Annotated in this window: 110 protein-coding genes, 1 tRNA gene and 1 pseudogene (1 of these 112 cut by a window edge); 47 read left to right on the top strand and 65 right to left on the bottom strand. The window is 41.2% G+C overall.

Annotated elements, in window-relative coordinates; all coding sequences use genetic code 11:
• Nucleotides 1-290: 290 nt before the first annotated feature.
• The 4 genes from PR800_RS04865 to PR800_RS04850 form a co-directional block, all read right to left on the bottom strand.
• Nucleotides 291-515 carry a DUF2188 domain-containing protein gene (locus tag PR800_RS04865; RefSeq protein ID WP_102138009.1) on the bottom strand — a complete coding sequence of 75 codons (225 nt, stop codon included), beginning with the start codon at nucleotides 513-515 and terminating at the stop codon, nucleotides 291-293.
• A gap of 208 nt (nucleotides 516-723) precedes the next feature.
• Entirely contained in the window at nucleotides 724-2367 is a 1644-nt protein-coding gene (groL, locus tag PR800_RS04860) for a chaperonin GroEL (protein WP_206276728.1), read from the bottom strand.
• A gap of 51 nt (nucleotides 2368-2418) precedes the next feature.
• Nucleotides 2419-2712 carry a co-chaperone GroES gene (locus PR800_RS04855; RefSeq protein WP_004908085.1) on the bottom strand — a complete coding sequence of 98 codons (294 nt, stop codon included), beginning with the start codon at nucleotides 2710-2712 and terminating at the stop codon, nucleotides 2419-2421.
• A gap of 162 nt (nucleotides 2713-2874) precedes the next feature.
• Nucleotides 2875-3390, bottom strand: a complete 516-nt coding sequence (locus tag PR800_RS04850) for an FxsA family protein (RefSeq protein ID WP_102138011.1) — start codon at nucleotides 3388-3390, stop codon at nucleotides 2875-2877.
• 437 nt (nucleotides 3391-3827) lie between these two features.
• Between PR800_RS04850 and aspA the strand changes: the two genes are divergently transcribed.
• The 6 genes from aspA (at nucleotide 3828) to PR800_RS04820 (ending at nucleotide 9155) form a co-directional block, all read left to right on the top strand.
• Entirely contained in the window at nucleotides 3828-5252 is a 1425-nt protein-coding gene (gene aspA / locus PR800_RS04845) for an aspartate ammonia-lyase (RefSeq protein WP_102138012.1), read from the top strand.
• 144 nt (nucleotides 5253-5396) lie between these two features.
• The gene (locus tag PR800_RS04840) at nucleotides 5397-6719 is read left to right on the top strand and encodes an anaerobic C4-dicarboxylate transporter (RefSeq protein WP_272530316.1); all 1323 of its coding nucleotides are present in this window, start codon (nucleotides 5397-5399) and stop codon (nucleotides 6717-6719) included.
• 642 nt (nucleotides 6720-7361) lie between these two features.
• On the top strand, nucleotides 7362-7655 hold the full coding sequence (locus PR800_RS04835; RefSeq protein ID WP_102138014.1) for a helix-turn-helix domain-containing protein: 294 nt from the start codon (nucleotides 7362-7364) through the stop codon (nucleotides 7653-7655).
• Between the two features lie 218 nt (nucleotides 7656-7873).
• Nucleotides 7874-8446 carry a division control transcriptional repressor DicD gene (gene dicD, locus PR800_RS04830; RefSeq protein ID WP_413399158.1) on the top strand — a complete coding sequence of 191 codons (573 nt, stop codon included), beginning with the start codon at nucleotides 7874-7876 and terminating at the stop codon, nucleotides 8444-8446.
• A gap of 126 nt (nucleotides 8447-8572) precedes the next feature.
• A tRNA-Phe gene (locus PR800_RS04825) sits at nucleotides 8573-8648 on the top strand.
• Nucleotides 8649-8837: 189 nt separating this feature from the next.
• Entirely contained in the window at nucleotides 8838-9155 is a 318-nt protein-coding gene (locus tag PR800_RS04820) for an MGMT family protein (RefSeq protein ID WP_239978916.1), read from the top strand.
• Nucleotides 9156-9259: 104 nt separating this feature from the next.
• Here the strand turns inward: PR800_RS04820 and PR800_RS04815 are convergent, their stop codons facing one another.
• Nucleotides 9260-10831 carry an AbgT family transporter gene (locus PR800_RS04815; protein ID WP_102138017.1) on the bottom strand — a complete coding sequence of 524 codons (1572 nt, stop codon included), beginning with the start codon at nucleotides 10829-10831 and terminating at the stop codon, nucleotides 9260-9262.
• A 457-nt stretch (nucleotides 10832-11288) separates the two neighbouring features.
• Here PR800_RS04815 and PR800_RS04810 point away from each other — a divergent pair, with 457 nt between their 5' ends.
• Entirely contained in the window at nucleotides 11289-11669 is a 381-nt protein-coding gene (locus PR800_RS04810) for a DUF1992 domain-containing protein (RefSeq protein WP_102138018.1), read from the top strand.
• A gap of 200 nt (nucleotides 11670-11869) precedes the next feature.
• Entirely contained in the window at nucleotides 11870-12277 is a 408-nt protein-coding gene (locus tag PR800_RS04805; RefSeq protein WP_102138019.1) for a DUF2628 domain-containing protein, read from the top strand.
• A gap of 38 nt (nucleotides 12278-12315) precedes the next feature.
• Here the strand turns inward: PR800_RS04805 and PR800_RS04800 are convergent, their stop codons facing one another.
• From PR800_RS04800 to PR800_RS04730, 15 genes are all read right to left on the bottom strand, one after another.
• On the bottom strand, nucleotides 12316-13029 hold the full coding sequence (locus tag PR800_RS04800) for a helix-turn-helix domain-containing protein (protein WP_206276459.1): 714 nt from the start codon (nucleotides 13027-13029) through the stop codon (nucleotides 12316-12318).
• Nucleotides 13030-13282: 253 nt separating this feature from the next.
• Nucleotides 13283-13618: a tRNA-binding protein gene (locus PR800_RS04795; protein ID WP_102138021.1), complete on the bottom strand. Its 336-nt coding sequence runs from the start codon at nucleotides 13616-13618 to the stop codon at nucleotides 13283-13285.
• Between the two features lie 191 nt (nucleotides 13619-13809).
• Nucleotides 13810-14136, bottom strand: a complete 327-nt coding sequence (locus PR800_RS04790; protein ID WP_042845455.1) for a DMT family transporter — start codon at nucleotides 14134-14136, stop codon at nucleotides 13810-13812.
• Between the two features lie 21 nt (nucleotides 14137-14157).
• Nucleotides 14158-14586 (bottom strand): DMT family transporter, encoded by a 429-nt coding sequence (locus PR800_RS04785; RefSeq protein WP_166264232.1) that lies wholly within the window; start codon nucleotides 14584-14586, stop codon nucleotides 14158-14160.
• Nucleotides 14587-14642: 56 nt separating this feature from the next.
• Nucleotides 14643-15335: a hypothetical protein gene (locus PR800_RS04780; protein ID WP_195697781.1), complete on the bottom strand. Its 693-nt coding sequence runs from the start codon at nucleotides 15333-15335 to the stop codon at nucleotides 14643-14645.
• A 14-nt stretch (nucleotides 15336-15349) separates the two neighbouring features.
• Entirely contained in the window at nucleotides 15350-15994 is a 645-nt protein-coding gene (locus PR800_RS04775; protein ID WP_102138024.1) for a phosphate propanoyltransferase, read from the bottom strand.
• Nucleotides 15991-16428, bottom strand: coding sequence for a BMC domain-containing protein (locus PR800_RS04770; RefSeq protein ID WP_210848229.1), 438 nt, complete (start codon nucleotides 16426-16428; stop codon nucleotides 15991-15993). The genes PR800_RS04775 and PR800_RS04770 overlap by 4 nt, the downstream gene beginning before the upstream one ends.
• A 13-nt stretch (nucleotides 16429-16441) precedes the next feature.
• Entirely contained in the window at nucleotides 16442-17392 is a 951-nt protein-coding gene (cutD, locus tag PR800_RS04765; protein ID WP_206276461.1) for a choline TMA-lyase-activating enzyme, read from the bottom strand.
• An 87-nt stretch (nucleotides 17393-17479) separates the two neighbouring features.
• The gene (gene cutC, locus PR800_RS04760) at nucleotides 17480-20911 is read right to left on the bottom strand and encodes a choline trimethylamine-lyase (RefSeq protein ID WP_272530313.1); all 3432 of its coding nucleotides are present in this window, start codon (nucleotides 20909-20911) and stop codon (nucleotides 17480-17482) included.
• Between the two features lie 58 nt (nucleotides 20912-20969).
• Nucleotides 20970-22100, bottom strand: coding sequence for a 1-propanol dehydrogenase PduQ (locus PR800_RS04755; protein WP_195697784.1), 1131 nt, complete (start codon nucleotides 22098-22100; stop codon nucleotides 20970-20972).
• A 7-nt stretch (nucleotides 22101-22107) separates the two neighbouring features.
• Nucleotides 22108-22365 (bottom strand): EutN/CcmL family microcompartment protein, encoded by a 258-nt coding sequence (locus tag PR800_RS04750; RefSeq protein WP_004259057.1) that lies wholly within the window; start codon nucleotides 22363-22365, stop codon nucleotides 22108-22110.
• Nucleotides 22366-22391: 26 nt separating this feature from the next.
• Complete coding sequence (locus PR800_RS04745; protein WP_272530310.1) at nucleotides 22392-24020, bottom strand: acetaldehyde dehydrogenase (acetylating); 1629 nt, start codon at nucleotides 24018-24020, stop codon at nucleotides 22392-22394.
• A 69-nt stretch (nucleotides 24021-24089) separates the two neighbouring features.
• The gene (locus PR800_RS04740) at nucleotides 24090-24368 is read right to left on the bottom strand and encodes a BMC domain-containing protein (protein WP_004259063.1); all 279 of its coding nucleotides are present in this window, start codon (nucleotides 24366-24368) and stop codon (nucleotides 24090-24092) included.
• Between the two features lie 15 nt (nucleotides 24369-24383).
• Nucleotides 24384-24668 (bottom strand): BMC domain-containing protein, encoded by a 285-nt coding sequence (locus PR800_RS04735; protein ID WP_004259066.1) that lies wholly within the window; start codon nucleotides 24666-24668, stop codon nucleotides 24384-24386.
• A gap of 20 nt (nucleotides 24669-24688) precedes the next feature.
• Nucleotides 24689-24967 (bottom strand): BMC domain-containing protein, encoded by a 279-nt coding sequence (locus PR800_RS04730; protein WP_004249182.1) that lies wholly within the window; start codon nucleotides 24965-24967, stop codon nucleotides 24689-24691.
• A gap of 616 nt (nucleotides 24968-25583) precedes the next feature.
• Here PR800_RS04730 and PR800_RS04725 point away from each other — a divergent pair.
• Nucleotides 25584-26723, top strand: coding sequence for an NAD(P)/FAD-dependent oxidoreductase (locus PR800_RS04725; RefSeq protein WP_272530308.1), 1140 nt, complete (start codon nucleotides 25584-25586; stop codon nucleotides 26721-26723).
• Between the two features lie 68 nt (nucleotides 26724-26791).
• Here the strand turns inward: PR800_RS04725 and PR800_RS04720 are convergent, their stop codons facing one another.
• The 3 genes from PR800_RS04720 to PR800_RS04710 form a co-directional block, all read right to left on the bottom strand.
• Nucleotides 26792-27310, bottom strand: a complete 519-nt coding sequence (locus PR800_RS04720) for a FidL-like protein (RefSeq protein ID WP_210848232.1) — start codon at nucleotides 27308-27310, stop codon at nucleotides 26792-26794.
• Nucleotides 27307-28149, bottom strand: coding sequence for a transcriptional regulator (locus tag PR800_RS04715; protein ID WP_272530307.1), 843 nt, complete (start codon nucleotides 28147-28149; stop codon nucleotides 27307-27309). The genes PR800_RS04720 and PR800_RS04715 overlap by 4 nt, the downstream gene beginning before the upstream one ends.
• A gap of 79 nt (nucleotides 28150-28228) precedes the next feature.
• Complete coding sequence (locus PR800_RS04710; RefSeq protein ID WP_102138256.1) at nucleotides 28229-28801, bottom strand: TetR/AcrR family transcriptional regulator; 573 nt, start codon at nucleotides 28799-28801, stop codon at nucleotides 28229-28231.
• 303 nt (nucleotides 28802-29104) lie between these two features.
• On the opposite strand from PR800_RS04710, the gene PR800_RS04705 reads away from it, so the two are divergent.
• Nucleotides 29105-29665, top strand: a complete 561-nt coding sequence (locus PR800_RS04705; RefSeq protein ID WP_102138033.1) for an NADPH-dependent FMN reductase — start codon at nucleotides 29105-29107, stop codon at nucleotides 29663-29665.
• Nucleotides 29666-29755: 90 nt separating this feature from the next.
• On the opposite strand, the gene potD is transcribed toward PR800_RS04705, so the two are convergent.
• The 4 genes from potD to potA form a co-directional block, all read right to left on the bottom strand.
• Nucleotides 29756-30805 (bottom strand): spermidine/putrescine ABC transporter substrate-binding protein PotD, encoded by a 1050-nt coding sequence (gene potD / locus PR800_RS04700; RefSeq protein ID WP_166264220.1) that lies wholly within the window; start codon nucleotides 30803-30805, stop codon nucleotides 29756-29758.
• 169 nt (nucleotides 30806-30974) lie between these two features.
• A complete protein-coding gene (gene potC, locus PR800_RS04695; RefSeq protein ID WP_102138035.1) occupies nucleotides 30975-31760 on the bottom strand; it encodes a spermidine/putrescine ABC transporter permease PotC in 786 nt (261 codons plus the stop codon).
• Nucleotides 31757-32620, bottom strand: coding sequence for a spermidine/putrescine ABC transporter permease PotB (gene potB / locus PR800_RS04690; RefSeq protein ID WP_102138036.1), 864 nt, complete (start codon nucleotides 32618-32620; stop codon nucleotides 31757-31759). Before potB ends, potC begins: the two co-directional genes overlap by 4 nt.
• A complete protein-coding gene (gene potA, locus PR800_RS04685; protein ID WP_102138037.1) occupies nucleotides 32607-33716 on the bottom strand; it encodes a spermidine/putrescine ABC transporter ATP-binding protein PotA in 1110 nt (369 codons plus the stop codon). Before potA ends, potB begins: the two co-directional genes overlap by 14 nt.
• 905 nt (nucleotides 33717-34621) lie before the next feature.
• Between potA and PR800_RS04680 the strand changes: the two genes are divergently transcribed.
• The gene (locus PR800_RS04680) at nucleotides 34622-36268 is read left to right on the top strand and encodes a fumarate hydratase (protein WP_102138038.1); all 1647 of its coding nucleotides are present in this window, start codon (nucleotides 34622-34624) and stop codon (nucleotides 36266-36268) included.
• 185 nt (nucleotides 36269-36453) lie between these two features.
• Here the strand turns inward: PR800_RS04680 and PR800_RS04675 are convergent, their stop codons facing one another.
• From PR800_RS04675 to PR800_RS04650, 6 genes are all read right to left on the bottom strand, one after another.
• The gene (locus tag PR800_RS04675) at nucleotides 36454-37419 is read right to left on the bottom strand and encodes a fimbrial protein (protein WP_102138039.1); all 966 of its coding nucleotides are present in this window, start codon (nucleotides 37417-37419) and stop codon (nucleotides 36454-36456) included.
• Nucleotides 37420-37431: 12 nt separating this feature from the next.
• Entirely contained in the window at nucleotides 37432-37908 is a 477-nt protein-coding gene (locus PR800_RS04670; RefSeq protein ID WP_229597484.1) for a fimbrial protein, read from the bottom strand.
• Nucleotides 37909-37993: 85 nt separating this feature from the next.
• On the bottom strand, nucleotides 37994-38722 hold the full coding sequence (locus PR800_RS04665) for a fimbrial biogenesis chaperone (protein WP_102138041.1): 729 nt from the start codon (nucleotides 38720-38722) through the stop codon (nucleotides 37994-37996).
• 11 nt (nucleotides 38723-38733) lie between these two features.
• Nucleotides 38734-41229, bottom strand: coding sequence for a fimbria/pilus outer membrane usher protein (locus PR800_RS04660; protein ID WP_166264218.1), 2496 nt, complete (start codon nucleotides 41227-41229; stop codon nucleotides 38734-38736).
• 71 nt (nucleotides 41230-41300) lie between these two features.
• Nucleotides 41301-41858 carry a fimbrial protein gene (locus PR800_RS04655; protein WP_195697789.1) on the bottom strand — a complete coding sequence of 186 codons (558 nt, stop codon included), beginning with the start codon at nucleotides 41856-41858 and terminating at the stop codon, nucleotides 41301-41303.
• 232 nt (nucleotides 41859-42090) lie between these two features.
• Nucleotides 42091-42327 (bottom strand): helix-turn-helix domain-containing protein, encoded by a 237-nt coding sequence (locus PR800_RS04650; protein WP_004907928.1) that lies wholly within the window; start codon nucleotides 42325-42327, stop codon nucleotides 42091-42093.
• A 1310-nt stretch (nucleotides 42328-43637) separates the two neighbouring features.
• Here PR800_RS04650 and PR800_RS19625 point away from each other — a divergent pair.
• The 9 genes and pseudogenes from PR800_RS19625 to PR800_RS04605 form a co-directional block, all read left to right on the top strand.
• Nucleotides 43638-43802: pseudogene (locus tag PR800_RS19625) on the top strand (nitrilase-related carbon-nitrogen hydrolase); the annotation flags it as partial.
• 44 nt (nucleotides 43803-43846) lie between these two features.
• Nucleotides 43847-43987, top strand: coding sequence for a hypothetical protein (locus PR800_RS04640; RefSeq protein WP_272530306.1), 141 nt, complete (start codon nucleotides 43847-43849; stop codon nucleotides 43985-43987).
• Nucleotides 43988-44084: 97 nt separating this feature from the next.
• Nucleotides 44085-45083 carry a 3-oxoacyl-[acyl-carrier-protein] synthase III C-terminal domain-containing protein gene (locus PR800_RS04635; protein ID WP_102138045.1) on the top strand — a complete coding sequence of 333 codons (999 nt, stop codon included), beginning with the start codon at nucleotides 44085-44087 and terminating at the stop codon, nucleotides 45081-45083.
• Nucleotides 45080-46087 (top strand): NAD-dependent epimerase/dehydratase family protein, encoded by a 1008-nt coding sequence (locus PR800_RS04630; RefSeq protein ID WP_272530305.1) that lies wholly within the window; start codon nucleotides 45080-45082, stop codon nucleotides 46085-46087. The genes PR800_RS04635 and PR800_RS04630 overlap by 4 nt, the downstream gene beginning before the upstream one ends.
• Complete coding sequence (locus PR800_RS04625) at nucleotides 46081-46884, top strand: MBL fold metallo-hydrolase (RefSeq protein WP_210848238.1); 804 nt, start codon at nucleotides 46081-46083, stop codon at nucleotides 46882-46884. The genes PR800_RS04630 and PR800_RS04625 overlap by 7 nt, the downstream gene beginning before the upstream one ends.
• On the top strand, nucleotides 46878-48158 hold the full coding sequence (locus tag PR800_RS04620) for a F390 synthetase-related protein (protein ID WP_272530332.1): 1281 nt from the start codon (nucleotides 46878-46880) through the stop codon (nucleotides 48156-48158). The genes PR800_RS04625 and PR800_RS04620 overlap by 7 nt, the downstream gene beginning before the upstream one ends.
• Nucleotides 48155-48769 carry a phosphatase PAP2 family protein gene (locus PR800_RS04615; protein ID WP_272530304.1) on the top strand — a complete coding sequence of 205 codons (615 nt, stop codon included), beginning with the start codon at nucleotides 48155-48157 and terminating at the stop codon, nucleotides 48767-48769. Before PR800_RS04620 ends, PR800_RS04615 begins: the two co-directional genes overlap by 4 nt.
• Nucleotides 48762-49886, top strand: coding sequence for a sterol desaturase family protein (locus PR800_RS04610; RefSeq protein ID WP_272530303.1), 1125 nt, complete (start codon nucleotides 48762-48764; stop codon nucleotides 49884-49886). Before PR800_RS04615 ends, PR800_RS04610 begins: the two co-directional genes overlap by 8 nt.
• Nucleotides 49876-50979 carry a fatty acid desaturase family protein gene (locus tag PR800_RS04605; protein ID WP_272530302.1) on the top strand — a complete coding sequence of 368 codons (1104 nt, stop codon included), beginning with the start codon at nucleotides 49876-49878 and terminating at the stop codon, nucleotides 50977-50979. The genes PR800_RS04610 and PR800_RS04605 overlap by 11 nt, the downstream gene beginning before the upstream one ends.
• Nucleotides 50980-51013: 34 nt before the next feature.
• Here PR800_RS04605 and PR800_RS04600 read toward each other — a convergent pair whose 3' ends face one another.
• Complete coding sequence (locus tag PR800_RS04600) at nucleotides 51014-52333, bottom strand: polysaccharide deacetylase family protein (RefSeq protein WP_166264210.1); 1320 nt, start codon at nucleotides 52331-52333, stop codon at nucleotides 51014-51016.
• A 293-nt stretch (nucleotides 52334-52626) separates the two neighbouring features.
• Here PR800_RS04600 and PR800_RS04595 point away from each other — a divergent pair, with 293 nt between their 5' ends.
• From PR800_RS04595 to PR800_RS04585, 3 genes are all read left to right on the top strand, one after another.
• The gene (locus PR800_RS04595) at nucleotides 52627-53739 is read left to right on the top strand and encodes a mandelate racemase/muconate lactonizing enzyme family protein (RefSeq protein ID WP_102138053.1); all 1113 of its coding nucleotides are present in this window, start codon (nucleotides 52627-52629) and stop codon (nucleotides 53737-53739) included.
• 249 nt (nucleotides 53740-53988) lie between these two features.
• Nucleotides 53989-55299 (top strand): MFS transporter, encoded by a 1311-nt coding sequence (locus PR800_RS04590; protein WP_102138054.1) that lies wholly within the window; start codon nucleotides 53989-53991, stop codon nucleotides 55297-55299.
• 164 nt (nucleotides 55300-55463) lie between these two features.
• Entirely contained in the window at nucleotides 55464-56198 is a 735-nt protein-coding gene (locus PR800_RS04585) for a Crp/Fnr family transcriptional regulator (RefSeq protein WP_229597485.1), read from the top strand.
• Here the strand turns inward: PR800_RS04585 and exuR are convergent, their stop codons facing one another.
• Nucleotides 56199-56960, bottom strand: a complete 762-nt coding sequence (exuR, locus tag PR800_RS04580; protein ID WP_102138056.1) for a transcriptional regulator ExuR — start codon at nucleotides 56958-56960, stop codon at nucleotides 56199-56201.
• A gap of 241 nt (nucleotides 56961-57201) precedes the next feature.
• Between exuR and PR800_RS04575 the strand changes: the two genes are divergently transcribed.
• The 7 genes from PR800_RS04575 to PR800_RS04545 all read left to right on the top strand — a co-directional run bounded on the left by PR800_RS04575 (nucleotide 57202) and on the right by PR800_RS04545 (nucleotide 63586).
• Nucleotides 57202-58695, top strand: a complete 1494-nt coding sequence (locus PR800_RS04575) for a UxaA family hydrolase (protein ID WP_272530301.1) — start codon at nucleotides 57202-57204, stop codon at nucleotides 58693-58695.
• 224 nt (nucleotides 58696-58919) lie between these two features.
• Nucleotides 58920-59771 carry a MurR/RpiR family transcriptional regulator gene (locus PR800_RS04570; protein WP_102138058.1) on the top strand — a complete coding sequence of 284 codons (852 nt, stop codon included), beginning with the start codon at nucleotides 58920-58922 and terminating at the stop codon, nucleotides 59769-59771.
• Nucleotides 59772-59949: 178 nt separating this feature from the next.
• Nucleotides 59950-60381 carry a PTS sugar transporter subunit IIA gene (locus PR800_RS04565; protein ID WP_272530299.1) on the top strand — a complete coding sequence of 144 codons (432 nt, stop codon included), beginning with the start codon at nucleotides 59950-59952 and terminating at the stop codon, nucleotides 60379-60381.
• A 9-nt stretch (nucleotides 60382-60390) separates the two neighbouring features.
• A complete protein-coding gene (locus PR800_RS04560; RefSeq protein ID WP_102138060.1) occupies nucleotides 60391-60864 on the top strand; it encodes a PTS system mannose/fructose/N-acetylgalactosamine-transporter subunit IIB in 474 nt (157 codons plus the stop codon).
• A 46-nt stretch (nucleotides 60865-60910) separates the two neighbouring features.
• Nucleotides 60911-61702, top strand: coding sequence for a PTS mannose/fructose/sorbose/N-acetylgalactosamine transporter subunit IIC (locus PR800_RS04555; RefSeq protein ID WP_102138061.1), 792 nt, complete (start codon nucleotides 60911-60913; stop codon nucleotides 61700-61702).
• The gene (locus PR800_RS04550; RefSeq protein WP_102138062.1) at nucleotides 61699-62529 is read left to right on the top strand and encodes a PTS system mannose/fructose/sorbose family transporter subunit IID; all 831 of its coding nucleotides are present in this window, start codon (nucleotides 61699-61701) and stop codon (nucleotides 62527-62529) included. The genes PR800_RS04555 and PR800_RS04550 overlap by 4 nt, the downstream gene beginning before the upstream one ends.
• A gap of 13 nt (nucleotides 62530-62542) precedes the next feature.
• Nucleotides 62543-63586, top strand: coding sequence for a tyrosine-protein phosphatase (locus tag PR800_RS04545; RefSeq protein WP_102138063.1), 1044 nt, complete (start codon nucleotides 62543-62545; stop codon nucleotides 63584-63586).
• Nucleotides 63587-63781: 195 nt separating this feature from the next.
• Here the strand turns inward: PR800_RS04545 and araD are convergent, their stop codons facing one another.
• Entirely contained in the window at nucleotides 63782-64480 is a 699-nt protein-coding gene (gene araD / locus PR800_RS04540) for an L-ribulose-5-phosphate 4-epimerase (protein WP_102138064.1), read from the bottom strand.
• 455 nt (nucleotides 64481-64935) lie between these two features.
• Between araD and PR800_RS04535 the strand changes: the two genes are divergently transcribed.
• The 11 genes from PR800_RS04535 (at nucleotide 64936) to PR800_RS04485 (ending at nucleotide 77433) form a co-directional block, all read left to right on the top strand.
• Nucleotides 64936-65748, top strand: coding sequence for a DeoR/GlpR family DNA-binding transcription regulator (locus PR800_RS04535; protein WP_102138065.1), 813 nt, complete (start codon nucleotides 64936-64938; stop codon nucleotides 65746-65748).
• 210 nt (nucleotides 65749-65958) lie between these two features.
• Nucleotides 65959-66951, top strand: a complete 993-nt coding sequence (locus tag PR800_RS04530; protein ID WP_036958239.1) for a substrate-binding domain-containing protein — start codon at nucleotides 65959-65961, stop codon at nucleotides 66949-66951.
• Nucleotides 66952-67108: 157 nt separating this feature from the next.
• A complete protein-coding gene (locus PR800_RS04525; protein WP_272530298.1) occupies nucleotides 67109-68626 on the top strand; it encodes a sugar ABC transporter ATP-binding protein in 1518 nt (505 codons plus the stop codon).
• Complete coding sequence (locus PR800_RS04520) at nucleotides 68619-69608, top strand: ABC transporter permease (RefSeq protein ID WP_004259203.1); 990 nt, start codon at nucleotides 68619-68621, stop codon at nucleotides 69606-69608. Before PR800_RS04525 ends, PR800_RS04520 begins: the two co-directional genes overlap by 8 nt.
• 13 nt (nucleotides 69609-69621) lie before the next feature.
• Nucleotides 69622-70656, top strand: a complete 1035-nt coding sequence (locus PR800_RS04515) for an ABC transporter permease (RefSeq protein WP_102138067.1) — start codon at nucleotides 69622-69624, stop codon at nucleotides 70654-70656.
• Nucleotides 70657-70674: 18 nt separating this feature from the next.
• Nucleotides 70675-71538 carry an L-ribulose-5-phosphate 3-epimerase gene (locus PR800_RS04510; protein ID WP_166264200.1) on the top strand — a complete coding sequence of 288 codons (864 nt, stop codon included), beginning with the start codon at nucleotides 70675-70677 and terminating at the stop codon, nucleotides 71536-71538.
• 11 nt (nucleotides 71539-71549) lie between these two features.
• Nucleotides 71550-73022: an FGGY-family carbohydrate kinase gene (locus tag PR800_RS04505; protein ID WP_102138069.1), complete on the top strand. Its 1473-nt coding sequence runs from the start codon at nucleotides 71550-71552 to the stop codon at nucleotides 73020-73022.
• Between the two features lie 397 nt (nucleotides 73023-73419).
• The gene (locus PR800_RS04500) at nucleotides 73420-74169 is read left to right on the top strand and encodes a sugar phosphate isomerase/epimerase family protein (protein ID WP_102138070.1); all 750 of its coding nucleotides are present in this window, start codon (nucleotides 73420-73422) and stop codon (nucleotides 74167-74169) included.
• 4 nt (nucleotides 74170-74173) lie between these two features.
• Complete coding sequence (locus PR800_RS04495) at nucleotides 74174-75154, top strand: sugar kinase (RefSeq protein WP_272530295.1); 981 nt, start codon at nucleotides 74174-74176, stop codon at nucleotides 75152-75154.
• 13 nt (nucleotides 75155-75167) lie between these two features.
• A complete protein-coding gene (locus PR800_RS04490; RefSeq protein WP_102138072.1) occupies nucleotides 75168-76448 on the top strand; it encodes an MFS transporter in 1281 nt (426 codons plus the stop codon).
• 10 nt (nucleotides 76449-76458) lie between these two features.
• A complete protein-coding gene (locus PR800_RS04485; RefSeq protein ID WP_272530294.1) occupies nucleotides 76459-77433 on the top strand; it encodes an NAD(P)-dependent oxidoreductase in 975 nt (324 codons plus the stop codon).
• Between the two features lie 51 nt (nucleotides 77434-77484).
• On the opposite strand, the gene PR800_RS04480 is transcribed toward PR800_RS04485, so the two are convergent.
• From PR800_RS04480 to dsdC, 3 genes are all read right to left on the bottom strand, one after another.
• Nucleotides 77485-77952: a hypothetical protein gene (locus PR800_RS04480; RefSeq protein ID WP_102138074.1), complete on the bottom strand. Its 468-nt coding sequence runs from the start codon at nucleotides 77950-77952 to the stop codon at nucleotides 77485-77487.
• A 112-nt stretch (nucleotides 77953-78064) separates the two neighbouring features.
• Nucleotides 78065-79105 carry a LacI family DNA-binding transcriptional regulator gene (locus tag PR800_RS04475; protein ID WP_206276651.1) on the bottom strand — a complete coding sequence of 347 codons (1041 nt, stop codon included), beginning with the start codon at nucleotides 79103-79105 and terminating at the stop codon, nucleotides 78065-78067.
• A 43-nt stretch (nucleotides 79106-79148) separates the two neighbouring features.
• The gene (dsdC, locus tag PR800_RS04470; RefSeq protein ID WP_102138076.1) at nucleotides 79149-80120 is read right to left on the bottom strand and encodes a DNA-binding transcriptional regulator DsdC; all 972 of its coding nucleotides are present in this window, start codon (nucleotides 80118-80120) and stop codon (nucleotides 79149-79151) included.
• Nucleotides 80121-80336: 216 nt separating this feature from the next.
• Here dsdC and dsdX point away from each other — a divergent pair, with 216 nt between their 5' ends.
• Together dsdX and PR800_RS04460 are read left to right on the top strand one after the other, a co-directional pair.
• The gene (gene dsdX, locus PR800_RS04465) at nucleotides 80337-81674 is read left to right on the top strand and encodes a D-serine transporter DsdX (RefSeq protein ID WP_102138077.1); all 1338 of its coding nucleotides are present in this window, start codon (nucleotides 80337-80339) and stop codon (nucleotides 81672-81674) included.
• 12 nt (nucleotides 81675-81686) lie between these two features.
• The gene (locus tag PR800_RS04460; RefSeq protein ID WP_102138078.1) at nucleotides 81687-83021 is read left to right on the top strand and encodes a D-serine ammonia-lyase; all 1335 of its coding nucleotides are present in this window, start codon (nucleotides 81687-81689) and stop codon (nucleotides 83019-83021) included.
• 75 nt (nucleotides 83022-83096) lie between these two features.
• On the opposite strand, the gene PR800_RS04455 is transcribed toward PR800_RS04460, so the two are convergent.
• From PR800_RS04455 to PR800_RS04420, 8 genes are all read right to left on the bottom strand, one after another.
• The gene (locus PR800_RS04455) at nucleotides 83097-83609 is read right to left on the bottom strand and encodes a GNAT family N-acetyltransferase (RefSeq protein WP_272689865.1); all 513 of its coding nucleotides are present in this window, start codon (nucleotides 83607-83609) and stop codon (nucleotides 83097-83099) included.
• Nucleotides 83606-83893, bottom strand: coding sequence for a type II toxin-antitoxin system TacA family antitoxin (locus PR800_RS04450; RefSeq protein WP_102138080.1), 288 nt, complete (start codon nucleotides 83891-83893; stop codon nucleotides 83606-83608). Before PR800_RS04450 ends, PR800_RS04455 begins: the two co-directional genes overlap by 4 nt.
• Nucleotides 83894-84141: 248 nt before the next feature.
• Nucleotides 84142-85197, bottom strand: a complete 1056-nt coding sequence (locus PR800_RS04445) for an osmoprotectant NAGGN system M42 family peptidase (RefSeq protein WP_272530291.1) — start codon at nucleotides 85195-85197, stop codon at nucleotides 84142-84144.
• A gap of 4 nt (nucleotides 85198-85201) precedes the next feature.
• On the bottom strand, nucleotides 85202-85972 hold the full coding sequence (locus PR800_RS04440; protein ID WP_206276649.1) for a FadR/GntR family transcriptional regulator: 771 nt from the start codon (nucleotides 85970-85972) through the stop codon (nucleotides 85202-85204).
• 30 nt (nucleotides 85973-86002) lie between these two features.
• Entirely contained in the window at nucleotides 86003-86806 is an 804-nt protein-coding gene (locus PR800_RS04435) for an ABC transporter ATP-binding protein (RefSeq protein WP_272530290.1), read from the bottom strand.
• Nucleotides 86806-88620, bottom strand: a complete 1815-nt coding sequence (locus PR800_RS04430) for a dipeptide/oligopeptide/nickel ABC transporter permease/ATP-binding protein (protein ID WP_102138084.1) — start codon at nucleotides 88618-88620, stop codon at nucleotides 86806-86808. Before PR800_RS04430 ends, PR800_RS04435 begins: the two co-directional genes overlap by 1 nt.
• Nucleotides 88617-89564, bottom strand: a complete 948-nt coding sequence (locus PR800_RS04425) for an ABC transporter permease (RefSeq protein ID WP_102138085.1) — start codon at nucleotides 89562-89564, stop codon at nucleotides 88617-88619. Before PR800_RS04425 ends, PR800_RS04430 begins: the two co-directional genes overlap by 4 nt.
• Nucleotides 89565-89615: 51 nt before the next feature.
• A complete protein-coding gene (locus PR800_RS04420; protein ID WP_239979009.1) occupies nucleotides 89616-91175 on the bottom strand; it encodes an ABC transporter substrate-binding protein in 1560 nt (519 codons plus the stop codon).
• A 163-nt stretch (nucleotides 91176-91338) separates the two neighbouring features.
• Between PR800_RS04420 and PR800_RS04415 the strand changes: the two genes are divergently transcribed.
• The 4 genes from PR800_RS04415 to PR800_RS04400 all read left to right on the top strand — a co-directional run bounded on the left by PR800_RS04415 (nucleotide 91339) and on the right by PR800_RS04400 (nucleotide 96648).
• A complete protein-coding gene (locus PR800_RS04415) occupies nucleotides 91339-92001 on the top strand; it encodes a DUF1028 domain-containing protein (protein ID WP_102138087.1) in 663 nt (220 codons plus the stop codon).
• 918 nt (nucleotides 92002-92919) lie between these two features.
• On the top strand, nucleotides 92920-94338 hold the full coding sequence (locus tag PR800_RS04410) for an NAD(P)/FAD-dependent oxidoreductase (RefSeq protein ID WP_102138088.1): 1419 nt from the start codon (nucleotides 92920-92922) through the stop codon (nucleotides 94336-94338).
• 123 nt (nucleotides 94339-94461) lie between these two features.
• Nucleotides 94462-94965, top strand: a complete 504-nt coding sequence (locus tag PR800_RS04405) for a RidA family protein (RefSeq protein ID WP_102138089.1) — start codon at nucleotides 94462-94464, stop codon at nucleotides 94963-94965.
• A 216-nt stretch (nucleotides 94966-95181) separates the two neighbouring features.
• Nucleotides 95182-96648, top strand: a complete 1467-nt coding sequence (locus PR800_RS04400) for a hypothetical protein (RefSeq protein ID WP_102138090.1) — start codon at nucleotides 95182-95184, stop codon at nucleotides 96646-96648.
• 163 nt (nucleotides 96649-96811) lie between these two features.
• Here the strand turns inward: PR800_RS04400 and PR800_RS04395 are convergent, their stop codons facing one another.
• The 18 genes from PR800_RS04395 to PR800_RS04310 all read right to left on the bottom strand — a co-directional run.
• Nucleotides 96812-97570, bottom strand: a complete 759-nt coding sequence (locus tag PR800_RS04395; RefSeq protein WP_102138091.1) for an iron ABC transporter ATP-binding protein — start codon at nucleotides 97568-97570, stop codon at nucleotides 96812-96814.
• 1 nt (nucleotide 97571) lies between these two features.
• On the bottom strand, nucleotides 97572-98555 hold the full coding sequence (locus PR800_RS04390; RefSeq protein ID WP_195697808.1) for an iron chelate uptake ABC transporter family permease subunit: 984 nt from the start codon (nucleotides 98553-98555) through the stop codon (nucleotides 97572-97574).
• A complete protein-coding gene (locus PR800_RS04385; protein ID WP_102138093.1) occupies nucleotides 98542-99504 on the bottom strand; it encodes an ABC transporter permease in 963 nt (320 codons plus the stop codon). The genes PR800_RS04390 and PR800_RS04385 overlap by 14 nt, the downstream gene beginning before the upstream one ends.
• Nucleotides 99505-99507: 3 nt before the next feature.
• On the bottom strand, nucleotides 99508-100476 hold the full coding sequence (locus tag PR800_RS04380; RefSeq protein ID WP_102138094.1) for a siderophore ABC transporter substrate-binding protein: 969 nt from the start codon (nucleotides 100474-100476) through the stop codon (nucleotides 99508-99510).
• A 378-nt stretch (nucleotides 100477-100854) separates the two neighbouring features.
• Nucleotides 100855-101127 carry a helix-turn-helix domain-containing protein gene (locus tag PR800_RS04375; RefSeq protein WP_102138095.1) on the bottom strand — a complete coding sequence of 91 codons (273 nt, stop codon included), beginning with the start codon at nucleotides 101125-101127 and terminating at the stop codon, nucleotides 100855-100857.
• Nucleotides 101128-101141: 14 nt separating this feature from the next.
• A complete protein-coding gene (locus tag PR800_RS04370; RefSeq protein WP_195697809.1) occupies nucleotides 101142-101984 on the bottom strand; it encodes an MrpH family fimbial adhesin in 843 nt (280 codons plus the stop codon).
• 17 nt (nucleotides 101985-102001) lie between these two features.
• The gene (locus PR800_RS04365) at nucleotides 102002-102532 is read right to left on the bottom strand and encodes a fimbrial protein (RefSeq protein WP_102138097.1); all 531 of its coding nucleotides are present in this window, start codon (nucleotides 102530-102532) and stop codon (nucleotides 102002-102004) included.
• A complete protein-coding gene (locus tag PR800_RS04360; RefSeq protein WP_229597487.1) occupies nucleotides 102532-102984 on the bottom strand; it encodes a fimbrial protein in 453 nt (150 codons plus the stop codon). Before PR800_RS04360 ends, PR800_RS04365 begins: the two co-directional genes overlap by 1 nt.
• Before the next feature lie 43 nt (nucleotides 102985-103027).
• A complete protein-coding gene (locus PR800_RS04355; RefSeq protein WP_102138098.1) occupies nucleotides 103028-103582 on the bottom strand; it encodes a fimbrial protein in 555 nt (184 codons plus the stop codon).
• On the bottom strand, nucleotides 103575-104156 hold the full coding sequence (locus PR800_RS04350) for a fimbrial protein (RefSeq protein ID WP_102138099.1): 582 nt from the start codon (nucleotides 104154-104156) through the stop codon (nucleotides 103575-103577). The genes PR800_RS04355 and PR800_RS04350 overlap by 8 nt, the downstream gene beginning before the upstream one ends.
• Nucleotides 104157-104169: 13 nt before the next feature.
• A complete protein-coding gene (locus PR800_RS04345) occupies nucleotides 104170-104922 on the bottom strand; it encodes a fimbria/pilus periplasmic chaperone (protein ID WP_102138100.1) in 753 nt (250 codons plus the stop codon).
• A 35-nt stretch (nucleotides 104923-104957) separates the two neighbouring features.
• Complete coding sequence (locus PR800_RS04340) at nucleotides 104958-107648, bottom strand: outer membrane usher protein (RefSeq protein WP_272530287.1); 2691 nt, start codon at nucleotides 107646-107648, stop codon at nucleotides 104958-104960.
• A gap of 20 nt (nucleotides 107649-107668) precedes the next feature.
• Nucleotides 107669-108220 (bottom strand): fimbrial protein, encoded by a 552-nt coding sequence (locus PR800_RS04335; RefSeq protein ID WP_102138102.1) that lies wholly within the window; start codon nucleotides 108218-108220, stop codon nucleotides 107669-107671.
• A gap of 79 nt (nucleotides 108221-108299) precedes the next feature.
• The gene (locus tag PR800_RS04330; protein ID WP_148241605.1) at nucleotides 108300-108830 is read right to left on the bottom strand and encodes a fimbrial protein; all 531 of its coding nucleotides are present in this window, start codon (nucleotides 108828-108830) and stop codon (nucleotides 108300-108302) included.
• A gap of 1243 nt (nucleotides 108831-110073) precedes the next feature.
• Entirely contained in the window at nucleotides 110074-110751 is a 678-nt protein-coding gene (gene narI / locus PR800_RS04325) for a respiratory nitrate reductase subunit gamma (protein WP_004907792.1), read from the bottom strand.
• Nucleotides 110748-111470, bottom strand: a complete 723-nt coding sequence (gene narJ / locus PR800_RS04320) for a nitrate reductase molybdenum cofactor assembly chaperone (protein WP_272530285.1) — start codon at nucleotides 111468-111470, stop codon at nucleotides 110748-110750. The genes narI and narJ overlap by 4 nt, the downstream gene beginning before the upstream one ends.
• Nucleotides 111467-113008 carry a nitrate reductase subunit beta gene (narH, locus tag PR800_RS04315; protein ID WP_102138105.1) on the bottom strand — a complete coding sequence of 514 codons (1542 nt, stop codon included), beginning with the start codon at nucleotides 113006-113008 and terminating at the stop codon, nucleotides 111467-111469. Before narH ends, narJ begins: the two co-directional genes overlap by 4 nt.
• Nucleotides 113008-115343, bottom strand: partial view of a nitrate reductase subunit alpha gene (locus PR800_RS04310; protein WP_272530283.1) — the 3' portion only. Its footprint extends 1426 nt past the window's final position; only the last 2336 of its 3762 coding nucleotides appear in the window; its start codon lies off the right edge, out of view; the stop codon is at nucleotides 113008-113010. The genes narH and PR800_RS04310 overlap by 1 nt, the downstream gene beginning before the upstream one ends.

The raw sequence follows: 115343 nt of genomic DNA, 5'->3' as shown, positions 1-115343 counted from the left end.
AGCACCATCATTGCCGCAAACCACCAGCCGAATAGAGTCTATCACAAATTAACCAAAAACCTGCTCTATTCTTTGCGAATTCAAACCATTTACCTTACGTTAAATATAACCCGCGAAGCAACGTTGACGCAAAAATAAATCGTATAACGCATTAATTGTACATCGTTTCGAGGAAATACATTCATCAATAATTAATAGTTATATATTTATTAAAAACCAATAAAAAACCGGCACCGCTAGGAACACTAACGATACCGGTCTTATATTACTCATTCAAGAAGTTATATGACCTAACCTTTAGGCGGGAATGGATCATTACCATAAGAATCTTTGTCTCTTATTCGTCCATCCCTACCATGTATAACTACTTCACTTTTTTGATTCTTTGCTATTTCACGAGCTGCAAGCCTTGCATCTTCTTGTGTTCGATGAACAGATGTGTCTCTAGAATTATTTTCTCCGCGGACAGCCCAACCCTCAGGACGCTTTACTACATGTTGATTTTTTCCAGCCATGAGTTAATTCCTATCAGTGAACGTGAAATACATATTATCACACCAAAAATAAACCACAACATATAGATGAACTGATAAAAAAAACACAACATATAGTCACCCATAAATAATAAAAAACCGGCACCGCTAGGAACACTAACGATACCGGTCTTATGGTGGGTAGTCCTAACTGGGTTAGTAACTACTTGAGCTTGATGTCGCCAAAGGCTTACATCATACCGCCCATTCCCCCCATGCCGCCCATACCAGCGCCACCTAAGTCAGGTGCATCTGATTTTGGCAGCTCAGTGATCATCGCTTCAGTGGTGATCATCAGACCCGCGATAGACGCTGCAAATTGCAGAGCAGAACGCGTTACTTTAGTTGGGTCTAAGATACCCATGTCGATCATGTCGCCATAAGCATCAGTTGCTGCGTTGTAACCTTCGTTACCTTTAGCTGCTTTCACGTTGTTAACAACAACTGAAGCTTCTTCACCTGCGTTGGTAACGATTTGGCGCATAGGCGCTTCCATCGCACGTAGAGCAACACGAATACCAACTGTTTGCTCTTCGTTATCACCTTTCATGCCTTCCAGTTTCGCTGCAACGCGAACCAGTGCAGTACCACCTCCAGCAACAACGCCTTCTTCAACAGCTGCGCGAGTTGCATGCAGAGCATCGTCAACACGAGCACGTTTTTCTTTCATTTCAACTTCAGTTGCTGCGCCCACTTTAATTACCGCAACACCGCCAGCTAATTTAGCAACGCGCTCTTGCAGTTTTTCACGGTCGTAGTCTGAAGAAGATTCTTCGATTTGTTGACGAATTTGTGCAACACGGCCTGCGATCGCAGATTCTTCACCCACACCATCAATGATAGTGGTAGTGTCTTTGTTGATAACGATACGTTTTGCTTGACCTAAATCTTCTAATGTCGCTTTTTCTAACTCCATACCGATCTCTTCAGAGATAACAGTACCGTTAGTCAGAATTGCGATATCTTGCAGCATTGCTTTACGGCGGTCACCGAAGCCCGGTGCTTTAACCGCGGCAACTTTAACAATACCACGCATGGTGTTAACAACCAGAGTTGCCAGTGCTTCACCTTCAACATCTTCAGCGATGATTAACAGTGGTTTGCTTGCTTTAGCAACGCCTTCTAATACTGGCAGTAATTCACGGATGTTAGATACTTTTTTATCAACTAACAGGATGAATGGGTTTTCTAACTCAACAGCACCTGTTTCTGGTTTGTTGATGAAGTAAGGAGACAGGTAACCGCGGTCAAATTGCATACCTTCAACCACATCCAGCTCATCTTCCAGACCAGTACCTTCTTCAACCGTGATAACGCCTTCTTTACCGACTTTATCCATAGCTTCTGCAATTAATTTACCCACGGTTTCGTCGGAGTTTGCAGAAATAGTACCAACCTGTGCGATTGATTTAGTGTCTGAACAAGGAACAGACAGGGCTTTCAGCTCTTCAACTGCAGCAACGACGGCTTTGTCGATACCACGTTTCAGGTCCATTGGGTTCATACCCGCAGCAACCGCTTTTAAGCCTTCAGTAATGATAGCTTGAGCCAATACAGTTGCAGTTGTTGTACCGTCACCCGCAGCGTCGTTAGCTTTAGAAGCAACTTCTTTCACCATTTGAGCGCCCATGTTTTCGAATTTGTCTTCTAATTCGATTTCACGTGCAACTGAAACACCATCTTTGGTGATAACTGGTGAACCAAAAGATTTATCTAAAACTACGTTACGGCCTTTAGGACCTAAAGTCACTTTTACTGCGTCTGCCAGAACATTCACACCACGAAGCATTTTCGTACGTGCATCACTACCAAATTTAACGTCTTTAGCTGCCATTATCTCTTTCCTTCAAATTCTTTTCGTTCGTTGAGAAGTTTTAAGTGAAAATTACGCTTCAACAATTGCCAGGATGTCACTTTCGGACATAATCAGGACTTCTTCATTGTCGATTTTTTCAGCTTTCACGCCATAACCATCGTTAAAGATTACGATATCACCAACTTTCACATCCAGTGCTTTGATTTCACCATTTTCGAGGATGCGGCCGTTGCCGACAGCAAGAACTTCACCACGAGTTGATTTGCTTGCAGCAGTCCCCGTTAGAACGATCCCGCCTGCAGATTTTGATTCAACTTCTTTACGTTTAACGATAACACGGTCATGCAATGGACGAATTTTCATTAATAGTTCTCCTATAAATAAAGTCCATACTAGGTAAAAGGACGATACCAGCATGTCTTAAATAAACTAGTACCATGTTTGAGCAGATTGGGGCGAAGAAGAGGGACTTCAAGGGGGAAGATAAAAAATTTTTCATTTTTATCTCCCCACAAACAGGATGGTTTATGACTTAGGGCGATCGTCTTTATCTGATAAATCTGTTTTATCTGAGTTATCAATTGTAAAAGAAGGATCATCTTGCTTACGTTGGAATTCCCCCTCAAAAATATCGCCACGTTGATGGCCGCTATTTCCCGTTTGATTGAAACCAGAACCCGGCTGGTAGAAACGAATATGAGGAATTAAGCGCATTACAATAAGCTTTTGAATGGGTGGCAACAATAACAGTAAGCCAATGAAATCCGTAAAAAAGCCAGGCACAATCAACAAGAAACCCGCTAAAACCAATGCAACGCTCTTGATCATTTCAGCTGCTGGGCTTTCACCCGACGCTAACTTTTGTTGGATTTGCAGTACATTTTTCATGCCTTGATTTTTAACGAGTGACACACCTAAGCACGATGTTAAAACAACTAAAATCAAAGTCATTAAAACACCCACTTCGGATGCAACCCGCACAAAAATGACGGATTCAATGTAAACGAGAATACATATCAGAATGAGTGGTAACCAGCGCACAAGTTCTCCTTTATTTCAATAAGCTATCGACTATTTTACGCCCCTAGGGAAACCTTTGTGAACTGCATCTAAGAGACAACTATCAATATTCGCTTTTTTCTTTAGTATAGCCATAATAATTGGGGCAGATATAACGCTTTTCAACTCACAGATTTTTTTCATTAATGATACTTATCTGTGATGAACATCACACAACGTGAAATCTGTTGCATAAATCAAACTATATAGTGATCTAGGTTCAAGGCAACACATGATTAAAAGCATATCATCTACCCATAAATCAGTAGATCATAATGCTGATAACGTAGTAGATGGTGTTAATTGCTTGTAAAGTTTTACTTTGCAATATTAATCACCTGTAAATTTTGTTTTACGAAGTATCGATTTTTAAAAGCGCATAAACGGACAGTAACTGTAATCTAATTAAGAAGGTTCTCATGTCAAACAATACTCGTATCGAAGAAGACCTGTTAGGTAAAAAAGAAGTTCCAGCTGATGCCTATTATGGTGTTCATACTCTGCGTGCGATTGAAAACTTTTATATCAGCGACCGCACTATTAACGATGTCCCAGAATTTATTCGCGGCATGGTTATGGTTAAAAAAGCGGCGGCTTTAGCCAATAAAGAACAACACACTATTCCACGTAATATCGCGGACACCATCATCAAAGCGTGTGACGTTGTTCTAAATGAAGGCAAATGCATGGACCAGTTTCCTGTTGATGTATTCCAAGGTGGTGCGGGCACATCACTGAATATGAATACCAACGAGGTTCTTGCAAACATCGGTCTTGAACTGATGGGTCATAAGAAAGGTGAATATGAATTCTTAAACCCTAATGACCACCTAAACAAAAGCCAATCCACTAACGATGCATACCCTACAGGGTTCCGTATCGCAGTGTATAATTCTATATTGAAGTTAATTGAATCTGTTGAATACCTGAAAAAAGGCTTTGAAGCTAAAGCTGAAGAATACAAAGACATTCTGAAAATGGGTCGTACCCAGTTACAGGATGCCGTTCCAATGACCGTCGGCCAAGAATTCCATGCTTTCGCGACTCTCTTAAAAGAAGAAGAGAAAAACTTAAAACGCAGCATCGAATTACTGCTCGAAGTTAACTTAGGCGCAACTGCTATCGGTACTGGCCTGAATACTGCGCCTGGCTACTCAGAGCTTGCAGTTAAAAAATTAGCCGAAGTGACTGGTTTACCATGCATTCCTGCTGAAGACTTAATCGAAGCAACCTCTGACTGTGGTGCTTACATCACTGTTCATGCTGGCTTAAAACGTCTGGCAATGAAACTGTCTAAAATTTGTAACGACTTACGTCTGTTATCTTCCGGTCCTCGTGCAGGTCTGAAAGAAATTAATTTACCTGAGTTACAAGCTGGTTCTTCTATCATGCCAGCAAAAGTTAACCCTGTAATTCCTGAAGTTGTTAACCAAGCTTGTTTCAAAGTTATTGGTAACGATATCTGCGTAACAATGGCAGCTGAAGCGGGCCAATTACAATTAAACGTAATGGAACCAGCGATTGGCCAAGCGATGTTCGAGTCTATCTCTTTAATGAGCAACGCATGTCGTAATCTGCAAGAAAAATGCATTAGCGGCATTACAGTAAACAAAGAAATCTGTGAAGCGTTTGTATTTAACTCCATCGGTATCGTCACTTATCTGAACCCATTCATTGGTCACCACAATGGTGATATCGTGGGTAAAATCTGTGCTGAAACCGGTAAGAGTGTACGCGAAGTTGTTCTTGAACGCGGTTTACTGACTGAAGCTGAACTGGATGATATTTTCTCTGTTGAGAACTTAAAACACCCAGCTTATAAAGCAAAACGCTTTGATGACTAAAGTTTTATGTTTATCATAAATAACACTTAAAAATAAAGGCACGCCTCTCAATAGAAAGCGTGCCTTTTTTGATTGATACACACACAAATAATTAACATAACAGTTTCATAATTTTAATTTTCATTTTGTCGAGGAGTAAACACTATGTTAGCCGTAGAATTTATTATTGTTCTGCTGGCCATCTTTTTGGGGGCCCGTTTAGGTGGGATAGGTATCGGCTTTGCCGGTGGCCTTGGGGTACTGGTACTCGCTGCTATTGGCGTAAAACCAGGATCCATTCCATTTGACGTTATCTCAATCATCATGGCTGTTATTGCCGCAATCTCTGCAATGCAAATTGCAGGGGGTCTGGACTATTTAGTTGCCCAAACTGAGAAATTACTGCGTCGTAATCCTAAGTACATTACCATTCTTGCACCTATTGTTACCTACTTCCTGACACTTTTCGCAGGGACAGGTAATATTTCTTTAGCAACGCTGCCTGTTATTGCAGAAGTTGCAAAAGAGCAAGGTGTAAAACCGTGCCGTCCATTATCCACTGCGGTTGTTGCAGCACAAATAGGTATCACAGCATCACCAATTTCAGCGGCAGTGGTTTATATGGCGTCAGTCATGGAAAACCCAGCAATGGTGGGTGCAGGTAATACCGTCAGCTATATCACACTTCTTAGTGTTCTATTGCCTGCGACATTCCTTGCAATTATTTTGATGTCATTCATTATCTCTTGGACATTCAACTCTAAGCTATCTGATGACCCTATTTACCAAAAACGTTTAGCTGAAGGCTTGGTTGAACTGCGTGGTAGCCAAGTAAAAGAAATCAAAGCGGGTGCTAAATCCTCTGTATTGTTATTCTTACTCGGCGTTATCGGCGTTGTTTGCTATGCCATCATTAATAGCCCAAGCTTAGGGATTGTTGAAACACCATTAATGAACACCACAAATGCAATTTTGATTATCATGCTAACTGTGGCGACATTAATTACTATTCTTTGCCGTGTTAATACTGATGCTATCTTAAACTCAAGTACCTTTAAAGCAGGTATGAGCGCATGTATTTGTATTTTAGGTGTTGCTTGGTTAGGCGATACTTTCGTACAGCACAACATTGACTGGATCAAAGAAACTGCCGGTGATTTAATCCATGAACACTCTTGGATGCTAGCGGTTATTTTCTTCTTCTGCTCTGCGTTATTATACTCACAAGCCGCTACAGCAAAAGCATTGATGCCAATGGCATTAGCGCTGAATGTTAGCCCATTAACAGCTATCGCATCATTCTCTGCGGTTTCTGGCCTATTTATTCTGCCAACTTACCCAACGCTGGTTGCAGCAGTACAAATGGATGACACCGGTACTACACGCATTGGTAAATTTGTCTTTAACCACCCATTCTTTATTCCGGGTACCATTGCCGTGGCATTAGCTGTTTCATTCGGCTTCTTATTTGGCGGTATGATCATATAGCTTATATGAGTACCACGTAATCTTATACCGACCCGTGCAAATCGCACGGGTTTTCTATATCTGCATCTACGTAAAATATATTACTTTGGTCGCCCCACATAAAGTCACTCACGTAATTATAAAATAATAATAACCATTTAAAAAAATTTTAAGCCATGCCTTAGTAATATATATTTCACTCGATTATGAATAATTAAGATAAAATCAAAAATAAACATTTTTCCAATAATATATGTATATTAATACTCTACATATAAGTGTAACAAACAATGACTATAAGCAGGTGATGATAGGTAATCCCATTCATTTTTCAGAAATTACAAGCTCAAATATAATTCCAAAAAACAAGTTAATATAAACTATTTTCAGAATAAAAAACCATAAAAAAAACACTAAAAGGTGATAGTTTTAAATTCACTTTCCTGAAACACGAATTCAGGGTAATAGGGATAGAAATTATCTATCAAAAATTTAAAATCAATCTGCCATAAATATTGGTAATAATTAACTCAGCCTTGTTTAATAATAACTGGAAAGTCTGATTATAATCATTTAATCACTCAGATTGACACCAATTAAACAATAAGGATTTTTGGTAGCAATATACTTTATTCTAACAAGATTTATATACTTGGAGGAGGCATGCTAAATACTCAACGAAATGAAAATACAAATGTAACCGTTTATATTGGAACCTTTTTAAAACACCGCAGAAAAGTGGTTGGCTTGACTGGCGCACAATTAGCTTCTCGGCTAAAAATCAGCCAACAACAAGTTTCTCGTTATGAAAGAGGTAAAAACGCCATTACGATCCAAGGTCTTTTGGATATTTTACAAGCTCTCGAATTACGAAAACATGACATCGATGACTTTATGGAGAAAGTCTTTCAGTTTTATTATATCGATGCTGCGTTGGAAGCTAAATTGATCAATTAAAGTCTGATATAAACCCACAAGTTCGTTCCAGGGGGGTCCTTCCCCCTCCTGTTCGCTTTAAACTCCCCACTTTTAAATACCCACTCAATTTCCTATTTGATTTTGTTCCCCTTCGAAAACGACGACTCATAATAGCACTGCAAATCGCTATAATTCACAATTGAACATTGTTATGATGGAGAAAAATCAGACATATTGTGATGGAGTTAACAATGCCTATCCAACGCGAAACTATTTTGAGCCACGCCTTAAATCAATTGGAAATCCAAGGCTTATCCGCATCTACAGAAAATTTACTCAGTGAAATTGAATCTGATTTCTCAACTATTCGGCAATTCTGGCCAGACGATGAAGCACTTGTTTATGATTGCTTGCGTTATCATAGCCAGCAAATTGAAGTATGGCAGCGCCAAACCTTGCTAGATGAGTCTCTAAGCCCGCAGCAAAAATTAATGGCTCGCTACCAACAATTATCTGAAAAAGTCAGTCAAGGGCGTTTTCCTGGATGTTTATTCATTTCTGCCTGTAATTATTACCCAGATGCCGAGCACCCTATCCACCAATTAAGCCGCTTACAAAAAGACAATTCATTTCACTTCACTAAGAACCTATTAGATGAACTAGATATTGAAGACTCTGCATTGGTTGCTAACCAAATGGAATTAGTGCTTGAGGGTTGTTTAAACCGCTTATTAGTACAAAGGGATATTCAAGATGTGGAGATTGCACAACACCTTTCAGAGGATATTCTCACAATCGCACTGTGCCGTAAAAAAGGGGCGTTAAGCTAAAAAACTAATTAACGCATACTAAACACACACCTTTTGCTGAAAAAGAAAACACTCAGTAAAAAAAAGTGTTTTTTTATTAAAAATGCATTGACGCAAACGGCTGAATACGGTTTAATGCGCCCCGTTGCCCGGATAGCTCAGTCGGTAGAGCAGGGGATTGAAAATCCCCGTGTCCTTGGTTCGATTCCGAGTCCGGGCACCACTTATTTAAAGAACCCGCCCAAAAGGCGGGTTTTTGCTTTGCATCTCCCGATAAAATCATATCTCATTGATATTCATTAAGTTCTATAATCACTTGCGCTCTAAATAAGCTTAGAACAAAATAATGTTTTATATCACCTACGCCTTATAATAAGGCCGACACACACTCATCGTAATTAGGGCTGTGACCATGAACAGTGCGCCATCTTTTCGAGATATCATTTATAGCCTCATAGGGAGCATCCCTAGCGGAAGAGTCACTACTTATGGAACACTCGCCAAAATGGCCGGTTACCCTGCTCATATACGCCAAGTTTGCCAAGCGATACGGACTATCCCAGCAGGCAGTTCCCTACCCTGCCACCGCGTTATTAATGGTCAGGGGAAGTTATCCGTCTCGGGGGAATGCTATCTACGCCATAAACAAGCACTTGTAGATGAAGGGATTATCTTTAGCGTGAATGATAAGGTAAAACTAAAAGACTATTTGTGGGAAGGGCTTGATTAAAGCAAAAAATCATACTTATCAATGAGTTAGTGTTAGCCTCATTAATACTGAGATAAACTCAAAGATATAGCCCTCTTTGAGACGGGCTATACCACGTACAATGATTAGCTTCCTGGCGTGAAATATATCGGAGAGCCTGGGCCCACAGGGATACCCAATACAAATACCCACACTATAAAGAACAACGACCAGCCAATGAAGAAAATGATGGAATATGGCAGCATCATTGAAACCAATGTCCCTATTCCTGCATCTTTTTTATATTTAACCACTATCGCCATAATCAACCCAAAATAGCTCATCATCGGAGTGATAATATTGGTTACCGAATCCCCAATACGATAAGCTGCTTGAATAGTTTCAGGCGCATAACCGGCCAACATCAACATTGGAACGAAAATAGGCGCGGTGACAGCCCACTGAGCTGATGCAGAGCCAATCATTAAATTAATAAATGCACAAATAAGAATAAAGCCAATAAATAGCACGCCACCGTGGAGATCAATACTATTTAAAAAGTTGGCGCCTTTAACCGCAATAACTTGCCCGATATTTGTCCAACCAAAGAAAGCAACAAATTGTGCGGCAAAGAAAATGATAACCAGATATAAGCCAAGAGTACTCATTGCCCCTGCCATTGCGTCAACAATGTCTTTATCAGAGCGCATAGTTTTAGCAATATAGCCATACACAATACCCGGGACGGCAAAGAACACAAAAATGAACACCACGATGCCTTTTAGGAAAGGCGAGTTGCTGACTAACCCAGTATCTTGGTTACGTAATATTCCATTTTCGGGTACCACCATTAATGCCAAAATCGCGGCTAATCCCCAAAATGTTACCGATGCCCAAAATAACGCTTTTTTCTCTAGCGGGGTGACATTTGCTGAGGCGTAGAGGCTATTTTCATCTTCGTCGACTGCCCCTCCTGTGTATGGGCCCAGCTGTGGCTCAACAATTTTTTCTGTGATCAAGTAACCTAAAATAGTGATCAAAAACGTACTCGCAAACATAAAATACCAGTTCGCTTCCGCTCCCACGATATAAGTCGGGTCAATGATTTGCGCAGCCTGCTGGGTGATACCAGACAGTAATGGGTCAACCGTACCTAATAATAAGTTTGCTGAATAACCGCCTGAAACCCCTGCAAATGCAGCGGCAAGGCCAGCTAAAGGATGACGTCCTAATGAATGGAAAATGATAGCGGCTAACGGAATAAGTACCACATAACCCAATTCTGCCGCGGTGTTTGACATGATGCCTGCAAACACGATCGCCATTGTCGTTAATTTACGTGGGGCTTTGGTTACAACCAAACGCATGGCAGCAGAAAGCAAACCTGCTCGTTCTGCAATTCCAACCCCTAATAATGCAACTAATACCGTCCCTAATGGTGCGAAACCGGTGAAGTTAGTGACGACGTTAGCAATAATTTTTCGGATCCCTTCGGCATCCAATAAGCTAACGATATGAATAATACCGTCTTCTGCACGCCCTTTTGCCCCTTCTGGGCGAGGGTCTGGCACGCTGACACCGAAATACTGACCTATTGCTGAAGAAACTAATAAAATTGCAATTAAAATAATAAATAAGATGACGGGATGTGGTAGTGCATTACCTAGCCACTCAACCGTTCGCAAAAAACGGCTTCCCTCTTGCTTCTTTTGTTCCATATTTTCTCCTTATAAACAAGAAAAACGGACATTACACAATGTTTTTGCTTTTTGCTATTTACAAATAGATAATTTTAAATAAACAAAATTCATACAAATCAGATATAAAGTTCAACATAATTAAGAATGATTTATTTCAATTAGTCGTTAATATTTATAATTTATATAAAGTTGATAGTTAAAACTAAAATAAACAAGATAAATTAATTTCTATAAGTGTGGTCAACATAACAATTTTCATATTATCCTTAGCTTTTTTCCGCCATTTATCACTAATTAAATACCATTTTTTAGCAGTTTTATTTTATAAAAATAGCCAACCCCTTATTTATCAATACTCGATAAAACCTTACCAATAACTCGGAATAACAAGCGCAATAAAGAATAATCTACCAGGTTCCTTTATATTGATATGGGGGGCTATAATAGTAAAAAATCAACTCATGGAGTCGCTATCATGTCAGTTATTGATCTTTGGGCAGAACGCCATATTCAAGAGGCGCTGAATAAAGGGGAGCTTTCAAATTTAAATGGTGAAGGGAAAGCTTTACAGCTTGAAGACGACAGTTTAGTTCCACCAGCGCTAAGGGCTGGATATCGCATATTAAAAAACTCAGGTTATTTACCTGTAGAATTACAACAAAGGAAAGATGCTCTAACGCTAAGCCATATGCTACAAGGTCTCTCTGTGGACGACCCCAATTATACGTCGATGAGTAAGCAATTAGCTTTACTCGAACTAAAACTCAAGCAAGCCAATGTAAATACTGATTTTTTACATGGCAACTATGCAAATTCAATTTCTGAACAAATAACCAATAAGTCAAATACTAAATAATGTAGGCAAGCCTTCCAATAAATTAACCCATCATCTATTTGCTATTTATCTTAATCATTTTCCCTTTATTTATCTTTGATTGGCTCATTATTAAAAACATCCCTCAATAGTCACATTAAGACTATTTACCTCTTTTTTATGCGGTTATCCAAGTATTATCAATCCCGATTTTATACTTATTAATAAGCAAGGGATGGAAAATGGAACAGAAGCAATATTCTAATAAATGGCAAAAACGTTTCGATTTCTTTGATAAGCATGGTGCTCCTGATACGCCTGAATTCAAAGCAGCGTTAAAAGCCGCCTCTTTCGGTGAGCGTATTCTCATTAATATGAACATTTTTGCCTTTTTCTTCGGTATTATTTATTTCCTCATTTTAGGGCTTTGGAAGAAAGGGTTAGTGATGCTTGGTATCACTCTTGGGGTTGCTCTCGTTTTGAATATTATTGATTTTATGATTGGCGGAACAATTCCTAACGCCGTCTTTACTGGGGTATCTGTCGGTATGTCAGCGCTGTGGGCCATGGTTGCCAACTATGCTTACTATATTAAAGAAACCAAAGGATTGGATAACTGGAACCCATTTGAAGGGATCCGCATGCTGTAGATAGCAAATATTGTAAAGATTGGTGGCTAGCAAAGCTGCTAATTTTTACAAGGTACTAAGTTAATGCCCTGAATTCGATATTCATTTGGTGTTCTGCCATAAAATCGACGAAAAGCTTGGCTAAATGCCGAATGAGATTCATAACCGACAGATAATGCAATTTGTTCTATTGAGGTATTGGTTAGTAATAAGCTTCCTGCAATTTCCATTCGTTTTTGTAATAGAAATTGCATCGCTGTTAATTGTGTTTCTGCTTTTATTCGTCGTTGCAATGTACTCACTGACATACAAAAAGCAGTTGCCATGTCTTCACAACTAATAGGATGGTGTAGGCGCGGTTCTACCCATTGAGAAAGCTCATCAATCCATTTATTTTCAGATTTTAACTGGGCCAATAATAGACGGGCAACCGTAAAATTATGTTCGGGAGCTTGTGGGAAGTTTTGCAACCAATTCAAAAGGCCAATTGCGGCAGGCGTCAGAGTAAACTCCGTCATTTTTTCACTCAATGCCCATTGTGCTGTGGCGGGCATTTCTAATACATAATTTTGATTTCCTAACTGCCCGCTAAATGCATGGCTCACACAAGGCGGGATCACAACCCCCTTTCCTGCATTTAATAGATAATGTTGCCGGTACATATTGATTTCCATCTGCCCAGATAACGACAACACAACTTGCCACTGCCCATCATGTTGATGAGAAATGACTTCGTCTGAATATTGGCGAAAATGAAGTTCAGGCAATCGCAAAGGGTCACACTCCTACTGATACAGATAATAGCAGTATAACCTTTTTACTAATAAATGGCAGTGATGCCAATGCGCCACCTATTGAGGAAGGTGAGTGCAACAAAAACGTTAAATGCTCTAAATAATTCGTGTTATCGCTAGGCGGCAAGCAAAGTAAGCCCTAGGGGCATACAAAAGTATGTGACTGAGCGAGTGAGTGAAGCCAACAACGCAATAACACGAAGTATGACGAGTATTAGAAGTATAACGAGCATTATGCTAATAAAGCACCATTTGGCAAAGGCAGGTTAAATTCAGCAAGGACAATCGCCCCCGTTTCGTCAGGCGCCCCCGTGATCAACACTTCAGATTTAATGCCTGCTATACGCTTTACTTCAAAATTACACACGCACAGTACTCGCTTACCAATCAAGTCTTCAGGCGTATAATTGACGGTGATCTGTGCACTTGAGCGCTTAATGCCCAATTCACCGAGGTCAACCTCCATTATATAAGCGGGCTTTTTAGCTTTAATATTAACTTCTGCACTAACAATAGTCCCAACACGCATTTCAACACGGGTAAAATCATCCCATTCAATTATGTTCATTCATTTTTCCTAATTAGATTATTTATAGAACGTAAATTAACATAGGATAGATCCTTTCTTTTATCGCCAAACCATCACTTTGTATCGTGAAACAGTCATACTATCGTATGATAAAAAAATAGCCCTCACGAAAATACATTGAGGGCCAAATAATGAACGAAAGAAAGATGCAACAATGGTCTAAAAATTAATTACATAGTCGAGAATGTATTCATAATAATCCCACCACTAATGATGAGCCCCATCGCGAATACCGCTGGAAAATCGGGTTTTTGTTTATATAAAACCATAGAAACGAGTGTCACACCGACAATACCAAACCCACACCACAGTGAATAAGCGACACCAACTGGGATATAGCCCATTGCACGAGTTAAAGCGAAATAACACAGGCAATAAGCAATAATAACTAATACGGATGGGCCCAATTTGCTAAAACTATTGGTCTTTTTAATCATAGAGGTGCCCGTTATTTCAGAGCCAATAGAAAGTGCTAACCATAGAAATCCAGTAAACATAATATTCCCCTTAGCTTTAAATTAATGAGCTGTGTTATTTTTTGCGGATAATAATGAAGACTCTGTTTCATCTTTAGGTGGCTCAGTTTCTTCTGGATCATCTGAGCCCATTTTGGAGAATAGATTCATGATCACAATACCACTTGCGATCACCGCCATGCCAATCATGGCTGCGGTATCAGGATGTTGCCCATAAAATAGCATACCAAGGGTTGAAACCATTAGGATCCCAGTACCTGACCATGTTGCATAAGCTAAGCCAACAGGAATATATTTTACCGCGCGGGAAAGTGAGTAATAACAAATAACATATAACACAACGATTAATGCCAATAATAATGATTTGGTCATACCTTCGCTATTATCAAACATTTTTAAGGTCGATGTTGCTGAGGTTTCAGAAATAATAACCGCCAGCATCCAAAGCCATGACTTTGCTTTAGGGGACATAGATAATACTCCTACGATAAATAGAATGATTAAAATTAATTTTTAATTTAATAACTTTATTTTTTAAGTGACTTTAAATAATCGATTGCTGAATCCGTTAATTTATTTTCATTCGCACAATACCCCCTAGGGTTATTCATTACTTCCTTTAAAGTAATATAGCGATTTGGATGTTCATTATTTATTTCAGGTTTTAATTCCTCAGTAATTTCATTGACTATAAATTTTTTTTCTACTTCGTTTAACGAGCCAAAATGAATTCCTAAATTAATAGCCTTACTGATATTTTCTTTAATCAGACGATTATAATTTTCGTTTTTATTTAAACCTAAAACCTGACTTAACTCACTTTCAGGGCAACAATGATATTTCAGTGCCAATATCGACATGTTTTGTGATAAGGCATGTAGGGCTAGCTCACTTTCCTCACTCACAAACAAACCATTGGCTATCTCACCAACCACTTTTGCATCAATAAACGGTAAAAACAGGCTGCCATAATGATTTAACCTACTTATTGATAAGGTGCTTTTATTTACAACACTTCCCAATTCAGCCCATTTTTCAACATCAGAGGACTGAAGCATGGATGCGGTGGCATAAAAGGAAAAAGAAACAGAATCTAGCTGTGCCAGTCTTTGGTAAATCGCTTGCTGATACCCCTCAACAGGCGATAGCACAACCAGAACTTGTCGCTTCAACTGACGTAAAACTTGTTGCACAATTCGCTCGATCCGTTTTTCGTTCATTTTGCCACCACTCCTTAGCCTGCAATGAATACGCTATCGTTATTCCGTAATCCCGCTGCGTTCGCCTCATCGGTATCAATATGAAATTCAAGAGAAAACCGCTCATCGACTCTCACTACAACTTCATCAAACACTAAGCTGCGTTCACCTTCAGTACGGATATTCACCTTTTGCCCATTCACTACATTTAGTGCTCTTGAGTCCATCACACTCATATGAATATGACGCTGAGCACAAATGACCTGTGACTCAAGATTGACATGTCCTGCTGGGCCAATCAGTAAAGCATTACCCGAATTCGTCATATCCCCAGACTCTCTCACAGGAGCTTTAATGCCAAGGGCAAAACAATCGGCTTTAGACACTTCGAGCTGCGTTTTTGGGCGAACAGGCCCTAGCACTCTGACTTTGCTAATAGAGCCTTTTGGCCCCACGACCATCACGCACTCTTTCGCAGCAAATTGCCCCGGCTGTTTTAAATCTTTGAATGGCGTTAGCTGATAACCTTGGCCAAACAACGCTTCAACGTCCTGCTGTGAAAGATGAACATGACGGTTAGAGATGCCAACAGGGATAGCGATGTTAGCAACGCCATTTTGTGCCGGTGTATAGGCTGAAAGCCGAGCCAGTATTTTCCCCATCAATTGCTCATTCATCATGATTTTTTCCCTTTACGCGGGTCATTTTTGATGTCTTTCACATTGATATCGGTTTTAACTTCAGCCACTGGCGCTTCAGTTTTAGCTTCAATAACTGCTTTTTCCACTAGCTTTTCTGTTTTTGCTTCTGGTTGAATACTTTTCTCTAATTCGCCCTTTTTACTTTTCACTGTCAGTAATTTGGTGATCACACTTTCTTCAGGCCGTGCAATCACTAATGAACCGACTAATAGTTGGCTACTGGCGATCACTTCAATGCCATGGTCAACTGCGGTGCGAACGGCACTGATTTCGCCTTGAAAACAAACGGATACCAGTCCAGAGCCGATTTTTCGATAACCTACAATTTCTACACTGGCGGCTTTACAGGCTGCGTCTGCAGCCTGTATGGCGGATGTCAGCCCCCGAGTTTCAATTACGCCTAAACTTTTCATCTGTCTCTCCTACTTAATGACGAACCAGTCGAATATCGAAATCAAATTGTTTGAAGAATGCTTCAAGTTGATCTAACTCTTCTGCGCTATAGGTTGGGTCTTGTTTAACGGGATAAATCATATCCAGTTTGTCGTATTTGCCGCGTCCCAACTGGTGATAAGGCAGAATATCAATACGTTTTACATTGCCACGTTTGGATAATTCCATCGCATAGTGAATCGCCCCCGTGATGGCATCAAAAGAGTCGTTATAGCCGCGAACCAATGGCATTCTCACTACAACGTTGGCACCGAGTTCAACCAACCTTTCAAGGTTGCGGCGAACATTTTCATTGCCAATACCGAACAGGTTTTTATGCTGTGCAGTATCAATATGTTTAATGTCATAGAGGAATAGGTCGACAACTTCAGATAACTTTTCATAGTTTTCTAACGATGTAGTGCCTTGGGTTTCTATTGCGGTGTTGATCATCATTTTTTTACACTCACGCAGTAGCGCAACGGCAAAATCGGTTTGTAGGCTCATTTCACCGCCACCGATTGTCACGCCACCACCGGAAGAAATATAAAAATCATAATCTTGCATGATGATTTCCATCATTTCGGCTACTGTGACATCCTTCCCCATAATGTCTAACGCACCACCAATACACACTTCTTCGCATTTACGGCAACCAATGCAGTCAATACTACGATTCACGCGGTGAATTTGTTCACCTTGCTCATTAATGGTTTTGTAGTGGATCCCTGTTGGGCAGACATCAACACATTTTCCGCAGTTGACGCATTTGTCATGGGAAAACATCACTTGGAACTGGCTGCTTAGCCCTTCTGGGTTGGCGCACCATGGACAACGAATATTGCACCCTTTTAAGAAAATCAATGTGCGGATGCCATCGCCATCATAAATCGAGTATTTTTGGATATTAAATATCCGACCTTTAATCTCTGCCGCGCTCATCATTGCACCTCTAAAACTATGTTTATAAATCAAAATTTATTATTGTTGTTATAAAGTGGCAGGTATAAATTCATACCTGCCTACATGGGTTTAGAACTTCTCAATTACAGTACGGCTAATAATTTCATCTTGAACCTCTTTACAGAGCTCCACGAAGTAAGCACTGTATCCTGCGACACGAACGATTAAATCACGATATTTTTCAGGCTCTTGCTGGGCTTTTTTCAGCATTTCGTTATCTACATAGCTGAACTGCATTTGCCCGTTTCCTAAGATAGACGCGGTTCTCAGCAAGGTGATTAAGCCATGACGGCCTTCTGGCGTGTCCAATAAGCCTTTTAAGAACTTAAAGTTATGCACCATACCAATGTTCATCGTTTCAACATTCATTTTGCTGATTGATTTAATAATGGCTGTTGGGCCTTGTTTATCCGCACCTTGTGTTGGGCTGATACCATCGGATAGCGGCATCCACGCTAAGCGACCATTGGCACTCGCGGCGGTTAACTCACCAATCGGTGTGTTGTTGGAGATAGATAAGGTTCCGTGGCTCAGTGTTGAATACAGCATGTCGTACTTACGGCACTCACGCTCTGTCCACTCCGTAATATCCAGTGCATATTGGTCAACATAGTCATCATCGTTACCAAACTTAGGCGCATTTAAGCAGTCACGACGCAGTTCGTCATAGCCTTCAAAGTTGGCTAGCAGGCCATCACGAATTTGCTCAAGGGTGTAGCGACCATCTTCGTAAACTAATTTGCGAATAGCGACAATGGAGTCAACATAGGTTGCAAGACCAGAGAAAATCAGCCCTGGGCCGTGGTTGATCATCGCCCCACCCGCTGCAACGTCTTTCCCTTTTTCCATACAGCCTTCCACCAGCAAGGACATTAATGGTTTTGGTGCCACATCGCGGTGAACGCGTTGGCTGATGACGGTACCGATAGCGGATAAGCGAACAATATGAGCAATCTGCGCTTTCACTGCATTATCAAAGTCTTCGAATGTTTTCAGGTCACGTAAGTCACCAGTATCTAAACCTTGATAGCTATCGAATAACACCATGCGACCACGATTTAATACGAATTCAATCGCAATTGGCCATTGGGTGTAACCCGTTGAAGTCCACTGATAAATACGACCTGATTTTTGTGGCTCAACACAGCCCATCAAGCAGTAATCACGCGCATCTTCAAAGTCGAAGCCTTTACGCAGCATCATTTTGATGTGGGAATCGTCGAAGTGACATGCAGGGAAGCCCATACCGGCTTTCACGACATCAACGATTTTTTCCATGTATTTCTGTGGTGATTGGTTATGAATACGGCATGCCAGAGAGGGCTGATACACTTTAACGAAACGAACCGCATCCATAATTAAGTAGGTCAGGTCGTTACAAGCGTCACCGCCTGAACGTTTTTGTCCACCCACTGTTAAGTTGATAAATGGCTGATAACCGGCGAAATATTTTGCACCTAATTCGCTCGACATCCACATTAACTCAGCACATTTGATGATAAACGCCTGCATCATTTCTAGCGCTTGGTCTTGGGTCAAACGGCCTGATTTGATGTCGTTTTCATACATTGGCAAACAATATTGGTCGAGGCGTCCTAGAGAAAGACCGGTTTGGTTCTCTTCGATTTCAAACAGTGACTCAACCGTCCAAATGCTCTGTAATGCTTCTTGTAACGTCGCCGGTGGGTTCGCTGGCACATTTTCGTTGACTTGTGCAATAGTTAGCAATTCTTCACGACGTTTTTGGTCTGACTCCAACACTGCTAATTCACGAGCGTGGGCAGCAATACGGTGTGAATACGCCACAACCCCTTCACAGGTTTCAATTGATGCTTTATAGAAATAAATGCGGTCAATATCATCAGGGTTTTCCATGCTTAATTCAGCCAGTTTCGCCTGAGCATCTGCTTTGATACCATTCATTCCTTTGGTGAATAACAGCACGTCATAACCTGGGCAGGTATCGCCACCACCGTTAATTTGGTGATAAGACAAGTCACTGACAAAGGTTTCACCGCTGAATTCCCACACCCCCGCTTCGCGGTATTGAGCCTCACAAATCTCATCCAGTGAACGACCTTCCCAGAACGGAGCGATTTCTTCACGGATCACTTTTTTGTCTTCTTCAGAGATAACAAACGGGTCTTGTGGACGCGTGCTCATGGTATCAAGTTCTTCGACTACCCAGCGCCATGCGATATCCGGCGAGAAGGCACCCGCACGGGCTTTACCACATGGATGCCCCACAATCAGTTCTTCAGGTTGAATTAAGATTGGCGCGGTTTCACAAGCGCGGCGGAATGCTTTCGCACGCAATAGAATTGGCGGTAAACCTGGGTTATTTTTAACAACTTCAGTGAAGGCGAGTGCGCGATAAATAGACACACTTGGACGTGCTTCTAAGTAACGGTTACGTAAGCGTTGTAAGCGAGGCGTTAAGCCTTCCATCACTTTGAATTCGGTTTCCACTTGTGCCGTTGGAGCAACATAATTCGCATTTGGTGCAGAATATTGCGGCTGAGCGCTGCTTTTTCCACAATATAAGCGAACTTTCAATCCATTATTGATAGCACTGATATTTTCATGAGCGGATAACATCATGGCAGATAATTCGTTAATGCATACACGCGGGTCATTCAGATAAATGCCATCTTTCAATGCATCGAACATTGGGTAGCCATCGACTTGCTTGGTTGAGCGAACTTCAGAGAGTTCAGCCAGTTTCAACCATAAACTTTCTACAATTTCATAAGCTTGTGCTTGGGTTAAGCGGCCTTGTTCGATATCACGTTGATAGAATGGATAAACGGCTTTATCGAACCCCATTGGGTTCACCGCATAACTGCCATTTTCTAGATGTAAAATTAGCTGAAGCAAGTAGAAAGCTTGGCAAGCCTCTTTGAAGGTTTGCGCTGGTTTTGCCGGCACATTGCGTAAAATGGCGGCGCTTTCTTGCAATTCTGCACGACGATATTGATTAGATTCTGCTGCCGCCATGCTCTCTGCTTTAGACGCTAAAGCTTGTGCAAAATGAATGGCCGCATCACATGCGTAAATTGCTGAGCGGCAGTTATTCGCTTCATCAATGCTATTACGGCTAACTGCACTGCCAATGTTTCTAACTTTGTTTTCTAACTGCGCTTTGATAGCCAAGAAACCAATATTTAAAACCGCTAAGTAATCAGGCGCATCCACTGTGCTATCGCCAGCTAAAAAGGTATAAATACTGTGGCTGTTGATTTCATTTTCAGTATGGAAAATGGCACCACGAGGGGTTGATGATTGGCTACCGATGATCAGCTCATCTTGGCCAATAAATGCAGGAAAATGGCGGATAAATTCATAAAAACGTTGTGCAGGTTTAATCGCCTGTGGTGCGCCAGACAGTTGGTTGCCAAGCGCTTCTAAAATATTCGCACGTTCAGTAATAATTGAGCTGTTGCGGGCACTTAAGCGTTCAGCCAGCATTTTTACGCGTGGGGTCAAAGCATATTTATTCATGTTAGCCTATCCTGATGTTCTTTCTAGTTTGTTGTTCATCACATAAAAGCGTTAACTGTTAAAAAGACTGTCTATACAGCATTTCCAGTTGCACCTTGCTCACATCCCGTGGATTGGTCGGAGTGCAACTATCGCGCAGTGCTTGCCCAACCATTTCCCCTAAACGGGCGTTAAAATCGAATTCATTGGTACCGGTTGCTTGAATGCCTTTTGGCATATTCATTTCATCTTTCAATACGTTGATTGCCATAATTAAGCTTTCAACGCCTTCTCGTATTGTTGAGGCGGGTAAATTTAAGTTTTTCGCGAGATGAGCGTAACGTTTTGCAGCTTCGTTATCGCATCGCCCTTCTAAATCCGCATTGAATGCCACAACTTGTGCCATCAATAAGGCATTTGCACGACCATGTGGAATGTGGAATACGCCGCCTAATGCATGGGCTAAACTGTGTGTTATCCCTAGTGATGCGTTAGTAAAGGCCATTCCCGCAATGCATGAAGCGTTGTGCATTTTTTCGCGAGCCACTAAGTTGCTACCGTCGCGATAACAATCAATTAAGTGGCCGAACACTAACTGCACTGCTTTTTCTGCTAAGGCATCAGAAAAGTCAGATGCAGTACGAGAAACATAGGCTTCTAGCGCGTGGCACAGCACGTCCATACCTGTGTCAGCCGTAATAGAAGCGGGTACTGACTTCACCAGTGCAGGGTCTAAAATGGCGACATCTGGCAACATAAATTCGTCAACTAAAACCAGTTTTTCAGACTGGGACTTGATCACTGAAAATGAAGTGACCTCCGAGCCCGTCCCACTGGTAGTTGGGATCGCGATAAACTGCGGTTTAACTCGATTGACGTCTTTTTTCGTGTGCCAGAGGGAGTAAATAACAGCTTTCGCAGCATCAATAACCGACCCACCACCGAGTGCAATCACCACATCTGGATATTGCTTATCCATGATTTTCATACCTTTAACGATGGCTGAAATGTCAGGATCTGGCTCAACATCGTCGTAAATCGAAAATGCGATGCCACTTTGGGTTAGCCTGCGAGTGACTTCATCAGCTAAGCCAAACTTCACCATCGCTTTGTCAGTGACGATAAAGGCATGGTGAGCACTCATTTGTGAGATAAAATCCAATGCGTTAGCACCGAATTGGACTTTAGGTTTAATCAAAAACTGGTTCATGCTGTTTTTACTCCTTGGTATAAACCTTCTCAACAATGGCAACCACTGACATGGCTTTGTAATTGTCTTTATTCAAAGCGAAGTAAGCTTCAGCTAACACAATGTCGTTAATACCTGCGCCAACACTGTCGACTGCCACATACGTTTTGTTTTTCAACGGTTCAAGGTCATCCCCTAGCTTGGTAACCATTAATAAGTTACTGCCACTAAGTTCTTGGCATTTCTGCGTTGCAACAACATGTCCGACTACCTTTGCGAGGATCATGGTTTATACCGCCTTATTCCAATGAGTTACTTATTTAGGCGTCCGAGAACAGCCTTGATGATTTGCTCAACATTTTCTTCAGTGATGTCACCTTGAGAAACCACCGCTTCAGCAATCGTAGCCGTTGTTACCGCACTGCCGAATCGGTCATCGCCCGTTGGATTAACCACTGCTGTTGACGCTGCCGCTGGATTACGGAAGCGGTTATCATCAAAAATGCTGACTTGCGGTTGATTTATCGTAGCCGGTGCCGTTGGCTGAGCCACTGCACAAGGCTGGGCGGGTTGCCTTAAATCATCAATGGAACGTACGCCATAACCCACTTTACGAATATTCAGTAAATTCATTGGGCCAACGTTATCAGAGCTAGAACCGCCGCCAACTGCACCACAGCCCAGTGTTAACGCTGGCGTGATATTCGTCGTCGCACCAATTCCGCCCAATGCTGCTGGCGTATTGATCAAAATACGATTAACGGGTTTTTCTAAAGAGAACTGGCGAATGACATCTTCGTTTTGCGTGTGGATCACCAAGGTATGGCCGAGACCTTCGTTGGTCAGCAAATCAACCACGCGATGGCAAGCGGATTGCCAATCTTCCTCAATATACATCCCTAAAATTGGGCATAATTTCTCGCGGGAGTATGGGTTTTTCGGTGATACGGTGTCTTGCAACGCAATCAACACACGTGTGTTAGCCGGAACAGTGAAACCTGCACGTTGGCTGAGTGTAATGGCATCTTTACCCACCACTTCTGGGTTGATGGTGCCGTTCGCTCTAAGCAACATCGATGCCATGCGTTTCGCTTCGTCTTCATTCATGAAGTAAGCGCCTTGAGCGAGTAATTCACGATGAACTTCGTTGTAAATACAGCGTTCTACAATGATGGATTGCTCAGAAGCACAGATCACACCGTTATCAAACGTTTTACTGGTGATGATGTCACTTACCGCCTGTTTGATATTGGCGCTACGTTCAATAAATGCAGGGCCATTACCTGGACCGCCACTAATGGTTGGTGTACCGGATGCGTAAGCTGCACGTACCATGCCTTCACCACCCGTTGCCAAGATTAAAGAGACGTCTTTGCTGTGCATCAGTTCTTTCGTTGCTTCTAAAGTCAGCATTGTGACAGCATCGACAATTCCAGCTGGAGCACCCGCTTCTAATGCGGCTTTTTTGACAATTTCTAATGTGCGGAAACTGCAGGCTTTGGCATTTGGATGAGGGGAGAAGACAATGGCATTACCCGCCTTCAAGGCAATCAACGTTTTGTAGATGATGGTAGATGTTGGATTAGTAGAAGGAACTAACGCCGTGATCACACCAAGAGGAACACCCACATCCATGACTTTGTTGATTTTGTCATCATTAATGATGCCAACGGTTTTGAGATCTTTAATGTGTTCATAAACACGCATTGAAGCAAAAGTGTTTTTCAGGACTTTATCTTGCCACTTACCAAACCCAGTTTCTTCGTTAGCCATTTTTGCCAGCTCTTCTGCATGAAGTGCGGACTCAATTGCGATGTGTTTAACAATATTATCGATTTTTTCCTGCGAAAATGTCGCAAACTCTTTCTGCGCTTGTTTCGCGTTTCTAACTAGCTCTCTTGCCAGTTGTCTGGATTGCAGATCTTTGTCTAATGCAACCATGTCTTCCCCCGTATCGGAGCCAAAATTAATTCATTCGCTTGTCGTGTTATTGGCTTATTAGCCAATGACTTAGGCTTTGTGTTGTTGTGCAATTTTGCCAATATCGTTGTGTGGTCTTGCAATCACACGTGAAGTCACCACTGTTCCGATACGTTTTGCAGCCTCAACACCTGACTCAACCGCAGCATTAACGGCACCGACATCGCCTTTAACCATCGCTGTTACCAGCCCTGAACCGACATTCTCATAACCGATTAGCTCAACATTTGCGGCTTTACACATGGCATCAGCAGCTTCAATACAAGCCACTAAACCTTTGGTTTCAATCAGACCAAGTGCTTCTTTCATAAGTAATTTCCTGTTTTATTCCGTGACTTTATACTGGGCGACGATTTTCTGAATATCGCTATGAGGACGAGCGATAACCAGTGATGTCACAACGGTGCCAATACGAGAGGCAGATTCAACACCTGAATCCACTGCAGCTTTCACCGCACCCACATCGCCTTTGACCATGGCGGTAACTAAACCTGACCCAACATTTTCATAACCAATCAGCACAACATTTGCGGCTTTACACATCGAGTCTGCGGCTTCAATACAAGCCACTAACCCTTGAGTTTCAATAAGACCTAATGCGTCACCCATGTTTTTTCCTCCGGAAAAAGTTATGCTTTATGCTTAATAACGATTTTGTTGATATCGTTGTGTGGACGCGCAATGACCAGTGAGGTCACGACTTCACCAACACGCTGTGCTGATTCAACACCTGAATCGACGGCTGCTTTGACTGCACCGACATCGCCTTTAACCATTGCGGTAACGAGGCCTGAACCGACATTTTCGTAACCAATTAGCTCAACATTTGCCGCTTTGCACATGGCATCAGCTGCTTCGATACAAGCCACCAGACCTTTTGTTTCAATAAGACCTAATGCATCACCCATTGTTGTTTCCTCCGAGAAGCCTTCTTTATTTTTCTTTACCTTCGATATTCCAAGCTAATGTGTCCGAGTACATGTCCCTTGAAATATCTAAGTAATCATTTACGCCAATGGTGTCTGCGCGGTGATCTATTGAACGCAGCCTTTGGCTTCAAACCCACTATAGAACTGAAAAATAAAAACAAAATATAAATCCACAAAGCACAGATATTTAGTTTTTAAGGCTGATAATTAGAGTGAACACTCAGGTCATTTATGTGTTTATGCTAAAAAAACCAAAAATTCACGTTTGAAATTTGAGGTGAAAATTGAAGGGAAAATGTATTTAGAGCTATTCATGAAGGATTGTTAATGAGGTATTACTAAGCTGCTATGCCTACGTTTTTTCTTCTCTTATAACTGTGCTCGTGATCGCTTTGCGGCATATTTTTACTTTCTGTTAATTCCTTAATTTATATACTCAGACCACCGCACTCTTTGAAAACCATTCGCCATAACTTCCCTATCAATGGCTATCGCGTACTTAAAAATATTCCCTTCTGCTAAATAATAAAAAATAACGGCGACAACAATTTTGCTACTTTCCATCTAAAAGTGATAAAACTCATAGGTGAAAAGAATGACACATAAATTTACTATTGCGATTGTAGGTTGTGGCCTTGGCGGTTCAGCACTCGCCCTCCTAATGCAGAATATAGGGTTTAATATTGCAGTCTTTGAACAAGCTTCTTCGTTTGAAAAAATCGGGGCAGGGATCCATATATCCCCGAACCTCATGTACATAATGGAAAAAATAGGTGTTTCAAAATCTATTGAAAAGCTTGGCTGGGAGCCTAACGGATTTATCAGTCGCGATGCCTATTCAAACAAAACGCTAAATTACTTGAAATTAGGACAGGAAATGCGCGACCTATATGGCATGCCTTACCTGACTATCCATCGAGGAGACTTACACCGTGCAATGACGGAAAAAATTAACTTAAACAATCTTCATATGGGAAAAAAGTTAATTGCGCTTAATGAGATAAAAAACAAAATTGAACTCGTTTTCAACGATAACAGTCGTTACGAGGCCGATATTGTCATTGGTGCCGACGGGATATTTTCAAAAGTAAGAAATGCAATAACTGGCACAGATATTCAATGCTCCAGCTATACTGGACAAGCTGTATTTAGGGGATTAGTCGAGCTTCAAGGGCTGGCACCTCAAATGAAACACAGTGTGAATAAATGGTTTGGTAAAGATAATAAATTTATCATTGGGTACTTTTTAGACAGAAATGAAACACAATTTTATTACGTAGCTGGTTTTTCCTTCCCCTACTGGCCTCGAGGTATTTCTGTTCAACCCGCAGCTTTACATGATGTTTTGAAAATATTTAATGAATTTCACGATGTACCAAAATCAATGCTGTCATTAACTAAAAGCGTGACACTTTGGCCATTACACGAAAGAACAGCTGATTCAACGTGGAATAAAGGTAGGATAGTACTTATCGGAGATGCATGTCATCCGATGCGACCTCATATGATGTCGGGTGCTTCGATGGCAATTGAAGATGCGGCTATATTAGTTAAATGTCTACAACAGTACGGCATTGATAATTATTCATGCGCTTTTAATCAATATCAGAGTTACCGTATAGAACGCGTAGCGCTTGTACAAAAGTTATCAAGTACAAATACATGGCTAAAAAAGAAGACGGATACAGACTGGTTATTTAAATATAACGCAATAAGCCCCGAACTACACCTTTAACGCTGTTCCTTTCACCAAGTGAAATCCAGACTATTTAAATATGATATTTGTTACCACCTACAAGAAAGCTAATCGAACTTACTATTGGGTTTGAGTGTGCAAATATAAAGTGGGGAATTAATTGAGCTGAGTAGTAAGGCTTTGTCATTAAGCTTTTGTGCATTAAGAAATAGCCCATCATGGCTATCTGACATTTCCCGCATAAAATAGTCAAATATCACATCTGGCGATTCATCAATAGAAGAAGCGCTCGCTTCCCACTGACTAATAATATAATGACGTTCTATTGGGGAAACTCGTTTTGTCGTGTAACTAAATTTCACATAACGCTGCAAATACAGCCAGCCCGCTTTAGAATCAGTATAGCCTTCCACCACAATTGAGCCCTTTCCATTCGCGCCAAAATTGAAGTGAATATTGCCATTAACGTTTTCATCTTGCATATTCTCAAAACGCATAATGCCTTTTGTCGAGCACACTAATAAACCATCTTGTTTATTGGAAAAGAAGACCGACTGGGTATAAATCGCAACAATAATGAATAACAAAAAACTCAGTAAGCATAATACTTTTCCTGATATCTTCATGATGGTTTCCAAGAATAGTAAAAGTAGTTATCGCAATAGCTAAATGGGTTATCTTCATTGACTGCACAATGTGCAAGAAATACTCGACCCAATCCATTAGTCTGCAGTTTGTCCCCATAGAAAAAAACAAACCGTTCTTTCTCGGCACAGGCTAAATTTAAGTTATTTCTAACTTTATCAAAGTTTTGCACATAGTTTAGTGCGACAGTGTTATTGATCATTTTTTCATTCGATAATACATCACAACCAGAGTGCTCAAGCACCGTCATGTCAATTGGCACTGACGGTTGTTTTGATAAATAAGCCATGATAGCTAATAAAATAGAACATAATAAAAAAGCACCACTCGCAAGATACCAACAGATCTCTTTTTTTTCTGGCGTCAGTGCTGAATCTATTTTTTTGGGATCTGTAGGGACAGAGATAGGTTTGGAAGCTGGAGATAAAACAACCGCTGTTTCTTCTACGTCACTTAAGCTAGTTATTAATTCAGTTGGAGAAATTTTGATATCATCAATTAATTCAAGGGAAACATCGGAATTAAACTCTAATCGACCCCGAGCGACTGTCACAATAATATTTTCAATACCATATGGACGAAATGCTTTTCGTAATAGGCTGAGATATTGATTTAAATTACTGTTTGATGAGACTAACCCATTATCATCCCAAACTGCTTTTAATACCTCATCTCGAGAAACAACACCTCTGTGCTGAATAAAGTAAAACAATAATGCATTGGCAGTTATCGACAGCTGTGTATCCACCTCATCTTCTTTTAAAGATAAAGTGCCATCAACCGCATCATATAGAATGAAAGCATTGATTTTATATTTCACTATCGCCTCATGTGCTTATTTTATGAATAAAATTGCACTACCGTTATTATTGCTATTTTTACTTATGCGTTATTTTTACTTATGGAATTTGTTCAAATGATATTGTCGTTAACCGACTCACAATCGCATCACGCTCTTGCTGTGATAACGTTTCTCCCTCAGTCAATGACGAAAGCCACAACCCATCAGCCGCATAACGCACTAACGCGCCTAAATAACTGTTATCGAACTCATCCCCCTTTTCCAAATGGTTAATTACCCAATCTCGCCAGCACTGACGTAACACTGGCTCGGTTGGCATGGCTAAGGACAATAACGCGAGCTGAAAACTTTCATCAGATTCTTTTAATTCGCCAATATAGTGCAAATAAGCACGAGAAAAACGCCCGTAGGGATTTGGGTCATTATCCATAATGGTATGTATTCGCTCATCCATAATCCCCAACAATTGCAAAAACAGCGCATGAATAAGCTCTTGCTTCGTTGGGAAGTGATGCATCAACCCACCTTTGCTAACACCCGCTTCCCTTGCCACCGCATTAAGTGAGAGTGAAGAGATCCCTTCTCTGCCAGCAATAATGCGAGCAGCTTTCAATAGCTCCACTTGAAGCTTAATAGGATCTTTTTTTCTATGCTGAGCAGACTTATTCATGCGATGAATGATACCGACCAGTCGGTATGTTTCATTTTGACTAAAATCAAGTAACCCTGATTTGTTCATGGGTAAATCTAAATAGTGTAAGAGGACTCACAATATCGAATTATGATAAGTTGCAACTCCATAATTAATTTAAAAATATCAAATATTTTTGATGTTTAGTTATCTATATTAATTTCACTTAGTTTTGCACATCCTCAGATTATGATGTTTAATAGTGAGAGTGAAACAATGCTCTATTCAATAAATAGTGGTTTGCAGTATCCCTAATTAACTCCCCGTGAAAGAGGTTTTATCATGTCAAATCAATACAATATTGGTGTCATTGTGGGTAGTTTGCGCGCTGATTCATATAATTTAGTTGTCGCTAAGGCCATGACTAAATTATTCCCCACAAATTTCACGTTTAAATTTATCAATATTGGTGAACTCCCTCTCTATAACCAAGATGCAGACCAAAATGTGCCTCCTGTTGTGGCTAATTTCAAATCTCAAATTAAAGCCTGTGATGGCATTATTTTCGCCACCCCAGAATATAACCGCTCGGTACCTGGTGTATTGAAAAATGCGATAGACCAAGGCTCTCGCCCATGGGGAGATAACTCGTGGAATGCCATTCCAGCAGGTGTTCTTGGTGTTTCTATTGGCAATATCAGTACGGCAATTGCCCAACAGCACTTACGCAATAGCCTGACATTTTTAAACATGCCAACCATGAACCAGCCTGAATGTTTCCTAAAATGGTATGACGGTATGGTGGATGAGCAAGGCAATATTTCCCCAAAAAGCAAAGATTTCTTACAGCCGTGGGCCGATACCTTTGCCAAATTTGTTGCCCATAATGCAGTGAGTAAATAAGTCGCTGAGCAATAATGACGCGTATAAAAAAGGGCACTTCATTCTCAATCAGTGCCCTTTCTAGGAAACGTAAACGTAATGCTCAAGTCATTAACGCCCGGCTTTTAGCTTCTGAAAATACTCTTCGTACAAAATATTCGTGTTCCCAACATCGCTTTGCCATTCGCCTTTTTGGAGAACTTCTTCACTTGGGTAAAGTGATGGGTCGTTAGCAATTTCAGCCGGCAATAATTTTTTAGCTTCTAAGTTTGGAGTTGGGTAGCCAATAGATTCAGCTACTTGAGCCGCAATTTCTGGACGCAATAAGAAATTAATTAACTTATGGGCCCCTTCCACATTTTTGGCATTAGCAGGAATGGCTAAGCTGTCCATCCAGAAAATTCCGCCTTCTTTAGGCCACACCACTTCAATCGGCAAGCCAGCTTGCCTTGCAACGAATGCGGAGCCATTCCATAACATACCGACATCCACTTCCCCTTCAATAAAAGGTGTCGCTGGGTTGTCAGAGTTAAAGGCCAAAATATTTGGGCGTAATTTTTGTAGTTCTTTATACGCCTCTTCAATTTGTTTCGGGTCAGTAGTATTGCCTGAATAACCTAATTTATTGAGAGCCACTTGGAAAACTTCCCGTGCGTCATCCATCATCAGCAGGCTATTTTTATATTCAGGTTTCCAGAAATCAGCCCATGAAGTAACAGATTGTGGGTCAACCGCTTCACCATTAATACCAATCCCTGTCGCCCCCCAAATATAAGGCACTGAATAATCATTATTCGGGTCAAATTCTTTATGAATTAAATTTGGGTCAAGGTTTTTAAAATTGGTTAATTTACTTTGATCAATCTTTTGTAGCATCCCTTCTTTACTCATTTTGGCAATAAAGTAAGTAGAAGGCACCACCAAATCATAAGCACCGTCTTTATAGGTCTTTAGCTTGGTATACATGCTTTCGTTTGATTCATAGGTGGAGTAAATCACCTTGATGCCAGTTTCTTTGGTAAATTGCTCTAATAAACCGGGGGGAACATATTCTGTCCAGTTATAGAAATACAGTACGTCTTTGTTATCGTCAGCGGCAGTCGCCGTGCCAATACTTGCAGCCATTAAACCCGCTGCCAGTAGATAGGACCATTTTTTCATTACTGAGATTCCCTCAACAAAGTGTTTTTTATCCCTTAATGCACCAAGCAGCCGCTTGAATGATTTCGGGGTTATATCTAATAGGCTCAGTTGGAGCCCACCCTCTCGCCGAATGGCACTGAAAAAAGATGTTGCCCGATAAAAATGGGCAGCACCGTCGTTTAACGTATTACTTAGTTTTTTTTGAGTATTTATCCCGCATCACCCACTGGCTTAAACACACCAGTAAGAGGGACATAATCAACAGCACCGTTGCCAATGCGTTAACTTCTGGGGAAACCCCAACTTTTACCATGGAATATATTTTCAATGGCAAAATTTCATAACTTGGCCCCGTGACAAATGAGGAAACCACCACATCATCCATCGACAAGGTAAAACTGAGTAGCCAGCCTGCAACAACCGCAGGTAATGCCAAAGGTAAAATAATTTTACGCAAAATGGTAAATTCACCCGCCCCAAGGTCGCGCGCTGCTTCTAACATCTTCACATCAAAATCTTTCAGCCTTGCATAGACCGTCACCACGACAAACGGCAGGCAAAAGGTAATGTGCGAAAATAATAACGACCAAAAACCGAGCGAAACCCCAAGGATCATAAATAGAACCAATAACGAAATCGCCATAACGATATCCGGGGACATCATGACCACAAATAACATGCCACCGACGAAAGGTTTTCCTCTAAAACGATAGCGAAATAATGCGACAGCAGTGAGTGTGCCAATGGCTGTCGCGAAAGTCGCTGACAAAACCGCCATAGTTAATGAATGCCCCGCAGCTTCTAATAAGCTATCGTTATTACTCAGTAATTCATACCATTTAGTTGAAAACCCTTGCCACTGAATACCAAAACGTGACTCATTAAAGGAATTAACAATCAAAATAATGATTGGAATATAAAGATAAGCGTAGATGATGGCCATAAAGCCACCACGGAGAGTACGTCCGATCATTCTTCATATGCCTTTTTATTCAGAAGCTTAGCTGCTCGGTAATAGACATACAGCAATAACCCCATCATCGCTGTGAGGAAAATGCTGGTTGCGGCCCCGAATGGCCAATCACGAATATTTAAGAACTGGCTCTTAATCACGTTACCGATCAGTAGATTTTTCGCACCGCCCATTAAATCCGCTACATAAAACAGCCCCATTGCGGGTAATAAAACCAGCAAACAGCCTGCAATAATTCCTGGCATCGTTAACGGAATGATGATTTTCACAAACCGCTGAAATTTATTCGCACCGAGGTCTTTTGCAGCCTCTATATATGACTTATCCAATTTTTCAATACTTGAATACAGCGGCATCACCATAAATGGCAGCAATATATAGATAAGGCCTAATATGACGGCCTCCGGTGTATACATAATTTTCAACGGTTTATCGATAACACCAACCCACAGTAAAAAGTCATTTAAGTACCCTTTGGTACTGAGAAAAACTTTTAACCCGTAGATACGGATCAATGAATTGGTCCAAAATGGCACAATTAACAGAAACAGCATCAAAGGTTGTACCCGTTTAGGTAACCTTGCCAATATAAAGGCAAATGGATAGCCAATTACTAAACAGAAAAAAGTTGCGATCACCGCCATATTGAGCGAGTGCAACATCACTTCTGCATACATCGGGTCAGACAAGCGAATGTAGTTATCCCACGTAAAAACTAAGTCAACTAAGTTGGTGTCGCTACGCGTCAAAAAGCTAGTGCCGATAATCATAATATTAGGCAAAAAGACGAACAGCAGCAGCCAGGCGACTACCCCGGTGATAATAACGTTCTGCAAAATTTTATGTTTACGAATGATCATCCAGAACTACCTCCCAGCTTTCAACCCAAGTCACAGCAACTTTTTGGTTAAGGGAGTGGTCGACATCGGGGTCATCTTCATTGAAGAATTCGCTCACCATGACAATTTTGCCATCTTCCATTTCAACCACTGAGTCTAACGTCATGCCTTTATAGTTACGTTCACGAACGTAGCCAATCAGCCCTGGATGGTTATCTGCATCATTTACTTCTTCAACGCGCAAATCTTCAGGACGTAATAACACACTAACGTGTTGCCCTTCGTTGACAGAGAGCTCAGTGAAAATATCACATTCATGACCTTCAACATTGGCACGAATACGTTTATCATCAATGCGATACAATACTTTCGCATCAAAAATATTAATTTCACCAATGAATTGAGCAACAAATAGGTTTTTCGGTTCCTCATAGATTTCACGAGGTGTGCCGTCTTGCTCAATTCGCCCTTCACGCATCACAATGATCCGATCAGACATGGCTAAGGCTTCTTCTTGATCGTGAGTCACAAAAATAAACGTGATCCCCAGTTTTCGTTGAAGGGCTTTTAGCTCATTTTGCATTTGTTTGCGCAGTTTATAATCAAGCGCAGACAATGATTCATCCAGCAGTAGGACTTTCGGGCGATTCACTACCGCACGGGCTATCGCCACACGCTGTTGTTGGCCACCAGACAGTTGGTTGGGTCTACGCTCAGCAAAATCTTCTAGCTGCACCATACGTAAGGCTTGGTCGACACGCTTTTGAATTTCAGCCGCAGGCGTTTTTTGCATGCGTAGGCCAAAAGCAACGTTATCGAAAACCGTCATATGAGGAAATAAAGCGTAGCTCTGGAACACAGTGTTCACAAAACGCTGTTCTGCAGGAATATCTGTAATATCTTGACCATCAAGAATAATTTGACCGTCATCGGCATCTTCTAACCCAGCAATAAGACGTAAAACCGTCGTTTTGCCGCAACCAGAAGGCCCAAGAATGGTCAAAAACTCACCGTTCTGAATGGTTAAGTCAAGCTCAGAAATAATTTGTTTGCCATCAAAACCTTTACTTAAAGATTTTAATTCAATGAGTGGTGTCAGAGAGGTTGTCTCAGTCATTTATTTATACACTCTATCCCTAGGAATAATGCAGATAGAACCGCCACCGTTAAAGACTGTATAAGCTTGTCGGAGGTTTACTCTGTCGACTTAACCGTGACATAAGCAAATTATTTTCCCCAGCAAAGCCCAAAACCAGTAGCGCCATTTAAACTTCATAAGGCATGCATGATAAACACTGTTTTTGAAAATTGAAAGCCATTTTCACAACTTCGTTTGCCTTTCATTATGAATTCTCAATAAATAAAACAGATTTTTGAGAAAAATAAGCAACATAGCGATATATAGAATTAATCCGCCTATATCTATAGATTTACATGATACATTAGAGGGTGAAACTTAAGTCAAATACACTAAAATTCATAGGGTTAATACAATTCACAATAAAAATAATAATTATAAAATTAATAGTTTTTATTATTTTAAATTTTTTAATTAATGTATTCAGTGATATAAATCTTACTATTAGATGCACAAGAAAAATACAATAAAAACCGTATAACAAAATTATCAAGTTATGATGGTAATTATATTCAATAGGTATATATCGTGATTACACATAAAAAAATCAAATAACCGGTAACATCTATAACAAATAATTAAAGTTGCAGTTAATAATATTATTATGTGATTTAAATCTAATTTTCATTAATCCTTATCTTTTATCTCAATAAATTTAACCAACATCATATTATCCCCTGCATCCCTTTGAATATAATAATCAAATTAGTATAATCCCAAGCTAAACTGTAACTTTTAGTGATTTATTTTGTGATTTTTGTTTCATTATTGCACCTATAAATTTTACTTTGTATCTTTCGCGTTAAACCAATTAAAGAATAAACATAAGCCTGCGGGTGACTATTTTTGGAAATTCCACTGAAATTAATATGTGAGTGAGCAAAATGGCTAATAAAGAGTTTTTTTACCAAGAACCTTATCCATTATCTGAGGATAAAACCGAGTATTTCCAAGTCTCTGATAAATATGTTTCTGTAGAACAATTTGCGGGAAAGCAAATTTTAAAAGTTGAACCTGAAGCATTAACCCTCCTTGCCGAACACGCAATTTATGAATCTCAGTTTTTTTTAAGAGCCGCGCACCAGAAACAAGTCGCTGCTATCTTACATGACCCAGAAGCCAGCGAAAACGACAGATATGTTGCATTGCAGTTACTTCGCAATGCTGAAATTTCGGCAAAAGGTATATTACCAAACTGCCAAGATACGGGCACTGTCGCGGTTGTTGGGAAAAAAGGTCAACAAGTTTGGACAGACTGCGACGACGAAGAGTACCTCTCTCGAGGGATTTATAACGTCTTCCAACACGAAAACCTACGTTTTTCTCAAAATGCCCCGCTAGATATGTTTAATGAAGTCAATACTGGCACAAACCTACCTGCTCAGTTTGACATTTTTGCGACCACTGGCGATGAATATCATTTCCTGTTTGTTAACAAAGGCGGCGGTTCAGCAAATAAATCAGCACTTTACCAAGAAACAAAAGCAACATTAACTCCAGCTAAGTTAAAAAATTTCTTAATTGAAAAAATGCGGAATCTAGGCACAACAGCTTGCCCGCCTTATCATATTGCCTTTGTTATCGGTGGTACTTCTGCAGAAACAACCCTGAAAACCGCCAAACTTGCCTCTGCAAAATACTACGATAATCTGCCAACCACAGGTAATGAGTATGGCCGTGCCTTCCGTGATATAGAGCTAGAAAATGAGTTATTAGAAGCTTCACGTCATCTTGGTTTTGGCGCACAATTTGGTGGTAAATATTTTGCTCACGATGTTCGTGTTGTTCGTTTACCTCGCCACGGTGCCTCTTGCCCAATCGGCTTAGCTATTTCTTGCTCTGCTGATAGAAACATTAAAGCCAAAATAACCAAAAGCGGTTTATGGCTTGAAAAAATGGAGCACAACCCAGCCCAATACATTCCTGAGTCTATGCGTAATCAAGCTGAAGGAAAAGTAGTACATATTGACCTCAACCGCCCAATGAAAGACATTTTGGCTGAGCTGAGTAAACACCCTGTATCAACACGTGTTTCCCTCAGTGGGCCACTTATTATTGCTCGGGATATTGCGCATACGAAATTGAAAGAGCGTTTAGATAGCGGCGAAGAACTGCCTCAATACTTTAAAGATCACATGGTGTATTACGCAGGCCCAGCGAAGAAACCTGAAGATATGGTTTCCGGTTCTTTGGGCCCAACAACCGGTAATCGGATGGATCCTTATGTCGATCTATTCCAGTCCCACGGTGGCAGCATGCTAATGTTGGCGAAAGGTAACCGAACTCAATTGGTGACGGATGCCTGTAAAAAGCATGGTGGGTTCTATTTAGGCAGTATTGGTGGGTCCGCAGCAATACTTGCTCAAGAATATGTGAAAAGCCTAAATTGCCTTGAATATCCAGAGCTTGGAATGGAAGCAATTTGGAAAATGGAAGTTGAAGGGTTACCTGCGTTCATTTTGGTTGATGACAAAGGAAATAACTTCTTTGAGCAAGTGCAAAATGAAACTTGCGGCAAATGTGTTAAATAGAGTTAGCCACCCTAGCGCAAAGGAGTGCGCTAACTTTCGTTAGCCGGTATGACGATGTAGCATAGCCATGCTGCTACATAATCATACAGTTACATAATCACACAGTTATATAATAAAAGAGTGGGCCAAAAGCCCACTCTTTTACTATCATTTTAACTATCACTCACATCGATATATTACTGATATCAATAATAGTTAATTCGAACAATGGTTGAGGCGTTAAATCCACCCGTTTTCACCGTCCCCGCCTTTTTAATTGTTGCACTGTAATCACGGGTTACTGAAGTACTTCCTTGCGGTAGGCTACCAAAAAACTGGAAGTAATTGAATTTTATATTATTACTTTTATCGTCCATAATTATTAAGTTGGTGCCATTTTTTAAATCAATCGCATATTCACCATTCAGTGGATCAGTCGTTTCAAAATTGATATTCATAGAGAAATTATCAAGACAACCTCTTTTCACCGCTTGGACTTGAAAATCCTTTTTAAACTCTTTCCCTTGATTCAAGTCTGTAATCATTAGCTGGCCAAAATCAATTTGCTGTGACTCAGGGAAAACTTTAATATCTGCGCCGCACTTTAAGAAACGGATCCCCCGTAATCCAGATATCGAGTAGCGTAAGTTTTTCGCCCCTGGTGTCGTATTGATCCCACCGCTCCCATCAAATTGGAAAACTGTAAATTGATTATCACCCTCATAGTTACCTGATGGCGGTACAGTCCCTGTCACTTTGATATACAGTGTAAATGTCACCGTCACTGTCACGTTTTCGTTGCCACTGATTGGTTTTGTACCTAAACTCACTTTTTGTTTATCTCTCTCAAGCTGTTGGCCTTGATAGTTCGCACCGAGTAGTAAGCCAGTACCTAACTTTTGAGATGTTGGGTTAAAATACATATGAACAACGTCAACCATATTTCCAAGCACGTTGTCGCAAAAAACGGTGACTGTCAGTGGGTCAGATTGCCAAATAATTGTTCCGTCTGGTGTATCTGCCGGAATAGCTAATTGGCCAACAGGTACTGCAGGTTTAATAACCACTCCGGTTCCGGCTTCCACACAATCTAATGCAAAGGTTTTTGGGCTAATAAAAACGAATAGAAATACAATATAAAAACCATATTTTTGAATAAACCTGTGTATCATGATTTATACACCTTATAGGTAAGTAATATTTAAGGTAATTTGCGTTTTAATATTACCCACTGTTAATTCATTTCTGGGTAGATAACTCTCTAGCATGGAATAAATCGTAATTTGCTGGTTATCATCAAAATAGATTGGATAACTACGATATTCGCCATTAGGAACAATATTGCTATCTTTATCCATTAAGCGAATGCCGTAGCCATTTAGAATGGTTTTACCACCAAATAAATTGCGGTCTGTACTTGCAGTTGGCTCTGAAATAAACATGATCCTGACAACTGGATCCCTATCATCGCGATCGCGTTTTGGGAAAATGCAGTCATCAAATTTTAATTTGATTTCATGCTTAGGGCTTCTATCCCCAATTTCATTAAAATAATTCAGAGATATTGGGCCTAATTCAATATTTTGATCTATAGAGTAAAATGAAATTTTACAAGGCAATGCCACTACATTCCCTGTAAAATTAAGATCACCTCTCATCATGCTACTATCTGCATAGCTTTGGCTTCCACATAGAGATAGCATGAAAAGACATATTGAAAAGTAGCAATTTCTCATATCTAAAATCCTATTGGCTCTCTTTTGACAGCTGGCAGGTCGACGCAGCGCATTGGTAAGTCAACATTTTCATCCCACCGTAATCATCCATATAGCCGGTATATAATTGATTAAAACCGCTTGTCGGCACGGAGACACTTTCCTTAGAAAGCGGAGCAATCATCACACTTTCAAAACCAGGGAAATTTTTCTGGTTGTTGTTACTAAGGTAACCCAGAGTCACGTAATATTTAGTTGGGTTTTCAATTAATAATTGTCCACCTGTATGCGTATATTTCAGCTCTTTAGCCCATACTTTGTCGCTATTATTTTCGATTTGAGGTGGCCGATAAAACATTTTTAGACGGCTTTGAATCGCAATCTGAACAACATTTTCTTTATCTGCAACAGGGGGGATTTCGCGCACATTTAAATAGAACAGCGATTCTCTATCTTGTGGAAGAGCATCAATTCCCTCCGTTTTAATAATTTTTATTTGGTTTTTAGCATTAGGCTCAACACGTTGCATCGGTGGTAAAACCGTAAAAGGTTCAGAAACCTTATTCCCTTTTTCATCTTCCATCCAAGATTGAGCTAAATAAGGCATTGTTTTACTTTGATTATTAATAACCAGACTTATTGATTTATCTTTGCCTGGAAAAATAATTCGTGTACGGTCAATATTGATCGCAGCAGACGCAACTTGCATGCCGACAAAAACTAATGAAAATCCTAAAGCTACTACATACTTTTTACTCATACATCATTCCTTTATTGGCAAGGGATCAGGACTTTACCCTGATTTTTTTCGGCAATATTAGGTAAATTCAAACTACATTGGTTTGCGCCCGCAGCCCATTTCACTATGTAGCTTTCTTCTGGATCCACACCCGTTAAATACGCAACGCCGCTATCTGCAATAATTCCGACTTCTCTTCCTGTGCTTGACTCAATCACACTGGTGCCAAGCGGTGGATAATTTCCATTATTCAAACGGATAATTGCTAAAATACGTTTTCCTTGATTCGCTTTTATTCTCTGATAACCAATTGACCCCTCAGTCAGGGTTTTACCAATAATGTTGTCATTGACATCTACATCATCAGGTAGTGTATTCATATCAATGTAAACATCTGAATTAGAAAAACTATTTAAGCTTGTCGCTACACCAATCCCAAATCGGTTTGTGACTGATTCGCCATTATCAATCGAAATCCCTGCAACATTGTCACTATCAATCATCACACGAGGCTCGTTGTTAGTCCCGTTGCGGTGCATGGCCGCACCGTATTTCGTTGCTGTCATGGAACCATACCAACTACCACCGACAGCACGATATGAGTTCACATTTTCAGTCGCATTAACATTTAATACGCCATAAGGTGATGAATATTGATAACTACCACTGATATTTGGTTCTGCGCGTCCAAGTTTGTGCTGATCACCACCAACACGCATACTCCAATAGTTGTTATTCTCGTTTGCACTGTAATAACCCACAGATTGACCAAAGCTATGGTCATTGTCTGCATACTGAGCGTCATAACTCACTGAAGCGCCATTTTCGAGTGGCACGGAGAAAGATAGATAAATTTGATTATCATCCGTCTCTTCATATTTAATTTTATTGAGTGATAATGTGCCGGAAATATTTTTAATTTGCCCAATACTAAATAACTTACTAAAACTCATCCCAAAGTTTGTTGTTGATTCACTATTCCAAAATTGGCGATGAGAAGCATTAAAATAGACAGTTAAATCCAGTGGGCTAATGTATTGATTAAAAGACGCGGTATAGACGTTTTTGTCACGTCTAAAATCAAGCACACCGTTAGCTGCATCAATGTATTGAGGCATCGTTAAGAATTCTTTTTCAGAAAATTTATAGCCTGCGAATGTTATCTGTGAATTAGTAGATTCAAAACGTTTAGAATAATTTAAACGATAGCTATTACCTGAATAAGATCCAAAATTATCTAAATTTGCATGGGTGCGAGTGATATCAACAGAGATAGCACCAAACATATTCATGTTTTGCCCTATCCCCAAGTTCATCGCTTGATAATTGTTATTATCTACCGTTGCAATTAACCCACCAAAGATGGATGTATCACCAAATAAACCATAGGAAACTTCTCCTACAATAAACTTAGGATCAATTTTCTGTGAGCGACCAAATGGGTCGGATTGCCCCATGGTAAATTTATAAAGTAGCTGCCCCTGACGCGTTAAAAATGGCAACGATGCCGCTGTCACTTGATAAGTGGTTTTTGAACCATCTTCTTCCTCAATGGTTACATCTAAAGTACCTTGTACCGCTTCAGTGATATCTTGAACATTAAATGGCCCTGGAGCGACTTTAACTTGCTTAATCACACGCCCATTCTGTGAAATAATCACCATCGCATTCGTTTTCGCAATACCGGTAACCTGAGGTGCATAACCGCGTAATGAAGGTGGAAGCATCCGGTTATCACTAAAAATAGACGCCCCTATAAAGCGAAAACTATCAAATAAGTCAGTCTTCAAATAAGACTCACCAAGTAAAACCTTTGCACCCATTTGAGGTAAAGCACGAAAAGCGTATAACTGAGTCCAATCAAACCGCTCATTCGTTTTACCTTGAGAACGATTATATTGATATTGATAGTCAGCACGAAAACGCCAAGCTCCTAAGTTAACGCCAGCGGTACCGTTACTACTACCACTGAATGTTTCACTGTTATTTTTAGGCGCTGAGTAATTGACAAACAGGTTATAGTCGAGAAATGCGCCCGTAATCCCATTTTCCCATTGGGAAGGTGGAACCCAATACGGGTCATCATATTCAAGCCAAGCTTGAGGGATAGAAAATAAGATATTCTGATTCGCTTTATCAAAGCGATAGGTAATATCTAAATTTTTAGATAGTTCAACACACTGGCCATTATTATTTTGCAGAAGTTCTTCCTTTACCTTCTTTTTTAATGCAAAAATATTTACCATCTCTGGTGTAATACAGAGTGTTGAAGTATCTTTACTCTCTTCAATGAATTTAATTAAATACTGCCCAGATAACTTTCTACCATTCAATGTAATATCTGTTAAATATTCACCAGCAGGAATAAAATCGGGATTAGAAAACTGACTCAAATCAATATTATCTCTGTCCTTAGCATCAATAATATTCATATTAAATTCCACTGCATTCGCTATTCCCGAAACGGAAAATGCCAAAGCAATTGAAAATAATATTTTATTTATTTTAAACTGAGGCAATAGAGACATGATGTTCCCTGTCAAAAAATAAAAAAAGGAAAATAACAGGCAAATATATGCCTGTTATTTAAAATAAAAAATTACAGGTAGTTTAAAGCGTAAGTTGCTTGAGAAATAATGCTACCAGTTTCAACTTTGCTACCATTTGCTTCAACACGAGCACTGAATACTAATTTATTTGGACCATCCGCTAATGGCAACTCAACGCTGGTATCACCAACTTTCATTGTTGCGCCATCTGCGTTGATTAAACGAACACCAACACCTTTAGAAGTACCAGTATTTGCCAGTAATTCTTTTGCTGTGGTATCTGGAGTACCAGTGAAAGTTACTTTAACTTTGCTAACCGCAGGGAAGACAACTACATCACTAGCATCTTTAACTTCACCTAAATCACAGTTTTCTAACTGGATATTGTATTGAACGCTTTGGCTATATTTGTTACCAGTTTCCAATACTTTATTTGCAACTTGGCCAAGGTCAACGTTGATTGTACCATCACCAGGGATTGAGCAAGGTGCATTAATCACTTTACCAGTAAAGTTGATGATGCCACTTCCTTGATCTACAGGTGCTGCGTGTGCAATACCAAATGAAGAAGCGATAATTGTAGCTAATGCAATTTTAGTTAATTTCATTTATATTTTCCTATAAAAAGACGACAGATGTACCAATCACCTAATAATCAATAAATTATTAAGTTGATATTTATTTACTGAGAGTGTAATGATAAATAAAATACAAGATCTAGGTTTTTACTAGATAAAAGTAAAAACACTACACCTTTATTAATTTAAATTATTAATTAATTTAAAAACATATAACTTTATTAATTTAATCTTGTAACCAGATTATTCTTATTTTTTTAAATTAATTATTTTCTTTATTGATAAAAACATCATCGATAAAAAAACAAATCATTTCAGTTTCTAACGCATTAGCAAGCACGTGCAAATTCTCAATATTAATATTGCACTCGCCTCTTTCATAGCGGGAAATTTGCTGCTGACTAACGCCAACAAGATTTGCTAATTCAATACCTGAAAGCCCTAAGTGCTTTCTTCTTTTTCTAATCTCTCTGCCTACTATCCGATTTACATTTATCATTAACAATAGCCCAAAATAACCTAAAATATTAAATGGCTAAATTATATTACAGATCAAAATCTTTAACATAATAAACTGCACTGATTATACACCGCTTATATATCCAAATCAAAATAGCAAGAACCAATTAAAACACGAAATTTGAGTTAATTATAGTTTTCAATATATAAAAGTAAAACTGTTTATAACGATCAATATAATAAATTAAAGCCATTGAAACCTATCAATATTTCATTATTTAAGCTTTGATTATCTTATAAGATAAAAATCACATTGTTCATATTAGTTACTATTTTTTATAAAACGAATTACACCATCTCAAGGTGTTGATTTTAAATCAAAAAAAATAATAACCATCACCAATGGTAACATCGGGAAATATGCCGTAAATTTAATTTCCAATAAAATAAAGGCATTTACTGTTGATTTAATATGGTATTCATTGATTAATAAGTATTTTTATGTATTTATTTTTATAAATTAATTTAATTTTTACATTTTTAATGTTTACTTCAAAAAAACAACTGACAATGGTTTTTTTTATTTTTATCATTTATTATGATTAGATTAATAGCAATTTTAACTTACTCACATTAAGGGTTTAGAATATAAAAAACTAAAATACCCTTTAAATTACTACTATTTAATCATGAATAGAGCAAGTTACTCATAATTAAAGTAAAAAAATGTCGATAGCCTTCATTAACACATATTTAGAGTAGAATAAAACAATTTATGACATAAATAACCTTTAAATAACAACAAGTTACATTTATTTCAAATTGTAACAAATCACAAATGTATATTGCAATTTTATAGAGTTAAAATGGAAAATAACAAAAATAAAACATAATAATATTAGCCTGGGGCATTACAAAATGAGTAATACAAGCATTTCACTTCGCAATTTCCCCAATAAATAGTCAAAATGACAAGAAAGACACCTATCATTATTACATTTTGCGCTCATAGCTTAAGTTAGTTTCTTGCCTTTAATGCTAAGAATAAAGGTTACTTACATGGCTAATTCACTAAATAAAGACACTTATTAAGATAAAATCACCCAAGCACCTTTAAGCAAAGTTGATAATATAAGAATATTAAAGCTAAATTAAAGATTTTTTTCGCATAATGTAACTATGAATCATCTTTTTAAGTTAACTTACCCGAAAAAAACACCTGTAACGAGTTAGTTAAATATTATATTCAACAACTTATAATAATAAAATACAAAAATAACTCATTATTTTTTGTTCGAACGACATATTTTTATCTCCTTAACCTAAGGAGATAAAAAGAATGCAATATAACCCCTACTCCACGCTGCAACAGTTCAGTTTCAACATCGCCCTAATGATAAGACCTATAACCTAGGCCGCATTCATAACTTTATTACCCAAGTCGAACAACAAGACGTGAAAATAGTGGTGTTGCCTGAGATATGTATTACTGGTTATTGGCATGTGCCAAAGTTACCAGATGAGGCTTTTTCATGCCTTAAGTGAAACTTTAAGCTCAAATGACACTCGCTCAACATTGTGAACAAGCCCAATGGTGTATTGATGTGATATGGCAGGCTTCATTGCCTAAATCATGGCAAAAAACCATCAATGAATTAATTGATGAAGTTTATAAAACATTTTCAAGAGAGAGCGAATAAGAATAATTCCGTAATTCCTCTCCGTAATTCCTATATATTAAATATTTGAACTCTGATATTTATTGTCATTATCATCGCAAGATAGGCACATATTGATATGTCTGGTAACCAGTCAATAACCCCCCTAAAAATCATTGCTTCTGGAGTTGCACTTCCTGAGCATAAAATTTACTCATCCATGTTGGATGAAAAATTAAATAAACCAAAAGGGTTTGTCGAAAAACATTCAGGTATCGAATACCGCTTCCATGCAACTCATACCGATTCACAAGCAGTATTAGCCGCACTAGCGATTCAAAATGCATTGCATGCGAACCATATCGCACCAAGCAGTATTGATATGCTAATCAATGCTTCAGCTATCCCAGTGCAAGCGCTACCGTGTTCAGCTGCGCATATCCTTGAACAATCGAATTTAAACCAAGGTATTGCCTGCTTTGATGTCAACTCCAGTTGCATCAGCTTCATCACTGCACTTCAGGTCGCGGCTGGGTTATTAGCCACCAGTACTTACCAACGCATCGCAATTGTTTCTGCAGATATCGCCTCGCGCGGTATTGACTGGCAAGATAAAGAATCATCGCTGATTTTTGGTGATGGCGCAGCTTGTGTTGTTGTGGAAAAAGGAGATGGAAATAGCGGAATTATTTCTTACACCCATACCACCTATACTGCAGGGATCGATTTTTGCGAAATTCGCGCAGGTGGCACAAGATGCAACCCGCGCTCAGGTATGACTGACGATGATTTTCTTTTTCATATGCAAGGGAAAAAACTGTTTCGCCTCGCGTCTTCTTTGATTGAAGATTTTATGCAACAGGTTTTCAGTGAATCGGGTTTACAGCTCAAACAAATTGGTACCGTTATTCCACACCAAGCCAGTCACCTTTCTTTAGAACATATGCGCCAACGTGTAGGCGTGACGACTGACCAACTGATTGATATTTACCGTCACCGCGGGAACCAAGTCGCGGCATCGATTCCTTCAGCACTGCACGAAGCGATTATCACAGGCCGTTTCTATGAACAACAAAGTGCGATGCTGATTGGTACTGCCGCCGGTTTAGCGTTGTGCGCCATGGTGTTGGTGCCATGAAGATCTTGGTAACAGGCGCAACAAGTGGCCTGGGACGTAATGCTAGCGAGTACTTACTTCAAAGAGGCATTGATGTCGTCGCTTGTGGCCGAAACCTCCAGGCAGGGGAACAGTTAAGCCAATTAGGTGCAACATTTATTGCCTGTGAATTATCTGAACTTACCGTTCAAGAAGCAAAAATACTCATGGTGGGCTGTGATGCTATTTGGCATTGCGCTGCCCTTTCCTCGCCTTGGGGAAAACGCCAAGATTTTGAGAAAACAAACGTTTATGCAACTCAAATATTGGCTACCGCTGCGGGGGAAGCCAAAGTTTCACGCTTTATCCATATTTCCACCCCTGCCATCTATTTTAATTTCACCCACCAGCAAAATATTCCTGAGTCTACGGTTAATAAACATTTCGCTAACCAATACGCTAGAACAAAATATTTAGCCGAGACTATGATAGAACAGTGTGTTAGGCAGTTTCCAACAACGCGTTACACTATTTTGCGCCCTCGAGGCTTATTTGGCCCTCATGATCGCGTTTTGCTACCGCGTTTGCTTGCTCAAATAAAATCACGAAAAGGAAAGTTGGTCTTACCTAATGGGGGAAATAACCATTTTGACCTCACCTATGTGGGAAATGTGGTTCACAGCATGCAGTTGGCGACGTTCAAAGAAACACTCCCCAATGGCGCCATTTATAATATTACGAACCAGCAGCCGCAAGCTCTTAAACAAACATTAAATCAGCTATTTAGTGAACTTAACTTAGATTGTGAAATTCGTTCAGCCCCTTACACTTTACTGTATGCTATTGCCTGTCTATTAGAGACCATTGGCTATTTAACGGGAAAAGAGCCATTACTGACACGCTATAGCCTTGGCGCTGCCTATTTCACCATGACATTAGATAACCAAAAAGCCCAACAAGAGCTGGGTTACTATCCTTTATATAGCATGCAACAAGGCGTTCATTTAACTGCAAAATGGCTGAAACAACAGGAGACCCCATGCTAACTATTCATCAATATGAGGTGGGTTATTGCACACATCCAGGCTGTGTAGCTTTGAAAGGTGCTAGTTTTAAATCCTGTAAATTCCCAGCAAGAGCATGGCTGATTGAAGATGAGCACCAACGTTGGCTGTTTGATACCGGTTATGCCACCCATTTTTATGATCATACGCGCCATGGCATTATGCGGCTATACCGAACAGTTACCCCTGTGTATTTCGAAAGCAAAGACGCCCTTGTCAATCAATTGGCTAGTGATGGCCTAAAACCTAATGATATCAATGGCGTAATTTTGTCCCATTTTCATGGCGACCATATCGCAGGGCTACGTGACTTCCCCATCATACCCATTATTTGTTCAGGGGATGGTTGGGCTAAAACTCGCCCTTTAACTGGGTTTGCTGCATTGAAAAATGCCTTTGTCAGTGGCCTATTACCTGACGACTTCGAACAACGTACTGTATTTTATGAAGGTTTCCCCAAGGTCGCGTTACCCAATGAATTGCAAGTTTTAGGCGAAGGCTATGCCGTCAATCAGCAGAAAACGTTACTCATTGTCCCTCTCCCTGGGCATGCTGCAGGGCATATTGGTTTGTGTGTACTAACTAACTCAGGCTGGATATTGCTCGCAGGCGATGCGGCTTGGTCTCCGACTAATTATCGTGAATTACGCGGCCCTATGGCAATTGCCAATATCATCATGGATGATAAGCAAGCTTATTATGAAACACTAAATAAATTGCATGAGATTGATAAACGCAATGTGGTTATCCAACTGTGCCATGAAGGGGATTTATTGTGATCCTCTCGATGCTCTGGCATTACTGGCGCGCACGTCGTTTAAAATTTAAAACTCGGGATGAACTAGAAGCCCATCAACAACGGCATTTGGCACAATTCAAGCGCAATGTATTAACCAAAAGCCCCTATTTTCAGCCTTATATTCATCAAGAGTTACATGATTTCCCCATTATGAATAAGCAAATCATGATGGATAATTTTGATGAAATGAATACCGCCGGGCTTTCTAGTCAAAAACTTCTAGAATGTGCGCAAAAAAGTGAGCAATCTCGGGATTTTGCCCCTAAAGTGGGGCGCTACAGTGTCGGGTTATCCTCTGGAACTTCAGGCCGTCGAGGTCTGTTCGTTGTTAGCCCAGAAGAACAAAATGTCTGGTCTGGCAGTATGTTAGCTAAAATGTTACCTAAAGGCTTGTTTAGTGGTGAACGCGTTGCACTGTTTTTACGTGCCAATAATAACCTGTATGAAAGTGTCAATAACCGTTGGATTTCACTACGTTTTTATGACCTTTTTGCAGATTTTGACCTACAACTCGCTGCGCTTGAACAATATCAACCTTCCATCATCGTTGCGCCAGCCCAAGTGTTATGCGCGATTGCTGATGCCATCAGCCAACAGAAAATTCAATTAAATACACAAAAAGTGATTTCTGTCGCTGAGGTATTAGAGCCTCATGACAAACAAAAATTACAGGAGTATTTCCCCAATGTCGGGGAAGTCTACCAAGCAACGGAAGGGTTTTTAGGCTGTACTTGTTCCCATGGTACTTTGCACTTAAATGAAGCGTTTGTGCATATTGAGCCTAATTGGCTTGATAACGACCGTTTTTCGCCGATTATCACGGATTTTACCCGTAAAACACAGCCTATTGTTCGCTATCAACTGGATGATGTGTTAGTGGTGAAAAAAAATGCCTGCCCCTGTGGCTCTCCTGAAATGGCGATTGAACGCATTGAGGGCCGCTGTGATGATTTGCTGCAACTTCCAGGCTATAACGGCAAAATTGTGACGATTTTCGCCGATCCCTGTGCAAGGGTTATTGTGAATCACTTACCTGTTACTGCCGATTTCCGCTTAACACAGCAAGGAAACTCATTATATTTACAGGCTGAATGTTCCCCTACGGAGCTGTCCCATTGCCAACAACAACTGGCAGGCTATTTTTCAAACCAACACGTTGATATGGCTCAATTAGATTGGCAATTATCATCAGCTGCTATTATGCAAACACTCTCGGTTAAAAAGCGACGCATAACCCGTAAGGAAGCGAAATGAGTAGCAAAGAATTATTCACTCGCTTTATTTATTGCCTGCTCGGCTGGGGAACCGTTGGTATTGTTTATCAATATACCGGGCAAGTAACGGGGCAGGCTCATATTTTGTCCCCCAGTGAGATTGATAATACCGTGCCATTTTCACCCAACGCCATCTGGCTTTATCTCTCATTCTTTCTGTTTATCCCACTTGGGTATTTTCTCAGCCCTCTAAGAAAAGCTCGCTCACTCATGTATGCCATGCAGCTCTGTGCGCTGGTTTCTGGGGCGGTCTATCTGTGGTATCCCACGACCATGCTGTACCACGATTACGACTTTTCAACCTTATCTGGGCGGGTTTTGTCTGCATTGATTGATATTGATAGCCCACAAAATTTACTCCCTTCTCTACATGTCTCATTGACTCTCGTCGTACTGAATGCATTATGGTCAACACAACAAAAATTTCGCACGGTTCTCGCCGTGATTTGGGCCATTGCTATTTGTGCCTCTGTATTGGTGTTAAAACGCCATTTATTTATTGATGTGGTCACTGGTGCACTCACCGCTTGTGGGGCATTAGTGATTGTTCACACTGCGAAGTTTGTCTTAAAGAGAAACACTAATGAATGAATTAACCTTTCCGATTGTTTTCATGTTAGCGGTCGTAGTCGCAGAAGGTTTAGTGATCGCTAAAACACAAAAAGGCACCGTTAGCTGGCAAGAATTGGTATTCAACCTCAATTCCGGCCATATCATGTTATGGTTATTCAGAGGGTTAGAGATTTTCTGTTACGGCTTTGTCGTGACCCACTACTCATTCAACCTCGTTGAAAGCTGGCCAACCGTACTGGTGTGGGTATTTACGATTTTGGCTTGGGATTTTGGTTTTTACTGGCTACACCGTTTGCACCATACCTACCGTGTTTTATGGGCCGTTCATGTGGTACATCACCAAGGGGAACACTACAATCTATCATTAGGTGTGCGTAATTCTTGGTATTCATCACTGACATCAATCCCATTTTTTATGTTACTGGCGCTAATGGGGATCCCCTTAGAGGTGTTTATCACCGTTTCAATATTGCACTACACCATTCAGTTTTTTAACCACAGTGCGCTGATCCCACGTTTGGGTTGGTTAGAGAAATTCATGGTAACCCCACAACACCACCGAGTTCATCATGTCAAGGAAGGGCATTATTCCAACCGTAATTTTGGGGGCAGTTTTATTTTTTGGGACAAACTGTTTGGTACATTTTCAAAATTGCCTGAAACTGAGCACCATTTTGGTATCAAAGGGGCTCCCGCATCTGAAAACCCGTTTATTGATAGTAATTTACCTTTTTGGCGTATCATTAAACGCCGCAGTCAACCCAAGGCAAAACCCACGCCATTATTTCGTGTAAACCAAATCGCATTAGTAATGGGAACGCTCCTCCTATTTAGCCTAGTGATTGGTTATGTCTATATTTATGGCTATGGTTACCAAGGGACGACTCAACAACAAGTAATTTTATTTATCTTATTAGCCTTAGGTACCGTGGCACTATCCGGTATTTCAGATGGCCGTAAAATTGGCCTGTTGAGCTGGTTTTTCATCGCTTGCTTGCTATTAATTTGCATTTTATTTATTTGGCAATGGACAACCCCATTTTGGGTTATTTTTACCAGTGCTCTGTGGTTGCATAGTTTATTAATGTTAATCGGTATAGGCCGAAAACCCATACAGGTGAGTGATGTCTTCTGAGCCGCTAAGGCCGTTAGGCTACCAACATCGCCATGACCAAGCGTTCCAAAAAGCATTGAACATGGCGGCCAAACTCTATTTACAACAGCGGGCTGATCACCGATTCGCTGACACACGTTTTTATTTAAAAAGTCTGGTTTTAATCTTGTGCTGCTTAGGCAGCTACGGCATAGCGTTATGTGTTAATACGTCTTGGGCGTTTTTTATTTTTTACCCTCTATTTATTTGCTTCGCATTGTTATTGGCGATTAATTTAGTTCACGATGCTTCCCATAATGCAATTTTTAAACAGGCCAAAGCCAATTATTGGCTCAATTTTTGGGTCACTATTCCGCTGGGTTTAGACCCTGAATGTTGGCGAGTCAGGCATATTATTTTTCACCATGCGCACACCAATATTCGTCATTATGATTTAGATATCGAAGAAAATTTCGTCTTACGCCAAACCCCTTATCAGCGCTGGTACCCGTTTATGCGAGCTCAGCATCTGTATTGGCCATTAATTGCCGCAATGACTTTCCCTGCACTGATTTGGTTCTTTGATTGGATGGACAGATTTCATTTGACGCGCGTCGCCCCTCATATGCGCCATCAAGGCCGTCGTGGTATTGGGGCATTTTTATTGGCTAAGTTACTGCATTTGATTGTTGCAATAGTCATACCTGCGTTTGTTATTACTGATATCAGTTTAGGGACCTTGCTACTCACTTACTTATTTAGCCAAATGTTTACCTCTCTCATATTTGTTGTATTGATACTTGGCACCCATTGGGCGAAAGCAACTTTTTATACGCCTCCCAAAGAAGGCAATATGCCACATGGTTTTTATACTCACACGTTTTCAACCACTTATGATTGGCAAACCACGCCTCGTTGGCTAACCTATTGGTTAGGCGGGTTAAACTTACATCTTACACACCATTTATTTCCCAATTGGAACCACCGCCATTACCCTGCCCTTGCTAAGATCATTGAGCAAACCGCCAAACAGTTTTCGATGGATTATCATTGTATTAGCGCAAAAGAATTGTTTGTTTACCAACAGCAGTTTTTAAAAGAGATGGGAACGGGCAAGAAAGCGGATGAGCACTGAGCCAAACAACCCAGTGCTTAGTTCACTATATTGATTATCTATCGATAATAATATTTTGATTTATCACGCTTTTTTCACTATTACCCACCATCTGAGCAAATTTCTCTAATGGGTCAGTCCGAAAAGCATACAAACGTTTGAGCGCAAAAGGGTTATCCCCCAATTTGACTTTTCCTTGAATGGTCGTGACGGCAAGGTGTAGCCCCGCATCTTTAGCCGCACCCATCGCTGATTGGTTATAACCACCAAATGGATATGCAAGGTAACGCTGCTCAGGTTCGAAACGACTTAAAACTCTTATCGACCGTTTAAAATCCAACATGATCGTATGTTCTTTCCGGCTAAATAAAATGGGTGAATTATGGTTATCTAAACGATGTAAAAAGTGAGTATGAGATTGGATATTAAAAACGTCTCGACTATCTTTGATTTCTTGCTTATTCATAAATTGCAAGTCATGCGCTGACCATTTTTGTGGCTGTGTTTTGATGCGTGAAGAAATAATAAACAACGTCGCCTGCTGGCGGTTATGCCTTAAAATCGGTAATGCATAGCGATAAACTGATTTTAAACCATCATCAAATGTCAGCACAACGGCTTTACCAGGTAGGTTAGCGGATTTATTCAGATAATCTTCCACATCCGCAAGCGAAAGTGTTTGGTAACCCGCCTGTTTTAAATAATTCATTTGTTCTCGAAATGCTTCTACCGATGTCGTCGTGGATGTTTCACGGAAATGCTTATTTTCACTATCTTTGAGAATATGGTGATAAGTTAAAATTGGAATGCCTTTATCTAATGCGACATCATCTAAACGCACATAACCCAGCCTATCCCCTATACGGATGGTTAGCCAAGCACTCTTTTCTCCTGCTTTATCCGTTTTAATCATCCGAGCTAACACAGGGTAGCGCAGGTTTTCCCATAAAGAGGCAATTTGCTTACGATTACCCTGAGTTGAGTTATATACCGCTGTTTTTTGGTGTGTGACCAAATAATCATAAATAGGATTTTGTAAGTCATTTAGCCTATCTACTTCAGGGACATAACGCGGTTTTTGGTTAGAAAACGATATTGTTTTTACAAATGCGTAGTCATTGCCAAACTGCATCGCGCAATAATCCCCTGAGGGAGAATAAGCGTAAAAACCGTGTTCTGCGTTAAGTTCTGCGACAGCGCGCATTTCTCCAGCAATCATCGCAAAAATAATTTCAGGCTGTTTCGTTTGCACTAGCTTTGGTGGGATGTCTGCCAACTGCCAATCGTCAGTGTTGTTGACGGTCTCAGAAGCCATAGATTGGGGAAGATAATTCGTAAATAAAATACAAAGCAATAAAAGAAATCGTCTAGACATGTTTTATCCACTATAACGCTGGGTTTCCGTAATTATTCTAAACCGACTCTAGATTGAACCCCATACCCTGATAGAAATTTTTATTATTCCCTGCCACCCATTATTTTCGCCCACTAAGCTGTTATACCAATTTTGAAAATATGACCTAACCTATCACACAGAATAAAGAGATCTAGCTCATATTTATCAGTAAAAAGCACCATACAGGCACAATCTGTAAATCATTTGACAGTTTAATCCATTTCCCGCTGCTAGATTGGCATTCAACCACCTTACAACACCTGGGAACAACAATGAAAATAAAAGAAATTAGTACTTTTATCATGCACGTACCTGTCACTAATGACCTAATTGGTGACTCAACTCACAGCATTACCCATTGGGGGATGCCGGGTGTCATGATCAAAACAGAATGTGGGTTAGTCGGTTATGGCCATACAGGGACACATGCCGACATCACCACTGACCGTTTAATCACCACTATTATGGAAGATGTTTTCGGCCCAATGTTACTCGGCGAAGACCCAACAGAAGTGCGCTATTTACATCGAAAACTCACTCGCAGCTCAACCAATATCTGGGTAGGTCGTGGTGGTTTGATGCAAATGGCGATTTCTGCCATCGATATCGCCCTTTGGGACCTTAAAGCTAAAGCCGCAGAGCAGCCACTATGGCAACTGTTTGGCGGTTCAAAACACAATAAAGTTAACGCCTATAACACTGACTGCGGTTGGTTGGTGCGTAGCCAAGAAGACTTAGTCGATGATTGTAAAAAAATGATCTTCGAAGAAGGTTTCAAAGCAATAAAAATGAAGATTGGCAAACCCGACCCACGCGAAGATCTTCAGCGTATTGAAGCAGTTCGCAACGCAATTGGCGACGATATCGACCTAATGGTCGATGCAAACGGTAAATGGGATATCAGTATTGCCAAGCAATATGGCCACCGTTTAAATGATTTTAATATTAAGTGGTTTGAAGAACCATTATGGCATGATGATGTCGCCAGCCATAAACAGCTTGCCGCTTATATGGACACACCTATCGCATTAGGTGAATTACTTTATCACAATGATTCATTCAAAGAATTTGTCTTGGCGGGTGCCGTTGATTATTTACAGCCTGATGCAACACGCTGTGGCGGTTTAACGGCGGTATGGGAAATTGCTGACTTAGGTATGGCCTTTAATTTACCCGTGACACCACACCATGGCGATATGATGCAGGCACAATTGCATCTGGTAATGGCACATCCAGCTTGTTCTTTACTGGAATTTATTCCATGGACACTGGATTGCTTTGTTGACCCAGTCGAAGTCATTGATGGTGTTTATACCACACCAACCGCGCCTGGGGCAGGTACAACGTTAAAACCTGAAGCATTAGCTAAATTTAACGTGAAATAATGATCATTCCCTTTTTCAATATTTCATTTCTAACAACATGAAAAAGGGAAATTAATAACAAGAATTATTCATTTTAAATTACTTATTTACACTCTAAATAATTCATGGTGCAGTCAACAACACCGCAACTTGAAGTATGACGAGTATATTAGCTCTATACTCTACTCTGCTGGTTATTCAGCGGCGGGCTAAACACATAATAAAAATGAATAGATAACATTACTATCTTACAAAAAACTGGGGTGAACCATGTCCACCAATACGGATCATTTATCATCGGCTACCAGCAAAGCAATACGAAAAATAATACCTATGGTGGTATTAATGTTCATATTGGCTTATTTAGACCGTTCAAATATTGGTTTTGCAAAACAAGAGTTTCAATTAACAACTGGATTAAGTGACGCTGCATACGCATTTGGTGCAGGGATCTTTTTTATCGGCTATGCACTGTTTGAAGTGCCAAGTAATATTCTGTTGTACCGCATTGGTGCTCGGGTATGGCTATCGCGCATTATGGTCACGTGGGGGCTAGTCTCTGCCGCCATGATGTTTGCCCATGATGAAACCACCTTTATTGTGCTACGTTTCTTACTCGGTGTCAGTGAAGCCGGCTTCTTCCCGGGGGTTATTCTGTATTTAACCTTCTGGTTCCCACAAAATATCCGTGCACGGGTGACAGGCTACTTCTTATTTGGTGCACCACTGGCGTTTATCATTGGCGGCCCATTATCCGGCTCATTATTGTCGTTAGAAGGAACGTCATTTGCCTTCGGTTTATACGGCTGGCAGTTAATGTTTGTCGTAGAAGGCTTATTAGCGTCTATCGTCGGGATTTGGGTATTCTTTTACCTTGATGACCGCCCTGAAAAAGCCAAGTGGCTGACAGCTGAGGAAAAAAGTGCACTTTCCGCTAAATTAGCCTTGGAAGAAGATGCCAAAGCAGGCCATAGCCCGAAAGGCGCCCTGAGTGCGCTATTAGATATGCGCGTTCTCTACCTGTGTCTGATTTGGTTTACCGTTCAAGTATGTGGCTATGGGATTTATTTCTTCTTACCAACCCAAATCGGTACGTTGTTGGGCAGTAAAGTCGGCATACTTGTAGGCTTTGTTACCGCCATTCCACCACTGTGCGCTGCAATTGCCGTTTACTATGTTCCACGTATTTCAGAACGTCTCAAAGAACGTCGTAAAGTGGCCGCTATTACCTTTATGTTAGGGGCTGCGGGCATTGCGGTTTCTGGTTTATTCGATAGCATTCCAGTCATTGCGATTATTGCCCTGTGTGTGGCAGCGGCTGGCCACTTAGCTATGCAACCGCTGTATTGGAGCTTCCCATCGGCATACTTAGGCGGCACCGCAGCTGCATCGGGTATTGCGTTGATTAACTCAGTGGGTAACTTAGGTGGTTTTGTGGCACCAAACTTACGAGTTTGGGCTGAGGCTACCTTTGAGTCTGCCCGTGCAGGGCTCTATTTTATCGCGTTAGTCGCCTTTATTGGGGGTCTGTTGATTTTGACATTAAAAAGATTAGGTATTGAAAAACGATTTGAAGATTAATTAATTATCTTTTAAATCCCTCCCGAGCCGCATCAATGGCTCGGGTTTTCTATTACCCTATTTCTTATTTATGAGGTTTACTCGAATATTACAGCGGTTCATGATTGAACATAACCCTACCAAATGTCATGATAAAGTTAGCTAATCATGCAGGGAGCATTCAGATGAACATTGCGGTACAAAACAGCCAATTAGTTCTAACGCATGAAAATATTCTTGAAATATTAAAAACAAATAGTTGGTTTAGTAACTTACCTGATTATTTGATTTCCATCTTAATGACATGCGCCACATTGCGTTTTTATCCAGATGGTGAAATGGTTCACTACCAAGGTGACCCTGCCCGTGGTCTATATGCGGTGCTCCAAGGTTCAGTAAAAGTAAGTTCAATTTCCTCAGATGGCCGTGAATGTGTATTTCGCTATCTTTCACCAGGCAATTGGTTTGGCGAAATTGCCATGCTAGATAAATCAGCGCGCACCCATGATGCCAAAGCGATTAGCCCAACCATTTTACTGACGATATCACCGAAAGACTTAACCATGATCTTGGAAAAACACCCCGTTTTTTACCAATTTCTGAATATTTTGCTCTGTAAAGTGATCCGTAATGCCTTTACCATTATCAATGACAGTGCCTTATTGTCCGTTTCAGCCCGACTCGCCAAACGCTTGTTGAGCTTAGCAGAAGGCTATGGGGAGCCCCATGAAAAGGGAATTCAATTGAGCCTATACCTAACACAAGATGACTTGGCGACCATCATTAATACCACACGGCAAACTATCAATAAGCGTTTAGTCGCATGGGAAAAACTAGGCTGGATTGATGCAAAATACGGGAAAATTATTTTAGTTAACCTCCCCGCGCTGAAGCAGATATCTGAAGATGATGAGGAATAACTAGCTGTTATCATCCATCGTTGGGCTATCGGCAAAGAAGTAGCGGTCCATGGTGAACTCGAAGTCATCACTAGTCGCGTTGAATAACATTTTTTTGGTATTTTCCAAATGTTGCCACATGGCTTGCCGCGCCCCTTTTGGGTCTCGACGCGCTAGTGCCTGCAAAATTTGGTCGTGCTCATCACACCAGCTCTCAATCGAACGGTTATCAATGTGCTCATGAAGTTTGAGCCAGTATGGGTTACGTAAGCGTTGGCTCCACATTTGCTCAACGATCACCACCATCGCACTGTTATGGGTCGACGCGGCAATTTGCATGTGAAAGGCAAGATCCCATGTTGAGTCACGAAAACGATCCTCTTTGCGAGCATGCTTTTGAATATCAACTAGTTTTAAAATATCTTCTTTAGTGGCTTGGGTCGCGGCAAACTCGGCGATATGGCTTTCAATCAGTTGCCTTGCTTGTAAGAGTTCAAATGGCCCACAACGACTAAATTCTAATCCGGTTTCTGTATTGACTGAGTTATTAGACCGATTATTGATGACATGTATGCCAGATCCTTTGCGTACATCCACATAGCCTTCCACTTCTAACATAATGATGGCTTCGCGGATCACCGTACGGCTCACCTTCATTTCGTCAGCAAGTAACCGTTCCGCAGGTAATTTAGTGCCAACTGGGTATTCGTCATTTTCGATACGTTCTTTGACCAGAGCCGCAACTTGTTGGTATAGGCGCGGTTCACTCTCTTGTGAGCTCATTATTTTCTCCTTTCACATAACCACCCGACTCGTTGGCCACTAATGCCTCACAGTATAACGAAATTTTTCGACGATGGGTGAAATAGAACTTCACTAATAAATAAATTGCAATAAATTGGTATAACATCTTTTAAAGTTATAAACCAGATCGTATAATGAATGAAATTTAGACAACAAAAGATCATTCATACTTTTTGTGGCTGATCACGCTTAATCCGATTTCCAGTTCAGGGAACGCAATATGATAAAAGATATAATTAAAATACATCCCAATGACAATGTCGCCATTACTTTAGTTAACCGGCAAGCAGGGGAAACCATTACTGTTGCAGAGCAATCAGTGACATTAAAACAAGATGTTGACAGAGGGCATAAAATCGCCCTGAACCCGATTGAAACCGGCAAAAATATTGTTAAATATGGCGCTCCCATCGGCCATGCAACGACTACCATAACAGCTGGAGAACATGTTCATACTCATAATACCGCTACCAATTTAAGTGCTTTAAATGAATATGAGTACCACCCTGAGCACAACACAATTACCGCTACACGGCCGGATCCAGACGTGCAAATCTATCGCCGAACAAACGGTGATGTGGCTATCCGTAATGAAATTTGGGTGATCCCAACGGTTGGCTGTGTAAATGCGCTGGCGAGAAAAATGATCGAACGCTTTAATAAACAACATAATGGCGCTTCTGATATTGATGGTGTTTATCTTTATAACCATACTTTAGGCTGTTCCCAGCTCGGTGATGACCATTTAACAACCCGTACTATTTTACAAGATATGGTTAAGCACCCTAACGCAGGTGGCGTACTCGTCATCGGTTTAGGCTGTGAAAACAATCAAGTCGCCGCTTTTAAAGAAACACTAGGTGACTATGATGATGAACGCGTCAAATTTATGGTCTGCCAACAATTAGATGATGAAATTGAAGCCGGTGTCGAGCACCTTAATGCACTTTATCAATTTGTACAGCAAGACAAACGCGAGGCGGGTAAGCTAAGCGAAGTAAAATTTGGTCTTGAATGTGGTGGCTCTGATGGCCTTTCAGGGATCACAGCTAACCCATTGTTAGGCTGTTTTTCTGATTTTTTAGTCAGCCATAACGGAACGACGGTGTTAACCGAAGTGCCTGAAATGTTTGGTGCTGAACAAATTCTAATGAACCACTGCCATGATGAGCTGACGTTTGAGAAAACGGTCAATATGATCAATGACTTCAAACAGTATTTTATTGCTCATGACCAGCCAATTTATGAAAACCCATCTCCAGGCAATAAAGCAGGAGGAATTTCGACACTTGAAGAAAAATCCCTCGGCTGCACACAAAAGGCGGGTACTAGCCAAGTAATGGATGTTTTAAAATATGGAGAGCGCCTGACAACCCCAGGGTTCAATTTGTTAAGCGCACCGGGTAATGATGCCATTGCCACCAGTGCCTTAGGCGCAGCTGGCTGCCACATGGTATTATTTACGACAGGTCGAGGTACGCCCTATGGGGGATTTGTCCCCACCATGAAAATTGCGACCAATAATGAGTTAGCTGCCAAAAAACCCCATTGGATTGATTTTAATGCAGGCGCCTTATTAACAGGAAAATCCATGGAGCAATTATTAGATGACTTCATTCAGCTTGTTGTCAAAACCGTTAATGGTGAACACACTAAAAATGAAATCAATGATTTCCGTGAATTAGCGATTTTTAAAATGGGCGTCACACTTTAAAAACAAACTGTCCCCTATTGCTTAGGTAACTATTAAGCAATAGGGATATAGCTAACTATTTATATTTGTTAGTCTTTTCTTACTAACCTTACTTTCTCGCCTGAGCCATAACCCCATTTATCGTGACACACCCCCAATAAAGAAAAGTCACCATTTCCCTATTTTTAAGATATGGTAGGATCCGTTTCGTGATGGCGAATTTTAATTTATTAGCAGGGTAAATAATGATAGACCTAAAACTTAGAGAGGCCAGAGACAGCCTTTCCACCAAAGAAAAACAAGTTGCTGAGTACATTATTGCTAATAAGAAAAACATGCAAAGTATTAGCATTCAATCCCTCGCCCAAGAAAATAAGGTCAGTACCACCACTATTTTGCGCCTATGTCATAAATTGGGCTACCAAGGTTTTAGCGACCTAAAAATTGATTTAATTTCATCGATTAATCACAAGTCTTACGGCACCCTGCTGCAAGAAGATATTGATCTTAATGACTCAATGGAAACCGTTAATCACAAAGTAGGACTGATTGAGAAATCATCCATAGAAGAAACGTGTGCTTTGGTTAATTTAAATGCCTTTACGCAAGCAAATGAATTAATTAGTAAGAGTAAAAAAATTGTCATTTATGGTGCAGGAAGTAGCGGATTAGTTGCAAAAGAATTTGAATATCAACTAATTAAAATAAAAAAAGATGTCAATTGCCACCTTGATTACAGCATCCAATTCAGTATTGTGAATACGTTAGATCAAAACGATCTTGTCATTGTCATTTCTCATTCCGGTGAAAACCACGAATGCATCAAGCTACTTACCCTTGCGCGTGAATTACATGTTCCAACCATTGCTATCACTAAAATGGGACAAAGTTCGGTGTCATCGCTAGCTGAAACTATTTTGCACACTATTTCCACTGAACATGTTTCAAGGCTCATTCCTATTCGTTCAAAAATTTCGCAACTGACTGTAATTAATATGCTGATTACTAATCTATTTATTAAACAGTATGATGAAAGAATTCAAAAACAAATTAGCACTCGTGCAGAGCGCTTTTCTCGCTTAAATAGCAATAACTAGTCCTTTTTTCTTCTTAGTATCTTCTACGTGGCTCTAAGTAGCCACTTCGATCTTGCTCACAAAAATGATCCTTTCTAATAGGCGCCCCTTTTCATTCCTCTTTTTTGTGATATTGTTACTTTAAAATAAATATATAAAAGTAATTTTATTACTAAAAGAAGAAAGATAAGGGGAAAAAATGAGCTCTCAGATACCTATCATTCTGGCCAGCCATGGGCCTTTTGCACAAGGGTTATTGGAATGTGCAGAAATGCTAATTGGCTCGCAAGAAGATATCAGCGTGATTTCGATTCAAAGAGAAAGCAATATTAATGAGGTAAAAAAGCATTTATTTGAAACATATCAAAATGTTAATAAAGGTGATGGCGTTTTAATTTTAGTGGATTTATTAGGTGGATCTCCTTGCAACCTAGCCAGCGAGCTCGTTATTACCCAAAATGATGCTGTGCTGTACTGCGGGATCAATGTGCCTACTTTTCTCGAAATACTCAGTAACCGAGACCTCCCTTTACATGAACTTCATCAAATCATTAATGATGTATTCCCTGGCAGCTGCATCAATGTCGGTGAACAACTTAAACCATTAACACAAAACGATAGCGAACTTTAGGAGAACCCCATGCCAATTAATGTTGCTCGGATTGATGACAGACTTATTCACGGCCAAGTTATTACCACTTGGGTTAAAAACTTTGATATTGAGCAGGTGATTATCGTTAATGACAAAGTTGCCAATGACACCGTTCAACAATCAGTTCTGACTATGGCGGCTCCACCAGATCTCAAAGTCGTCGTTTTTGGTGTCGATAAATTCATTGAGGTCTTAAAAAAAGCAGAAATTAAACGTCGCACCATGTTGCTGTTTACTAACAGCATTGATGTAAACAAACTCGTCGAAAGTGGCTTAAAACTGGAAAAATTGAATGTTGGTGGAATGCGTATGCAAGAAGGCCGTCGTAATTTATCCCGTGCAGTTGCCGTCACACCAGAAGAAGAACACGCCTTTAGGTCACTGATCAACAATAACGTTGCCGTTGAAATTCAAATGGTTCCTAAAGACCCCATTGTTGAATTGAAAACATTACTCAATTAATTCATTTAGTCATGCTTATTTTCACTTAATAAGTGAGGAGCCTATTATGTTGGTAGAGGCCATTTTAATTGCGATTTGGGCCGGTATTTGCTCATTGGATGATGTCGGTCCGCAAATGCTAAGACGCCCACTGCTCACCGGTACTGTGGCCGGTATTATCATGGGTGATATGGTTCAAGGACTCGCCATTAGCGCCACCTTAGAATTGATGTGGATGGGGATTGGTAACGTTGGGGCTTATTCCGCACCCGATATCATCGCCGGTTCTATCATTGGAGTTGCTCTCGGTATTGCTTCCAATGGTGGAATTGCAGCAGGTATCGCCCTTGCCGTACCTGTCTCTATTTTATGTCAGCAATTACTGATTATCTGGCGCTCTTTTGCCAGTTTCTTAAATGTTTGGGCAAGTAAATCCATTCTTGATGGAAACTACAGCGGCCTAACCAAAGTCCATTATTTCTCGACACCACTGTGGTTTTTTATTCGCGCCATTCCCTGCTTTATTGCCGTTTATTTTGGTAGTGACTTAGTCAATAGCATATTAAATGCTGTGCCTGAAAGTATTTTAACAGGTATGGGGGTTGCATCTAAGCTGATCCCTGCGGTCGGTATCTGTATTCTGTTATTAATGCTGCTGAAAGGCAGAATGTGGTTTTTCTTTCTGCTCGGCTTCATGCTTACAACCTATTTAAAACTGCCAATTATCCCAATTACATTTATCGCTCTGGCATTTGCTGTGCTTTATGACATGGCATTCGCCAGCAGTTTGCGCCAAACACCAGATGAAAAAGCTACACCAGCCGCCCATAAAAATGAAGAAGAGGAATATGACTTATGAGTGAAATAACCCCCTCTGAAAATAAGAAACTCACGAAAAAAGAACTCAATGGTATGTTTTGGCGAATTCAAACCATGTCATTCTCATACAACTACGAAAAACTGCAAACTATTGGTTTTGCACATTGTATGGTACCCGTTCTCGATAAGCTTTATGAAAAAGCTGACCAAGAAACGCGTATTAAAGCCATGCAACGCCATTTTGAATTCTTTAACACACAAATTAACGCAGGCGCATTAATTCTTGGTGTGACCGCAGCATTAGAAGAAAAAACAACAGAAGAAGAAAAAGAGGCTGTTGTTTCTGTAAAAGCTGGTTTGATGGGGCCATTTGCAGGTCTCGGTGATAGCTTATTAAAATTTACGTGGCTACCTATTTGCGGCAGCATCGGAGCTGCATTTGCACTGCAAGGTAATATTATTGGCCCAATATTAATGTTTATTTTGTTTAATATCGTCAATATCGGTACCAAATATTTCTTTATTCATTATGGCTATAACAAAGGCGTTGATTTAATCGAACAATCGAAAAAATCAAATATTATTCAGCGAATTACTAATATGGCGAACGTTGTCGGGGTCATGGTCCTCGGCTCTTTAATTGCCACGACCGTCAAACTTTCCACACCGCTAACCATCGCCGTTGGTGAGCAATCTATCAAAGTACAAGAGATGTTTGACAAGGTAATACCTAACTTACTCACCCTTCTCTTTGCGCTTGGTATTTTCTTCCTTGTTCGTAAATTTCAAGGGAAACATACCGTTGCATTAATTGTCGCCATTATGGTTTTAGGTGTTGTTTGTTCTGTATTCGGAATTTTAGGATGATAAAGGGAAATATATGGAAATCGAAATCAATAGAGTGAGTGAATCAACACTCGAAATAAAATTTAGTGAAGTTCCATCCTCCCCTCTGGCATTATATTGGACGGACAAACCTGATACTCAGGTTTGTCCTGAGAATTTCATTACGGATAAAATAGAGAATACAATTACAGTTCAAGACCCATTAAAGGCGAAACAGCGTATCTATTTTATTTTACAAAATGCCAATGGATGTAAATTATTCGCTGAAAGAACATTGCCTATTGAGGGGTTAAATAACTTCCGTGACTTTGGAGGTTATACCACAACAGACGGAAAACAGGTGAAATGGGGAATGCTATATCGTTCTAACCATCTGTTTAATCTTAGTGAACAAGCAGTAAATTACATCTCCCATTTAGGGATAAACAGCATCATCGATTACCGTACTCAAAATGAAATTAATAAATCGCCTAATTGCCATGTTGGTGAAAAGAAAACGTATCATCTCGATGCTACGGCTCAAACCGCTGAATTAGCAGCACAATTTGCCGCATCACCGGATAATGAAGACAAAGCATTAATCGAAAGTGTTATCCAACATATTCCTAAAGAAATGATTAACGGCGATGGGTTACAAATATTGGAGCAATATCGCCAATTTGTAGTAAGTGATAAGTCAAAAGCTGCCTTCAAACAAATGATCGAAGTTTTACTCGATAGCCACAATGCCCCAAATATTCAGCATTGCCGAGGAGGAAAAGACCGAACGGGTTATGGTGCACTACTTGTACTTGCTATGCTAGGTGTTCCAAAAAAAGCCATCGTTGACGACTATATGCTTACTCATTTTAATCGCCTTGAACGTAACGAAATTAAAATGGCGGGATATCGCAAAATAACCCAAGACCAAAATGTACTGGATTATTTACTTTCTCTAATTGATACTCAAGAATCATTTATTTTAGAAGTCTTTAATACAATGGAAGAAATATCTGGCTCTGTTGAAAGGTATATTAAAGATGAACTTAAATTCACAGATAATGATATTAATCAGCTTAGAGAAATATACTTAGTTTAAAAACATTTAATTAATCAAAAAACAACCACAGGTTTAACTAAATAAACCTGAGTGATGGCTGTATTTAAAAAACAGTAAAATAGCCACATAGCATATTCATTGTGGCTATTTTATAAACGAAGAAATCCGTTATTGATCATAAAATCAATAATTGCTCTCGTTTGCCAATTCTATTTAATTAATTTTTTAACCGCTTTATTTTTGCCCGTAATACGCATTTTTACCGTGCTTACGTAAATAGTGTTTATCTAATAATACTTGTTGCATGGAACCTATTTGTGAACTTAATTGACGGGTAAATAAATTCATATAGGCAATTTCTTCTAACACTACGGCATTATGCACTGCATTATCGGGGCTTGTTCCCCAAGCAAATGGCCCATGGCTATTCACTAATACGGCTGGAATATCTTTTGCTGACAGGCCTTTTTCCTTGAAGGTTTCAATAATCACATGACCCGTTTCTCTTTCATAATCGCCTTCAATTTCACTTGCTGTCATTTTACGGGTACAAGGAATTTCACCATAGAAATAATCGGCATGGGTTGTCCCTAAAGCACTCAATGGCAGGCCTGCTTGAGCCCAAATAGTCGCATGGCGAGAGTGAGTATGGACAATACCGCCAATTTCAGGGAATGCTTGGTACAGCGCCAAATGCGTGTCGGTATCCGAAGAAGGCCGATATTTCCCTTCTACCACTTTTCCGCTTTCCAACGAGACCACCACCATGTCTTCTGCTTTCATGGTTTCATAGTCAACGCCAGAAGGTTTTATCACCATTAACCCAGCTTCGCGGTCAATACCACTCACATTCCCCCAAGTAAAGGTCACTAGGTTATGTTTGGGTAAGGCAAGGTTTGCTTCAAAGACTTGTTGTTTCAATTTTTCTAACATAACAACTCCCTAGCTTTATAAAATATGCTTTAATATCAACAACAAAAATTTATTATCATGATGTTTTCTGTGTGTTGATAACCTATATCTACCTATTAAGGTAAACAGATTTAGGCCATTTAAAAAGCACCTCACTTTACAAACTCGCAACAAAACAGACCAACTCGGACACATTCGGGCATAGGCGGTCAAGAAAACACATAAATAGGATGTGGTTAGTTGACCGAATTAGCCCAATACTTTTTGTTTAATACCATAAAAGTAAAAAGATACCGCAAATATAGTGATGCAAGTCTAGTTATTGTGTAACTTAGTGAAATTAAATTCATAAAATACCGATCGCAATCACTTTAATCGGCTTTGTTTTTTTCAAAAAGAGATAACTTGAATCCAATCACGACAAAAAAAAAGCAATACGGGCAGAATAAATATCGTGGAAAGAATAGGAGTTAAATATGTTACAAGCCGAACGCCATAAATTAATTTGTTCTCATGTTTCGCAGAATGGCTCGGCGCTAGTGCGTGATTTAGCTCAATTATGTCTCGTTTCTCAAGAAACTATCCGTCGTGATTTAACGGCTCTTGAACGTGAAAATAGGATCATCCGTAGTTTTGGGGGAGCAGTTGCCATCGACCAAGAAGAAATGCCGATGGTGAATGTGATGCCTTCTTCGGTCAAGCTCAGTCAAATGGTTGATGGTGCAGAGTCTTTTCGCAAAAGAACCGAAGAGCACCCTGATGCCAAGATGAAGATTTCGAAGGCTGCACTGAAATTAATTCAGCCTGGTGACTGTATTATGTTAGATAACAGCAGTACTTGCTGGTTTCTCGCACGGCAAATACCTGATATCGACATTACGGTAGTGACAAACTCGGTCAAGATAATCCAAGCGTTGGCCTGCCGTGACCGAGTACGCGTTATTGGTATTGGTGGGGAATATTCAGAACGTCATGATGATTTTCATGGCCCAATTGCAGAAAGTATTATTCGTAGCTTTCAGATAAAAACCTTATTTCTTTCATGCCAAGGATTTAATATCGAAAATGGTATTCGTGATGGCAGTGAAATAAACTCAAAATTAAAAAATATTATGTTACAGGTTTCTGAAAATAAAGTTTTGCTCGCGGATAATAGTAAATTAGGAAAATATGCATTTAGTCAGGTTTGTACATTTGATGATATCGACGTATTAATCACAAACAAACTAAATGATAATAATTTTCAAAAACAATTTTCTAACCTTAGAATTATCGAGTGCGATAAATAGTTTATAAAAATAAAAATCATGTAACTATGATGTAAGTAAAAAAACAAGTTCTATTTTATTTTCTGTATTAAATAAGTGCAGGGATGTTATTTATTCATAATTCCTTGGCACTTAATTATAGGCATACCTAAATATGAGAAATTCATTATTTCTAAATAATGGAATTTCTTGATTTAGTATCCATCTACACTAAGGAATACAACTATGAACATGAAGAAGCTAGTTTTACCTTGTTTAATGAGCGTTGCACTATTTTCAAATGTCGCGATGGCTGAATCACAAAAAGCACAAAAGCCCTTTACCATGGGTGTCGTCGTTAAAGTCGGTGGTATTCCTTGGTTTAATGTTATGGAACAAGGTATTACTGAAGAAGGCAAAAAACTCGGTGTAAATGCCTTCCAAGTTGGCCCAACAACGGCTGACCCAGCGGAACAAGTTCGTGCTATCGAAGATTTAATCGCGAAAAAAGTGGATGTCATTGGCGTTGTCCCTAACGACGCTAAAGTGCTTGAGCCTGTATTAAAACGCGCCCAAGACGCTGGAATTAAAGTTATTACCCACGAATCACCAAATCAAAAAAATGCAGATTGGGACTTTGAATTACTTGATACCCAAAGCATGGGTGCTAACCATATGAGAGATATGGCGGCCTGTATGGGTGAAGAAGGCAAATACGCCATGTTTGTGGGAAGCCTGACAGTACCATTAGTGAACGAATGGGCCGACGCGGCAATTGCTTACCAAAAAGCGAACTACCCGAAAATGCAAATGGTCGATGACCGCTTTGGTGTTGCCGAATCCGTTGATGACTCAATGCGTACAGCTAATGACTTGTTATCTAAGCATAAAGACTTAAAAGGCATCATGTCATTTGGTTCACAAGGCCCTATCGGTGCAGGACGAGCCATTGATAAACGCCGTAAAAATGACGAAACCTGTGTATTCGGGACGTTCACACCAGGTCAAGGCATCAAGTTACTGGAAAAAGGTGCAATTGATGGCGGCTATATTTCCAATCCTAAAGTCGCAGGACAAGTATTTGTACAAGTCGCAACAGCCATGATGAATGGTGAAGAAATTAAAGATGGCGTGTCTATTGGTGATATGGGTGAAATCAAAGTCAGTGGTAACACGATTTTAAGTGATAACCCTGTTAATTTGAATATTGAAAATACGAAAAAATTGGTTGAAGTCGGTCTGTAATTTCACATTATCAAAATAATGTTTAAAACAAAAATACAATATTTATCAATATATTAAATTTTATGTTCTTTGAGTTCGAGTCGCCTGCACTAGCGCAGCGGCTCGCGCTCATCACGAACAAGCCAACACCAATTTATTTGCAGTAGGAATTGTACTTATGACAAACACCTCAAAAGCTGACAAATCCGATCCACTCATTACCTTGCGCGACCTTTCCAAAAGCTTCGGTGGTCACCGTGCATTACGCAATATCGATTTGACGCTCAACAAAGGTGAAGTGCACTGTTTAGCGGGCACCAATGGGTGTGGGAAAAGCACATTAATTAAAACTATCAGTGGTGTCTATGCCCCTGATGACGGTAGTAAAATTGAAATTGATGGGAAAAGTTATCACCGATTGACGCCCGATAAAGCGCGTGAATTAGGCGTACAAGTTATCTACCAAGATTTGTCATTATTTCCAAATTTAACCGTTGCTGAAAATATCGCCTTTGAGCTAAACCTCAAAGGCTATTTTGGCTGGTTTCGTAAAAAACAACTGCGCGAGAAAGCCTTAGAAATCCTCAATGAACTGGCTTTCACCATTAACCCAGACACACCTGTGCAATTTTTACCCATTGCTCAACGCCAACAGGTTGCTATCTGCCGCGCCCTAGTCGCCGATGCACGTCTGGTGATTATGGATGAACCAACGGCTTCATTGACCCGTACAGAAGTCAACCAACTACTCTCAACGGTTAATTACCTAAAAGATAAGGGAATTACCGTTGTTTTTGTGAGTCATCGACTAGAAGAAGTCAAAGAGATCTCTGACCGCATCACCGTGATCCGCGATGGTCAAAAAATTGGTACATGGCCTGCTGAAGGCTTAACTACCCGCAAAATTACTGAGTTAATGACTGGCTTAGATATTGTCCATGAACGTAAGCCACCTAATAATGCGGAAGACCGACGCACGGTACTAGAGCTAAAAAACCTCAGCCGAGCTGGGCAATATCGTGATATCAACTTAAATCTAAAACGCGGCGAAGTATTAGGCTTATGTGGTTTACTTGGCTCAGGCCGCACTGAATTAGCGCTATCGTTGTTTGGCATTACCCACCCAGATAGTGGTGAATTACTCATCGAAGGCAAACCTGTTAAGTTAAAAAACAACACCGACGCCATTAAGCGCGGCATTGGTTATGTCTCCGAAGACCGCCTGACTTTAGGGGCAATTTTACAGCAATCCATCGCAGACAATATGGTGATTTCGATTCTCGATCGCCTCAAAACGCCTTTACATTTAATTGATGAAAAACAGTGCCAAGAAATTGTGCAAGAGTGGATAGCCGACTTAGATATTAAAGTCACTGACCCCAATAATGCCCTTTCAACACTTTCAGGCGGTAACCAACAAAAAGTGGTACTTGCTAAATGGATTTTAACACGTCCTAAAGTACTCATTTTAGACTCACCGACTGTTGGCGTCGATATTGGCGCAAAAGACAGTATTTACAAACTCATTCACCGTTTGTCAGGTGTCGGTATCTCTATTCTATTAATTACCGATGAAGCCTCCGAAGCGTATTACAATTGCGACCGAATTTTACATATGAAACAAGGCTCTATCGTCAAAGAAATTGAGACAGATTCCATCAATGAGCAACAATTGGAGGAAATCATCAATGGCTAACTGGCAAAAATTACGACCACAATCTGTCGAAGGCTGGCTGACTTGGGTCATTCTTATCATGGTGGTGTTCTTCACATTGATGAGCCCGCAATTTCTAACTATTCAAAATTTACTCGACCTCAGTGAAAGCTACGCCGTTACAGGTATTTTCGCCTTAGGTTTATTTGTGGTTCTCGTCACTGGGGGCATTGATATTTCGTTTGCCGCAGTGGCTTCCGTAGTGCAATACGTGATCGCCACTTGGCTATTGCAAGGTTTTATTGCAAGCCCTGCCGTCAGTATCACATTGGCGATTATCATCGGTATCGCTTTTGGCTTAATCAACGCTATCTTAATTTATTCGCTGAATGTTGTGTCAATTATCATCACCATCAGTATGCAATCACTGCTGTTCGGAATGCTGATGTGGCTAACCAACGGACACAGTATTTATGACTTACCTGATTGGTGGGTAGACCCTGTGACTATCCTGCCTTTTGAAGTGGATGGTGAATATTACCAAGTTGGCTTGCCGTTAATTGTGATGCTTGGCATTGCCTTCTTAACGTGGATTTTAATGAATAAAACGCATATCGGCCGTCAGCTATATGCCGTTGGTGGCAGCCAAGAATCTGCGTCTCGTATTGGTATCCGTGTTTCAGTGATTTACCTGTTTGCTTACGGCTACCTTGGCGCGATGGCAGCGATTGGCGGTATGTTGCAAACCTACCGAATGAGTGAAGTGGTACCGAGTGCCCTTGTGGGCGGAGAGCTAGATGTGCTTGCCGCGGCTGTACTGGGTGGCGCCAGTTTATCCGGTGGGCGAGGCTCAGTGATAGGCACACTCATGGGCGTTTTCCTGATTGGTATCTTGAAAAACGGCCTTAACCTGATTGGTGTTTCAAACTACTTCGTCAATATCGTCATCGGGCTGGTTATTCTCATTGCGATTTGTATTACCCACTACAAAAAACGTAAAGAGACGGACGTAGGTTTTGTTTAACAGGAATATCACCATGAGAAAAAATCTTTTTTTTAAAATTGATGGCTCTGTTATCGGACTGCTTTCAATCTTTGTTTTGGCTATCGCTGCGTTTAGTATCGCCATGCCAGGGCACTTTTTTACCCAAAATACCTTTTTAAGCATCACGTTTCAGTTACCTGAGTTGGGCTTACTCACCTTTGCCATGTTTGTTCCTATGTTAAGTGGCGGGTTAAACCTTGCCATTATTAGCACTGCTAACTTAACGGGACTCTTTATGGCTTGGGTGTTTATCAATTACCTCCCAGTGGATGCCAGCACTGGCACACAGCTAATGTGGTTGGTCTTCGCATTAATCGGCGCAACCGTGATTGCGGTCATTATCGGTAGCTTAACAGGGCTGATGATTTCCCATATCGGAGCCCACCCGATCTTAGTGACCCTCGGTACAATGACGATTATCAGCGGCATTGGTGTTTACCTCACCAAAGGAGCCGCACTGAGTGGCATGCCACCCATTGTTCGTGCCATTGGTTCCGATACTGTGCTTGGGGTGCCAATTGCGATGATTATCTTCATTGTTACCGCAATTCTCTTAGCGCTGTTTCTAGGCTGTACGCGCTTAGGTAAAAATATCTATATGAGTGGCAGTAATATCAATGCAACGTGGTTCAGCGGTATTCGTACCGACCGTGTCATGATTGCGATATACACCATTTCTAGCCTGTTATGTGTGTTAGCTGGGCTCATCATGATGGCTCGCTTTAACTCTGCACGTATGGGCTACGGGGATTCCTATTTACTGCTCACCATTCTTGCCATCGTATTAGGTGGAACTAACCCATTTGGGGGAGTTGGTAAGGTTAGCCGAGTGTTCTGTGCCTTATTGGTTTTACAGGTCATTGCGACAGGTTTAAGTCTGCTAGGTGTAAGCCTGCACTTTAACCTCGCAGTTTGGGGGATCACGCTCATCTTGGCATTAGCATTCAAGTTCTTCAAAGAAAAATGGAGTGCTAAACGTGCGATGAACCGTAACCAACGCCTTAATAAAGCATCGACACAAAGTTAATTTTTCAAGGGGAAAACCATGCGTAAGCATCCAATTGGTATTTATGAAAAAGCATTACCGAAGAACAGCAGTTGGTTAGAAAAATTAGTCATCGCAAAATCTGCGGGTTATGATTTTGTGGAAATGTCAGTAGATGAAACTGACGAACGTCTGGCTCGATTAGACTGGAGCACCGCAGAGCGTCTGGAAGTTGTGAAAGCGATACAAGAAACAGGTATTCGCATTCCAAGTATGTGTTTATCTGGTCACCGCCGCTTTCCTTTTGGTAGCCATGATGAAGCCACTCGTATGATGGCCTACTCCTTAATGGAAAAAGCCATTAAGCTCGCTCAAGACTTAGGCATTCGCACTATTCAGCTCGCAGGATATGACGTTTACTATGAAGAGCAAGATGCCGAGACGATTGCCAATTTCGAAAAAGGCATGCAGTGGGTCAGCGAAATTGCGGCCGCTTCTCAAGTGATGTGCGCAGTGGAAATCATGGATACGCCATTTATGAATTCCATTAGCAAATGGCAAACACTTTCCGATAAAATTCGCTCACCTTGGTTCAAGGTGTATCCTGATGTCGGTAACTTAACGGCATGGGGTAATGATGTCGAAAAAGAATTCACCCAAGGAATTGAACACGTCGCAGCCATTCACTTAAAAGATACATATGCGGTGACTGAAACCTGTAAAGGCCAATTTCGTGATGTCCCTTTCGGTGAAGGCTGCGTAGATTTTGTTAATTTATTCAAATTATTAAAACGTTTAAATTACCGCGGTTCCTTCCTGATTGAAATGTGGACAGAAAAAGCCGATGAGCCACTGATTGAAATTATCAAAGCCCGTCATTGGATGGAAGACAAAATGCAACAAGCTGGCTGGTATAACGCCTAAAGGAGCCGATAATGAATGCATTTTTTATGGGTGTTGACCTTGGTGGTACCGTCATCAAAGCGGGTATCTATACCGCAGAAGGCCAAGAAATTACGGTTGCTGAGCACTCTTTTCCCACTGAAAGCCCACAGGCGGGTTTTAGTGAACGCAACATGGAAATGTTATGGGAAGCGACTTGCAGCGTGATCCGCAAAGCGATTCAAAATAGCCAGCTCAGTGCCGCCCAAATTTCCGGTGTCAGTTTCTCTTCCCACGGTAAAGGGCTTTATTTGCTCAATAGCCAAGGAAAGCCAGTTAGAAATGGGATTGTGTCATCTGATTCACGCGCTCAATCCATTGTTGATGAATGGCACCAAAACGGTACTGCGGATAAAGCTTACCCATTGAGTTTGCAGCAATTATGGGCTTCTCATCCCGTGGCACTACTGCGTTGGCTAAAACAACACGAGCCTGATAATTATCGCGATACTCAGCATGTTTTGATGGTTCATGATTATATTCGCTATCGCTTAACCGACCAAATTGCCTGCGAAGAAACCAATATTTCTGGCAGCCAATTATTTAACCAAATCCAGTCGAGTTATGACCCTAAACTATGCCAACTGTTTGGTATTGATGAGGCAAATGACAAACTAGCTCCCGTGATTAACTCGGCCCAATTAGCGGGTACCGTAACCCACAAAGCTGCCGCAGAATCTGGACTGGTGGAAGGAACCCCTGTATTTGGTGGCTTCTTTGATGTAGTCGGCGCAGCGTTAGCATCTGGGGTGAGCCAAAAAGATAAACTCAGTGCGGTAGCAGGCACTTGGACTATTTCAACGCGTGTCTTTGATGAAATTGTGCCTTCTGATTACCCATACGTCTGGAGTAAATACTGCATCCCAGGCACCTATTTTGTCCATGAAGGCAGCCCGACCTCAGCCAGTAACCTCGCATGGTTTACTCGGCACTTCTTCAATCAGCGTTTGCAAGATTATGACGTACTGAATCACTGCGTGGCTGAAGGGGCAACACGGCAAAATGATATTCTGTTTTTCCCTTGGCTGTACGGTTCTAACTACCACAGTAATTTGCACGGTGGCCTACTCGGTTTGAGCTCACACCATACAGATGCTGATATTGTTTATGCTATCTATCAAGGGATTGTATTCTCACATTTGTTGCATCAAGACCGTATTGTTGGCCTTGATAATACAACCGAATCTATTCGGTTCACGGGTGGCCCAACACAATCACCACTGTGGATGCAAATGTTCTGTGATGCCAGTAACTTACCGTTAGATGTCGTCAACGTGCAGCAATCAGGTTGCCAAGCCGCTGCACTTTGTGCCGCAGTCGGAACAGGTTATTATTCAGGTTTTGATGTCGCTATTGCGGCAAGTACCCCAAAAATCACCACTTATCAACCGAATGCGATTAGCCATCAACAGCTACGTGACAAATTTGCTCGTTTTAAAGCAGTTGCCGATGCATTGAGCCAATAACTTATTGAATAAAAATAATAAAGGCAGAACTTATAACTCAGTTCTGCCTTACTTTTTCTAGACTAATAAATTATCGTTCTTGATTGCAGTAAGAAATGAATTAGCGCCCTTTCTTTTAGCCCGTTAAAGCCCAAAACGTCCCCTGAGCAAAACTATCAAAAATGATGCTTTGACAAAATCACATACTCTGTGAAAAACCTATCTGAACTTTTTATTACACCCATTACATCAAAAGTTGTGACAGTGATCGTTAATTAAACATTTATCGCCATTTGGTTAGTGATATAGCTCTGATTTTGCTCTTTCATCACTAGAAAGCACAATGGAACCGGTTCCATAATAAGTCATTCGCAATGACAAATGGGCTAAATACCCTTTAATCAGACAGAGGAAAGTCATGAGCAAAGACATTATCATTGTTACTGCCGCCTACGGTGCACAAACCGTAAAACAATTAGGGGGCCAACAAGCTTTATTCGATATTATTCAAAGCAGCCACGCGGATGGTGCTGAGATCCGTCAAGAACTATTGCTACCAAGCGATAATTTTTTTGATATTGCCAAAGGACTGCAATCAAGACAGCTCACTGCGGTTTATTCCGTGCCAGACACGCTATTCCAACAGCATACCTCTATCGCAATCACTAAACTGCAAGGCTATTTTGAAGATGCCAAACAACTTAATGCTCGCTTTTTAAAACTATCACTCGGTGAATTACCAGAAAATTATGATTTATCCGAAGTCATTAACCTTCTCAATCAATACACCACACAGTTAGTGATCGAGAATGACCAAACCGAGGTTGGCGGTCACATTGCGCCTCTTGAACGTTTTTTTGCTGATGTAAAACACCAAAATCTACCTATAAAAATGGCATTTGATATGGCGAATTGGTATTGGCATCAAGAAGATCCGTTAAAAGCCGCACATATTTTTGCCCCCCAAGTCGCTTACATTCACGTTAAAGCCTGCCAATTACGTGGCAATAAATGCGTTGCAGTAGCACTTGATGACAGCGATGGCACATGGAAAGAAGTGCTAAACGCGCTCCCGAATGACGTTCCTTGTGGTATCGAGTTTCCACTCGAAGACCACGATTTACGCGCAGTCACTGAATACTATGTTTCTCTGTTGAAGGAGATTTAACATCATGAGAAATCAATTAGATGTCATCACTCTTGGTGAAGCCATGATGATGTTTGTGGCAACACAAACAGGGGAATTGCACGAAGTTGAAAGTTTCGTCCGTCGCGCAGCCGGTGCTGAGCTGAATGTCGCCATCGGCCTGTCTCGCCTAGGGTTAAGAAGTGGCTGGATAAGCCGACTTGGCGATGACTCCTTCGGGCGTTTTATTCAAGCCACTTTGGATAAAGAACAACTAGATACTCAATGCGTTACAGTGGACTCTCGTTACCCAACGGGCTTCCAACTTAAATCTAAAGCCGAAAATGGAACCGATCCCATCGTGGAGTATTTCCGTAAAGGATCAGCAGCCAGCCATTTAGATCTCACTGACTTTAATGAAGCGTATTTTCTGTCTGCCCGTCATTTACATTTAAGTGGCGTGGCAGCCGCACTTTCGCCCACCAGCTATCAACTTTCACTGTATGCAGCAAAATGGATGCGAAATGTAGGTAAAACACTGTCATTTGACCCCAATTTGCGCCCATCCCTATGGAAAAGTGAACAGGAAATGGTCGAACAGCTCAACCAACTCGCGTTCCAAGCTAATTGGGTCTTACCCGGCTTAAAAGAAGGCAAAATCCTGACGGGCTTCGACCAACCCGAGTCTATTGCTGATTTTTATCTCGCTCAAGGTGTCGAAGTGGTTGTGATTAAAACCGGGGAACACGGAGCATATTATAAAACGGCAAATAACCAACAGGGCATAGCACCTGCCGTTCATGTGAAACACGTCATTGATACCGTCGGAGCTGGTGATGGTTTCGCCGTTGGCGTTATTAGCGCCTTACTTGAAGGTTTGACATTACCACAAGCTGTTGCAAGAGGTAATTTTGTTGGAGCAAGAGCCATTCAAGTTATTGGCGACAGTGAAGGTTTACCAACTCAGGCACAACTGCAGCATGAAATGGTATTACTGTCTGCAGCCACCACTAAAGCGGTATGTTAAAAGGAAATCGATTATGACAATGAATACTCCAGCAGCGTCACGTTGGTGGCGCATCATGCCAATCGTGTTTATCACCTATAGCCTTGCCTACTTAGACAGAGCCAACTACAGTTTTGCCGCTGCCGCAGGGATCAACGCGGACTTAGGGATTACCAAAGGGATGTCGTCCCTACTCGGCTCATTATTTTTCCTTGGCTATTTCTTTTTCCAAATACCGGGGGCTATTTATGCAGAAAAGCGCAGTGTCCGTAAACTCATTTTTGCTTGTATCTTCCTATGGGGCTTATTCGCTAGTTTAACTGGCATGGTGAGCAATATCCCAATGCTAGTGATTATTCGCTTTAGCCTAGGGGTCGTCGAAGCCGCGGTCATGCCTGCGATGCTTATCTATATCAGTAACTGGTTTACCCAATCAGAGCGCTCTCGCGCCAATACTTTTTTAATTCTAGGCAACCCCGTTACGGTACTGTGGATGTCCGTGCTATCCGGTTATCTCATTCAAGCCTTCGGTTGGCGTGAAATGTTTATCATTGAAGGAGTGCCTGCGATTTTATGGGCCTTTTTCTGGTGGAGAACAGCACGAGATAAACCAAACCAAGTCAATTGGTTAAGCCAATCAGAAAAAGAGACATTAGATAAGATCCTGAGTGACGAACAGAAAAACATCAAACCCGTTCGTAATTACCGTGAAGCCTTTAAGTCTCGTAATGTGATTTTACTCTGCGCTCAATATTTCTGTTGGAGCATTGGGGTGTATGGCTTTGTGCTGTGGTTGCCATCCATTATTCGTGGCGCATCCAACCTCGGGATGGTAGAAACAGGTTGGCTTTCCGCAGTCCCATACCTTGCAGCAACGATGGCTATGATCTTAGTTTCATGGGCATCTGACCGAATGCATAACCGCAAATTATTTGTCTGGCCAATGCTTTTGCTCGGTGCGGTGTGTTTCCTCGGTTCATACTTACTCGGTAGCACGAATTTCTGGTTCTCTTATACCTTATTAGTGATTGCAGGTGCTGCAATGTACGCCCCATACGGGCCCTTCTTCGCTATCATTCCTGAAATGTTGCCAAAGAACGTTGCTGGTGGTGCAATGGCATTAATCAATAGTATGGGCGCATTAGGTTCATTCTTTGGTTCATGGTTTGTGGGTTACTTAAATGGGGCGACAGGTAGCCCAAGTGCCTCGTATATGTTTATGGGGATCGCATTGTTAGCTTCGGTTTTCTTTACCCTGATTGTTAAACCAAACCAAGAGCAAAAGAGTGATGCCGTCATCACAGAGCATGCTTAAAAGGGACACCATGAAAAAGAATATTGTTTTATATAAATCCATTCCCGCAGATCAACTTGAGCGGCTACAGCAGCACTTTAATGTCACTGCATTTGATAGCATTACCCCTGAGAATCTCGCTTGCTTTAAACAAGCTTTGACGAGTGCTGACGGCATTATTGGTGCTAGTTACCCTATCACAGCAGATGACATTGCCAATGCACCAAATTTGAAAGCCGCGTCGACCATTTCGGTTGGTGTCGACCAATTTGATATTGACGCCATGAATGCCAGAAAGATTGCATTGATGCATACCCCCAATGTATTAACCGAAACCACCGCGGATACCATTTTTACATTAGTGCTTTGCAGTGCGCGACGCATTATCGAAATGGCTGAGATGGTCAAAAACGGCCAATGGACCCAAAGTATTGGTGAAAATGCATACGGCAGCAATGTGCATGGTAAAACGATTGGTATACTCGGAATGGGGCGCATTGGCTATGCTGTCGCTAAACGTGCTCACTTAGGCTTCGGAATGCCAGTTCTCTATTACAATAACCATATCCACTCCGATGCAGAAAACCAACTTAAGGCACGTCGTTGTGACCTCGATTCATTACTCGCGGAATCTGATTTTGTCTGTGTCGTGCTGCCATTATTACCTTCAACCGAAAAATTGATCGGCAAAAATGAGTTGGAAAAAATGAAACCCAGTGCGTTTTTGATCAACGGTTCAAGAGGTCGAATTATTGATGAGGCCGCGCTGACCGATGCATTAGAAATGGGCATAATTCGTGGAGCGGGTTTAGATGTGTTTGAGGTGGAGCCGCTTCCAAGCAACTCTAAGCTACTCACGCTGCCAAATGTGGTTGCTCTGCCGCATATCGGTTCCGCCACCCATGAAACCCGTTATGCTATGGTCGAATGTGCCGTTGATAACCTAATAGCGGCTTTAAAGGGTGACCTAAGCCAAAACTGTGTTAACCCTGAAATAGCAAAATAACTCAGAACCTAAAGAACCCTAATTTGTTAGGGTTCTTTGCCTATTTACCCATCAATGCTCATGAGCGCGTCCCGGGCGAGCAACACTGCTTCGTTCACACTCCGTCAGAAATTGGATAGAATTCAGTTTACTGGTCGATGGCGCTAAATAATATAACCCCACTGTTTTTTGAGTTGGTGAGTAAATTTCCAACATGCCATTGACATCAGAATAATAATCACCTTTATTTATCACGATGTTAAAGTCTTTTATTTTCTCAACACGTCGCTGCTCTGTACTTTTCACTAGCGGATAACTCATATACTCATAGCCAACAAAATCAACAATATTGACCTGACCATTATTGAAAAAGACTTGTACCTTACTTGCCCCTGTTGGAAAGGTAAATTTGCCGTTACGTTCTAATGTGATGTGATTATAACTTTGGTCTACTTGGCAGGTATACTCTTTGACCTGACTTCTGGTGCTACAACCCGCTAAAACAAGGCTAGCTAGCAATAATATCCCTATCTTTTTCATATGTTCCCTATGCTCTCAAAATGGTTATAATTTAGTCTACACACCAGTATACATGTAATAAACCTTAAGCTAAATTGGTAAATGGTAACTAAATTTTAAGAGCCACTAAAAACTACAATGTCGTTGATTTACGGATCAGTAGTTCCCCATTAAATAAGTATTGCACTGGGGGTTTATCTGGGTCTTCCAGTTTTTCTAGCAAGCACTCCACCGCCTTGTGCCCCATTTCCGCTGTCGGTTGAGACACCGAAGTCACCCCTTGCCCAGCTAATGCAGCCCATTCGAGGTTATCGAAACTTAAAAAACCAATATCTGTCCCCCAACGTAGCCCTTGCTTATTCATGACATATGCCAACTGCAAGGTCAGCACGCCATTGGCGGCGACAATCACTTTGCGCATACCACGATGTGCCGTACAAAAATCAGCAACGATGGCCTCTAATTTTGCCGGGTCAGGCAAGGTCACTTCATGAAATTCGCTTTGAATATGTTGATGACTCTGTGATAGCGCTTGGAATGTCTGTAAACGCTCCTGACGTGCGCTGTTATACACAATGGGCTCAGTCACGAAGCAAATCGCTTCGAACCCTTGCTCAATCAGATGATTAAAGGCCATTTGCGCAGAAGCAGGGTTATCTAACCCAACCATATCACTGGGAAAGTTATCGATTTTTCTATCTAATAAGACAAAAGGAAGCGTGGTTTCTTTCAACACATCAATGAATTGCTCATTAACACCCGCTGAATTTATAATAAGCCCATCCACGCGGTAACCTTTTAGTAGCTGAATAAATTGGCATTCACGCTCAATGCTATTATTGGCATTGCAAACCACTGTCATAAAACCTTGTTTGATTGACTCGGCTTCCACCCCTTTTAGGACTTCAACAGAGAATGGGTTACCGATATCGGCAATAATCAAGCCAATCAGGCCTGTTCGCCCATGTTTCAAGCTACGTGCCATTTGGTTGGGGCGATAGTTTAATTCACGGATGGCACTTTCAATACGTTGACGCAAATTATCTGAAAGCAAATGGAATTCACCATTCAAATAACGTGAGATACTGGTTTTCCCTGCCTGAGCTTTGGCAGCGACATCTTTGATCGTGGCAACTTTTTGCGTTTTCGGGGCCATAGCTTGCGGTTTTTCCATTCTCTAAAAACATCACCAAGTGGTTATCTTACTCGAGTAAGCGTCATTTTACTTGTGATATTGCGTTAACTTGCTGTTTTAACCATTGAATAAAAATATCTGCCTTCGGATTACGTTTATCATTAAGCATCGCAAAATAGTGGCGTTGTTCGCACTTCAGCGAAATATCGCCAAATGGCATTACTAGCTCTTGCCGCTTAAGACGTTTTTCAACCAATTGTTTACGCCCCATGGCTACACCTGCATGGTTCATGGCGGCAACAATCGCTAAATCAGAACGATCAAAACATAAGTTTCGGCGATGAGGAAACAACGTTAATTGGTAATACTCACTCCACGCCTTCCATTCATCATAGTCAGAGTTACTGCTCCATGCTTGCCTATCATGCAATAAAGTACAATTTTTCAATTGGTGCATATTATTAAGTAAATCATGCTGTTCTGCATATTGTGGGCTACAAACCGGGACAATTGATTCTGACATTAAATCTTCACAATATAAGTTTGGCCGAGTGATATCATCATAATAAATAGCAACATCAATACCATAACCTCGAAAATTAACGTCATCGTTCCCTGTTAATAGATTCAATTGAATCGAGGGGTATTGATGAGCAAAATCCGCAATTTTGGGAATTAACCAGCACTGAGCGATGGATGGTCGCGAATATACCGTAAGTTCACCCGAGATTTCTTGGTTCTTGATATCAATGATTTCTTGGTTAATATCATCCAAATTTTTGCGTAAAGCCCAGTAAATCCGCTCACCATCAACCGTCAATTCAATGCGCCGATGAAAACGTTCAAATAATTTAAACCCCAATTCCCCTTCTAGGGTGTTAATTCGGTGGCTAACTGCACTAGGCGTTAACGCCAGTTCCTGTGCCGCCAATGCAAAAGAGCAGTGCCGTGCCGCCGCTTCAAAGGTATGTAGACGCGATAGCTGATAACTTGATAACCGTTTATTCCACTGAATAAATCCAGATTGCTCAAATTGATTGAAATGTGCTGACACAACGCCTCCGATAAAAACAATGACCCCCAATAATCTCTACAATACCCATTTTAAGATGAATTAGGGTGACTCAAATGCACTAATCTCCATTTTATATGACTAATATCACACCCTTGAGTTAATTTAGCTCATCTAAACCATATGTTTCATCGTTTGTCACCTTTGAATATTTATTATCCAATAGAAGAACAACAACAAGATGATCAGGGGTAGGATATGGACTCTACAATGTGGATGATTGGTACTTTAGTTATCAGTATTTTACTAATCATCGTTTCAATTATTAAATTTAAGTTTCATCCCTTTTTAGCACTTTTACTCGCCAGCTTCTTTGTCGGTATCTCCATGCAAATGAACCCATTAGAGATGGTCAGCGCCATCGAAAATGGCATTGGCGGTACGCTTGGTTTTTTAGCAGCCATTATTGGGTTGGGTACCATACTCGGCAAAATGATGGAAATTTCAGGTGCCGCTGAACGCATCGGGGTCACTTTACAAAAAAGCCGCTGGTTGACGCCTGACGTTACCATGGTGCTAATTGGGTTAATCTGCGGTATTACGCTGTTTGTTGAGGTTGGTGTGGTGTTACTGATCCCACTCGCATTTTCCATTGCCAAAAGAACCAATACCTCGTTATTAAAACTGGCTATCCCATTATGTACCGCTCTGATGGCCGTCCATTGCATCGTACCGCCACACCCTGCTGCCCTATTTGTCACAAATGAATTGGGGGCTGACATTGGCACGGTGATTGTCGCAGGGTTAGCGGTAGGCTTAGTCGCCTCATTAGTTGGTGGACCACTGTTCCTCAAATTCTTAGGTGACCGCTTACCATTTAAAACTGTGCCGGAGGCCTTCTCTGACCTTGAAGTACGTGAAGAAAAAGACTTACCTTCTTTAGGTGCCACACTGTTCACGGTGTTACTGCCAATTGCTCTCATGTTAATCAAGACAGCCGCTGACTTGAACATGAGCAAAGACAGCCAGTTATTTACCTTATTACAGTTTATTGGTAACCCAATAACCGCTATGTTTATTGCTGCTTTTGTCGCTTATTACATGTTAGGTATTCGACGTAATATGGGTATGAGCGTATTACTCAGCAAAACCGAAGAGAGTTTTAGCTCAATTGCTAATATCTTATTGATTATCGGGGCAGGTGGGGCATTTAACGGCATCTTAAAAGGCAGTGGACTGAGCGACTCCTTAGCGATGGTGTTATCGGGCATTGATATGCACCCCATCTTGCTGGCCTGGCTAGTCGCCATTATTCTTCATGCCGCTGTCGGTTCTGCCACCGTTGCGATGATGGGCGCAACCGCGATTGTGGCTCCATTAATGCCAATGTACCCACACATTAGCCCAGAAATCATGACATTAGCCATTGGCTCCGGCGCAATTGGCTGCACTATCGTCACTGACTCGTTGTTCTGGTTAGTTAAACAGTACTGTAATGCCACTTTAGCCGAAACATTCCGTTTTTATAGTGTCGCCACGTTGATTGCGTCTTTCGTCGCGCTGGCAGGGACTTTTGCACTTTCATTTGTGATTTAAAAGAGAGTAATTATGACTCAGATAAATGTTGATAAGTTAATTGCTGACTACCCTTTAGTTCAGGACTTAATCGATTTAAAGCCAATTGCGTGGTTCAACCCAAATGTCACGACAACACAAGCGGGTTTGCCTTATGTCGGGCTAACCATTGAAGATGTGCAAGACGCAGAAGCGCGATTAAACCGCTTTGCGCCTTATTTGATGAAAGCCTTTCCTGAAACCCAAGCCACACAAGGGATCATAGAATCCGAAGTGGTCACTATTCCACAGATGCAAGCCGCTCTTGCAGCTCGCTACCAAACGCCAATTACTGGGAAAATATTACTTAAAAAAGATAGCCACCTGCCAATTTCAGGGTCAATCAAAGCTCGGGGCGGCATCTATGAAGTCCTCACCCATGCGGAAAAACTCGCCTTAGCAGCCGGTATTTTATCTACAGACGATAATTACGAAATTTTATTCTCTGAACAGTTTCGTCAATTCTTTAGTCAATACCGCATCGCGGTAGGCTCAACCGGCAACCTGGGCATGTCTATCGGCATTATGAGCGCTAAACTCGGTTTTAGTGTCAGTGTGCATATGTCCGCTGATGCCAGACAGTGGAAAAAAGACAAATTGCGTTCACATGGCGTGAATGTGGTGGAATACGAGCAAGATTACAGCATTGCCGTCGAACAAGGCCGTAAAGAAGCCGAAAAAGACCCGAACTGCTTTTTTATTGATGATGAAAACTCTACCACCTTATTTTTAGGTTATGCCGTGGCAGGCTTGCGCTTGAAAAAGCAATTTGCAGACCAAGGTGTTACCGTAGATAACGACCACCCGCTGTTTGTCTATTTACCCTGCGGTGTCGGGGGTGGCCCCGGTGGTGTCGCTTTCGGGTTAAAACTCGCCTTTGGGGATGCCGTCCACTGCTTATTCGCTGAACCAACCCACTCACCTTGTATGCTGCTAGGAGTACATACTGGCCTGCATGATGGAGTCTCTGTTCAAGAAATTGGTATCGATAATATCACCGCCGCAGACGGCCTTGCGGTTGGTCGTGCATCAGGCTTTGTAGGACGCGCAATGGAGCGGTTAATTGATGGTTATTACACCATCGAAGATAGCGAAATGTATAACCTGTTAGGCTTACTCAACCAGACAGAGTCTATTAAATTAGAACCGTCGGCCTTGGCGGGTATGACTGGCTGCGTGCATGTCACGCAAAACACCGATTATTTGCAATCAAAAGCACTCACACCAACGAAACTAGCTAACGCAACACATCTGGTATGGGCAACGGGTGGTGGCATGGTTCCTGCAGATGAAATGCAAAAATATTTATCACAAGCCAATCTAAACTAATAATTAACATGTTCAAAGCCCTCTTACATTCAATGATATGAGGGCTTTGATAAAAACTCGGGATCCCAAGCTTGGTCAGTTCGGGTGAATACCCAATGCGAATTGTAGATCGGCAAGCGTTATCATCAACATCATAGAGTCAAGTGGTGAAGGGACGAAACCAATGTGCTCATAGAACCGTTTAGCATTGTCCGTTAATGCGTGAACCACAACCCCTCGAATACCCACCAGCCCAGAAGCCTGAATAACACGATGACAGGCATCTTTAACTAACCCCCTACTAACTCCAAGACCTTTCGCCCTTGTATCTACAGCTAGCCTGCCGAGTAAGATGACGGGAATGTCAGAGGGCATGTTGCTGCGAAATCGTCCAACGGCTTGATTGGTGCTCACAACCCCGGTGGACAAGGCATAGTAACCCATTACTTGGTTATCCGAAGTGGTCACAAAAGTGCGCGAGGCCCCTGAGTTTTGATTACTCATTGCCCGGTTTTTTAACCAGAGATCCAATGCCTCTTCACCAGAGGAAAACCCTTCCAGTAAATGGCCTGTTTTTAGTGGTTCTGGCGCTGTTAGCTTCAATGTCATTCCTCCCAAGGGGATTTAGACATCATCGTTTTCCTCAATGCCTCATTACTACTCGGCGCGGCATCAAGCTGGCTGATAAATTCTTGGTAAACCTCGGCGCTGACGTTAATCACCCGCAGATCGGCCAGTGTTTCTTCAGCTGCACGCCGCGCTGCTTCCAGAACAAATTCGGTACGGTTTTTTCCCACAGCATTCGCAGCACGGTCGATCAGGATTTTGTCTTCCGGTTTTATTCTCAGGTTAAGAGATGAGCGAGTCACGGCAACATCATTTTGAGTCGACATATCGACCTCCCAATTGATTGCTTACTCAGCTAAGCATACAGAAATGTAATGTCGTTGTCATTACATTGTAAATACAAGATTGTCGTACCATGTATTTATGACGTAAATACCACATTGATTTAACAGTGAAATTAATAAAAAAATCAAAAAACTGACATGAGTGAAATCCCCCAATAGCTGAGCAACCAATTATTAGGGGTCACTTAATGAGAAGAGGGCTTTTTACCATCAACCGCACATTATTCGCTTTATAATGATTGCCCCGGTAATGGCACTAAATCACTTTCAATATAGCGTCTTACTAACGTCGCAAGCGCGACTAATGAGTCAAGATGCGTTCTTTCCCAGCCGTGGGAACTGTCTAGAGCAAAACAGGCTAAAGCCGCACGAATATCCCACCCTGCATCAATCGCGGCGGCACTATCCGAACGATAATGTTTAAACGTATCGCGGACGTGAGGAATATCATACTGCTGACATAGCTGCAATAAATGCCGTGTAATGGCTAAATCAAACGGCCCGGTTCTGTCACGAAAAGCTAAAGTGAGTGCGTCATCCCGTGTGGTTTGGTCTGGGGCAGAAACAGAGTTATCAATCGCTAATAATTCTTGAACCTGCGGACCAAAACCGTGTGTTCCGCCAATACCAACCTCTTCTGAAATCGTGAACATCATCTGGCAAGGCACCGCTGGCACAATGTCATCATCCACCAGTGATTTTAATGCAGCTAACATCACCGCGCAGCCAGCTTTGTCATCTAAATGACGAGAAACAATAAAACCGTTGTCAATGAATTCGGGTTGCGCATCAACCGCAACAATATCACCGACATTTAAGCCATGGGATTGCAAATCAGCGAAGTTATAACAGGGGGCATCAAGGCGAATTTCTAAATTATCCCAATCGGCTATTTGGGTATCAACTTCAGTATTAAAGCGATGCCCAGAGGCTTTTAATGGCAAAATCGTGCCGCGATATTGGTGATTGTCACTAAATACCGTCACCCTTGCACCTTCCGCAAAACGCGCCGCCCATGTACCTGTATTACGCAGAGCCAAACGCCCATTCGGTTTGAGTTGTGTCACCATTGCCCCTAACGTATCAAGGTGGGCGGCTAATGCACGTTTAGGCTCTTCAGAGCCAAGCGTGATATATAACACCCCACGGCGTGTGTATTTCGGTGTGAACCCCAACTCAGTCAACCATTGGTGAGTTTGCGCCACGGCTTGCTCCGTCATACCAACCGGGCTAGGCGTACATAACAATGTTTTTAATACAGAGGTCAGATATACTTTATCTATCATTATATTACCTATCTTCACTTAAAAAACGTTCTTGCAATGTGGCTTGCAGCGCTAACATGGCTTGTTCTGCGTAAGCCATATGAGCTTCCATCACCGATTGGACTTTTGCGACATCTTTACGGCGTAATGCTTCGATTAATTGATATTGGTATTCAATGCCTTGGCGTCTATCGACAGGCTCAGGTTTTAAATAAATATCCTTACAAACCGCTAAATCTTTGAGTAAACGCTGTAAAAAATGGCAAATAAACACTAATAAAACGTTGTCGGAATAGCTGGCAACCACGGCATGAAAATCCAGTTCGGCCATCCGCTGTTGCCAGCGTTCGTTTTCATCTACGGGTTCATGGTCATAAATGGCGATGGTATCGTACAGCTTTTGAATACCCTCATTATCAATGTTGTCAATCGCACTAACGGCAACCACTGGTTCGAGTAATTTACGTAGCGTATAAATATCTTTGATTGATATATCCCGCGTAAACAAATAGTTCGATAACAAACTCATCGCTCGGGATTCAGTCATGGAATCAATAAACGCGCCACCACCCGGCCCGGTTTTCGTTTTAATTAATCCTTGAACTTCTAATGATTTCAGTGCTTCTCGCACCGTACTTTTGCTGGCGTTATAATGTTCAATCAGTTCTTTTTCTTGTGGCAAACGGTCACCGGGTATGAGGTTATTGGCCATGATAGTTTCTTTTATTGCATTGACGATTTCATCAGTCCGCTTAATACGTACTGGCTCTATTGTCGTCGGCTTATTGGTGCTCATATTAGGTTCTCAACTGGTTTAAATTATTTTCTAAACGACTGAATCAACACGAATACGTGGGGCACTAGCCAATAAATTTCGCGTATATTCATGCTCCGGCGCGGCAAATAAGCTGCGGGTATCTCGACATTCTAGCAAATCCCCCAAATAGAGTACGGCAACCCTATCTGCTATCGATTCCACTACCGCTAAATCGTGGCTAATAAATAAATACGACAACGAAAACTGTTGTTTAAGTTGTTCTAATAACAACAAGACTTGCGCTTGCACCGAAACATCCAACGCACTAACTGGCTCATCAAGGACTAATATCCGCGCATCTGCGGCTAAGGCTCTCGCAATCGCTAGTCGCTGTGCCTGTCCCCCCGAAAACTCATGGGGATAGCAAGCTAACGCGTCAATTGGCATATTGACGGCCTCAAGTAATTCCGCCAAGCGTTTCGCCCTTTGTGATGCATTCATGTGCTTTAAGTATTTCAAGGGAACCGTTAATGTTTCCCCAATCGTTTTACGTGGGTTCAAAGATGCGACAGGGTCTTGAAAAACATACTGAATAGCTTGCCCAAACGCACGAGCACCTTGCTGCAGCCACTTGGCTCGAGTCTGCCCTAATACGGTAATTTCCCCCGAGGTTTCACGCTCCAACCCAACTAAAATACGCGCTAAGGTGCTTTTTCCAGAACCACTCTCCCCTACAACAGCAAGTGTTTCGCCTTCATAGAGCGATAATGAAATGTTTTTTAGTGCATGAACTTGGCGCCCTCGGGGGTGAAATAGGCTCTTCGGCTGCCCGAAGGTTTTCACCAACTGATTAACCTCAATCACTTTTTTCATTAAGCCTCCTGCGTTGATGCTAAATCATTACCATTAGGCTGATGACCATAGAGTTGTTGAACCTGCTTTAAAAACCCACGCCCTTCCCCTAACTTCGGTACACTGGCGATCAGACGTTGTGTGTATGGATGCTGAGGCTGACGTAATACCGTTTGCGTATCCCCCGTTTCGACTATCTCACCTTGCTGCATCACCGCAACACGGTCGCAAATTTGATTAATAACCGCGAAGTCATGGGTAATAAATAAGAGCGCAACACCGCGTTCACGGCGTAGTTGGTTGAGTAACTCTAAAATACGCGCCTGGACCGTGACGTCTAATGCGGTGGTCGGCTCGTCGGCAATAATCAACACCGGGTCATTGGCCAACGCCATCGCGATCCCTACCCGCTGACGCTGCCCGCCCGAGAGCTCATGGGGATAGGCATCAAAACGTTCTTGCGCATCAGGGATCCCAACACTATCCAATAATTCGATAGCTTTATTTTTCGCCTCATAGAGTGACAAAGACTGGTGAGCAGTGATGGCTTCACGCAATTGCACACCAATGGTAAATTGCGGATGGAGTGTCGTCAGTGGGTCTTGGAAAATATAGGACACCTTCGCACCACGACGGCGCTGCATAACGGATAATGGCAATGACAACATTTCTTCATGTTCTACATAAATCCCCCCCGCGGTAATCAGCGCAGGAGGCGACGCTAGCAGCCCCATCACAGATAAAGCCGTAACACTCTTACCTGAGCCGCTCTCCCCAATTAACCCTAAGCACTCCCCCGCTCCAACGGTAAAACTGATCCCTTTTACAGTCGGACGTAATTGATTTCCTTGGCGAAAAGCGACAGACAACTCTTTGACTTCTAATACCGCTTGTTTATCCCCTGTTTTCGCAGGAATATTAACTCTATCAGTCTGTGTCATCGGTTGTGAGCGCTGTAAAGCCCCTGATTTTAACCGGGGATCAAGAATGTCACGCACGCCATCCCCTAACAGGTTAAAGCTAATCACAATAAGAAAGATCATAATACCGGGTACCAATGCCACATGAGGAGCGACAAACATTTGTGCGCGCCCTTGCCCTAACATTGAACCTAAATCTGCATTCGGTGGCTGAGTCCCTAGCCCTAAAAATGACAAGCCCGCCGTCTCTAAGATCATCCAACCGATGGTCGTTGACATGGTAACCACAATAATTGGCAAGACATTCGGTAACACTTCCGTTAATAGCACTTGTAGGTGGTTTTTACCTGACAACCTTGCTGCTTGAATAAAATCCCTATCACGCAAACCCACCGTTAACCCACGAATATTTCTCGCAAAAAAGGGAATATTGACCAATGCGATAGCATATAACGCATTGAGTAACCCTGGCCCAAGGACTGCAACAATCGCTAATGCCAATAGTATGTATGGAAATGCCATTAGCATATCAATACAACGCATCAATAATGTATCGGTGCGATGGCCTACATAGCCAGCCACCAAGCCAATCAGGGTGCCGAATATTGCCGCAATGAGCGTTGCTGAGATACCGACCAATAGGGATACTCGGGTTCCCCACAGCAATCGAGACAAAATATCTCGCCCTAAATGGTCTGTCCCTAATAAATGATCAGGAGAAAAAGCGGGAAGTAGCCGATTCACTAAATCAGTTTTATCTGGATCAGCAAGGGGGAGCCAAGGGGCTAAAAATGCCAAGAGCATAATGATAACTAAAATAAATAGCCCCAACGTTGCTAGACGGTTCGCCAATAATAACGAGCCGATCGATTGGCGATGACGATGCTGAATAACAGGGGTCACAGACTGGCTCATGATTTCAACCTCGGGTCTAACATGGCTTGCACAACATCCGCAAGCAAATTGATAAAGACATAGGACGCTGCCGCAATCAATACGCCCCCTTGGACTAAAAACAAGTCACGGGTTGCTACTGCCTTGACTAGCATGGCGCCTAGTCCCGGCCACTGAAAAACGGTTTCAATGTACACCGCACCACCAAAAACAAAACCCGCTTGGATACCAATGACTGGGATGACTGAAACCAGCGCCATACGAAATGCATGGCGGAAAATCACTCTGCGTTCGCTCAGCCCTTTAGCTCTGGCGGTACGAATGAAATCGAGCCTTAATACTTCTAACATTGCCGTACGTGTCAAACGCGCTATCACTCCTGTCGCAACCAATGAAAGCGTTACAGCAGGTAAAACAAGGTGATGTAATAAATCGCTCAGGCCACCGCCTTGCCAAATATCATACATTCCAGATGCCGGAAACCATTGTAATTGAACAGAAAAAAGCATAATCATCAGTAAGCCTATCCAAAAAGATGGCATTGATATACCCAATAAAACAGCGAGTGTAATAAACCGATCACTCCAACTGAACTGACGAATGGCAGAAAGGACCCCGGCCAGCAGCCCTAGAATTGAGCTGAGTAACAACGCACTTCCGCCCAAAATTAACGTGGCAGAAAATCGCTCTAAAACCTCATCAACAACTGGACGGTTAAGGACAAATGAGCGGCCAAAATCACCCGAAATTAAATTATTCATCCAAATAAAATATTGCTGATATAACGGCTTATCGAGCCCAAGCTCAACTTTGACTCTCGCCACATTTTCAGGAGTCGCCCAAGGGCCAAGCAACGCTTGAGCTGGGTCTCCAGGGATCATTGCCATGATAAAAAAGACAATTAACGTCAAACCAATCAGTATGGGTATGGTCGCTAAAACGCGTTTCAAACAGTATAACCACATAGTTTTTCCCCATAAAATCAAATGATTAATTGAATAATCAATTCACATTAATCAATCTTTACGAACGTCTTTAAGTAATAAATTAAAATTAGGCTGCAATTTGAAATGCTTAACATGCTCATTCGCGACCGCATTTTGCTTCCAATTCGCGACAAACAGCCAAGGTGCATCTTGATGAACAATTTTTTGTACTTGCCGATATAGCTGGGCGCGCTCCTCGAGGTTATTGGTGACTCGAGCTTTGTCTAATAACCTATCAAGCTGCTTGTTACTGTAATAACCGGAATTAAACCCGCCTTTATCTGGCCAAGAGGCGCTATGTAAGGTTAAAAAGGGTAAAGTATCTGGGTCATTCGTCATCCATGCCATTTCAGCCATGTGTGCTTGTTTGAGGCCTGCATTGACCTTGGATAGGTAGGTATTCCACTCAAAAGTTTGGATTTCGACAGATAACCCAACCGCTTTCAGGTCAGCTTGAATGGCGGTTGCCATGGGGATCGGGTCTAGCATCCCTGAGCCCCCTTCCGTGACATAAAAAATAACTTTTTGCCCTTGAGCCCCTGCTTCTGCTATCAATTGGCGTGCTTTTTCAGGGTCATAAGGATAAGCCTTGGTTTCTGCATCAAATGCCCAATCAAATGCCGATGGAATGGGCCCTTGTGCTACCCCCGCAGAGTCCTGAAGAATATATTTCACAATATTGTCTTTATTTACCGCATAGTTAACGGCTTGCCTCACACGCACATCATCAAACGGTGGTTGAGACGTATTGAGCATGGCATACCAAACATGAGGCCCTACCGCTTCATAAACATCAAAGCGGTCGTCATTAACAAATAGCGGGACATTATCAGCGGGTACCTCAACCATGGCATCAATCCCCCCTGATAACATTTCTGCGACCCGAGTATTAGCGTCAGTAATAGGCCGAAAAACCACATGCTCTAAACTGGGTTTTCCATCCCAATAGTTTTCATTCGCGGATACGACCACCCTTTGGTTTGCGGTCCACTCATCAAATTTAAAAGGCCCTGTTCCACTGGGATGGCGGCTAAAGTCTTTGTCGTATTGTTTTACTGCTGTAGGTGAAACAATCAGCCCTGCCGGTGTCGCTAAGTTCGATAAAAACGGGGCAAACGGCTCTTTTAAGGTAAAAACGACGGTTCTGTCATCCGGGGTCGTTATCTTGTCTATCGCGGAGAAAAAAAACGATAATGGGAATGGCCCTGTATGGTAGTACGGGTGCTGGTTATCCAGCATTCGTTCAAACGTGAATTTGACGGCATCCGCATTGAATGGGCTGCCATCGTGAAATTTTATATCTTCGCGTAAATGGAAAGTATAGGTGAGGCCATCGTCACTAATAGACCATGACTGGGCTAAAGCAGGCTCAAGCGTTAATGTGCCATCGGCATTGCGAACTAACCCTTCATACAAGTTAACCAAAATTCGGGAATCATTCGCTGCTGTCGCCACTTGTGGGTCTAATGACTGCGGCTCAGCAACTTGCCCTAATAACAAGACATTAGGATGATTCACCGCCAATGTCGGTAGCGAAATAAAGCATAAAAGCCAAAGACTGGCTATCCATCTACATAAACGCATCTTCATTCGCGCCTCCCCGAGTGCTGACATTGCTATATGATTGTGAAGTGTGATTTGTGTCAATTTTGTTAATAATTTTATCTTTTTCTTTATTTATGATGATAAATTATATTTCAAGCAAGAATTTATGATGATAAATTTGATCAAGGTCTAATTTATGAGGTGTAAAATGACATTTTCAATTGTGGCGCGCTGCCCAGTGACAGGAAAAATAGGCGCAGCAACGGCAACAGGTGGCCCTGCTGTTGGTGCATTAGTCTTACATGGTGAAAGCCAAACGGGTGCAATCGCCACTCAAGCAATGACAAACCCTATTGCAGGACTAACAGGTATTGAATATTTGCAACAAGGTCATAATGCGAATAAAAGCTTAGATTACCTAGTGACACAAGATATTGGCTGCGAACAACGGCAATTGATTATTCTTGATAACCACGGTGGTACAGCCGATTGGACGGGACAAGATTGCTTACCTTGGTGTGGAAGTTTATCGGAGCCCAACTTCGCCATTGCTGGAAATATGTTAGCTGGTGAGCAGGTTCTGGATGCCATACATCAAAGCTATTATAAAAACGCCCATCAAGATCTGGCTGATAGGCTACTGATTGCCATGCAAGCAGGTGCAGATGAAGGCGGTGACTACCGGGGGATCCGTTCAGCTGCATTAAAAATATGGAATAACCGACAATATGCAGATATCGATATTCGCTGTGACTGGTCTGAAGCACCGTTATCCGCGCTTGTCACCATTCTTCAACAAGTCCGATCCGAGGATTATGCTAATTTTTTCGCACAAATTCCTACAGGGAATGAATATATCACTAATAATTGAACCTATCATGGTGCATATCGACTAATAAAGTAAAATAACTGAATGATATGTACCTAAAATAAAAAATAGCCATCCGCTAAATGACAATTAACCACATGAATCACTCTGTATTTTTTCTTATTACAACCAATTTAGCTTTTTATTCAATTTCCAATTCATTACTTAATCTTAATTATCTATTCTTGTTATACATTCTCTTAACTTTTATCTCTGATAGCCATCAAAAAATAAATGGTTATTTTTACAACATTAAAGATAATAGAAAATACCTATCTCTTTGAGTCTGTCTAATTCTATCTCATAAATGATGACGTTAATTAACCTTAGTAAATGCTAGGTTATTTTCTTCTGCTTATGTATTACACATAAAAAATAGAATGAACAACATTATCAACATGTTAAAAACAACCCTTACTATTAATATCATGAATGATATTTAGACAGGCCAGCCAAGCAATATTAAATAAACTTAAATTTTGTAGGTCTTACCAGATGGATAATTAATAATCAAATGAACAAAAATAACTCAAAGAGGTCATTAAAATTCCATTTATATATTATATTTCTCATTTTATAACTTAAGGGATATTCAGAACTTTCATCTATGGTGAAATATTAATCTCCTTCTTTGATCCCCTCATCAATTATTAACCTTAAGTTAAATTATCATATTTACACCTGTACACTTTTAATGACATTAACATTAAAAAAATATTAATTCTTACATCTCTAAAATAAAGTAATCACCGACAAAGCCTTTACAGCACTGAGCACATCAATTTACGTCACATTTCATTTCAATGACCTTTGTTAACAAATGCTACCGGCACTTAACAATTACAAAATATATGATAAGATCATCATCTCAATTTGAAATTATTTACTATATAAAAAACAAGATTGTTATTGAGGTTATAGATGAAAATCTCGAGAAGAAAGCTATTATTAGGGGTTGGTGCTGCTGGAGTTCTAGCAGGGGGTGCTGCAGTTGTTCCTATGATCAATCGTGAAGGTCGTTTTGAATCGACTAAATCACGTGTACCTGCTGTTGCTGGTACTGAAGGCAAATTACCTGAGTCTGCAGATGCAGTCATCATCGGTGCTGGCCTTCAAGGGATCATGACTGCAATTAACCTTGCAGAAAAAGGTCTTAATGTTGTTATCTGTGAAAAAGGTGTTGTCGGCGGTGAGCAATCAGGCCGTGCATACAGCCAAATCATCAGCTACAAGACCTCCCCAGCGATTTTCCCTTTACACCACTACGGGAAAATTCAATGGCTTGGAATGAACGAAAAAATCGGTGCTGACACCAGCTACCGTGTTCAAGGCCGTGTTGAAGTGCCTTCTAGCGAAGAAGATTTAGAAATTTCAAGAGCGTGGATAAAATCTGCATCTGAAAACCCAGGTTTCGATACCCCATTACGTACCCGTATGATTGAAGGTACTGAACTGGCTAATCGTCTGGTTGATGCACAAACTCCATGGAAAATTGGTGGATTTGAAGAAGACTCAGGTAGCCTTGACCCAGAAGTTGTCACACCAACCATGGCAAACTACGCAAAATCAATCGGTATCCGCATCTACACCAATTGTGCAGTACGTGGTATCGAAACTGCAGGCGGTAAAATCTCTGATGTTGTCACAGAAAAAGGTGCAATCAAAACTTCTCGTGTTGTTCTGACGGGTGGTATTTGGTCGCGTCTGTTCATGGGTAACTTAGGTATTGACGTTCCAACACTGAACGTTTACCTGTCACAACAACGTATTACTGGCGTACCAGGTGCACCAAAAGGTAACGTACACTTACCTAATGGTATTCACTTCCGTGAACAAGCTGATGGCACCTACGCGGTTGCTCCACGTATCTTTACCAGCTCTATCGTTAAAGACAGCTTCCTGTTAGGACCAAGATTCCTGCACGTATTAGGTGGTGGAGAATTACCATTAGAGTTCTCTATTGGTAAAGACTTATTCAACTCCTTCATGATGGCAACATCTTGGAACTTAGATGAGAAGACACCATTCGAAGAGTTCCGTACAGCAACGAATACACCAAACAACGAACACTTAGATGGCGTTCTGGAAAGACTGAGAAAAGAATTCCCAGTATTTAAAGAGTCCAAAGTGGTTGAACGTTGGGGTGGTACCGTTGCGCCAACGGATGATGAAATTCCAATTATTTCAACAGTCGAGCAGTATCCAGGTTTAGTCATCAACACCGCAACAGGCTGGGGTATGACAGAAAGCCCTGCATCTGGTCGATTAACGGCTGAATTATTAATGGGCGAAAAACCATTTATCGACCCAACGCCGTACAAACTTTCTCGTTTTAACTAAAAAACGGGAAAAATAGCGATTTTTACTGTGGATCTATTAGTGAATAGTTTAAAGTTAAATGAAAGTTTAATTTTTGATAAAATTAATAGATCCTATTTACTTTGATAATGTTAAGGAGTTTACATGCGCTATAAAACTTTATTGCTTTCTCTGCCTTTGATTTTAGGTGTAGCAAGTGCGAATGCAGCTGATGATGTTAAACGCGTTCCAGTGAAAGGATTCCCTATCTCTGAATCAGTAGAAATCGGTGCGGGCAACAGCCTTATTTTCCTGAGCGGAAAAGTACCTTCTAAAATCTCTGCAGACGCTAAAGAAGGCGTTTTAGAGTCTTATGGTAATACCGAAGCACAAACTATCAACGTGTTAAAACAAATCCAAGCTAACCTTGAAGGTATGGGTTTGACCATGAACGACGTTGTTAAAATGCAAGTATTCTTAGTTGGTGGTGAAGAAACTCAAGGTACTATGGACTTTGCTGGCTTTATGGCTGGTTACAACAAGTTCTATGAGTCTGAGAAAGTAACTAATCTGCCAGCTCGTTCTACCTTCCAAGTCGCTAAACTGGCTAATCCAGCTTGGAGAGTAGAAATCGAAGTGACAGCGGTACGCCCAGCTGCAAAAAAATAAGTTATTCGATAACGAATAACTAAACGATAATGGGGCATAGCAATGTGCCTCGTTATATTAATTACCTTTCTTCTATTGCCATATCTTTCAACATCCTCTCACAGATTGTTACTCTCGTTTCCTGTATGCTATTGCTTAAAGTTCTTCAATAAATAAACGTGCTATGCTGCGATTATCAATCGTAAACGTTAGTAATGGCATAAGACAAGGTAATGTATGATTAAAGAGTCTCTCAAGATCCATGGAAAAAAGCAGTTTGAAATCAAACAAAAAGTGTTGTTTCCACGTAAGTCTAAAGAGATCCGTTACCAAGTAGATACTTTTTTCTTTTTACCTTCATCATTACAGATTAACCCTGACCTCTATGCAGCATCAAACCTCCAGCGCAGCCTAAAGAACTATATTCGGCTACGCCCACCTACAGTAAAATTATCATCACTTACTGACGAAAACGGGGCATTGAATGAGCTAAAGCAGTGGCTACAGCAATATAACCCACAAAACTTACCTTCATTGGACGAATATGAAAATAGGCTAAAACGTTATGCTTTAACGTTCAAAAGAACGATCCGCTTGAACATTAAAATGGTAAGCCAAACTCCCCAACGGCAGACTCCCGAATATTTGACTGAGTTCATGGCAAATATCGCCAAATGTTTCTGTGCTTATCGGGAATTAGCCATTCCGTCAGCCAAAATTGAAGAAGCTATCCATTCCAATGCTTTTTCTTATTGTGACGAATTTATGACGTATTACACCATGAATTATTTGCGTGATTTATTAGCAGATAAACAAATACCGTTACGCGAAGAAATACGTCATTTTTGGTACCAAGAGATGCGTTATTTGAAAAAGCAGTATCCTGATTGTTTTCCCAGTGATGAAACGGATGCTGAATTAGTCACATACCGCCGCAATTTATTGAAAAAATATATTAATCGTTATCTCTATTTAGAAATTCGTCATAAACGGGGGCTTCCTCTTCTACTACACTCTATCTATGGTATTGCAGCTGCAATTTCAATGATTTTCGCGACTGTTATCGCCTTTTTCTGGCAAGGAAAATATGGTGCTTTAAGTGCCAACTTATTTTTAGCGATGATCATCGGCTATATCTTCAAAGATAGGCTAAAAGAAGTTGGCCGGGAGCAATTGTATCGGCTATTCCAAAAATGGATCCCTGACCGCCAATTGCGTATTTATCGGGAAGGTATTAAAGCACCTGTTGGTATCTGTAAGGAGTCCTTTCGTTTTATCAATGAAGCGATGCTTTCACCCGATATCCGTGAAATGCGGCAAAAATCCCATTGGGTTAATTTGGTCAATGTTCAACGTATGGAAGACATACTGTATTACCGAAAGGATGTGCTACTGCATAATCGCCAATCCGTCTTCGAAAAGAACCAATCTTCTATCGCCGATATTACTCGGTTCAATATTTCTGATTTTTTGAAACACATTGATATTAGTTATGAAGAGTTAACCGTCAATGATGATGAGCCCGCGATTATGGGAGAAAAGGTTTACCATATTTACCTTTGCCGTCGCATCACGATAAATAAAAAAACCTACAATGAGCTGGCGCGTTTAGTGGTAAATGCCGATGGGATAAAACGCTTAGAAATGTTGCAATCACTGGACTTGCTGACAACCGATGAAGACATTGAAATTTCACCGCAGTGAAGATTACCCCTTTTTATAAAAAATATTCTAACATTTAATTTTCTAAATCATTCGAACTGTAGCAAGGCGGCAAGAGAAGCTAATCCCTAGGAGCATACAAAAGTATGTGACTAGGGTTAGCGAGCGTAGCCAACACCGCTACAGCTCGAAGGATGACGAAAATTTAGTAGTAGAGAGCAATATACTGGTCATCCACCCTCTTAATATCAACCGGGGTATCAAAAATATCCTCAATAATTTCAGATTTCATGATCTCCTCAGGCTTACCGTGATAAGACAAACGGCCGTTTCTCAGTGCAACAATGTAGTCAGAATAAACTGACGCAAAGTTAATATCATGGATAACTAAAATAATCGTTTTTCCCAACTCGTCTGCGGCTTTACGCAGCAGTTTCATCATAATCACGGCATGCTTCATATCAAGATTATTCAATGGCTCATCGAGTAAAACATATTCTGTATCTTGGCATAAAACCATTGCCACATAGGCCCGTTGACGTTGACCACCCGATAATTCATCTAAATAACGGTGACGTAAATCTGATAAGTTTAGAAAAGAGAGTGACTCATCAATTTTCTTTTTATCATCAATGGTTAAACGACCTTTGGTATACGGGTAGCGCCCAAAACCGACCAACTCTTCAACCGTTAGTCGACTCGCAAATTGGTTCTCTTGGCGCAAAACAGATAAACATTTTGCGAGTTTATCACTCGGAGTTGTTGATACATCAAGTTCATTCACTTTGACATAACCACCGTCATCGGGCTGTAACAAACGCCCGATAATCGACAACAGTGTTGATTTACCTGCACCATTAGGCCCGATGATTGAGGTAATACCGCTATTTTTAATTGTTGTTGTTACGTTATCTAAGACTTTAGTATCCTGATAACTTTTCGATATCTGACTAATTTCAATCATACTAAAACCTTCTTAACACCATATAAATAAAGAATATTCCACCGACAAACTCGATAACAACCGATAATGTCCCCGCCATATTTAGGCCATATTCAAGGATCAATTGACCACCAACCAGTGCAATGACACCAAGTAGAAAGGAAACGGGTAGCAAATAGCGGTGTTGGCTACTGCCAGCCACTAAGTAAGCTAAGTTCGCGACCATCAAGCCTAAGAATGTTAAAGGGCCAACCAGTGCCGTCGAAACAGCAACCAAGATTGAAATAAGCAACAAGATAACCGTGACTTGCTGGCGATAATTAATCCCTAAGTTCACCGCATTGGCTTGCCCTAACGCGATAACATCGAAACAATAGCGCATACGCCACAATAAAATGCCCACGACCGCAGTGATAAGCAGCGTGAATAGAATGAGCTCAGGTGTCCCTTTGGTAAAGGTGGCAAACATCCGGCTTTGTAAAATGGAAAACTCATTGGGATCCATTAAGCGCTGTAGCAATGTCGCTACACTGCGAAATAATGTGCCAAGAATAATACCCACCATCAATACTAGGTTGATATTCATTTTAACTGACACAAATAACCAGCGATAAAGCAGTACAGAGAACAGCACGAGTAGAGTGGACTCTAATAAAAACTTACCAATATTCAATAGCCAAGAGGATGGAAAGCTATCGGTATAGAAGACAAAAATGGTTTGTAATAATATAAATAATGCTTCCAATCCCATGATAGATGGAGTCAATATCTTATTATTAGCAATAGTTTGAAAGAGAACTGTTGAAACCCCTGAGGCAAAAGCCACCACGATCATGGTGAGAACAATATAGCCTCGGTGCGGCAAAATGTAGGCAAGATTACTGCCCAAATTGACCGTCATATAAAGAACAATGGATAACAATGACAATGCCAGTAGTATCCATATTCTTTGCAACGGCGTTACCCCTTTCCTAGGCAACGCTATTGATGAGTTAACTTTTTGCATAACGTTGTTGCTTCAACAATAAATATAAAAAAATCACCGCGCCAACAACACCTAAAATCACACTTGCAGGGATTTCAAATGGATAGCGAATTAAGCGCCCAATAATGTCACAGAGTAAAACTAAGCCACCACCAGCAAGACAAATCCATGGAATGGTTTTACGTATGTTATCGCCCATCACTAAGCTCACCAGATTTGGAATAATTAAGCCTAGGAAAGGTAATGCCCCGACCACCACGACCACCACACCACTGATTAAGGCGATAATCGATAAACCGATAGTCATCACTTTGCGATAATTTAGGCCAACATTAATTGAAAACTCACGTCCCATACCGGCAACCGTAAAGCTATCTGCAATCCAGCAAGCAATTAACGTTAATATTCCTACTAACCACAAGAGTTCATATCGACCTTGAATGATGCTAGAAAAGTCACCACTCATCCATGCACCAAGAGATTGCAATAAGTCGAAATAATAAGCAGTAAAGATGGTTAATGCGCTAATCACTGCACCTAACATAATCCCTACCAGAGGGACGATTAGTGCAGATTTTAAAATTACGCGGCGCAATAGCATCATAAACAGCATGGTGCCAAGGAGTGCAAAACCGCTGGCGACCACCATCTTGGTCATAATACTCGCTGCTGGGAAAAGTACCATGACAACCAATAAACCTAAGCTGGCTGACTGGGTTGTTCCTGCAAGAGAAGGCTCCACAAAACGGTTTTGCGTTAATAATTGCATGATTAGACCTGCAACGCTCATCGCGCTACCGGCTAAAATCAAGGATATGGTTCGGGGAATTCGGCTAATAAAAAAGATGTCTTGCATCTCTGGGTCGGTGAAAAGCGAAACGGGTGACACGTCACCCGCTCCAATAAACAAGCTTAATACCGCTAAAACCAATAACGCGATAATTCCACAAAAAAGATAAAGCGTTTTCATCGGTTATTTTGCTTGGCTCTTCTCTAGTGCTGTATTGATGTCGTCCATCAACTGAGAATAAGTTTGGATCCCACCCGCGATATACACGGCAGTTGGGTCAAGGTAAGTAATTTGGCCTTTTTCCCATGCTGCTGTTTTTCTCACTAATGCGTTATCAAGTACCTCTGCGGCTGGCTGAGCATCAGATTTACCAATCGCACTATCACGGTCGATAACAAATAACCAATCTGGGTTCAATTTCACCAGTAATTCTGCATTAACGATATTACCGTGACGCCCTGTGTTTTCAGTAAATACATAAGCCGGTTCGAAACCTAACACATCAAAAATAAAGCCAAAACGTGAGCCTGGACCATACGCGGAGATTTTACCACCACTGACTAAGATCACCATCGCTTTACCTGCTGTCGGTGCTTTAGTTTTGATACCTTCAATTTTTGTGTTGAAGTCAGCAATCAGTTTTTTGGCTTGTTCTTCTTTACCAAATAATGCGCCAAGCTCATTAGTACGCTCAGTTAAGCTACCAATAAAGTTTTTGTTATCAATGTCTAATGAGATAGTTGGAGCAACACCACTGAGTTTGTCATAGGCATCACGAGCACGGCTACCACCTAAAATCAGGTCAGGTTTAGCATTACTTAATGTTTCATAAGCAGGTTCAAATAATGTTCCGCCATTGACGTATTCAGAGCCGCTATATTTCGTTAAGAATTCAGGGAAGCGAACGTTGGTTTGTGGAACACCAGCAACCGGGGCTCCGAGTGCATCCATGATGTCCAGTGTTTCCATGTTCATCACCATAACTTTTTGCGGATGACGAGGAATTTCAGTTTTGCCTTGGGCATGTTCTACTGTGATAGTTTGTTTTTCTGCAACTTGAGCTGTTTCTGATGTGTCTTTCGCGTTATCACAACCCGCTAATACTAATGCTGATAACAAAGCAATACCCGAAACTAATGATTTTACAAACATCTAATTTCCTCCGTCCATCGATAAAAGTACTGATGATTAAATTTGGTGACCCATAATTTAGCGTATATTACACGCAAATAAGCGCAAATGATATTAGTTTGCATTTGCATTCGCTAAAAAGTTGTTACAACGCACAAAAACATCAATTTCATTCTATTGGTGGATAATTAAGAGAATTGCAAAAGTAAAACGATAGGGAAAATATTAAGGAATTAAGATGAGGAAACGGTGACTTGAAGATGGATATATTGATAGATGGATATATTGATAGATAGATTGAATTTACAGTTAAACCTTGATGCCCTACTCATTTGTACAAAAGACAATACAAAACCGTAATCTCAACCTACCTATCACCACTAATCATTTAAAAACTCATTATTGTATATCATCCAAGTTCCCATGTTTATTAAGCTGGGAGCTAATATCTTCAAGGAACCAATCGATTGGGGTTCCCATTAAAAATGCAAGTTTGAACAGATGAAACAGGTCAATTTTAATTTTGCCTCTTTCGTAACGCGAGATCTGTTGTTGGCTAACACCTAGCAACTGAGCTAACTGAAAGCCTGTATATCCCAACTCTCTACGCTTTTCTAAGATCCTCTGACCTACCATATAATGGATTTTTTCACTACCATTTTCTGAATACATATTTTCACCATTTATTAAGGCACAGTTAAAATAAGGGCTGCAGCACCTTCAAACTGACCAGCTTGAACTCGGCCATTAGTGCCTAGCACGGCTTTGAGGGTGACCGAGTTTGTTCCACCTGCAGGCACATGGATTTTGTAACCATTTTCCCCAGGTGTATCGTTCCCACCTAAATACAAATTCGCATATAAGCTATTATCCGCCCGTAGATTTACACGACCATTTGTCACGTTAACACCAGTTGCAACCACCAAAACATCCATCGATAAGTTACATGTCACACTAATGTTCACTTGTTTTGATTGGCCAGCGAGATCGGCTTCACTAATTGGGCCAAAGTTGATATCCGGGACGGTATTGTTGATCTTACAAGCTCCAATTGGTGGAGGCGCAATACCACATAATGAGCCGGGAATTAACCCACCGTTACTTGTAACCCCTGTGCGATCTTGGTAAAACAGCCCCACACATTCCTGATTATTCTGTAGCCTAACCCCGGTATGAACAGCCCACTGTGTTGCTGGAGCTGTCGCCTTTGCCAAAACACCGGGTATATTCTGAACGTCACGCATGTATTCATACCTAGAAATTTCAGCCAACTCGACGGTTGCCGCCCCTGGTGTTCCATTAGCTGTATGCTTATGGCTTATGGTGAGATAGCATTTCGACCACCTAAAGCAAGGATTAGGCGTATTTGGCAATTCAGGATCCCAACGGGCAATCACATACTTATAATCTGCATCTCCGTTATTTGGGTTACTACCGGGTCTTGATTCAGTGATATAGGAAAAAACATAAGCTGATGCAGTAGATGAAAACATGACTGCACCAATTAATAGCGATAAAAATACTTTCATATTAGTTCACAGCCTTATTATTCATAATCTAATTTAAATGTTGCTACAGCACTGTAAGGCCCTACTTTTATTGTCTTATCTGCAATAGCATCCGGTTCACCTTTTAAATAGGCATAGAACCGCAATTGGTTAGCGCCATCTTGTAACGTTAGCTTCGAGCCTTTCTGTTCAAGAGCCAGTGGTGTTTTATCTGAATTTTGCAGCCCCACCGCAAAACCAGATGCGACACTACTTGTTGATAATGCTAAAAAACCAGGAAGCGCTAGATTCGGAGTTCCAGAGAAAGTGACTTCTACAAATTTACCAATCGTTGTGTCACAATCAGACAGCTTAATCACAAACTCTTTAGGTGGAGTTTCACCATAGGCATAAAAGTTTTTTTCTGGTGTATCAAAAAAATCCATCGGGATGTTTTCATCACCAGGTAAAATAGTGCAGGGTTCCTCCACTAAATTACCGATAATCCTTAAATTATCAGGTACAGCAAAAGCCGTACTAACGTCGATAAGTAAGGCTCCAGCTACTGCACATTGAATTAGTTTGTTCATTATTGGTACTCCGCTAGCAATGTCCCTGTTGCGGTAAAGCCTCCTTCAGGCAACGTAACTCCCAATCTCTTAACTGGAACAACTTCTAAAACAGGCGGTTGCCCATACGTAATCTTTAACGGTTTATTGATTTCAAAACCTAAACCATTTTGGGTAATACGCATGCCAAGATCTCGGAAATTGGTTTCCAGAGCCGACGTATCAAAGTCGGTTGCAGTTCCTTTGATTGTCAGCATCAAATCCCAACCTTTTAAATTGTCTTCACACTTCAATGCGTAATTAATAGGTTTCGTGAATCTGACTCCATCTATTTTATGTAAACCAATATCTTTATATTCAATGACGTTGACTTTATCTTCAAAAACAGTGCAAGGCGGTGGAATTAATAAAGTTCCCGTAAATTCCACATCGTTCGCCATCGCAGCGCTAGCAGGTATTACTAGCAGACCCATTATCAGCGGAAATCTTTTCATTATTCTTTGCATTATTTTTCCCTCACTGATAATCAAGTTTGATAGTGACGCCCGCATGAAAAACCCCACCTTTTGTCAATGTTGTGGATAAGTCACGAACAGGTATAGCTTCAAATTGAGGGGCATTTGGGTACACGAACTTGATTTCTTGATTTAATCGAAGCTTGCTTCCGTTATAACGAAAAGCAATCCCTAAACCCGGAAGATCTGTCTCAATTGCACCAGTATCAAAAGATGCAGGAATACCAATCAACGTCATTTTCATTTGCGACGTTGGCCTTTTTTCACAGTCAATATTGTAATTTATGGGTTTCGAATAGGCGTTCCCGTCAATTCGCGTACTCATGATTTCATCAAAATTGACTTTGATGATATTTCCACCATTAATTTTGCAAGGGGGTGGTGCTAAAACAACCCCTTTAATCGGTACGGTTATCATACCGGGTGTGACTGTCGCCCGTGTACTTCCCGACGGGCTAATACGTGAATCGGGTAACCCTGCATAGGAGGCCGATGTAAAAAGTAGTCCAACGAGACATGATGCCAGCAGGTACCGCTGCTTATTTAAATCACTCATAATCCACCTTAAAGTCCATTACGGCGCTGAAACTTCCTTCCGTCAATTTTTCGGGAGTTCTCACTGGTGTGACAAAATATTGAAGAGTCCCCTGCGGTGCATCAAGGAATTGTGGACGACCTCGGCTTCCTAGCCTGATATCTTCTCGTTGTGCGTCAGTCACTTCTAATGCCAAGCCAGAGACACCTTTTACACTTAACATTTCTGGAAAGTGTTTATCCGATACGGCAACAAAGGAAACCGTTATGACGGGCTGCATTGCATCCCAAATCGCTCTGCCCGTTCTTGTGTCTTTCATTCGGCTTTCTGTACGAATGCAATGTCTAAATTCTAATTCGAATGACACTGGTTCAGCTCTATCACCAGGTTTACGGAGTGAATAAGAAGGGATCTCCCCTAGAGACACTTCTTGGCGCTTTGAATTGGTCACATCCATCGTACAAGGTGCCTCGGTCATCATGCCATTTACTGTCAATGTTCCGTGTAATCCATCAATATCCCAGCTACTTATTCCAAAGGTAAACACTGGAACTAAGCTGAATAAGATAGTGCTGAACTGGAGAGTCCTTTTCATACATTGTTCTCCGTTATCTATCCGTCGAAGATTCAACTTTGCAAGTTGTACCTGCGCAACCAAACGTCAATTTAGGCCTTCCACCATAATCATTGATATAAGTTAGAACTGGCTTTGCCCCCATAGCACTTGCGCTACCCTTAAGCATTCCGTTACCTTTTGGTGAGATCATCACAGGCTCAAACTGCTTCACCGTATCTCCTCCCACTTTTGAACTTGCATCCACAATCGTGACAAAGTAAGCAGTTGGATTCGTGACTTCGTAGGCATCACCTTTACGCGTTAACGTAATTTTTTCTTGCCATGGGTTTTCTAAATCCGTACGAGTGGCATATAACGCTTTTGGTCGATAAAACAACTTAATACGTGTTTGTAATGCAATTTGTAATACGTTAGCTTCTTTACTACGTGGTGGAATCTCACGTAAGTTAAAGTAATAAACACTTTCTCTGTCCTGAGGTAATGTCGCGATATCAGGAAGAGATTGAATTTTAACTTGGCTACCTTCACCTGGTTCTACACGTTGAACTGGTGGTAACACCGTGAGTGGGCTTTCAATTTTGTTACCATTAGCGTCTTCAATCCAGCCCTGCGCAAGATAAGGTAACTCTGTGTTTTCATTCTTAATATTTAAGCTAATGGTCTTTTCTGCCCCATTATAAATGACGCGTGTTCTATCAAGTGCAATAGCGGCCAAAGCCTGTCCACATAGCACTGCAGATAACGTAATTGTCGTAGTAAAAAATGCAATTTTCTTAATATTCATATGTACCAACTATTTATAAAATCAAGCAACTTGGGTTACTCGGTATAATCTGCGCTGTAAGCAATATCCGGTGGCTTCAATAACCAACGCTGACTCGGTTCTACGCCCTGTTTAACGGGTGCAGGTTTGTAGACAGGGGCTGGTTGCCCAACAGGAACAGCTTTTGCAGGCATATATCCAGGTTCAATACCTGGGCTGCTTGTACACGGTAATAACAGTGAGTTAAATTCCGCCGTTTTAATATTTTCTGGGATCTGAATTTTGCATTGCGCACTTCCATCCCAATGCACATCTAAAACTTCATTTGGATTGACACCAGAGATATATACGGAGCCATTATCAGTCACGATACCGAGCTCTCTATTTTTCTCATTTCTCACGGTAGCCCCGAATGGCGGATAACTTCCATCGGCCAGTGCCAATCTCACCATCGTTTTAACACCCGCTAACACCTCAAATTCGCGGTAAGCAACAGCCCCTTCAGTCAACGTAATAGGCTGCGATGTCCGAATAGCTTCCACATCGTCAGGCAGCTGAGTCACATCAATATGCGCACTGGTACGGTAGTAATCACTGATGTCAGAGACTACTGCTTTACCAAAAATGTTGGTTTCTGTGGTTGGCCCAAAACCTTGAATAGGGACATTTTTCACACCTTCAGTACCTACCATCACCCGGCTTCCACCTGGCGTGTTAATGCGGTGTAATGCGGCACCATGCCCTGTGACTGTTGCACCACCCTGTAGAGAAAATGCAGCTGAAGAGGTATCGCCATTGATATAACTGGTACTTGCCGTAACTGTTGCTAAATCAGCATAACGCGTATAGAAACCATCAATGGTTCCACGGCCACGACTACTAACCCCAGTACCAACACGATAATTTGTTTTATCATCAACGGAATCGAAATAGCTGACGGTATGTGAATTACCATCCCTCGTCACCATGTTGTTATAGCTAATTGACGCTCTATCAGCCCAAGGCAAAGAGAGGTTCATATATAGCCCATCATCATTATTTCTATTATCAAATTTGTTACGGAATGCCGTTAAACTTAAATTGATGTTTTTAAAACGACCAATATCAAAATATTTAGCAATAGAAACGTTATAGCGTTTTGCCGCAGGCTTATTCCAATAAGTTTCGTGGTTATAGTTCAGATACGCAGTCAGATCCGCACTAGTGAAATACTTATTAAATGTGATCGTATACAGCTCTTTACTATTATCGAATTCCACCCCTCTGTAACGACGGTCGAGATATTGGTTCATACTCATAAAGTCGCGTTCAGAGAATCGATATCCTGCGAAGGTGACTTGGCTGTCATATTCTTCAAAACGTTTTGAATAACTTAAGCGATAAGACGCCCCTGTATAAATTTTGTTTTCTGTTTTCAGTTTTGCTCGTGACTCAGTGATATCGAATGAAATTGCACCGAAGGCGAGTAAATCTCGACCAACACCGAGTGATAATGCGTTATAGTCACCTGCCGCGACACCACCACCGAATAATGACCAACCGTTAGAGACCCCCCAGCTAAATTCCCCTGTAACGAATCCTTGCCCTTCTGTTTCATGTTCCATATTATTCGGTCGGCCACCGGCAATCTTAAACAGCACTGAGCCTGGACGAGTTAAATACGGAATGGAGGCGGTATTCATTTGGAATTCTTGTATGGAGCCATCCTGCTCTTCGATACGTACATCTAATTTACCGCTAACGGCATCACTTAAATCTTGAATACGAAAAGGCCCCGGAGCAACTTGCGTTTCATAAATGACACGCCCTTGCTGAGTCACAATCACTTTTGCATTGGTTCTCGCAACACCAGTGACTTCAGGTGCATAGCCACGTAAGTTAGGTGGTAACATTCTCTCATCAGAGATAAGACTTACCCCCATATAACGGAATGAGTCAAATAACCCTGAGCGAAGAAATTGCTCCCCCATCGTTAGCTTTGCATTTAGCTCTTTGACGGCTCGATAAGCATAATATTGGCTCCAATCCCATTTACGATCTGTGGATTGACCATTCGTTCGATTATAACTTGCTTGCCAGTCAGCTCTAAAACGCCATGCGCCTAAGTTAAAACCTGTCGTACCGTTACCAGTAACTGACTGGGTATTGGCTGAATCTGCAGGCCTTGTTAAGTTAGCATTCAAGTTATAGTCAAAGATCAGAGCGGGAACACCTTCATCCCAACGAGATGGGGGATCCCAGTTATCAGAGGTAAATTCGATATAAGCCTGAGGTACAGTAATGGTGATCGTTTCTTTGGCTAAAGAACCACTTACTGTCATTCCTGGGATCGTTTCTGGAATTAAACATTGGCCATTTTTAGCAAATTCAACCTTTTGTTTCCATTCATCGCGCAAAGCGATATGGTCAACAACATCTGGCGTTAAACAAGGCTCAGTCATACCCGGATCATTAGGATCCGCGATATATTCAATATCAAAAATGTCAGCTAAATCGCGACTATTTAAATTAATTTTAAATGGGTACTTCCCAGGCATAACATAACCTGCGCGAGAGAACTCATTTAAGGAAATATTTTTTTTATCCTGAAGATCTAAAACATCCGTATTAAACTCAATACTATCATTATTTGCATTAGCTAAATTTATATGAGCAATGGCTATAAACACCATGGTAGCAACAGGCGTTAAAAAATAACTTACTGAGTTATTAAATACTTTATTTTTACTTTTTAATCGCAGAGCCATAATAGTCCCTTAGTAATAACTCAGTAATAATCCATTTTAAAACGGATAGTTGTCTGATAATTTCCTGGTTTTAAGCGTTTATTATTAGGTACTACCCGCACCTTATAGTGCAGAGTTGTCTCCCCCGCGCTAATAGGTAAATCAGGCATTGCCTTACCAGGTATTGCAACATTTCCAGCCATATCAGAAATTTTTACTGACAATCCATTTGCATGCCCAAAAACATCGAAGTTACGGCCATCAGTTGGGCCATCAAATGTAATATTGAAAGTTTGCCAATTAGGGGTTCCAGGAGTTACCGGTGTTAGAACACAATTGATAAGGCGTATAGAGAAATCACTTGTTGGACTTTCTCTGTCGTGAATTATCTGGCTAACCGGTACAGTCGTTATGCTAACTGATTGATCTCGGCTATCTGCATCTATTGCACAAGGGCTCTCAATGATTGAACCGCCCATAGTAACAGTTCCTTTGAACTGACTTTGTGCCCGAGAATTTTGATTTTGCGCACTGACTATCGGGGCAAATATCATTCCTGAAAGCACCATGACAATGATGCCAAAGTGATTCATAGCGACTCCATCTCAACTTAATAACCAATTTCAATGCATTAAAATTAGTGCCCATACATCCTTGTACGGGCTATACCAATTACTGGTAGCTCAGAGCAAATGTTGCAATTGCATCAAATTCACCTGGTACAGCTGGTTTGTTTGTTGCATCATCATCGCCTTGCAAATAAGCTTGGAAACGCAATGTGTTCGCACCAGTTAATAAAGTTTGAGATGGTGATTTAGCACCTAAAGCAATTTTGGTGCCGTTGAAATCAGTGATCACGATACCCGCGTTTTTCGCAGTACCAGCAATAGCTAAACCATCAGTTACCGAAGTACTTGGAATACCAGTAAATGTAGTTTGAACTGTTTTCAGAGTTGTGATGTCGCACTGCTCTAATTGAATATTGAAGTCACGAGCAATACTTTTACCGCCACCGTTTAATGCAGATGTTGCGATAGCACCCATTGGTACTTCAAATGCTTGAGATCCTGGTGGAATTGAGCAAGGAGCATCAATAATTGAACCTTTAAAAGTGACTTGGCCGCCACCTTGGTTTGCAGAAGCAGAACCAGCAACCACAGCCAGACCTAAACCTAATACTAAAGCAAGTTTATTTAATTTCATTTTATACATTTCCATTAGATAAAAAGACAACACAAATTAAAATAATGAGTTATTATTAATCTGATTATTTCAACTTTTTCTTAAAATATATTCGATTAGCAAATATTAAAGATTGACACTAATAACTATTTCTATTTATCAAACTCTATCAGTTAATAAATGAAATAATTAAACAATGCATCAATGCGTTGCCATTATTATACCACATTTTAGTTATGTCAAATTTAAGGGTTAATTAAACGCCTTCACTATAAGTTAGTGATATATATATATAATTCATAATACACTCCATCTTAAATACACCATTACGGGATAAGTTGGTGATGTACTTCTAATTAAAATGACCTTTTCTTAATAAAAAACCATAAAATAAACCCAATCATTATTAATAAAGTTTTTTATACTCATAAAACGGGTTCTTATTAGTGAAAAAAAATGAGATGAGAGGAAGTGAAATCATAAAATTAATTCAAAAATATTAAATCGATATTTTACCTAAAAATAATTAATCAGAAACTTCCCAAAAAAAACAATTAAATATTTTCATAATGTTTCTAAACTCACCAATTGTTACATTTTAAATGAGTAATAAATTAAAAATAAATCCATAAATATCATCATGATAGATTAAAAACAACCATGAATTCAATATAAACAACACCTAGGTACCATTAATATAATAAAACACTTTTTAAATAAAAATAAAAATAGAAATAATTGATAGAAAATAAAATGAAAAACGATAGCCAGACAGCCTTAATATTTCAAATTATTTCAAAAAGTAATTAAAAGTAACTTTCAATAACTTTATAAATACCACCAGAAGGATTAAAATAGAAGAACAAGACACCTTTAATAGAAATAAACCAATCTCTATTTAAGTTGATTAGCTAAATCAAGGTAAGTTAAATAGCGAAAATGAGGATATCCCAAAAATGAGTAAAAGTAATGCCATAAATTATTGTCGACAATTACATTACTGACCTAATAATAATATCTCAAATATAGAAACCGCTGTTTAAGTCAAAACACCATAAAGACTGAGCATAACTTACCATTATATTTAGCATTACCTACACCCAAATTAGAGTATGTTTATATGGCGATACAAAGTAAATCACCACTTAAAACAAAAAACCCCATCTCATATGAAATGGGGTGCCAAAATAGCAATATTTGTTGTTTACACAAGAACAAGTTGTACAAAAGCAATGTACTGGCCCACCGCCTTGTGGAGCCAAACCTAATGGCGATTCCTCACCAATTGATACCGACGAGTCAGGTATTCGATAGGGGCACTCCAAATGTGCACTAAACGGCAGAATGGGAAGAGTAAAAATATCGTCATACCCAACACAATATGCAGTTTAAAAACGATGCCAACCCCTTCAAGGTAATTGGATGCCCCCCAATGGAATGTCACAATAGATTGCGCCCATCCCACTAATTTCAACATTTCGCTACCATCCATATGTTGTGCTGAGAATGGAATGGTGAGTAACCCTAAGCAAACTTGCACCACCAGCAAGGTTAAGATCATAATGTCACCGAAGGATGAAGTTGCTCTCACGCGAGGGTTCGTCAGGCGGCGCTTCAACAGCATCGCGCCACCAATTAACATCATCACACCCGCTGCGCCCCCACCAATCATCGCCATTAATTGCTTAATATGCATTGGCAGAAAAGATTCATACATCCAATGAGGCGTTAACATACCTAAAAAGTGCCCGACAAAAATCCCAATAATCCCCAAATGGAATAAGTTTGATGCCAAACGCATGTTCTTTTTATCTAACATTTGGCTGGAACCCGCTCGCCACGTGTATTGCCCGTAATCGTAACGTAACCAACTACCGACAATAAATACCGTCCCAGCGATATAGGGGTATATATCGAAGAAAAATTGATTGATAAAATTCATTTTTGAACTCCTACATGGCTACCCACACTGAGATCCAAGTATTGTGGTACCACCGCATTGGCGAAGCGATGTTGATGTTCCGCCACTTCGCTACCACATGTTTTTTCATCGGCAAAAAATTTCACTTGCTCCTCTTCCCAAACCGCATCTAGCGCCTCTGGAGTGTCATCCCGTACTTCGATTGCTACTTGTTTGCTTAATTGCTCCGCCGCAATGTCGCTATGGGAAAGCTCAAGTAAAAAATCAAATAAAACAGAGAAACGGCTTTCTCGCTGTTTTAGCCTTTCCCCTAACAGCGCTAAAATTGGCGCAATATCCTGTAACCCCTCGATAGTTTCATCGGTCGGTAATGCCGTGAGGTATTCCAAATAAATGGGCAAATGGTCGGGTAATTCACGGCAATCAATTTGTAAACCGTGTTGCTGGTATTGAGCCATTAAATCAACCATCGCTTGCCCTCGGTCTCTGGACTCACCATGCACATGCTCAAATAGCAATAATGATGTCGCGCGCCCTCTATCAAACAGCTCACAATATTGCGCTTGCATATCGAGTAAGTCTTCATTGAGATACTCACGCACAAACACCATCAGTTGAACAGCGCGTGTGACAGACAGTTCATCAGCCTGTTCTAGCGCTTCAATGAGCTCATCGCGATGTAACCAAAGCGCTTCCGAAGGGTATTCCAATAACCGAGAAATCACTTTTAGTGCCATCATAGTGCTTTCTCCTGATTATTTTTTGGTGTGATATCTATGGCATCAATGCGCCTGCTATTAAACAAATTCGCTTTGCTATCGCTACCATGGCAGCCATCACCAAAACTAAAGCCACAAGCTTTCGCTTCAGGAAATGCTTCACGCGCCAATTCTCGATGACTGGATGGAATGACAAAACGGTCTTCATAGTTAGCAATAGCTAAATAACGGTACATTTCTTGTGCTTGAGCTTGTGTTAATCCAACTTGCTCTAACGCACTGGTATCACATTGGTTTTCTACGGTTTCTGCTCGCTTGAAATGGCGCATCGCTAACATACGTTTTAGCGCCAATAGCACCGGTTCGGTATCCCCTGCAGTTAACAAATTCGCAAGGTATTGCACTGGAATGCGTAAACTTTCTACATCCGGCAATACACCGTTATTAGCTAAGAGCCCTGAATCCGCCACTGACTGAATTGGTGACAAAGGGGGTACATACCACACCATGGGTAACGTGCGGTATTCAGGGTGCAGTGGCAGAGCTAAGCGCCATTCCATCGCCATTTTGTACACTGGGGATTTCTGTGCCGCATCGATCACACTTAATGGGATCCCTTGTTTTTGCGCTTCTTCAATCACTTTTGGATCATGGGGATCAAGGAAAACATCAAGTTGGCTTTGGTAAAGGTCGGTTTCCTTTTCGACACTGGCTGCCGACTCAATTTTATCGGCGTCATACAGCAATACCCCTAAATAGCGGATACGACCAACACAGGTTTCAGAACAAACCGTTGGCATGCCTGACTCAATACGTGGGTAACAGAAAATACATTTTTCTGATTTACCGCTTTTCCAATTGAAATAGATTTTTTTATACGGGCAACCGGTTAAGCACATACGCCAGCCGCGGCATTTGTCTTGGTCAATCAACACAATACCGTCTTCTGAGCGCTTATAAATTGCCCCACTTGGGCAGGTCGCTACACACGCTGGGTTTAAACAATGTTCACACAGGCGTGGCAAATACATCATGAATGTATTCTCAAACTGCCCGTACATCTCTTTTTGAATATGTTCAAAGTTTTTATCTTGGGCTCGCTTGGCGAATTCGCCGCCTAAATCATCTTCCCAGTTTGGTCCCATTTTCACGTTACTCATTCGCTCACCCGTAATTAATGAACGAGGACGTGCTGTCGGTACGTGCTTGCCTTCTTTGGCATTTTTTAAATGGCCGTAGTCATAATTAAACGGCTCATAATAATCATCCAAGGCAGGTACATCTGGGTTAGCGAAGATTTTCGATAAAACACCCACTTTGTTCCCCATCCGTGGAACCAATTTGCCCTTAATGGTGCGTATCCAGCCTCCTTTCCACTTTTCTTGGTCTTCCCAATTATGGGGATAACCAATACCCGGTTTAGTTTCGACGTTATTAAACCATGCGTATTCAACCCCTTCGCGGCTAGTCCACACGTTTTTACAGGTCACTGAGCAAGTGTGACAACCAATACATTTATCAAGGTTTAGCACCATGCCGACTTGAGAACGAATTTTCATTATGCTTTCTCCTTTCCGCTCAAGGTCTGCTGGTAGGCATCACCTTCACCATCCAGCCAGTCAACCTGTTTCATTTTGCGAACAACCACAAATTCATCACGATTAGAACCTACTGTTCCGTAATAATTGAAGCTATAGGCAAGGTGCGCATAGCCACCGATCATATGCGTAGGTTTCGGGCAAACACGCGTGACCGAATTATGAATTCCGCCACGTTGAGCCGTAATTTCAGATCCAGGCAAGTTGATCAGCCGTTCTTGGGCGTGGTACATCATGATCATGCCATCAGGAATACGTTGGCTAACGATCGCTTTAGCGGTTAATGCACCATTACTGTTAAAAGCTTCAACCCAATCGTTATCTTCGATACCAAGCTCGCGGGCATCTTCTTCGCTAAGCCAAACCACTGGGCCACCGCGGCCTAACGTCAACATTAATAAGTTGTCGCTGTAAGTAGAGTGGATCCCCCATTTTTGGTGCGGTGTTAAAAAGTTCAGTGCTTTTTCTGGGAACCCATTGGATTTTTTCCCCATAAGTGGCTGAGCGGCTCGTGTGTCAATCGGTGGGCGATATACCACAAGGCTTTCCCCAAAGGCGCGCATCCATTCATGGTCTTGATATAACTGCTGGCGACCACTGAGCGTTCGCCATGGGATCATTTCATGAACGTTGGTGTAACAGGCGTTGTAAGAAACATGTTCATCTTCCAACCCTGACCATGTCGGGCTAGAGATAATTTTACGCGGCTGCGCAACAATATCGCGAAAACGGATTTTTTCGTCTTCTTTATGACGAGCAAGATGAGTATGGTCGCGGCCTGTTACTTTGCTTAACGCATCCCATGCTTTTACTGCCACTTGCCCATTGGTTTCAGGCGCGAGTGTTAAAATAACTTCAGCGGCATCAATCGCTGTTTCAATTTTTGGCCGCCCAGCATTAGCCCCCTCTGGCTGGGTTTTATTGAGTTTTTTCAAGAAATCAATTTCATCTTGCGTATTCCAATTGATCCCTTTTCCCCCATTACCCAATTTATCCATCAGTGGGCCAAGAGAGGTAAAACGTGCATAAGTATTTGGATAATCACGCTCAACACAGATAATGTGCGGTGCAGTTTTTCCGGGGATCAGCTCGCACTGGCCTTTTTTCCAATCTCTCACATCAAAAGGCTGTGCCATCTCAGCAGCACTATCATGTTGGATCGGCAACGTCACCACATCCGTTTCTTTGCCTAAGTGCCCAACGCTGACTTCAGAAAATGCTTTGGCAATCCCCTTGTAAATTTCCCAATCGCTTTTGGATCCCCAAGCTGGGTCAACTGCTGCAGAGAGCGGATGAATAAATGGATGCATATCCGAGGTATTCATATCGTCTTTTTCATACCAAGTAGCAGTCGGTAAAATAACGTCCGAGAACAGGCAGGTGCTCGACATTCTGAAGTCGAGGGTCACCACTAAGTCAACTTTCCCTTCTGCCGCTTTATCTTGCCATTCCACTTCTTCTGGTTTGACGCCGCCTTGTTGACCTAAGTCTTTGCCTTGAATACCATTTTCAGTTCCTAATAAGTATTTCAGTAAGTATTCATGGCCTTTCCCTGCGGAACCCAATAAATTTGAACGCCAAATAAACAGATTTCGTGGGAAATTTTGAGGGTCATCAGGTTGCTCTGAAGCAAAGCGAATATTGCCTTCTTTCAACTGTTTAACAGTATAATCAGTGGGTGACATCCCTTCACTTTGTGCATTCTTCGCAATATTTAATGGGTTGACATTTAACTGTGGTGCTGACGGCAGCCACCCCATGCGTTCTGCTCGTACATTCATATCAACCAAACTGCCACTAAAGGCTTGCTTATCGGCTAGAGGCGATAACAACTCTTCTGTTGCGACTGTTTCATAACGCCATTGGCTTGAATGGTTATAAAAGAAAGAAGTGCTATTCATATGGCGAGGTGGGCGCTGCCAGTCCAAACCAAAGGCTAAAGGTAACCAACCCGTTTGTGGACGTAATTTTTCTTGCCCCACATAGTGAGACCAGCCACCACCGCTTTGCCCTACACAACCACAAAAAATCAACATATTGATAATCGCGCGGTAGGTCATATCCATGTGATACCAGTGGTTAATCCCTGCGCCAACAATCACCATAGAGCGGCCATGGGTTTTCTCTGCGGTATCGGCAAACTCACGCGCTATGCGAATAATATTTTGGCGGCTAACCCCTGTGACTTTCTCCGCCCACGCAGGTGAATACGCTTTCATATCATCGTAATCAACCGCACAGTTTTCATCACCAAAACCACGGTCAATGCCGTAGTTCGCTAGCATTAAATCATAAA

It is taken from the genome of Providencia sp. PROV205 (assembly GCF_028479505.1).
Taxonomy (GTDB): domain Bacteria; phylum Pseudomonadota; class Gammaproteobacteria; order Enterobacterales; family Enterobacteriaceae; genus Providencia; species Providencia huaxiensis.
Note: the sequence above shows the minus strand (reverse complement) of the source record. Positions and strands in the feature narration are given on the sequence as shown.

What these genes read in the sequence shown, in the direction of transcription:
- PR800_RS04865 (WP_102138009.1), bottom strand. Translation starts at nt 515, where the DNA reads ATGGCTGGAAAAAATCAACATGTAGTAAAGCGTCCTGAGGGTTGGGCT.
- groL (WP_206276728.1), bottom strand. Translation starts at nt 2,367, where the DNA reads ATGGCAGCTAAAGACGTTAAATTTGGTAGTGATGCACGTACGAAAATG.
- PR800_RS04855 (WP_004908085.1), bottom strand. Translation starts at nt 2,712, where the DNA reads ATGAAAATTCGTCCATTGCATGACCGTGTTATCGTTAAACGTAAAGAA.
- aspA (WP_102138012.1), top strand. Translation starts at nt 3,828, where the DNA reads ATGTCAAACAATACTCGTATCGAAGAAGACCTGTTAGGTAAAAAAGAA.
- PR800_RS04840 (WP_272530316.1), top strand. Translation starts at nt 5,397, where the DNA reads ATGTTAGCCGTAGAATTTATTATTGTTCTGCTGGCCATCTTTTTGGGG.
- PR800_RS04835 (WP_102138014.1), top strand. Translation starts at nt 7,362, where the DNA reads ATGCTAAATACTCAACGAAATGAAAATACAAATGTAACCGTTTATATT.
- PR800_RS04820 (WP_239978916.1), top strand. Translation starts at nt 8,838, where the DNA reads ATGAACAGTGCGCCATCTTTTCGAGATATCATTTATAGCCTCATAGGG.
- PR800_RS04815 (WP_102138017.1), bottom strand. Translation starts at nt 10,831, where the DNA reads ATGGAACAAAAGAAGCAAGAGGGAAGCCGTTTTTTGCGAACGGTTGAG.
- PR800_RS04810 (WP_102138018.1), top strand. Translation starts at nt 11,289, where the DNA reads ATGTCAGTTATTGATCTTTGGGCAGAACGCCATATTCAAGAGGCGCTG.
- PR800_RS04805 (WP_102138019.1), top strand. Translation starts at nt 11,870, where the DNA reads ATGGAACAGAAGCAATATTCTAATAAATGGCAAAAACGTTTCGATTTC.
- PR800_RS04795 (WP_102138021.1), bottom strand. Translation starts at nt 13,618, where the DNA reads ATGAACATAATTGAATGGGATGATTTTACCCGTGTTGAAATGCGTGTT.
- PR800_RS04790 (WP_042845455.1), bottom strand. Translation starts at nt 14,136, where the DNA reads ATGTTTACTGGATTTCTATGGTTAGCACTTTCTATTGGCTCTGAAATA.
- PR800_RS04785 (WP_166264232.1), bottom strand. Translation starts at nt 14,586, where the DNA reads ATGTCCCCTAAAGCAAAGTCATGGCTTTGGATGCTGGCGGTTATTATT.
- PR800_RS04780 (WP_195697781.1), bottom strand. Translation starts at nt 15,335, where the DNA reads ATGAACGAAAAACGGATCGAGCGAATTGTGCAACAAGTTTTACGTCAG.
- PR800_RS04775 (WP_102138024.1), bottom strand. Translation starts at nt 15,994, where the DNA reads ATGATGAATGAGCAATTGATGGGGAAAATACTGGCTCGGCTTTCAGCC.
- PR800_RS04770 (WP_210848229.1), bottom strand. Translation starts at nt 16,428, where the DNA reads ATGAAAAGTTTAGGCGTAATTGAAACTCGGGGGCTGACATCCGCCATA.
- cutD (WP_206276461.1), bottom strand. Translation starts at nt 17,392, where the DNA reads ATGATGAGCGCGGCAGAGATTAAAGGTCGGATATTTAATATCCAAAAA.
- cutC (WP_272530313.1), bottom strand. Translation starts at nt 20,911, where the DNA reads ATGAATAAATATGCTTTGACCCCACGCGTAAAAATGCTGGCTGAACGC.
- PR800_RS04755 (WP_195697784.1), bottom strand. Translation starts at nt 22,100, where the DNA reads ATGAACCAGTTTTTGATTAAACCTAAAGTCCAATTCGGTGCTAACGCA.
- PR800_RS04750 (WP_004259057.1), bottom strand. Translation starts at nt 22,365, where the DNA reads ATGATCCTCGCAAAGGTAGTCGGACATGTTGTTGCAACGCAGAAATGC.
- PR800_RS04745 (WP_272530310.1), bottom strand. Translation starts at nt 24,020, where the DNA reads ATGGTTGCATTAGACAAAGATCTGCAATCCAGACAACTGGCAAGAGAG.
- PR800_RS04740 (WP_004259063.1), bottom strand. Translation starts at nt 24,368, where the DNA reads ATGAAAGAAGCACTTGGTCTGATTGAAACCAAAGGTTTAGTGGCTTGT.
- PR800_RS04735 (WP_004259066.1), bottom strand. Translation starts at nt 24,668, where the DNA reads ATGGGTGACGCATTAGGTCTTATTGAAACTCAAGGGTTAGTGGCTTGT.
- PR800_RS04730 (WP_004249182.1), bottom strand. Translation starts at nt 24,967, where the DNA reads ATGGGTGATGCATTAGGTCTTATTGAAACAAAAGGTCTGGTGGCTTGT.
- PR800_RS04725 (WP_272530308.1), top strand. Translation starts at nt 25,584, where the DNA reads ATGACACATAAATTTACTATTGCGATTGTAGGTTGTGGCCTTGGCGGT.
- PR800_RS04720 (WP_210848232.1), bottom strand. Translation starts at nt 27,310, where the DNA reads ATGAAGATATCAGGAAAAGTATTATGCTTACTGAGTTTTTTGTTATTC.
- PR800_RS04710 (WP_102138256.1), bottom strand. Translation starts at nt 28,801, where the DNA reads ATGAATAAGTCTGCTCAGCATAGAAAAAAAGATCCTATTAAGCTTCAA.
- PR800_RS04705 (WP_102138033.1), top strand. Translation starts at nt 29,105, where the DNA reads ATGTCAAATCAATACAATATTGGTGTCATTGTGGGTAGTTTGCGCGCT.
- potD (WP_166264220.1), bottom strand. Translation starts at nt 30,805, where the DNA reads ATGAAAAAATGGTCCTATCTACTGGCAGCGGGTTTAATGGCTGCAAGT.
- potC (WP_102138035.1), bottom strand. Translation starts at nt 31,760, where the DNA reads ATGATCGGACGTACTCTCCGTGGTGGCTTTATGGCCATCATCTACGCT.
- potB (WP_102138036.1), bottom strand. Translation starts at nt 32,620, where the DNA reads ATGATCATTCGTAAACATAAAATTTTGCAGAACGTTATTATCACCGGG.
- potA (WP_102138037.1), bottom strand. Translation starts at nt 33,716, where the DNA reads ATGACTGAGACAACCTCTCTGACACCACTCATTGAATTAAAATCTTTA.
- PR800_RS04680 (WP_102138038.1), top strand. Translation starts at nt 34,622, where the DNA reads ATGGCTAATAAAGAGTTTTTTTACCAAGAACCTTATCCATTATCTGAG.
- PR800_RS04675 (WP_102138039.1), bottom strand. Translation starts at nt 37,419, where the DNA reads ATGATACACAGGTTTATTCAAAAATATGGTTTTTATATTGTATTTCTA.
- PR800_RS04670 (WP_229597484.1), bottom strand. Translation starts at nt 37,908, where the DNA reads ATGATGAGAGGTGATCTTAATTTTACAGGGAATGTAGTGGCATTGCCT.
- PR800_RS04665 (WP_102138041.1), bottom strand. Translation starts at nt 38,722, where the DNA reads ATGAGTAAAAAGTATGTAGTAGCTTTAGGATTTTCATTAGTTTTTGTC.
- PR800_RS04660 (WP_166264218.1), bottom strand. Translation starts at nt 41,229, where the DNA reads ATGTCTCTATTGCCTCAGTTTAAAATAAATAAAATATTATTTTCAATT.
- PR800_RS04655 (WP_195697789.1), bottom strand. Translation starts at nt 41,858, where the DNA reads ATGAAATTAACTAAAATTGCATTAGCTACAATTATCGCTTCTTCATTT.
- PR800_RS04650 (WP_004907928.1), bottom strand. Translation starts at nt 42,327, where the DNA reads ATGATAAATGTAAATCGGATAGTAGGCAGAGAGATTAGAAAAAGAAGA.
- PR800_RS04640 (WP_272530306.1), top strand. Translation starts at nt 43,847, where the DNA reads ATGACACTCGCTCAACATTGTGAACAAGCCCAATGGTGTATTGATGTG.
- PR800_RS04635 (WP_102138045.1), top strand. Translation starts at nt 44,085, where the DNA reads ATGTCTGGTAACCAGTCAATAACCCCCCTAAAAATCATTGCTTCTGGA.
- PR800_RS04630 (WP_272530305.1), top strand. Translation starts at nt 45,080, where the DNA reads ATGAAGATCTTGGTAACAGGCGCAACAAGTGGCCTGGGACGTAATGCT.
- PR800_RS04625 (WP_210848238.1), top strand. Translation starts at nt 46,081, where the DNA reads ATGCTAACTATTCATCAATATGAGGTGGGTTATTGCACACATCCAGGC.
- PR800_RS04615 (WP_272530304.1), top strand. Translation starts at nt 48,155, where the DNA reads ATGAGTAGCAAAGAATTATTCACTCGCTTTATTTATTGCCTGCTCGGC.
- PR800_RS04610 (WP_272530303.1), top strand. Translation starts at nt 48,762, where the DNA reads ATGAATGAATTAACCTTTCCGATTGTTTTCATGTTAGCGGTCGTAGTC.
- PR800_RS04605 (WP_272530302.1), top strand. Translation starts at nt 49,876, where the DNA reads ATGTCTTCTGAGCCGCTAAGGCCGTTAGGCTACCAACATCGCCATGAC.
- PR800_RS04600 (WP_166264210.1), bottom strand. Translation starts at nt 52,333, where the DNA reads ATGTCTAGACGATTTCTTTTATTGCTTTGTATTTTATTTACGAATTAT.
- PR800_RS04595 (WP_102138053.1), top strand. Translation starts at nt 52,627, where the DNA reads ATGAAAATAAAAGAAATTAGTACTTTTATCATGCACGTACCTGTCACT.
- PR800_RS04590 (WP_102138054.1), top strand. Translation starts at nt 53,989, where the DNA reads ATGTCCACCAATACGGATCATTTATCATCGGCTACCAGCAAAGCAATA.
- PR800_RS04585 (WP_229597485.1), top strand. Translation starts at nt 55,464, where the DNA reads ATGAACATTGCGGTACAAAACAGCCAATTAGTTCTAACGCATGAAAAT.
- exuR (WP_102138056.1), bottom strand. Translation starts at nt 56,960, where the DNA reads ATGAGCTCACAAGAGAGTGAACCGCGCCTATACCAACAAGTTGCGGCT.
- PR800_RS04575 (WP_272530301.1), top strand. Translation starts at nt 57,202, where the DNA reads ATGATAAAAGATATAATTAAAATACATCCCAATGACAATGTCGCCATT.
- PR800_RS04570 (WP_102138058.1), top strand. Translation starts at nt 58,920, where the DNA reads ATGATAGACCTAAAACTTAGAGAGGCCAGAGACAGCCTTTCCACCAAA.
- PR800_RS04565 (WP_272530299.1), top strand. Translation starts at nt 59,950, where the DNA reads ATGAGCTCTCAGATACCTATCATTCTGGCCAGCCATGGGCCTTTTGCA.
- PR800_RS04560 (WP_102138060.1), top strand. Translation starts at nt 60,391, where the DNA reads ATGCCAATTAATGTTGCTCGGATTGATGACAGACTTATTCACGGCCAA.
- PR800_RS04555 (WP_102138061.1), top strand. Translation starts at nt 60,911, where the DNA reads ATGTTGGTAGAGGCCATTTTAATTGCGATTTGGGCCGGTATTTGCTCA.
- PR800_RS04550 (WP_102138062.1), top strand. Translation starts at nt 61,699, where the DNA reads ATGAGTGAAATAACCCCCTCTGAAAATAAGAAACTCACGAAAAAAGAA.
- PR800_RS04545 (WP_102138063.1), top strand. Translation starts at nt 62,543, where the DNA reads ATGGAAATCGAAATCAATAGAGTGAGTGAATCAACACTCGAAATAAAA.
- araD (WP_102138064.1), bottom strand. Translation starts at nt 64,480, where the DNA reads ATGTTAGAAAAATTGAAACAACAAGTCTTTGAAGCAAACCTTGCCTTA.
- PR800_RS04535 (WP_102138065.1), top strand. Translation starts at nt 64,936, where the DNA reads ATGTTACAAGCCGAACGCCATAAATTAATTTGTTCTCATGTTTCGCAG.
- PR800_RS04530 (WP_036958239.1), top strand. Translation starts at nt 65,959, where the DNA reads ATGAAGAAGCTAGTTTTACCTTGTTTAATGAGCGTTGCACTATTTTCA.
- PR800_RS04525 (WP_272530298.1), top strand. Translation starts at nt 67,109, where the DNA reads ATGACAAACACCTCAAAAGCTGACAAATCCGATCCACTCATTACCTTG.
- PR800_RS04520 (WP_004259203.1), top strand. Translation starts at nt 68,619, where the DNA reads ATGGCTAACTGGCAAAAATTACGACCACAATCTGTCGAAGGCTGGCTG.
- PR800_RS04515 (WP_102138067.1), top strand. Translation starts at nt 69,622, where the DNA reads ATGAGAAAAAATCTTTTTTTTAAAATTGATGGCTCTGTTATCGGACTG.
- PR800_RS04510 (WP_166264200.1), top strand. Translation starts at nt 70,675, where the DNA reads ATGCGTAAGCATCCAATTGGTATTTATGAAAAAGCATTACCGAAGAAC.
- PR800_RS04505 (WP_102138069.1), top strand. Translation starts at nt 71,550, where the DNA reads ATGAATGCATTTTTTATGGGTGTTGACCTTGGTGGTACCGTCATCAAA.
- PR800_RS04500 (WP_102138070.1), top strand. Translation starts at nt 73,420, where the DNA reads ATGAGCAAAGACATTATCATTGTTACTGCCGCCTACGGTGCACAAACC.
- PR800_RS04495 (WP_272530295.1), top strand. Translation starts at nt 74,174, where the DNA reads ATGAGAAATCAATTAGATGTCATCACTCTTGGTGAAGCCATGATGATG.
- PR800_RS04490 (WP_102138072.1), top strand. Translation starts at nt 75,168, where the DNA reads ATGACAATGAATACTCCAGCAGCGTCACGTTGGTGGCGCATCATGCCA.
- PR800_RS04485 (WP_272530294.1), top strand. Translation starts at nt 76,459, where the DNA reads ATGAAAAAGAATATTGTTTTATATAAATCCATTCCCGCAGATCAACTT.
- PR800_RS04480 (WP_102138074.1), bottom strand. Translation starts at nt 77,952, where the DNA reads ATGAAAAAGATAGGGATATTATTGCTAGCTAGCCTTGTTTTAGCGGGT.
- PR800_RS04475 (WP_206276651.1), bottom strand. Translation starts at nt 79,105, where the DNA reads ATGGAAAAACCGCAAGCTATGGCCCCGAAAACGCAAAAAGTTGCCACG.
- dsdX (WP_102138077.1), top strand. Translation starts at nt 80,337, where the DNA reads ATGGACTCTACAATGTGGATGATTGGTACTTTAGTTATCAGTATTTTA.
- PR800_RS04460 (WP_102138078.1), top strand. Translation starts at nt 81,687, where the DNA reads ATGACTCAGATAAATGTTGATAAGTTAATTGCTGACTACCCTTTAGTT.
- PR800_RS04455 (WP_272689865.1), bottom strand. Translation starts at nt 83,609, where the DNA reads ATGACATTGAAGCTAACAGCGCCAGAACCACTAAAAACAGGCCATTTA.
- PR800_RS04450 (WP_102138080.1), bottom strand. Translation starts at nt 83,893, where the DNA reads ATGTCGACTCAAAATGATGTTGCCGTGACTCGCTCATCTCTTAACCTG.
- PR800_RS04445 (WP_272530291.1), bottom strand. Translation starts at nt 85,197, where the DNA reads ATGATAGATAAAGTATATCTGACCTCTGTATTAAAAACATTGTTATGT.
- PR800_RS04440 (WP_206276649.1), bottom strand. Translation starts at nt 85,972, where the DNA reads ATGAGCACCAATAAGCCGACGACAATAGAGCCAGTACGTATTAAGCGG.
- PR800_RS04435 (WP_272530290.1), bottom strand. Translation starts at nt 86,806, where the DNA reads ATGAAAAAAGTGATTGAGGTTAATCAGTTGGTGAAAACCTTCGGGCAG.
- PR800_RS04430 (WP_102138084.1), bottom strand. Translation starts at nt 88,620, where the DNA reads ATGAGCCAGTCTGTGACCCCTGTTATTCAGCATCGTCATCGCCAATCG.
- PR800_RS04425 (WP_102138085.1), bottom strand. Translation starts at nt 89,564, where the DNA reads ATGTGGTTATACTGTTTGAAACGCGTTTTAGCGACCATACCCATACTG.
- PR800_RS04420 (WP_239979009.1), bottom strand. Translation starts at nt 91,175, where the DNA reads ATGAAGATGCGTTTATGTAGATGGATAGCCAGTCTTTGGCTTTTATGC.
- PR800_RS04415 (WP_102138087.1), top strand. Translation starts at nt 91,339, where the DNA reads ATGACATTTTCAATTGTGGCGCGCTGCCCAGTGACAGGAAAAATAGGC.
- PR800_RS04410 (WP_102138088.1), top strand. Translation starts at nt 92,920, where the DNA reads ATGAAAATCTCGAGAAGAAAGCTATTATTAGGGGTTGGTGCTGCTGGA.
- PR800_RS04405 (WP_102138089.1), top strand. Translation starts at nt 94,462, where the DNA reads ATGCGCTATAAAACTTTATTGCTTTCTCTGCCTTTGATTTTAGGTGTA.
- PR800_RS04400 (WP_102138090.1), top strand. Translation starts at nt 95,182, where the DNA reads ATGATTAAAGAGTCTCTCAAGATCCATGGAAAAAAGCAGTTTGAAATC.
- PR800_RS04395 (WP_102138091.1), bottom strand. Translation starts at nt 97,570, where the DNA reads ATGATTGAAATTAGTCAGATATCGAAAAGTTATCAGGATACTAAAGTC.
- PR800_RS04390 (WP_195697808.1), bottom strand. Translation starts at nt 98,555, where the DNA reads ATGCAAAAAGTTAACTCATCAATAGCGTTGCCTAGGAAAGGGGTAACG.
- PR800_RS04385 (WP_102138093.1), bottom strand. Translation starts at nt 99,504, where the DNA reads ATGAAAACGCTTTATCTTTTTTGTGGAATTATCGCGTTATTGGTTTTA.
- PR800_RS04380 (WP_102138094.1), bottom strand. Translation starts at nt 100,476, where the DNA reads ATGTTTGTAAAATCATTAGTTTCGGGTATTGCTTTGTTATCAGCATTA.
- PR800_RS04375 (WP_102138095.1), bottom strand. Translation starts at nt 101,127, where the DNA reads ATGTATTCAGAAAATGGTAGTGAAAAAATCCATTATATGGTAGGTCAG.
- PR800_RS04370 (WP_195697809.1), bottom strand. Translation starts at nt 101,984, where the DNA reads ATGAAAGTATTTTTATCGCTATTAATTGGTGCAGTCATGTTTTCATCT.
- PR800_RS04365 (WP_102138097.1), bottom strand. Translation starts at nt 102,532, where the DNA reads ATGAACAAACTAATTCAATGTGCAGTAGCTGGAGCCTTACTTATCGAC.
- PR800_RS04360 (WP_229597487.1), bottom strand. Translation starts at nt 102,984, where the DNA reads ATGGGTCTGCTAGTAATACCTGCTAGCGCTGCGATGGCGAACGATGTG.
- PR800_RS04355 (WP_102138098.1), bottom strand. Translation starts at nt 103,582, where the DNA reads ATGAGTGATTTAAATAAGCAGCGGTACCTGCTGGCATCATGTCTCGTT.
- PR800_RS04350 (WP_102138099.1), bottom strand. Translation starts at nt 104,156, where the DNA reads ATGAAAAGGACTCTCCAGTTCAGCACTATCTTATTCAGCTTAGTTCCA.
- PR800_RS04345 (WP_102138100.1), bottom strand. Translation starts at nt 104,922, where the DNA reads ATGAATATTAAGAAAATTGCATTTTTTACTACGACAATTACGTTATCT.
- PR800_RS04340 (WP_272530287.1), bottom strand. Translation starts at nt 107,648, where the DNA reads ATGGCTCTGCGATTAAAAAGTAAAAATAAAGTATTTAATAACTCAGTA.
- PR800_RS04335 (WP_102138102.1), bottom strand. Translation starts at nt 108,220, where the DNA reads ATGAATCACTTTGGCATCATTGTCATGGTGCTTTCAGGAATGATATTT.
- PR800_RS04330 (WP_148241605.1), bottom strand. Translation starts at nt 108,830, where the DNA reads ATGAAATTAAATAAACTTGCTTTAGTATTAGGTTTAGGTCTGGCTGTG.
- narI (WP_004907792.1), bottom strand. Translation starts at nt 110,751, where the DNA reads ATGAATTTTATCAATCAATTTTTCTTCGATATATACCCCTATATCGCT.
- narJ (WP_272530285.1), bottom strand. Translation starts at nt 111,470, where the DNA reads ATGATGGCACTAAAAGTGATTTCTCGGTTATTGGAATACCCTTCGGAA.
- narH (WP_102138105.1), bottom strand. Translation starts at nt 113,008, where the DNA reads ATGAAAATTCGTTCTCAAGTCGGCATGGTGCTAAACCTTGATAAATGT.